Origin of the sequence: Nocardiopsis sp. L17-MgMaSL7 (assembly GCF_003182025.1) — a bacterium.
Classification (GTDB): Bacteria; Actinomycetota; Actinomycetes; order Streptosporangiales; family Streptosporangiaceae; genus Nocardiopsis; species Nocardiopsis prasina.
In genome coordinates this window covers 1-115343 of record NZ_QGTF01000010.1, presented here as the reverse complement: position 1 = coordinate 115343, position 115343 = coordinate 1, and the positions used below count along the sequence as shown (strand labels likewise).

At 71.1% G+C, this 115343-nt stretch carries 90 protein-coding genes, 1 tRNA gene and 1 pseudogene (1 of these 92 running past the window's edge); 45 read left to right on the top strand and 47 right to left on the bottom strand.

Going from position 1 to position 115343, the window contains the following annotated elements; translation table 11 throughout:
• A protein-coding gene (murA, locus tag BDW27_RS18675; protein WP_017544399.1) for a UDP-N-acetylglucosamine 1-carboxyvinyltransferase crosses the window boundary here: on the top strand, positions 1-194 show its end. The gene continues 1102 nt to the left of window position 1, outside the view; 194 of the gene's 1296 nt are visible here — the last part of the coding sequence; its start codon lies off the left edge, out of view; it ends in the stop codon at positions 192-194.
• Between the two features lie 250 nt (positions 195-444).
• Positions 445-1710: a transcriptional regulator gene (locus tag BDW27_RS18670; RefSeq protein WP_110050624.1), complete on the top strand. Its 1266-nt coding sequence runs from the start codon at positions 445-447 to the stop codon at positions 1708-1710.
• Positions 1711-1837: 127 nt separating this feature from the next.
• Here the strand turns inward: BDW27_RS18670 and hisC are convergent, their stop codons facing one another.
• On the bottom strand, positions 1838-2920 hold the full coding sequence (gene hisC / locus BDW27_RS18665) for a histidinol-phosphate transaminase (RefSeq protein WP_110050622.1): 1083 nt from the start codon (positions 2918-2920) through the stop codon (positions 1838-1840).
• 108 nt (positions 2921-3028) lie between these two features.
• Here hisC and BDW27_RS18660 point away from each other — a divergent pair, with 108 nt between their 5' ends.
• The gene (locus BDW27_RS18660; protein WP_233515815.1) at positions 3029-3748 is read left to right on the top strand and encodes a hypothetical protein; all 720 of its coding nucleotides are present in this window, start codon (positions 3029-3031) and stop codon (positions 3746-3748) included.
• Here the strand turns inward: BDW27_RS18660 and BDW27_RS18655 are convergent.
• Together BDW27_RS18655 and BDW27_RS18650 are read right to left on the bottom strand one after the other, a co-directional pair.
• Positions 3723-4712: a MauE/DoxX family redox-associated membrane protein gene (locus tag BDW27_RS18655; protein WP_110050620.1), complete on the bottom strand. Its 990-nt coding sequence runs from the start codon at positions 4710-4712 to the stop codon at positions 3723-3725. The genes BDW27_RS18660 and BDW27_RS18655 overlap by 26 nt on opposite strands.
• A gap of 3 nt (positions 4713-4715) precedes the next feature.
• The gene (locus BDW27_RS18650) at positions 4716-5678 is read right to left on the bottom strand and encodes a hypothetical protein (protein WP_199560707.1); all 963 of its coding nucleotides are present in this window, start codon (positions 5676-5678) and stop codon (positions 4716-4718) included.
• A gap of 458 nt (positions 5679-6136) precedes the next feature.
• Between BDW27_RS18650 and BDW27_RS18645 the strand changes: the two genes are divergently transcribed.
• The 3 genes from BDW27_RS18645 to BDW27_RS18635 all read left to right on the top strand — a co-directional run bounded on the left by BDW27_RS18645 (position 6137) and on the right by BDW27_RS18635 (position 9089).
• Positions 6137-6664 (top strand): SigE family RNA polymerase sigma factor, encoded by a 528-nt coding sequence (locus tag BDW27_RS18645; protein WP_040693639.1) that lies wholly within the window; start codon positions 6137-6139, stop codon positions 6662-6664.
• Between the two features lie 302 nt (positions 6665-6966).
• Positions 6967-8907, top strand: a complete 1941-nt coding sequence (locus tag BDW27_RS18640; RefSeq protein WP_110050616.1) for an ABC transporter ATP-binding protein — start codon at positions 6967-6969, stop codon at positions 8905-8907.
• Positions 8908-9002: 95 nt separating this feature from the next.
• Positions 9003-9089, top strand: a tRNA-Ser gene (locus BDW27_RS18635).
• A gap of 534 nt (positions 9090-9623) precedes the next feature.
• Here BDW27_RS18635 and BDW27_RS18630 read toward each other — a convergent pair.
• Together BDW27_RS18630 and BDW27_RS18625 are read right to left on the bottom strand one after the other, a co-directional pair.
• Entirely contained in the window at positions 9624-10478 is an 855-nt protein-coding gene (locus tag BDW27_RS18630) for an ATP-binding cassette domain-containing protein (protein WP_110050778.1), read from the bottom strand.
• Positions 10479-10543: 65 nt separating this feature from the next.
• Positions 10544-11278, bottom strand: coding sequence for a hypothetical protein (locus BDW27_RS18625; protein ID WP_233515814.1), 735 nt, complete (start codon positions 11276-11278; stop codon positions 10544-10546).
• Positions 11279-11677: 399 nt separating this feature from the next.
• Here BDW27_RS18625 and BDW27_RS18620 point away from each other — a divergent pair, with 399 nt between their 5' ends.
• The 6 genes from BDW27_RS18620 (at position 11678) to BDW27_RS18595 (ending at position 16705) form a co-directional block, all read left to right on the top strand.
• On the top strand, positions 11678-12280 hold the full coding sequence (locus BDW27_RS18620) for an RNA polymerase sigma factor (RefSeq protein WP_233515813.1): 603 nt from the start codon (positions 11678-11680) through the stop codon (positions 12278-12280).
• A gap of 1 nt (position 12281) precedes the next feature.
• A complete protein-coding gene (locus BDW27_RS18615; protein WP_233515812.1) occupies positions 12282-13217 on the top strand; it encodes a hypothetical protein in 936 nt (311 codons plus the stop codon).
• A 33-nt stretch (positions 13218-13250) separates the two neighbouring features.
• Positions 13251-14111 carry an ATP-binding cassette domain-containing protein gene (locus tag BDW27_RS18610; RefSeq protein ID WP_110050613.1) on the top strand — a complete coding sequence of 287 codons (861 nt, stop codon included), beginning with the start codon at positions 13251-13253 and terminating at the stop codon, positions 14109-14111.
• Positions 14112-14279: 168 nt separating this feature from the next.
• Positions 14280-15083: a hypothetical protein gene (locus BDW27_RS18605; protein WP_146223278.1), complete on the top strand. Its 804-nt coding sequence runs from the start codon at positions 14280-14282 to the stop codon at positions 15081-15083.
• A gap of 101 nt (positions 15084-15184) precedes the next feature.
• The gene (locus BDW27_RS18600; RefSeq protein ID WP_110050609.1) at positions 15185-15988 is read left to right on the top strand and encodes a hypothetical protein; all 804 of its coding nucleotides are present in this window, start codon (positions 15185-15187) and stop codon (positions 15986-15988) included.
• Complete coding sequence (locus BDW27_RS18595; protein WP_110050607.1) at positions 15989-16705, top strand: ABC transporter ATP-binding protein; 717 nt, start codon at positions 15989-15991, stop codon at positions 16703-16705.
• A gap of 172 nt (positions 16706-16877) precedes the next feature.
• Here BDW27_RS18595 and BDW27_RS18590 read toward each other — a convergent pair whose 3' ends face one another.
• The 7 genes from BDW27_RS18590 to BDW27_RS18560 form a co-directional block, all read right to left on the bottom strand.
• Positions 16878-18647 (bottom strand): ABC transporter ATP-binding protein, encoded by a 1770-nt coding sequence (locus BDW27_RS18590; protein ID WP_233515811.1) that lies wholly within the window; start codon positions 18645-18647, stop codon positions 16878-16880.
• A complete protein-coding gene (locus BDW27_RS18585; protein ID WP_146223277.1) occupies positions 18644-19150 on the bottom strand; it encodes a hypothetical protein in 507 nt (168 codons plus the stop codon). Before BDW27_RS18585 ends, BDW27_RS18590 begins: the two co-directional genes overlap by 4 nt.
• A complete protein-coding gene (locus BDW27_RS18580; protein ID WP_110050603.1) occupies positions 19138-20097 on the bottom strand; it encodes a DUF6895 family protein in 960 nt (319 codons plus the stop codon). The genes BDW27_RS18585 and BDW27_RS18580 overlap by 13 nt, the downstream gene beginning before the upstream one ends.
• Positions 20094-20675, bottom strand: a complete 582-nt coding sequence (locus BDW27_RS18575; RefSeq protein WP_110050601.1) for a flavoprotein — start codon at positions 20673-20675, stop codon at positions 20094-20096. Before BDW27_RS18575 ends, BDW27_RS18580 begins: the two co-directional genes overlap by 4 nt.
• A 30-nt stretch (positions 20676-20705) precedes the next feature.
• Complete coding sequence (locus BDW27_RS18570) at positions 20706-22115, bottom strand: lanthionine synthetase C family protein (protein WP_110050599.1); 1410 nt, start codon at positions 22113-22115, stop codon at positions 20706-20708.
• Positions 22112-25171 carry a lantibiotic dehydratase gene (locus BDW27_RS18565; RefSeq protein WP_199560706.1) on the bottom strand — a complete coding sequence of 1020 codons (3060 nt, stop codon included), beginning with the start codon at positions 25169-25171 and terminating at the stop codon, positions 22112-22114. The genes BDW27_RS18570 and BDW27_RS18565 overlap by 4 nt, the downstream gene beginning before the upstream one ends.
• 236 nt (positions 25172-25407) lie before the next feature.
• Positions 25408-25566, bottom strand: a complete 159-nt coding sequence (locus tag BDW27_RS18560) for a gallidermin/nisin family lantibiotic (RefSeq protein WP_233515810.1) — start codon at positions 25564-25566, stop codon at positions 25408-25410.
• Between the two features lie 417 nt (positions 25567-25983).
• On the opposite strand from BDW27_RS18560, the pseudogene BDW27_RS27840 reads away from it, so the two are divergent.
• From BDW27_RS27840 to BDW27_RS18525, 7 genes and pseudogenes are all read left to right on the top strand, one after another.
• Positions 25984-26322 (top strand): annotated as a pseudogene (locus BDW27_RS27840) (transposase); the annotation flags it as partial.
• Between the two features lie 273 nt (positions 26323-26595).
• A complete protein-coding gene (locus tag BDW27_RS18550; protein ID WP_110050593.1) occupies positions 26596-28482 on the top strand; it encodes a S9 family peptidase in 1887 nt (628 codons plus the stop codon).
• A 57-nt stretch (positions 28483-28539) separates the two neighbouring features.
• Complete coding sequence (locus tag BDW27_RS18545; protein ID WP_199560704.1) at positions 28540-29244, top strand: GPP34 family phosphoprotein; 705 nt, start codon at positions 28540-28542, stop codon at positions 29242-29244.
• Between the two features lie 138 nt (positions 29245-29382).
• On the top strand, positions 29383-30456 hold the full coding sequence (locus BDW27_RS18540) for an NAD(P)-dependent oxidoreductase (protein WP_110050589.1): 1074 nt from the start codon (positions 29383-29385) through the stop codon (positions 30454-30456).
• A gap of 71 nt (positions 30457-30527) precedes the next feature.
• Positions 30528-31295, top strand: coding sequence for a glycosyltransferase family 2 protein (locus BDW27_RS18535; protein WP_040693630.1), 768 nt, complete (start codon positions 30528-30530; stop codon positions 31293-31295).
• A complete protein-coding gene (locus BDW27_RS18530) occupies positions 31292-31963 on the top strand; it encodes a DUF2064 domain-containing protein (RefSeq protein WP_110050587.1) in 672 nt (223 codons plus the stop codon). The genes BDW27_RS18535 and BDW27_RS18530 overlap by 4 nt, the downstream gene beginning before the upstream one ends.
• Positions 31960-32631 carry a bifunctional 2-polyprenyl-6-hydroxyphenol methylase/3-demethylubiquinol 3-O-methyltransferase UbiG gene (locus BDW27_RS18525; RefSeq protein ID WP_017544383.1) on the top strand — a complete coding sequence of 224 codons (672 nt, stop codon included), beginning with the start codon at positions 31960-31962 and terminating at the stop codon, positions 32629-32631. Before BDW27_RS18530 ends, BDW27_RS18525 begins: the two co-directional genes overlap by 4 nt.
• 51 nt (positions 32632-32682) lie before the next feature.
• Here the strand turns inward: BDW27_RS18525 and BDW27_RS18520 are convergent, their stop codons facing one another.
• Both BDW27_RS18520 and BDW27_RS18515 read right to left on the bottom strand, forming a co-directional pair.
• Entirely contained in the window at positions 32683-33186 is a 504-nt protein-coding gene (locus BDW27_RS18520) for a hypothetical protein (protein ID WP_017544382.1), read from the bottom strand.
• A complete protein-coding gene (locus tag BDW27_RS18515; RefSeq protein WP_199560703.1) occupies positions 33183-34568 on the bottom strand; it encodes a molybdopterin-dependent oxidoreductase in 1386 nt (461 codons plus the stop codon). The genes BDW27_RS18520 and BDW27_RS18515 overlap by 4 nt, the downstream gene beginning before the upstream one ends.
• 189 nt (positions 34569-34757) lie before the next feature.
• On the opposite strand from BDW27_RS18515, the gene BDW27_RS18510 reads away from it, so the two are divergent.
• From BDW27_RS18510 to BDW27_RS18495, 4 genes are all read left to right on the top strand, one after another.
• Positions 34758-36152: a hypothetical protein gene (locus tag BDW27_RS18510; RefSeq protein WP_110050585.1), complete on the top strand. Its 1395-nt coding sequence runs from the start codon at positions 34758-34760 to the stop codon at positions 36150-36152.
• 112 nt (positions 36153-36264) lie between these two features.
• Positions 36265-36654: a DUF2267 domain-containing protein gene (locus tag BDW27_RS18505; RefSeq protein WP_110050583.1), complete on the top strand. Its 390-nt coding sequence runs from the start codon at positions 36265-36267 to the stop codon at positions 36652-36654.
• A gap of 173 nt (positions 36655-36827) precedes the next feature.
• Positions 36828-38210, top strand: a complete 1383-nt coding sequence (locus BDW27_RS18500; RefSeq protein WP_110050581.1) for an NAD-dependent succinate-semialdehyde dehydrogenase — start codon at positions 36828-36830, stop codon at positions 38208-38210.
• Positions 38211-38469: 259 nt separating this feature from the next.
• The gene (locus BDW27_RS18495; protein ID WP_370446533.1) at positions 38470-39528 is read left to right on the top strand and encodes a methyltransferase; all 1059 of its coding nucleotides are present in this window, start codon (positions 38470-38472) and stop codon (positions 39526-39528) included.
• A 33-nt stretch (positions 39529-39561) separates the two neighbouring features.
• Here the strand turns inward: BDW27_RS18495 and BDW27_RS18490 are convergent, their stop codons facing one another.
• The 3 genes from BDW27_RS18490 to BDW27_RS18480 are packed head-to-tail and all read right to left on the bottom strand — an operon-like array spanning position 39562 to position 41129.
• Positions 39562-40290, bottom strand: a complete 729-nt coding sequence (locus BDW27_RS18490; RefSeq protein WP_233515809.1) for a tRNA-dependent cyclodipeptide synthase — start codon at positions 40288-40290, stop codon at positions 39562-39564.
• Positions 40274-40591: a DUF6092 family protein gene (locus tag BDW27_RS18485; protein ID WP_026129216.1), complete on the bottom strand. Its 318-nt coding sequence runs from the start codon at positions 40589-40591 to the stop codon at positions 40274-40276. Before BDW27_RS18485 ends, BDW27_RS18490 begins: the two co-directional genes overlap by 17 nt.
• Complete coding sequence (locus BDW27_RS18480) at positions 40572-41129, bottom strand: nitroreductase family protein (protein ID WP_017544373.1); 558 nt, start codon at positions 41127-41129, stop codon at positions 40572-40574. The genes BDW27_RS18485 and BDW27_RS18480 overlap by 20 nt, the downstream gene beginning before the upstream one ends.
• A gap of 124 nt (positions 41130-41253) precedes the next feature.
• Between BDW27_RS18480 and BDW27_RS18475 the strand changes: the two genes are divergently transcribed.
• Positions 41254-42303 (top strand): acetylserotonin O-methyltransferase, encoded by a 1050-nt coding sequence (locus tag BDW27_RS18475; protein WP_233515808.1) that lies wholly within the window; start codon positions 41254-41256, stop codon positions 42301-42303.
• Positions 42304-42612: 309 nt separating this feature from the next.
• Here the strand turns inward: BDW27_RS18475 and BDW27_RS18470 are convergent, their stop codons facing one another.
• The 11 genes from BDW27_RS18470 to eccD form a co-directional block, all read right to left on the bottom strand.
• Positions 42613-45897, bottom strand: a complete 3285-nt coding sequence (locus tag BDW27_RS18470) for a right-handed parallel beta-helix repeat-containing protein (protein WP_110050579.1) — start codon at positions 45895-45897, stop codon at positions 42613-42615.
• A gap of 92 nt (positions 45898-45989) precedes the next feature.
• Positions 45990-47636: a hypothetical protein gene (locus tag BDW27_RS18465; protein WP_110050577.1), complete on the bottom strand. Its 1647-nt coding sequence runs from the start codon at positions 47634-47636 to the stop codon at positions 45990-45992.
• Positions 47637-47728: 92 nt separating this feature from the next.
• Positions 47729-60103 (bottom strand): hypothetical protein, encoded by a 12375-nt coding sequence (locus BDW27_RS18460; RefSeq protein ID WP_233515807.1) that lies wholly within the window; start codon positions 60101-60103, stop codon positions 47729-47731.
• 6 nt (positions 60104-60109) lie between these two features.
• Entirely contained in the window at positions 60110-60466 is a 357-nt protein-coding gene (locus BDW27_RS18455; protein WP_110050573.1) for a hypothetical protein, read from the bottom strand.
• Positions 60467-60553: 87 nt separating this feature from the next.
• Positions 60554-60859, bottom strand: coding sequence for a YbaB/EbfC family nucleoid-associated protein (locus BDW27_RS18450; RefSeq protein WP_233515828.1), 306 nt, complete (start codon positions 60857-60859; stop codon positions 60554-60556).
• Positions 60780-64223 carry a hypothetical protein gene (locus BDW27_RS27835; RefSeq protein ID WP_233515806.1) on the bottom strand — a complete coding sequence of 1148 codons (3444 nt, stop codon included), beginning with the start codon at positions 64221-64223 and terminating at the stop codon, positions 60780-60782. The genes BDW27_RS18450 and BDW27_RS27835 overlap by 80 nt, the downstream gene beginning before the upstream one ends.
• 85 nt (positions 64224-64308) lie before the next feature.
• On the bottom strand, positions 64309-64755 hold the full coding sequence (locus BDW27_RS18430) for a hypothetical protein (RefSeq protein ID WP_110050569.1): 447 nt from the start codon (positions 64753-64755) through the stop codon (positions 64309-64311).
• A gap of 125 nt (positions 64756-64880) precedes the next feature.
• A complete protein-coding gene (locus BDW27_RS18425) occupies positions 64881-65183 on the bottom strand; it encodes a WXG100 family type VII secretion target (RefSeq protein ID WP_110050567.1) in 303 nt (100 codons plus the stop codon).
• A 68-nt stretch (positions 65184-65251) separates the two neighbouring features.
• Entirely contained in the window at positions 65252-65581 is a 330-nt protein-coding gene (locus BDW27_RS18420) for a WXG100 family type VII secretion target (RefSeq protein ID WP_110050566.1), read from the bottom strand.
• Between the two features lie 25 nt (positions 65582-65606).
• Positions 65607-67058, bottom strand: a complete 1452-nt coding sequence (gene eccB, locus BDW27_RS18415; protein WP_110050564.1) for a type VII secretion protein EccB — start codon at positions 67056-67058, stop codon at positions 65607-65609.
• A 25-nt stretch (positions 67059-67083) separates the two neighbouring features.
• On the bottom strand, positions 67084-68481 hold the full coding sequence (gene eccD / locus BDW27_RS18410) for a type VII secretion integral membrane protein EccD (RefSeq protein ID WP_110050562.1): 1398 nt from the start codon (positions 68479-68481) through the stop codon (positions 67084-67086).
• Positions 68482-68848: 367 nt separating this feature from the next.
• Between eccD and eccCa the strand changes: the two genes are divergently transcribed.
• Both eccCa and BDW27_RS18400 read left to right on the top strand, forming a co-directional pair.
• The gene (eccCa, locus tag BDW27_RS18405; RefSeq protein ID WP_110050560.1) at positions 68849-72799 is read left to right on the top strand and encodes a type VII secretion protein EccCa; all 3951 of its coding nucleotides are present in this window, start codon (positions 68849-68851) and stop codon (positions 72797-72799) included.
• A 73-nt stretch (positions 72800-72872) separates the two neighbouring features.
• The gene (locus BDW27_RS18400; protein WP_110050558.1) at positions 72873-74051 is read left to right on the top strand and encodes a S8 family serine peptidase; all 1179 of its coding nucleotides are present in this window, start codon (positions 72873-72875) and stop codon (positions 74049-74051) included.
• A 210-nt stretch (positions 74052-74261) separates the two neighbouring features.
• Here the strand turns inward: BDW27_RS18400 and BDW27_RS18390 are convergent, their stop codons facing one another.
• Together BDW27_RS18390 and BDW27_RS27280 are read right to left on the bottom strand one after the other, a co-directional pair.
• Complete coding sequence (locus BDW27_RS18390) at positions 74262-75128, bottom strand: NAD(P)H-binding protein (protein ID WP_110050554.1); 867 nt, start codon at positions 75126-75128, stop codon at positions 74262-74264.
• The gene (locus tag BDW27_RS27280) at positions 75125-75271 is read right to left on the bottom strand and encodes a hypothetical protein (RefSeq protein WP_158543593.1); all 147 of its coding nucleotides are present in this window, start codon (positions 75269-75271) and stop codon (positions 75125-75127) included. Before BDW27_RS27280 ends, BDW27_RS18390 begins: the two co-directional genes overlap by 4 nt.
• A gap of 129 nt (positions 75272-75400) precedes the next feature.
• Between BDW27_RS27280 and BDW27_RS18385 the strand changes: the two genes are divergently transcribed.
• Together BDW27_RS18385 and BDW27_RS18380 are read left to right on the top strand one after the other, a co-directional pair.
• Positions 75401-76249 (top strand): helix-turn-helix transcriptional regulator, encoded by an 849-nt coding sequence (locus tag BDW27_RS18385; protein WP_233515805.1) that lies wholly within the window; start codon positions 75401-75403, stop codon positions 76247-76249.
• A gap of 236 nt (positions 76250-76485) precedes the next feature.
• Complete coding sequence (locus BDW27_RS18380) at positions 76486-77634, top strand: glycerol dehydrogenase (protein WP_049578904.1); 1149 nt, start codon at positions 76486-76488, stop codon at positions 77632-77634.
• A gap of 47 nt (positions 77635-77681) precedes the next feature.
• Here the strand turns inward: BDW27_RS18380 and BDW27_RS18375 are convergent, their stop codons facing one another.
• Positions 77682-79652, bottom strand: coding sequence for a M3 family metallopeptidase (locus BDW27_RS18375; RefSeq protein WP_110050550.1), 1971 nt, complete (start codon positions 79650-79652; stop codon positions 77682-77684).
• 222 nt (positions 79653-79874) lie between these two features.
• Between BDW27_RS18375 and BDW27_RS18370 the strand changes: the two genes are divergently transcribed.
• Both BDW27_RS18370 and BDW27_RS18365 read left to right on the top strand, forming a co-directional pair.
• A complete protein-coding gene (locus BDW27_RS18370; protein ID WP_199560702.1) occupies positions 79875-81641 on the top strand; it encodes an ABC transporter ATP-binding protein in 1767 nt (588 codons plus the stop codon).
• Positions 81638-83383, top strand: a complete 1746-nt coding sequence (locus tag BDW27_RS18365; protein WP_110050548.1) for an ABC transporter ATP-binding protein — start codon at positions 81638-81640, stop codon at positions 83381-83383. The genes BDW27_RS18370 and BDW27_RS18365 overlap by 4 nt, the downstream gene beginning before the upstream one ends.
• Before the next feature lie 107 nt (positions 83384-83490).
• Here BDW27_RS18365 and BDW27_RS18360 read toward each other — a convergent pair whose 3' ends face one another.
• Complete coding sequence (locus BDW27_RS18360) at positions 83491-83994, bottom strand: GNAT family N-acetyltransferase (RefSeq protein ID WP_233515827.1); 504 nt, start codon at positions 83992-83994, stop codon at positions 83491-83493.
• A 206-nt stretch (positions 83995-84200) separates the two neighbouring features.
• On the opposite strand from BDW27_RS18360, the gene BDW27_RS18355 reads away from it, so the two are divergent.
• Both BDW27_RS18355 and BDW27_RS18350 read left to right on the top strand, forming a co-directional pair.
• Positions 84201-84767, top strand: coding sequence for a DNA-3-methyladenine glycosylase I (locus BDW27_RS18355; RefSeq protein ID WP_017544352.1), 567 nt, complete (start codon positions 84201-84203; stop codon positions 84765-84767).
• Between the two features lie 44 nt (positions 84768-84811).
• On the top strand, positions 84812-85636 hold the full coding sequence (locus BDW27_RS18350) for an NAD(P)H-binding protein (RefSeq protein WP_110050546.1): 825 nt from the start codon (positions 84812-84814) through the stop codon (positions 85634-85636).
• 369 nt (positions 85637-86005) lie between these two features.
• On the opposite strand, the gene BDW27_RS18345 is transcribed toward BDW27_RS18350, so the two are convergent.
• Entirely contained in the window at positions 86006-86467 is a 462-nt protein-coding gene (locus tag BDW27_RS18345; RefSeq protein ID WP_110050758.1) for a GNAT family N-acetyltransferase, read from the bottom strand.
• A 311-nt stretch (positions 86468-86778) separates the two neighbouring features.
• Between BDW27_RS18345 and BDW27_RS18340 the strand changes: the two genes are divergently transcribed.
• The 3 genes from BDW27_RS18340 to BDW27_RS18330 all read left to right on the top strand — a co-directional run bounded on the left by BDW27_RS18340 (position 86779) and on the right by BDW27_RS18330 (position 89500).
• Positions 86779-87768, top strand: a complete 990-nt coding sequence (locus BDW27_RS18340; RefSeq protein WP_110050544.1) for an ATP-binding cassette domain-containing protein — start codon at positions 86779-86781, stop codon at positions 87766-87768.
• Positions 87765-88622: an ABC transporter permease gene (locus tag BDW27_RS18335; RefSeq protein WP_110050542.1), complete on the top strand. Its 858-nt coding sequence runs from the start codon at positions 87765-87767 to the stop codon at positions 88620-88622. The genes BDW27_RS18340 and BDW27_RS18335 overlap by 4 nt, the downstream gene beginning before the upstream one ends.
• A 101-nt stretch (positions 88623-88723) precedes the next feature.
• Positions 88724-89500, top strand: coding sequence for a TetR/AcrR family transcriptional regulator (locus tag BDW27_RS18330; RefSeq protein ID WP_017544346.1), 777 nt, complete (start codon positions 88724-88726; stop codon positions 89498-89500).
• A gap of 10 nt (positions 89501-89510) precedes the next feature.
• Here the strand turns inward: BDW27_RS18330 and BDW27_RS18325 are convergent, their stop codons facing one another.
• From BDW27_RS18325 to zwf, 3 genes are all read right to left on the bottom strand, one after another.
• The gene (locus BDW27_RS18325; RefSeq protein ID WP_049579412.1) at positions 89511-90149 is read right to left on the bottom strand and encodes a bifunctional 4-hydroxy-2-oxoglutarate aldolase/2-dehydro-3-deoxy-phosphogluconate aldolase; all 639 of its coding nucleotides are present in this window, start codon (positions 90147-90149) and stop codon (positions 89511-89513) included.
• A 65-nt stretch (positions 90150-90214) separates the two neighbouring features.
• Positions 90215-92050 carry a phosphogluconate dehydratase gene (gene edd / locus BDW27_RS18320; protein ID WP_110050540.1) on the bottom strand — a complete coding sequence of 612 codons (1836 nt, stop codon included), beginning with the start codon at positions 92048-92050 and terminating at the stop codon, positions 90215-90217.
• Positions 92047-93522: a glucose-6-phosphate dehydrogenase gene (gene zwf / locus BDW27_RS18315; protein ID WP_110050538.1), complete on the bottom strand. Its 1476-nt coding sequence runs from the start codon at positions 93520-93522 to the stop codon at positions 92047-92049. Before zwf ends, edd begins: the two co-directional genes overlap by 4 nt.
• A gap of 232 nt (positions 93523-93754) precedes the next feature.
• On the opposite strand from zwf, the gene BDW27_RS18310 reads away from it, so the two are divergent.
• The 3 genes from BDW27_RS18310 to BDW27_RS18300 all read left to right on the top strand — a co-directional run bounded on the left by BDW27_RS18310 (position 93755) and on the right by BDW27_RS18300 (position 98352).
• Positions 93755-94942 carry an ROK family transcriptional regulator gene (locus BDW27_RS18310; RefSeq protein WP_110050536.1) on the top strand — a complete coding sequence of 396 codons (1188 nt, stop codon included), beginning with the start codon at positions 93755-93757 and terminating at the stop codon, positions 94940-94942.
• Positions 94943-95300: 358 nt separating this feature from the next.
• On the top strand, positions 95301-96011 hold the full coding sequence (locus BDW27_RS18305; RefSeq protein ID WP_017544340.1) for a hypothetical protein: 711 nt from the start codon (positions 95301-95303) through the stop codon (positions 96009-96011).
• Positions 96012-96513: 502 nt separating this feature from the next.
• The gene (locus BDW27_RS18300) at positions 96514-98352 is read left to right on the top strand and encodes an LCP family protein (RefSeq protein ID WP_110050534.1); all 1839 of its coding nucleotides are present in this window, start codon (positions 96514-96516) and stop codon (positions 98350-98352) included.
• 493 nt (positions 98353-98845) lie between these two features.
• Here BDW27_RS18300 and BDW27_RS18295 read toward each other — a convergent pair whose 3' ends face one another.
• A complete protein-coding gene (locus tag BDW27_RS18295) occupies positions 98846-100000 on the bottom strand; it encodes a hypothetical protein (protein ID WP_110050532.1) in 1155 nt (384 codons plus the stop codon).
• Positions 100001-100375: 375 nt separating this feature from the next.
• Positions 100376-101224 carry a hypothetical protein gene (locus BDW27_RS18290; RefSeq protein ID WP_110050530.1) on the bottom strand — a complete coding sequence of 283 codons (849 nt, stop codon included), beginning with the start codon at positions 101222-101224 and terminating at the stop codon, positions 100376-100378.
• 316 nt (positions 101225-101540) lie between these two features.
• Here BDW27_RS18290 and BDW27_RS18285 point away from each other — a divergent pair, with 316 nt between their 5' ends.
• Positions 101541-103277, top strand: a complete 1737-nt coding sequence (locus BDW27_RS18285) for a GAF domain-containing sensor histidine kinase (protein ID WP_110050528.1) — start codon at positions 101541-101543, stop codon at positions 103275-103277.
• A 333-nt stretch (positions 103278-103610) separates the two neighbouring features.
• Here BDW27_RS18285 and BDW27_RS18280 read toward each other — a convergent pair whose 3' ends face one another.
• The 4 genes from BDW27_RS18280 to BDW27_RS18265 are packed head-to-tail and all read right to left on the bottom strand — an operon-like array spanning position 103611 to position 107264.
• Positions 103611-104843: an ABC transporter permease gene (locus tag BDW27_RS18280; protein ID WP_026129210.1), complete on the bottom strand. Its 1233-nt coding sequence runs from the start codon at positions 104841-104843 to the stop codon at positions 103611-103613.
• Positions 104840-105628 carry an ABC transporter ATP-binding protein gene (locus BDW27_RS18275; RefSeq protein ID WP_110050526.1) on the bottom strand — a complete coding sequence of 263 codons (789 nt, stop codon included), beginning with the start codon at positions 105626-105628 and terminating at the stop codon, positions 104840-104842. The genes BDW27_RS18280 and BDW27_RS18275 overlap by 4 nt, the downstream gene beginning before the upstream one ends.
• Positions 105625-106770 (bottom strand): peptidoglycan-binding protein, encoded by a 1146-nt coding sequence (locus BDW27_RS18270; protein WP_110050524.1) that lies wholly within the window; start codon positions 106768-106770, stop codon positions 105625-105627. The genes BDW27_RS18275 and BDW27_RS18270 overlap by 4 nt, the downstream gene beginning before the upstream one ends.
• Positions 106767-107264 carry a hypothetical protein gene (locus tag BDW27_RS18265; protein ID WP_110050522.1) on the bottom strand — a complete coding sequence of 166 codons (498 nt, stop codon included), beginning with the start codon at positions 107262-107264 and terminating at the stop codon, positions 106767-106769. Before BDW27_RS18265 ends, BDW27_RS18270 begins: the two co-directional genes overlap by 4 nt.
• Positions 107265-107491: 227 nt before the next feature.
• Here BDW27_RS18265 and BDW27_RS18260 point away from each other — a divergent pair, with 227 nt between their 5' ends.
• The gene (locus BDW27_RS18260) at positions 107492-108148 is read left to right on the top strand and encodes a response regulator transcription factor (protein ID WP_049579705.1); all 657 of its coding nucleotides are present in this window, start codon (positions 107492-107494) and stop codon (positions 108146-108148) included.
• A gap of 1 nt (position 108149) precedes the next feature.
• Positions 108150-109385, top strand: coding sequence for a HAMP domain-containing sensor histidine kinase (locus tag BDW27_RS18255; protein WP_233515804.1), 1236 nt, complete (start codon positions 108150-108152; stop codon positions 109383-109385).
• A gap of 466 nt (positions 109386-109851) precedes the next feature.
• On the opposite strand, the gene BDW27_RS18250 is transcribed toward BDW27_RS18255, so the two are convergent.
• The 5 genes from BDW27_RS18250 to BDW27_RS18235 form a co-directional block, all read right to left on the bottom strand.
• Complete coding sequence (locus BDW27_RS18250) at positions 109852-110367, bottom strand: GNAT family N-acetyltransferase (RefSeq protein ID WP_110050520.1); 516 nt, start codon at positions 110365-110367, stop codon at positions 109852-109854.
• 184 nt (positions 110368-110551) lie between these two features.
• Complete coding sequence (locus BDW27_RS27540; RefSeq protein WP_199560701.1) at positions 110552-110710, bottom strand: hypothetical protein; 159 nt, start codon at positions 110708-110710, stop codon at positions 110552-110554.
• A gap of 314 nt (positions 110711-111024) precedes the next feature.
• A complete protein-coding gene (locus BDW27_RS18245; RefSeq protein WP_233515803.1) occupies positions 111025-111282 on the bottom strand; it encodes a hypothetical protein in 258 nt (85 codons plus the stop codon).
• A 266-nt stretch (positions 111283-111548) separates the two neighbouring features.
• Entirely contained in the window at positions 111549-112100 is a 552-nt protein-coding gene (locus BDW27_RS18240) for an ATP-binding protein (protein ID WP_110050516.1), read from the bottom strand.
• Between the two features lie 90 nt (positions 112101-112190).
• Entirely contained in the window at positions 112191-112697 is a 507-nt protein-coding gene (locus BDW27_RS18235; RefSeq protein WP_110050514.1) for a hypothetical protein, read from the bottom strand.
• A 566-nt stretch (positions 112698-113263) separates the two neighbouring features.
• Here BDW27_RS18235 and BDW27_RS18230 point away from each other — a divergent pair.
• The 4 genes from BDW27_RS18230 to BDW27_RS18215 all read left to right on the top strand — a co-directional run bounded on the left by BDW27_RS18230 (position 113264) and on the right by BDW27_RS18215 (position 115182).
• Complete coding sequence (locus BDW27_RS18230; protein WP_110050512.1) at positions 113264-114094, top strand: helix-turn-helix transcriptional regulator; 831 nt, start codon at positions 113264-113266, stop codon at positions 114092-114094.
• An 11-nt stretch (positions 114095-114105) separates the two neighbouring features.
• Entirely contained in the window at positions 114106-114297 is a 192-nt protein-coding gene (locus BDW27_RS18225; RefSeq protein WP_110050510.1) for a DUF397 domain-containing protein, read from the top strand.
• 237 nt (positions 114298-114534) lie between these two features.
• On the top strand, positions 114535-114726 hold the full coding sequence (locus BDW27_RS18220; protein WP_110050508.1) for a DUF397 domain-containing protein: 192 nt from the start codon (positions 114535-114537) through the stop codon (positions 114724-114726).
• A gap of 180 nt (positions 114727-114906) precedes the next feature.
• On the top strand, positions 114907-115182 hold the full coding sequence (locus BDW27_RS18215) for a DUF397 domain-containing protein (RefSeq protein ID WP_370446532.1): 276 nt from the start codon (positions 114907-114909) through the stop codon (positions 115180-115182).
• The last annotated feature ends 161 nt before the right edge of the window (positions 115183-115343 follow it).

Genomic DNA, 115343 nt, shown 5'->3' with positions numbered 1-115343 from the left:
GTTCCACGAACCTGCGCGGCGCCGAGGTGATCGCCCACGATCTGCGCACCGGCGCGGCCCTGGTTCTCGCCGGACTGGTCGCCGAAGGTGAGACAATCGTGGCGCCTGGTTATCTGGTTGACCGCGGTCACGCTCAGTTCGCGACGCGGCTCGCCGCGCTGGGCGGCGACGTGGAGCGCGTCACCGTCTCGTAGGAGCCGTAGGCGCAGTTCAAGCCGGGGTGGGGGGCTTCCTCCCACCCGGGCTTTCGGCGTTGATATGGAAAACGATCTTCTTTGGCCCCGCACAATGGGTACGATCTCGGCAATCATGCCGTGACAGAGATCGGGTCGGGAAACCAGTGGGCGCACATAGTGAAGAGCGTGGAATGGTAGCGGGGAGCAACCCGAGGTGAGTGCGCAGCGTACTGGCGATTTGACGATCGGCGTCATAGGACCTCATGAGGTGGTCGAACGGGTCATGCTCATGGGTCCGGGGTCCACTGGACCCCTGAACGCCAGACTCATCGCCGCCGCCTACCGAGACGAGCAAGAGGCGACGGACAAGGTCGTCAGGCTGGGGTCGGCCATCGACGCCTACCTGTTCGCCAGTCCCGTCCCCTACGAGTTCGCACGGAAGGCGGGCGTGTTGACCATGCCCGCGACGTTCGTGCCGCTCGGCGGGGCGAGCCTGCATGAGGCCCTGCTCCGAGCGACACTGGACGATCGTTACGACCCGACCAGAGCAAGCCTCGACGTGCTCAGCCGCGCCGACGTGGTGGAGGCCTACTCCGAGGTCGACCTGCCCGTGGACGGCATCCACGTGCACGAGGAGCTGACCAACACGGCCCAGCTGACGTCCTTCCACGAGGGGCTGTGGCGGCGCAAGGCCACCAAGATGGCGATCACCTGTGTGCGCGGCGTCGCCGAGCGCCTGGAGGCCATAGGGGTTCCGGTGATCCGGCTGCGGCCCACCAACGCCGGTGTGCGCAGCGCGCTCCAGACCGCAGGTCTGCTGGGCGCGCACCACCGTCTGGAGGAGGCCCAGCTCGGTGTGGTCGTCGTGGACGTGCCCACGCTGCGCGACTCCTCCCGGCGTTCCACCCCGCGCTACTGGCGTGAGGAGCTGCGGCTGTCACTGCACCGGCTGCTGCTCCAGGAGGCCCACCGGATCAGCGCGACGGCGCACCGCCTGGACGACCACTCGTTCATGGTGACCGCCACGCGCGGTTCGCTGGTGACCGCAACCGAGGGGTTCCGGCAGCCCCCGTTCGTGGAGCGCATCAAGGCGGAGCTGGGCATCGCGATCGAGGTGGGCATCGGCATGGGCCGGACCACCCAGGACGCGGAGTCGCACGCCCGCGCGGCCCTCAACCGGGCGCAGGCCTCCCGGCAGAGCTTCGCGGTGGACCGCGAGGGCCGTTCGCTGGTCCCGGCGCAGCGCGCCCCGGCCCGGCAGTCGTCCGAGCCGCTGCGCACCAAGGGCCGCGAGACCCTGGTCCGGCTCTCGGAGAAGATCGCCGAGGAGGACGGGCCGCTGGTGGTGGACGCGGAGAACGCCGGGCGCATGCTCGGGGTCACCTCCCGGACCGCGCGGCGCCTGCTGCGCACCCTGGTGGAGGAGGGCCTGGCCTGGCCCCTGCCGCCCAACCGCACGCTTCAGCCCGGCCGCCCGCGCCAGCTCTACCGCCTCATCGTGGAGAAGCTGGACAAGGACGCGGCGGGCAAGTAGTTCGCACGTACACCCGAACGGGGGCGGCTCCCATGCGTGGGGGCCGCCCCCGTCGGCGTCGGCGGGTTCACACGCCTGTGGCCGTGGCCGCCGGGCGGTGTCGGTGCCGTGTGTCAGCGCCCCTGTGTCAGCGCCGCTTGGCGTAGGCGGTCGCGACGGAGAGGAACACGTCGTTCTCCTCGGGGGTGCCGAGGGTGACCCGGGCCCCCTCTCCGTCGAACGGACGCACGGAGACGCCCGCCTCCGCGCAGGCGGCGGCGAAGTCGAGGGTGTCCTCAGCCAGCCGCAGCCACACGAAGTTGGCCTCGGTGGGGGGCACGGTCCACCCCGAGGCCACGAGGGCGTCACGGACGCGCTCACGCTCCTTCACGGTGGTCTCCACGCGCTCGAGGAGCTCGGCCTCGGCGTCCAGTGAGGCGATCCCGGCCGCTTGGGCGAGGTGGTTGACCGCGAACGGGACGAGGGTCTTGCGCACGGCGTCGGTCACCGGGGGGTGGCCGACGAGGAACCCGAGGCGGACGGCGGCCAGGCCGTAGGCCTTCGAGAAGGTGCGCAGGACCGCGACGTTGGGGCGGTCCCGGTACAGGGTCACGCCGTCGGGGACCTCGGGGTCGCGCACGTACTCGCGGTAGGCCTCGTCGAGGACGACCAGCACGTGGTCGGGGACGCGGTCGAGGAAGTCGACCAGTTCCCGCTCCCGGACGGCGGTGCCGGTCGGGTTGTTGGGGTTGCACACCAGCACCATGCGGGTGTCGTCGGTGATCGCGGCGAGGAGCGCCTCGAGGTCGTGGATCTCGTCCCTGAGGGGCACCCGGACCGAGGTGACGCCGGACAGCTCGGCCAGCAGGGGGTAGGCCTCGAAGGAGCGCCAGGCGTAAACGACCTCGGCGCCCGGTTCCCCGACCGCCTCCAGGAGCTGCTGGAGCATGCCGACGGAGCCGGCGCCGAGCGCGACGTGCTCCTCCGGGACGTCCAGGTGCCCGGCGAGCCTGGTGACGAGCTCGGCGGCGCCCGGGTCCGGGTAGCGGTTGAGGTCGGCGGAGGCCCTGGCGATGGCCTCACGCACGGACGGGAGCGGCCCGAGGGGGCTCTCGTTGGACGACAGCTTGATGGAGCGCCCGTCCGGCCCGACGACCTTGCGGCCGGGCTTGTAGGCGGGGATGGACTCCAGTACCGCCCGCAGATATGGCGATTTCGACTCCGACACCATTGTCCTTCCTCAATACTTTGTGCTAACCCCGCGACACTCTCAGCAATGAGAGGTCCGGGTCGGTCACCGCTCCAAGCGGAAATATCGCACAAACGAGGAGATACCACCATGCGTTTGCGTCATCGTTCTGCCCGTTCCGCAGCGGGCGCGTCCCTGCCCGCCGCAGTCGCGCTGACCTCGGTGATCGTCCTGAGCGCGTGCGCAGGAACGGACGAGGGGCAGAGCGAGGACCCCAACGCCGAGGCCGCCGCCCAGCTGCACGACGCCCAGCCGATCAACGTCGGGGACGTCACCCTGCTACCCGAGAGCAGCGAGGCCGGAACCTACTCCGAGCTTGTCACAGTGCAGTACTCGGAGGAGGTCCGGGCCTCCACCGAACTGGACAAGCCCGAGTGCATGGACGCCGCCAACCGGTGGGGCGACCTGGAGGCCGTGCGCGACGCCCCCACCTCGGTGGCCGCCTACGAGTGGGACAAGGGCAACGTCTCGCACATCCTCGTCCGGCTCGACGAGGGCTCGGCCGCCGAGGCGCTGGCCGTCAAACCCCCGGAGACCTGCGCCGAGTACACCGCCACCTACGAGGACGGCAGCAGCTCCGAGTACGGGGTCACCGACCTCGACGTCCCCCCGGTGGGCGACGAGTCGCGGTCCTTCGCCATCCAGGTCAACGACGACGGGGGCGAGAACCACATGTACACCGTCATGTACCGCAACGGTGACCTGCTGGGCACGACCTCCGTGATGGGCCCCGGTGAGGCCGAGGACTACGAGCAGCTGCTCCTGGACTTCACCGAGGCCGCCATCACACGACAGGGCCAGATGCTCTGACCTCGTCGGGGAGACCGCGCCCGGACTCGCCCGGGAACTCCTTGGCGAGGGTCCCGGGCCTGGCTCCGCCCCGGCCCTGGGCCTCGTCGCGCCTGGCCGCCTCACGCGGCCGGGGCAGCCTGCGCGGCGGCCCCTGGAGGTCGAGCGTGGTCACCGCGCCGAAGGAGGCGATCACGGTGCCGCTCTCCCGGTCCACCAGGACCGCGCGCACGCCGGTCCGGCGCGGGCCGTCGATCCGCACCCCGTACACCACGTCCACGCGGCGTCCGTGGCGCAGGCCGTCGTAGCGCAGGAACCGCCAGCAGCCGTGCCGCCAGGTCTCCTCGGGGTCGTTCTTGAGCATCACCTTGACGTTGGTCCGCCAGACCTCGCTGCCCCGCAGGCGGCGCAGGACGCGGCGCTCGGAGACCTCGCGCACCGCGCAGGGCTCACGAGTGGTGAACCGGTCCGCGGCCTCGCGCAGCTCGGGGCTGAGCAGGGCCAGCACGAGCAGCTGTACGCCGAGGACCACGCCGTGGGTCGCGGTGGGGGCCGAGGCCACCCCCCAGCCGGTGGGCGCCAGCCCGATGGCGGCGGCCGCGCCCACCGCCAGCAGGCCCGCTCGGGTGAGCGTGCGCCAGCCGATCGGCGTCCGGCTCAGGCCGCCGAAGCAGCCGCATCCGGCCTCGGGGTCGCGGCGGCGGGCCACCAGCAGCAGGACCACGGACGCCGCGAACATCAGGGCGGTGAGCACCCGGGCCGCCTCGCCGAGGAGGCCGGTCGCGGTCAGCAGCGCCACCGCCAGGGCCGCCTCCAGCAGGCAGGTGGCGAGCGTGACGGGGCGGCGCAGGCGTTCGGGCAGCAGGACGGACACGCCCGTCCCCGCCGCGCGCGGGCTGGCCTTGGCCGCCGCGCCGAGCAGGAGCAGGGCCGCGAGGAGCGGTAGCTGGACCTCGCGGACCGCTTCGAGAACCTCCGGGAACATCGGTCAGCCCTCCAGGTTGGCGACGGTCATGGTCGCGTTGAAGCAGCCCGCCTCCAGCCGCCCGCCGAGGGCGACGAAGGAGGTCATGGTGAGGGAGGCGAGGCGGCCCGCGCTCTGGCTCCCGCACGCGGGGCAGAGGTCGCACAGCCAGCTGTCGGCGGCGGCGCAGTCCACGACGGGGACGACGGCGGCGTCCTGTGTGCAGTCGTTGCGCAGGTGGAGCGTGGCCCCGGTGGACAGCAGCGGAAGCGGCACGCAGGAAGTGCGACGGTCGCAGGAACCGTCGTGGCCGACCGGGTCGAGCGCCGGGTAGGCGGCCCCCGCGGCCACAGCCCTCGGGTCCAGGTGGCTGGCGCGCCCCCAGGCGGGGTCGTACCAGGTGGCGATCCCGGTGAGGGTCGCGGAGTGCTCCCGTGTGGGAGGACGGCGCGGGGTGGAGTTCAGCGGATAGGGCGGCTGGGTGGTGACCGGCCGCGTCGCCTCGATCTCCGCACCCCGCCAGACGCCGACGGCGTCGAACAGGTGGCCCGTCTCCAGCCTCGGGTGGCGCACCCCGATGCGCCCGGAGGAGCGGTAGGGAAGGATCACGGTCAGACGGGGACGGCCGTGACCGGGGTCGATCCGCAGGGTGTCGCCCTCGCGGTCGGTGATGACCCCGGTGGCCCGGGCGGTACGCGCCCAGACGCGTTCGGCGACCAGGCGGCCGTCATGCGAGCACAGCACCACGACGTCGTCGCCGGGGCGCAGTTCGGTGGGCAGTACCTCGCCGCCGCGCCAGAAGGAGGTGACGCGTTCGTAGAGGAACCGCTCCTCCCCCTCGGGTGTGGCGACGCAGAGCATGTACGACGTGGCGTCGACGACCACGCCGCGCACGACGCGGCGGTGGACCGGTGTGGGCTCGGGTACGGCCTCGGCACCGAGCACGGCGGCGGTGAACCGCCGTCGGTCCCGGCCACTGTCCGTCATCACTGACATGTCCTTCGCGCCCCCTTGTAGACCGACTCGTCCGTCTGTGCCCATTGTCTCCCCCACCTCCCGGAACGGCCGCTCACACGCCGACACGTGTCGGTTCGTGTCGGTGGGGGCGACGCGCCCGGGAGGAGGTGACCGCTTCGCCTGCAGGCAAGGGAGAACTCCCCTCCGCCCACTCACGATTCTCCGTCACTGCACGCAAGCATTTGTACACACTTTGTGTCCGCCAGGCGTTCGGCACGCCCTTGGCAGGCCCTCACTCCGACACGCCCGGCCCCGGAAAGCGCCTCGCCCTCGCCCCTAGCGCACGGGGGTTTGTTCGCTGATCGTGCGATTTGTCGCCACATGGTGTCCAGGTTCCTGGGGATTTGCGTTCGCTGTGTGAGAGTGAGAGTCCAGAGCGGCCCGCGACAGCGGTGCGCACGCTGGCGGCACGCGACGGGGTCGAGGCGGTGACGGACGTGAACGGGACGACACGGACACCCAGGTCCGAGGAGTTCAGCGAATACGTGTCCGAGCGCGGAACGGCGCTGCTCCGCATGGCGCGCTCCCTCACCAACAGCCACGCGGACGCTGAGGACCTGCTCCAAGCGGCGCTGGTCAAGACCTTCCTCGCCTGGGGACGCATCGCCAACCCCCGGGCCCGGGACGGCTACGTGCGCCGGGCCATGGTCAACACCCAGATTTCCGAGTGGCGCCGCAAGCGCCTCGACGTGTACCCCACCGACGAGATCCCCGAGCAGCGGCTGGACGACCCCACCTGGCGCAGCGACCTGGCCGACGTCGTGGGCCGCGCCATCGATCGCCTGCCCGCCCGACAGCGCACCACGGTGGTGCTGCGCTACTACGAGGACCTCACCGAGGCCCAGATCGCCGAGCGCATGGGCGTGACCATCGGCACCGTGAAGAGCACCCTGTCCCGGGCCGTGGAGAAACTGCGCGGCGACGCCGACCTCGTCATCGAGCGCACCACCTCCTGACCTGGCCGCCAGGTTCCGCCGCACCCTCGTGGCGCGCCTCCTTTTGCGGACACCGGTCCGCCAGTCACCGGCGCCCTCCCCCGGGGCTTTGGGCGCGGCCGATTCGTACAGGTATTCGGATCGCGACTTTCCCCCGGAATCCTCCTCGCGGTCCCGCGCCCTCTCTCCCGCTCCGCCGAACGCCCCCTCCCACCGCCTCACGATCCGGTCCGACCGCAACCGCCGGGGCCTCCCCTGGACGTCGTGGTCCCGGGCGATGATCGGCACCGCCCGAACCGCCCCGACCCCCAGGAGGAACCGCCGTGCGCACCACCCACTCCCCTGAGAACCCCGAACCCGAGGGTCTTGACCTGCCAGAACTCTCCCCGCCCCGGTGGCTCAGCCACCACGGCGAGATCGCTGGCGCCTCCTGGTTCCGGATCGCCCGCCGCGTGCCCCTGCTGGTCGGCCAGGCCGCCGCCCTGGCCTGGCGCAGCGGCCCGCGCGACCTCCTCGCCACCGTCCTGTTCACCCTCGGCAGCGGGGCCACCACCGCGTGGGCGCTGGTCGCCACCACCTCCGTGCTCACGGAACTCTTCGCGGAGGTGCCCACCCCGGCGCGTGTGGCCGCCGCGCTCCCCTCCCTGGCCCTGCTCGCCGCGGCGCTGGTCGCCCGGGGCGGCTGCGGGGCCCTGGCCGGTCGTGCCCGGGCCCGGCTCGCCCCCAAGGTGGTCCTGGCCGCCGAACGGAGCCTGCTGCTGGACGCCACCTCCGTGGAGCTGCGGGCCTTCGACGACAGCGACTTCCACGACCACCTGTTCCGGTCCCGCACCCGGGGCTGCGAGGAGGCGGGCCAGCTGGTCCGCCAGACCACGGACCTGCTCACCGGCCTGGCGGGGATCGTCGCCGCCGCCGGGGTTCTGGCCGTCCTGCACCCGGTGCTGGTCCCGCTCCTTCTCCTCGCGATGGTCCCCCAGTGGTGGGGCGCGGCCGCGTCCGCGCGCATGCGGTACCGGATGGTCCTCGCCTTCACCGAGGGGCGGCGCCGCAAGTCCATGCTGGAGCAGCTCATGACGGCGCGGGAGAGCGCCGCCGAGGTGCGTTCGTTCACCATGGAGCGCCGTCTCCTCGACGGTTTCGACCGCGTCGCCCACCGGGAGCTGGACATCCACCTGAGGCTGGCCACCCGCCAGTCCGTGGTCCGGCTCGCCGGGGACACCGCCAGCGGTCTCGTGACGGCGGGGGTGTTCGCGGTGCTCGCGGTGCTGCTGGTCCAGGGAGCGGTGCCGATCGCTGTCGCCGGAGCCGCCGTGGTCGCGGTCCGCGTGGCCCAGGGCGCGCTGAGCAACGCCCTGTACGCGGTGACCGGTGTGTACGAGTCGGGGCTGTACTTCTCCGACTACACGGCCTTCCAGCGCGAGGCCCGCGCCCGGCTCCCGCGTGCCGGACTGGCGCCCGCCCCGGCGGGGTTCGAGCGCATCGAACTGCGGGACCTGACCTTCGGGTACCCCTCCGGAGAGGGCCCGGCGCTGGAGGACGTGAACCTCACCCTCCACCGGGGGCGGACCGTGGCGCTGGTCGGGGAGAACGGTTCGGGCAAGAGCACGCTGGCCAAGCTGCTCTCGGGGCTGTACACGCCCCAACGGGGCAGCGTGTGCTGGGACGGCACCGACCTGTCCGCGGTGGACGGGGTGAGCCTGCGCGAGCGGATCGCGGTGATCGCCCAGGACCACACGCACTGGCCGCTGACCGCGCGCGGCAACACCGTCATGAGCAGCTCCTGGTGTGCCGAGCGCTTCGACAGGGCCACGGCGGCCTCCCGGGCCGACAGCGTCGTCGCGGACTTCCGGAACGGCTGGGACACCCTGCTGGACAAGCGCTTCGCCCACGGGGTGGAGCCCTCCGGCGGTCAGTGGCAGCGCCTCGCCGCCGCACGTTCCTTCTACCGAGGGGACGACGGCAACAACGTGCCCCTGCTCATCGCCGACGAGCCCACCGCCGCCATGGACGCCCGCGCCGAACACGGCTTCTTCGAATCGGTGCACGCCCACGCCCGCCGCACCGGCGCCGCGGTGGTCCTCATCACGCACCGGCTGGCCTCGGTGCGGATGGCCGACCAGATCGTGGTGCTCGAACGCGGCCGTGTGATCGCCCAGGGCACACACGCCCAACTGATGGCCCAGGGCGGACTGTACCGAGAGCTGTGGGAACTCCAGGCCAGCGCCTACGGCACCCCGCCCGTACCGAGGCCCCGCACCCCCTGACCTGAGGCGGGAGGGCCCCGCAGCCCCGGGGCCCTCCCGCGCGGGAGGACTCGTTTTGCGCAGGACCCCCGCGCTCTGTAGGCTGGTCGCAGCCAGGAGGATTCGCCTAGAGGCCTAGGGCGCCGCACTGCTAATGCGGTTGGGGGGCAACCCCCTCATGGGTTCAAATCCCATATCCTCCGCCGGTCAGAAGGGGTCTCACGTCGCGACGTGAGACCCCTTCTTCATGTTCGGGGGTCAGCAGGCACAGGATTCGTGTCAGAGCGGCAAGAAGCCGGCCAAGGTCATGGTGTGGACCACAGAGCTGTGCGTGACCTTCCTGCACCCCTGCTCCAGCCCCGTGAACGCTACTTCGCGCTCTACCAACCAGGCGAAGACCCGCGGCCCCCGATGCGGTGAACTGCTGCCGCTGCGGTGGCCCGGCATCGACCTCAACGCACCGGGTCCCTCACCATCCGCGGCACGAAGACACCGCGCAGCCACCGCACCATCCACCTGGGCCAGGCCGACAACGTGGCCTCGCACCATTGGCGTCATGCCCAACGACGCGAGCGGGCCAAGAGCGCTCTGCCGTGGATGCACAGCGGCCTGGTCTCCACCGATCCGTGGGGCAAACGACTCAGCCGCCACGCCCTGAGGGAGCGCTTCATCCACCTGACAGATGAGGCCGGTCGGCGCAGGGAAGCAGGAGGTGGGGCCCGTGTGGGCCGCTGTACTCACTCGGCGCCCGAGCGCATCAGCGCGATGTAACCGTCCTCCAGGGTCGGAGTGACGGGCCTTCCTCGCGGAGGAGATTCCAGGGCGACGACTCGGTACCCCACGGGCGACGTACTCACCACCGTGGCCTGTGCTCCCAAGGGCGCGTCCGCAGGCATCTCGTAGGTACGGTTGCGCGCCAACGCGGTCAGATCGTGAACCGCACCGTGGAAGACTAGGCGACCATTGGCCAGGACTGCCGCACTCGGGCAGCTCTGCGCTACGTCGTCCAGGATGTGGGTGCTCAGAATAACGGTGCGCTCTTGACCAAGGTCGGCCAGCAGCGACCGGAAGCGCATCCGTTCCTCCGGGTCCAACCCGGCAGTGGGCTCGTCGACGACAAGCAGTCGGGGTGCGCCCAGCAGGCTCTGGGCAATGCCGATACGCCGCCGCATCCCCCCTGAGTACTCGGCTATCCGGCGCCCTCCGTCCGTCGTCAGCCCGACACGGGCCAGCAGGTCCTCGGTTTGGGAACCACGGTCCCGACGGTCTCCGATCCCCTTGAGTGACGCCATATAGTCCAGGAACTCTCGCCCGGTCAGGTCGGGGTAGGGGGTGAGTTTCTGGGGCAGGTAGCCGATGGCGCGCTGGGCCGCGCGACGACCCCCGGTGGTGGCGAGGTCATGGCCACCGACGACGATCCGTCCCGTGGTTGGGCGCAGCGCGCCAGTGAGGATGCGCATGAGGGTGGTCTTTCCGGCCGCGTTGGCGCCGAGCAGACCGACCATTCCGCCGTGGACCGTCAGGTCGACACTGTCCAAGGCTCGCACGCCACCCCTGAAAACCTTGGTCAGTCCCCTCAGCTCGATATCCATGCGCTCCACATCCGTCCGGTCGTCGCTCGGAGCGTCGCCGTTGGCAGTACTCCGCCTGCATGCGGTCACCTGCGCCTTGCCGCGACCAGTCCCGCCAGAATAAGGAACACAACGGTGAACGCCGCCAGGACTGCCAGGTTCGCCAGTGCTGTGCCCGTCCCCGCAGCCGGGCTGAGGAGGCCCGTCAGCTCCCTGTTCGCCCACACCGTCCGCTCGCCGAACCAGGCCGCCGCCGGATATCCCCCGACAGGGGACAACAGCGTTCCGGTCGGCGTAGCCAGCGGCAGGAGCTGAGGGGAGGTGATGGTGGACCACAGCCAGATCCCGGCGGTGGCGATCCGCGCCAGGGACATGGGAAGCACCAGTCCAAGCAGGTAGGCCAGTGCGGTCAGCACGGTCGCGCCCGGCACCAACATGGTGGCGAAGGCCGCCAGGGCGACGGCCAGCGGGCGCACTCCGCCATCGGCAACCGCCGCCGGAACCGCGCATGCCATCACCACAAGGAACGGTGGGAGCAGGGCCACCCCCAAGGACGCGACCAGCATCGCGGGCAGTCGGGTCCAAACGGTGCAGGGAGTGGCGGCGATGAGGTCGCCCATACCGGGGCTCAGCCCTCGCGCCACCCGGTCGGCCAGCGCCACACCGATGCCCAGTGTGCACAGGAGGCCCGTGATCAGGGTGGCCTCGCCGACGTGGCGCACGCCGTCAGCGATCTCGGAAGGGAGGCGCCAGGCAGCCACCAGTGCCAACAGCGACAACGGCACCACCGCGTACCAGAGGGCGCGTTGACGCATCGCCATGCGCGCTTCATAGCGCAAGGTGCCGCAGAAGGCCGGGAGGAAGGAGGAGACCGTCATTTTCGCCGTTTCTCCTTCTTCATGAGTTACTCGACACGGCCTGGCCGCCGCGCCGGACGTTCGCCGTGGGCACTTCGAGGGCGGCGTGCAGGAGGGTGGCAGAGCCCTGGAGCTTGTCCAGTTTCCTTATATGCGTAGTCTGCACGTGCCCGTAGTCTGCACGGTCAGACGTAGTTCGCCCGAAGGTGAGAACAGGCACGGGGACCGCGATCTGAAGGGCCTGCTACCTGGCACCTGATGACGCGCTCCTTACCGACACCCCGTCACGGGTGACAGGAGGAACGGCCCTACCGGGGCTGAAGGCCGGGCGTTCCTTACGGAACCGCTAAGGAAGGCTCTGGGGTGAACCCCTCGGCGTGCGAGCGCTACGTACCCGGAGTGGAGACCGACACCAACGTGGACACCGATCGTGCTTTGCTCGCCGCCGTAGCAGTCGGAGACGAGCCCGCCTTACGTGTCCTCTACTATCGGCACTCTCCGGTGATGCTGCGCCTGCTGCGCCGTCTGACCTCCGATGCCGGTATCGCGGAGGAGCTGTTGCAGGAGAGTTGGCTCGCGGTCTGGCGCTCGGCCGCGACCTTTCGCGGAGACTCGTCGGTACGCGGGTGGCTGCTCGGGGTCGTGCGCCGCCAAGCGCACAACCGACTGAGGCGGATCGAGCCGGCACGGATCGCCTTGGACGCCGAGGAGATGCTCGAACCGGCCGACCCCGGAGTGGACGTAGAGGCCGATGTGCTCGCCTCCGCCGGGCAACAGCAGATCCTGGCGGCGATCAAAGCCCTGCCCCGACGCCACCGGGAAGTAGCGGTCCTGGCGCTGGTGGAAGAACTGCCCTACACCGACATCGCCGAAGCCCTCGGCATCCCCGTGGGCACGGTCAAGAGCCGTATGGCCAACGCGCGGGCGCGGCTATGTGCCACGCTCGCCGAAGGACAGGTGAGCTGACATGCCCCATCTGACCGAGGAAGAGATCCTGCGGACCTCGCGTGTGGGCCAAGGCCCGGAAGCACACGCGGATGGCCTGACGGAGTACCAGCGCTCCCATCTGGACACATGCGCCTCATGCTCCGCCCGCGTTTCGGGAATGAGAAACGTCGCCTCTGCATTGAGGGCTGCCGAGCCGGATGTGCAGCCGCCCTCCTTCGAGGATCTCATCGCTCCTGCCCTCGCCGCGGAGCGTGCAGCGCCCGTCGCGGAAACCGCGCCGCATACACCGCCCCTCACCGCCGTGGGCGCGGCCCGTCTGGTCGCGTCCCTGGTGATGCGCCAGGCGCGGCTCGTTCCGGTCTCGCTGTGGCCGCTGACCGCCGCAGGGCTCGCCGTACTGTTCGTGTTCGTTGGGCAGGCCCCCAATCCGTCCGTCGGCGCGGTCTTCTTCGGTCCCGGGGCAACGCTGCTGACCACAGGGGCTGCCCTCGCCGTGTGCTCACCCAAGCGGGACCCGCGTTCCGAAATGCTGTACGCCATGCGCGTTTCCCCGGCAGCGGTGTGGCTGGCGCGGCTCACGTTGGTGATGGGCGCAGTGTTGGCGGCATCGGCGGCGGTGTCGGCGGCCTCTGCCGCTGTCCTCGGCGCCCCGCAGGCCACCGCGGCGCTGATCGCCTCCTGGTTGGGGCCCGCTGTGCTGGGAGTGGGGGTGACCGTGTTCGGTACTGTGTGGCGCTCCCCTTCGGTGGGTGCCGCCCTCGGGGCCGGGTCGTGGCTTATGAGCGTGGTCGGTTCTCGCGACGCCGCGTTGTTGGGCTCCCTGCCGTCCAGAGTGCGCGATACGATCGGCGCCCTGTGGACGACCACTCCGCTGAGCCTGTTGGTCGCGGCGATGTTGCTGGCCGCGGCGGCCTGGCTGGTCTCGCGTCCGGACCGGTACCTGGGCGAGGGTTAACGGTCGGATGACTCCCCGGGGAGGAACCACAGCATGCGCGTAGTGATCGCAGGACTGTTCCATGCCTATAAGCGCCAGCGGGTCCTGGATGGTGTCGACCTCGAGTTCGGCTCCGGCGTCCTGGGGCTACTGGGGCCCAACGGTGCGGGGAAGACGACGCTGCTCCGGCTGTTGGCGGGCGTCCTTCGGCCACGCACGGGGCTGATCGAAGCGGGAGGCCACAACCTGCGCACAGGGGAGGGCCGCCGGGACCTCCGGCACGAACTCGGTTACCTTCCTCAGGATGCGGCGCTCCCGCCGGACATGTCCCCGCGCGACTTCCTGGACTATGTCGGGCTACTGAAAGGCATGGCTGAGCCGCGCGAGCGCCGACACCAAGCTGACGAACTGATCCAACGCTTGGGTCTGGCTTTGGAGGCCGACCGCCGACTGGGGTCGCTCTCCACGGGTACCCAGCGCCGCGTGGGAGTCGCCCAAGCCCTCATGGGTCAGCCGAGGCTGATATTGCTCGACGAGCCCACGGCAGGCCTCGACCTTGAAGAACGCATCCGCCTGCGCGCGGTGCTCGGCACACTCGGCGAGGGACGCACCGTGGTCGTGTGCACGCACCTCTTGGAGGACGTGCAAGCGGTCTGTCCAGAGGTAGCCGTCCTACACATGGGCAGGGTCACCTTCTCCGGCCCGGCCGCCGACCTCACCGAGATCGCCGCCGACCGCGCCTTCGAGCTGATGCAGGCACCTGTCAGTGGAGACTCCGGCTCCTCGTCCTCTCCTCTTCGTAAACGCGTGCTCGCCGACGTCCCTCCTCCCGGCGCCCGCCCCGTTCTCCCCACCATGGAAGAGGGCTACGCCGCCCTGATACGTGACCTGCGCAGAGAGTCGACGGCGGAGTAGTCCGCAGAGACGGGCCGCGCACTCCGCCCCTCTTGTCCTGCGATCAGCCGCCGGGCATCCGGGAGGGCAGGACCGTCACCTTCGTCGAGGACGCGACCACAAGTGAACCTCCGTGTCTGTGTGCGCTACGTACTTCTGTGCCACCGAAACACGGAAAGTGAGATGGCGATGTCCACGTCAGAGCCCGCCGGGCAGCCCACCGCGTCCGCGCGGGACGATCCGTCCCTCACCCTCCTGACCTCCCTGGCCCTGGTCCGGCTCCGCAACGGCCTCCCCCTGTGGATGAGTCTGGCTCCGCCCCTGGTGATAGCGGCACTACTCGTGATCGCGGTGTTCGTCGGTGCGGAGCACGACCAAGAGGCAGTGTGGGACCGCTGGTTCGGCCTCACCCTGTACCTCTGGGCCATCCTGGCACCCATGCTCGCCGGGCTCTACGCGGTCGGCTCCCACCAGGCCGACGAGGGTGTCAAACGCGTCATGTACTCCTACGCCTTTCCTCGTCGTCGGCTCCTGTTCGCCGACATCTTGGCGCTCACAGCCCTGTGGGTGAGTTCGGCACTGCTGCTCGCGGCCCTCGTCGCCCTGGCCGCCCTTGCCAACGGCACCCCCACCGACGCAGGACCGGCTGTCGCTGGTGCTCTCCTGCCAGTCCTCGCCGCCCTGCCCACTCTGGTGCTGTGTGTGATCGCCGCCGAGGCCTGGGGGCTCGCGGGCGCGACGTGTGTCGGCGTGGCCGGGATGCTCTTCGGAGCGCTCACCGGCGACAAGCCCTACTGGTGGGTCTTCCCTCCGGCGTGGCCGACACGTGCGGTCATTCCCATCGCCGAAACCGGGGGCCTCACCGGCTATTACGCCGACGGCGACCCGATGCTCTCGCTCTCCGTATTGCCCGTGATCGCGATCGCCGCCCTCACGCTCAGCGGCGTGCTGCTGGCCGCGGGTGCCTGGTACGTCGACCGGCAGGAGGTCTGAGCGATGGCGGAGCCCGGGTACCGACCTCAGCTGCCAGGGACGGCGCCGCCCGTATTCCCGGCTAAGACTCCCCGGACCCTACGACGAAACGAGGAAGACTGATGACCACCACCGGATCCGACCGCACCTCGCCCCCAGCGATCCGGGACGACCCCTCGATCGCCACCGTCGTCGCGGTGGAGCTGGACAAACTCCGGCGGGGCTTCTGCTTCTGGTTGTCCCTGGTACTGCCGTTCGTGCTGGTCCTGCCCCTCGGAGTGGTCGCCACCCTTTCTCCCGAGGGGCGTAGCGGCGATGTGTGGGGGATCTGGTTCAGCGTCACCCTGCTGTTCTGGGGGATGTTCCTCCCGATGGCCGCGGCGTTGTACTCGGCCATGTCGGTGCGCGCCGACCTGGCGTCCCGCCGGGTGGTATACGCCTACGCATTTCCCCGCCACCGAGTGCTGTTGGGTAGGTTCCTGGCGCTGCTGCTGCTGTGGCTGGGCAGCGCGCTGCTGCTGGCCTTGTTGCTGACGGTGGTCGGCGCCGTGCTCGTCGGTCCACAGGCGGCCTTGCCGGTCCCGATGGGGGTGTTGGTGCCCTGGGTCGGCGCTGCCGCGACGCTGGCCCTGTGCCTGGTAGTGGCCGAGCGCTGGGGCACAGGGCTCACCGCGGTGATCGGCGTGCTCGGAATGCTGCTGAGCGGGGTCATCGCAGATACCTCCGCGTGGTGGTTCGTCCCCATGGTCTGGCCCCTGCGCGCCGTGGTTCCGCTCGCCGGAATCGAGGCCAGCGGGGTGCCGCTGGAGCCCGGAGACCCACTGTTCTCGCTGGCGCTCCTGCCCGTCATCGCTGCCCTGTCCTTGGCACTGTCCATCGTCCTGCTCGCAGCAGGGGCCCGTCACGTCAACCGCAAGGAGCTTTGAATGCCGTCCGCACTGCGCATCAGCGCGCTCACCAAACACTTCGGCTCCAACGCTGCGCTTCAGGGGGTGAACCTCGACGTCGCTGATGGCGAGGTCTACGGGTTGCTGGGACCCAACGGGGCGGGCAAGACCACTGTGATGAAGGCGGTGGCTGGCCTGCTGCGCCCTGACTCGGGGACGGTGGAGGTGGCGGGCCGTCCCTTCACCCGCGACTCCCTGCGCGGCATCGGCGCGCTCATCGACGGCCCGGGGCTGTGGTCGCGGATGAACGCGCGCCAGCATGTGCGGGCGCACGCCAAGCTGCGTGGGGTCGATCCCGACGACGCCACATCGCGGCTGCTGCCGCTGGTGGGCATGGACCAGGTCGCCGACCGTCGTGTGTCGGCCTATTCGCTGGGCATGCGCTGGCGGCTCGGCATCGCCATCGCCATGATCGGCACACCCCGCCTGTTGGTGCTCGACGAGCCGACGAACGGCCTGGACCCTATTGGCATGCGCGAGATGCGCACTCTGCTGCGCCGGATCGCCGAGTCAGGGGCGACCGTGTTCGTCTCCAGCCATCAACTCGACCAGATCGCCCGCACCTGCGACCGAGTGGGCGTCATCGTGCACGGCCGCACATGCTATGAGGGTTCCCTGTCCGGACTGGCGCCCGACGGCGACTTGGAGGCGGGCTTCTTCTCTTTGGTGGAGCGGACCTCCAGCGGCATCCGCTGAGCAGGATCACCGGGCGACGAAGCGGCCTTCGCCGCGGTTCGCTGCTTCACGGTCGAAGCAACGAACCACGGCGAAGGCCGCGCCCACGCGTGTGTTGGATGGGGCGCCGGGCACCGCGCCACGAGGTGGGCAGAACCATCGAACGCACAGGTTGATGAACGAGCCCAGGGGCTCAGCGCGGGGACAACAGCTGCGTCACTGCCAGGTCCCGGTACAACGAGTCGCCCGCGACCAACTCCTCGTGGGTTCCCACCGCACGCACCCGCCCGGCGTCCATCACCACGATCCGATCCGCGCTGGTCACCGTGGAGAGCCGGTGAGCGACCACGATGACTCCGGTTTCCCGCGCCGCGTCCTGCACGGTCTCCTTCAGCGCGGCCTCATTCGCCGCGTCCAGTTGGGAAGTGGCCTCGTCCAGCAGCAATAGCCGCGGCTTGCGCAGCAGTGCCCGGGCGATGGCGATCCGTTGCTGTTCGCCGCCGGAGAGCGTGGTACCGCGGTAGCCTATCCGGCTGTCCAACCCTTCTGGCATCCGCGCGAGCAGTTCAGTCAGTCTGGCCCGCGACACCACCTCCATCAGTTCGGCCTCGGAGGCCTTCGGCGCCCCCAGCCGCAGATTCTCCCGCAGCGTCCCGGCTAGTACAGGCGAGTCTTGCTCGACGTAGCCGATAACGGCCCGGAGTTCTCGTAGCGGCCAGTCGGCGACGTCGGTCCCCTCGAATCGCACCGTTCCACGGTCGGCCGCGTAGAAACGCTCGATCAGCGAGAACACCGTGGTCTTCCCTGCGCCGGAGGGGCCCACCAAGGCGGTCAGCCCGGCTCCCGGAGTGGCGAAGTCAACCCCCCGGTGCACCGCTGGCAGATGGTCGGCGTAACCGAACTCCACTCCTTCAAACTCCACGCTGCCGCTGCCGTCACCGGGGGAGGGCCTGGCATCGGTGTTCTCTTCCTTGTCGAGTCGCTCGGCCTCCTCCAGCCGGTAGACGGCAGCCAGGCCAGCCTGCATCGAGGTGACCGCATCCACGATCTGGTTGATGGGGCCGGAAAGGTAGAACATCAAGAGAAGAAGAGCAATCAAGGTGGACACTTCGAGCTCTCCGGCCGCTACCCGCATACCGCCGACCCCCAGCAGTACAAGGAAGCACACCTGGACGGCGGTACCGGACGCGGTCATCGATGCAGCCATCCAGCCAGCCACATCCACGCCCTTGCGCCAAGCCGCGACCGCCGAGGAGTCCAACTCCGCGCGCTCGGTCTCCTCGGCTCCGTTGGCCTTGATGGTGCGGAAGGCCCCGAAGACCCGTTCCAGGCGGGCCCCCATGTCGCCCACCGATTCCTGAGCAACGATGGTGGCTCGACTGATTCGCGGGAGCAGCACAACCATCACCGCCACAAGGAGTAGCAGCGACCCCATGGTGACCACGACCATGAACACGTCCATCCACAGCATCACCACCAGCGCCCCGGTGACCAGCAGGATCCCTGTTGCGGCTTGGGAGAAGCTGCTGGTGGCTACCGAGCGCAACAGGGTGGTGTCGGCGGTGGCTCTGGCAACGAGGTCGCCCGGCCTGAGCCGGTCGACTTCGCCCACTTGCAGCCGCAGCATGCCTCCGAACAGGCGACGCCGCGCACCGAGCACGACGTGTTGGGCGGTGCGCTCAAGCAGGTACACCCCAACCGCCTGGATCAGCGCGCCCGCGATCACGAGCGTGCCCAGTAACGCCAGTGGGCCGGCCAGCGGCGCCGATTCAGCGACCCGGTCAATGACCTCTCTGGCCACCAGTGGCTGGGCCAGCCCTGCTATCCCGCCCACCAGAGACAGCAGGCCTCCCGCCAGAAGCATGTTGCGGTGCTGTAGCGCGTACTGCCACAGCACCCGCAGCGGCGCTTTCGGGCCTCCCTGCCGGGCTACCTCTTTTGGGGACGGTATCTCGCTGCTCATGTGCGCTCCACCTCTCCCTGTGCCGAAGTGCCCCGACATTCCAAGATCGTCCGCAACGTTCGAGCGCACGCGGCCGCAGTGGATTCGTTGACCGTCTCACAGCCGCCTTCCGGCTCCAGGCGGAGGAACCCGCCCTCTGCCGTGCGGCGGGAAACGATGAACGCCGCAGCGCTGTCGGCGGCCTTGGACCCGGCGGGTCCTAGCAGCGCCGCGGCACGGCCCAACGCTGCGGCCATATCCAGGTCCCTGGCCCGGGTCGCAACCGCGACGGCCGACTCCAGGGTCAGCGCCCACAGGTCCACATCACCGGATGCGCCTGCGCTGCGGGCAGTCAGGGCTGTTACGGCCGTTCGAGCGTGTCCCCTCTCAGGAGCGATGACGTCGAAAGGGTGCGGCTCCCCTACCCTCTCTGGGAGGTCCTGCACCTCATCGTCGCTCGGGTCCTGACACGGGCCCACTGCTCGCAGCGTCGCCTCTATCTCGACCGAGGTCACTCTCGACATGTAGTTCCTTCTCTCGCTGCCATCGCCGCCATCGCCGCGGTGATGGTCGGGTGGTAGCAGGTGCCGAAGGCATAGGCACGTCCCGGCTCCCCGGTCGCGCGTTCTGCAACGCGTGCGTTGTACAGCAGGCTGGCCACTGAGCCGTCGGGACGCTGTGCGGCTGACAGACGGGCGTGCCCGTGGAGGGCCAGAGGGTGATTCCCGGCGCCTAGGTAATCCGCGCACGCAAGCAGTTCGGCGGTGAGGTCGTTGTCGGACCGGGCCAGACAGGAGCCGAGCAGCCGCAGCACAGTGCGGGTGCGGTCCGGACCGCCCGCGGGCCTTGCACCGAAATCGGTGGCGTAGAACATGATGTGGGTGACGCCGTAGATGTCACCGTCGCTCATATGGCAGTGGTCAGCATCCAGGTGGGGCTCGCAGGCGGCGAGCAGTGAGGGGATTGAGGGCTGGTCCGCGTCCATCCCTGCGAGCTCCAGGACGTATCCCAATTCCAGGGCGCTCGCCGGGGGCCGGTAGCGTCCATTCACGTTCCCGGCACCGGTGGCGATCGCCAGCTCCGCAGCAAAGCGAGCGGACGGCACGAGGCCACGGGCACTGTCCAGCTCCTCGATCAAGGCCACCAGCCACAGGACGTGGGGGAAGAGCGCGCCGCCGCCGCGCAGCTCTTCCAACCACCGCGGCCGATCGGTGATCGACCGCCCTATCTCCAGCGCAGGACCCGCCAAGCGATCAGCGTCGCCCCCACGGTTCCCTCTTCTGAGCACACGCAGCAGCACGAGCAACTCCAGCACGGGAGTCCCCGGAAAGGTCCGCCGGGGCAGGTGGCGCTCCCAGCGTTCCGGTTCGAACCACGCCATGTTGGCCTCAAGCCAGGCCAGTGCGGCATCGACGTCCAGACGCGGCGCCTCGACCGAACGAGCCGACCGGGTATCAGCGATCGCACTCACTCCGTCCCCCTCCCGTCCACAGCCGACGCCAGGTGTCGGAGCAGTTCCTCGGGCGGCGGCGGTGCCAGGCTCGGAACCAACGCTTTGGAGGCGACCTCATAAGCGGTGCAGGGTCGCGGTTCGACGACCTCATTCCCGTCCTCACGAAGACGGGCGACGTTGCGCTGCACGGCCGACTTGCCCCACATCACCGGGTTCATGGCGGGAACGTACGTCACGGGTCTCTCAGCCGCCAGAAGTACTGAGGTGAGCAGGCTCGGAGCGAGTCCTTGAGCGGCGCAGCCGAGTACATGCGCGGTGCAGGGCAGCACCACCACTTGGTCCGCCCATCGCCCCAGAGCGACGTGTCCGCGCCCGTGGTCCGCCTCGGTGTAGACCCCGTCGCATACGGCGCGCATACTTTGCTCAGACACCAGCCCCTCCGCGGTGCGAGTCAGGACCGCGGCGATCCGCTCGACCCCCACCGCGCGAAAGGCGTACAGGTAGGCGGGCAACGTAAGCGCCGCGATCGAGCCGCTCACGCCGACCAGGAGTCGGAGCGGGAGCGTATCCGTCTCGGCTTGGGTTCCGCTCGTCATGTGTTCTGCCTTTCTCGTCGCGGATCGGACTCAGCTCAGCGCCAGGCAACGGTCCCAAACAGGGTCTCCATCGCCACCCAGGGCGCCAGCGGCTGGAAGCAGCGAGCACGCCACCCCGGCAGCCCCTTCCAACACCCCAGCGATGTCCAGGCGGCGGTGTGCGGGTGCGGACTCCCGCCAGCCCCGAGCCGAGTCGGGAACCAGGTGCGCGAACAGGAAGGGGTTCTGCTCATCCGCGTGCTCCAGTACTCGTCCAACCAGAGAGTCGGCGCCCCTTTGGAGCTCGTTGTCTCCCGACTCCCTTCCGATCCTCCACAGCACCTGACCAAACCCGGCCAGGCCATGGCAGATGGTGGGCCCATCCAGCCTCCACTGCGAGGGGTCCCGTCGCAGCGCCACGCGCAGGGACTCCACCGCCTCGTGACGCCAGGAAGCGACCCCGAAGGCCCGGCCAGCTGCATACAGGGCACTCGCAATCCCGGGAGCCCCGTAGCACCAGGCGGTCCGGGTCATGCCTGCATGAGTCCGCTCACCGGACACCTCTTCCTTCAAGGGAACCCTGCAGGGCCAGTAGACTCCGCTGTCGTCATGGAGCCGCCAGGAGAGCAGCCAGTCAACAATGCGATGCACCGCTTCGCGTTGTCCGCTGACTCGGTGGCCACGCTCCTCAGCCGCGGCGAACAGCGCAAGCGGCCCAGCGATGCCATGGGCCAGGCCGAGGTTGAAATCGCCGTCGGGGTAGGCACGACGGTCCTGCTCAACTGCTTGGAGCTCGTTCGGTACCCACCATCCGGGCAGTTCTCGGTCGACGCTGCGGATTGGCCGGGTGAGCGCCACGAGGTGCCGCAGGGTAGCCTCCACTGCCTTGGCGGCGTCCGGTTCGCGCTCGTCGGGGGCCTCAGCCGAGTCCAGGAGGATGCGGCCGGTCCCTGAGAGTCCCTTGATCACGTCGTACGCTTCCGCGGCCACGCCGGGCTCCCCCGCATCCCGACGCGCGGTGGCCTGTTGAACGCGGGTCTGCTGGTGGTCGCAAAGCCACGCCACGAGCTTGCGGCGCAGCGTTCGGTAGCGGCCGGGCGCGCGTTGGGTGCACGCTTGGACAGCCGCCAGCACCGAGGCCGGTCCTCCGAACAGTCCCGAGCTCGGTGAGGACGGCAGCAGCTCGGTGGCTGCGCGCACATGCTCATGCGCCGCCCGGGCCCACCGCTCGTCGTGTACCGAGAGCTCGGCGTACAGCAGAGCCACACCCGGGTGACCATGGGAAAGGGTGGCCGGTGCCCACACTGACGCGCCGAAAAGCGGTTCTCGGTTGTCCTCGCGTCCGGCGATCCGTGCCGTGCGCTCAGGATCGGCCAAGCGCTCAGCCACCTGCTCGATGGCGCGCACCGCGCGCTCTCCGGTGCGCGCACGCTGGTCCTCGACAGCGCCATAAGCGTTCATGATGTGTGTCTCCTACGATTCCGGTGATCGTTAACCGCGGCGCGGACAATGCCCAGGAGATCGCGCTCGCGCTCGGAGCCGCCTCCGAACAGCCGGTTGCAGGCCATGTGCATCACACTTCCGACCACCCTCGGGACGGGGGTCACTGGGGTCGCCTGGTCGCGCAGTAGCGCGCCGTACGAGGCCACGGCGCTGTCCCTGTCGGCGAAGGCACCTAGAAGTGCCTCGCCCCCGGGCAGAGCGCGCAGCTCTCTCCAACCGCCAGCCGGGTCAATCAGCCGACGCCACCGCTCCCGCTCGGAGCGGTATCGCCCCGGGACCTCCCGGTGCGTTCCGGTGACCGAGAGCCAGGCCGCTGCGGGGTCGTCGGCCAGCCCCGAGACCCGATCCCACCCGGGTCCCGGTCTAGGCGGCCCGGGCGGCCCAAAGGCCTGGGCCAGGCACGCGAGGGAGACGGCGGCGACTTCCTCTGCGTCCAGCGAGAAACCCTTTCTGGCGCCTTGGAGCAGCCGGAGCACACGCAGCACAGCCACACTGTCTTCCTGGAAGACGCGCTCTGCGGCCTCCTGGGTGTCTAGGCCGCCATACCGCTCGAACTCCGGATCGTACTGACCGATCTGGTGTTCCCCGGCCAAGCCGAGGGTCTGCCACTCACTGACCAGGCGCCCCACCTCCGGCGCGGTCTCGGCCCAGATGCGCTCGGGAGACCCGTGGAAACGGACGCGCAGCAGATGGCGGCCATCCTCGGTATAACGCATGAAGAACCACCGGTCAGCGCCGGTCCGCTGGGCGACGTCCGCAAGCGCGGGCATGTGGTCGCGAAGCAACTCGTCCTGGGTGCGCCGAGCGACCCGCAGCCGCAGGAAGAGCCAGGGACCACCCAGACCGTGGCGTGTACGTCCCGGCACCAGGCGCCCCTGGAACTGAGGACGCGAGGGCGGCTGCCGACGCACCATGGGGACCACAAGCTCCATGAACGGGCTGCCGGTTCCCATGCCTGCGCCCTCGTCGGCATCGCCGGGGACTTCCCGGACGAGGGTCTCAGGGTTGCGACGGAGTTCGTCGCGAAGCAGGTTCCGGTCCCACGGGTCGTCGAGATCGAGCAAGAGCCGCTGGTCGGCGGCGACTGCCAGGACGCGCTGGGGCACCCGCCAGTCCTCCCGCCAAGTGGCGACCGCGCGATCCCACTCGGAATTGGTCGCACTGGTGGCGCCGACCAAGGGATCGAGCCGCCACGTCGGTGGGATCAGCTGGACACGGCCGTAGCGGACGCCAGGGAGGAAGGGTGCTCCGGCCATCGGCCCCCAGTCCCAAGGCTCCCACAGGCGCATGCCCTCGCACCCGACCTCGTGGAGGAACCGCATCACGTTGGGCGCCTGAGCCTGTGGGCTGACCATACTGGGCAGCACGGGGACCACCTCGCGCCCAGACGGCAGGTGCACCAGACACAGCCGCTCCAACGTCGCCCCGACTGCGATGTCGGCCAGGCGCACCTCTTCGACTCCCTTTCCGGCCGGGAGGCCGGACGAGATTCGCCGTCCGGTGCGAGGCACGACGTGCACGACGTTGGCGGCCCTCCCCGAACGCGGCACGAAGGCCAGGTCGGCAGCGAAGGCCCCGCGCACTTGGACCGGCACCTGTTGGCCGAGCGCGTCGATCTCGGCCTCATTGTCGCCAATCAGGTCCGCGAAGCGAGCCAACGTGGCGCCCGCCTGATGAGAACCGGGGATGCCGGCGGGAGCGACGCGGAACTCGCCCCGCTGCATGGCGTCCACTGAACGTGAGGTAACGTGCACGAAGAGTTCGCACGAGTTGGGCAGATCGGCCTCTTCGGCCCGGTCATAGACCAGCCGCTCGAAGGTCGCTTCGTCCAGCTCGACCTCACGCACGCCCGAGCGCAGCGCCTCGGCCACCAAGCGAGCCAACACCCGGTTGCGCTCGGCGGAGGACGCCTCCTCCACAGGTGCCTCGGGTGCCTCGGCAGCGGGCCAGTCGTAGCCGGGAGGCGCCCCGAGACCGCGGTTCTCGTCGAGTAACTCCAACACCGGCACTAGTCGATCCACACCGTAGTGCTCAGTGAACCGCCGGTGATAATCGCGCAGCGCGCGCATGCCCAGGCGCGGCGTCGACAGCCGCCAAAGCAGTTCTGCCATGCGCTCGACCTCGCTCCGGACCTGCTCGGGCAGCCGAATCGTCGCGTCCAGCCGGGTATCGACATGCACCGGTGTACGCACCGATTGGATGGCCTCAACCCGGGAATTCAGCGCGCGCAGCGCATCGAGCCCCTTCCCGATGGGCAGAGCGTCGTATTCGTGCCTGGAGCGGTCGATCGCGACCAGCTCATCGCGGATGTGCGCACTCTCGGCGCGAATGCCAGTCCGGGGCAGTTCCGACAACACGTGGTTTAAGGGATCGGTCCCGTCCAACGGCGGTCGCAGCGAGGTGATCAGGAACTCCTGCGCCACCAGGGCTTTGAGCATGCGCTCACCCTTCTCTGGGGCGACTTGGAACTCCTCGGCCAGCGAAGCCGAGACGGTGGCGAAGGAAGCGGGATCAGCCACGGATTTGAGCACGCTTCGGATCGGAACCGTGGCCTGAATCGACGCCTCGGCGAATGCGCTTGCGCCGTTTAGCAATCCCTTCGACGAGGGCGCCGACAGGACGATTCGCTCGCCGCGTTCCAAGAGCGCTTGGTGTGCCTGGATGTGCAGCCCGCGCAGGACGCCCGGATCGCTCTCCAGGCGGCGCACAATCTCCTGCAACCATTCCATGTCGGGACGAGTCCGGGTTCGGTGCGCGTCACCGAAGGCGAACTTGGCCGCAGAATCAAACCGGCCCGCGCAAACCCCCGCGAAAAGACCGAAGGGAGTAGAGCGAGTGCGCATTCGAACGTCATAGCGCTGCACTGAGACCACGGCCTTGCGCAGCCTCTTGTCGCTCAGTTCCCCTTCCCGCTCTTGGGCCACCAGATCCAGGACAAAAGCGAGGCTGGGTGAGGCCAAGGTGACCGCTTCGACCAGGTGCGGGTCGCGTACGGCGGCGCGCAGCAGGTCCAAGCCGGCCCTGCGACTGCGCGGGTCCCCACCCACTGACCGACTTATGGGTGCGGATCGGGCGGCCAGCGGCGCCCGAACGAGGAATAGGTCCCAGCCTTTGAACAGTGGCTCCGGCATGTGCTCCGTCTCGTCGCTCGTGACCGCATTCGGTCCTGGTGTCCTTGGGTGAACGAGGGGCCCAGGCGCATGGGGGCCTGAGCCACCGGCGATGGCTCAGACCCCCTTCAGGCCCTAGGTCAGCAGCAGAAGCTGTTGAAGGTGCCGTTCTCACAGCCCGGTGTGCAGACGCTGACACTGGTCACCGCAGGGCTCACACTCGTGGCCTCGACGCTGACCTCAAGGTCGAGGTCGAACATGTCGACGTTGTACTTCTCACTCATCAAATCGGCGTTCATATTCACCGTTTCCTTTCGTGTATCTAAAGGGCATGGCGTCAATCGACCCTTCGGAAGATTTCCCGCCGTGGCCATTCAAAGGCCTATCCCCCAGGAAGCACAACCCCGCAGGCACAGATGTGATTGTCCACATCCGGTCAGCCAGTCCGATCACAACCTTGACCAAGGGAAATTGGAACCGTTCTCGCAGGTAAGCGTCATGGCGTCGATATAAGCGGCCGAGCCGGCCGTCCGATCGGCCTGAAATCCTGGGGCCACATCTGGCCACGTTGGACACTGATATTCCTACTCAAAAGACCAGAGGCCCAATATCGAATAGAAAGCAACCATCATCCTCTACCGTGGCGCTGCTTGATCTGTTAGTGCGGGAGCAGACAAAGGGGCCACTCAGCACCACCGTCGACTCCCAGTCGATCCGCATCAAGAGAGGGGGAGAGCACCGGCCCAAACCCCACCGGTGGGGGCAAAGTCGGCTCCAAGCTCCACCTGCTGTGCGACAACCAGGGCCTCCCGTTGGTCCGCGCGATCTCCGCGGCCAACGTCAACGACGGCGACGCGATCAAGCCCCTGGTTCGGGGTATCCCTGCGGTGTGAACGCGGCGAGGTCCCCGGCGGCGGCGTCCGGCCAGGCTCCACGGTGACCGTCCCGGCATCGAGTCCTCCCAACGCCTGGCCCGACACCGGTACAAGGTCGAGTGCTCGATCGCCTGGTTGAGCTCCTGCCACAGGCTGAACGTGCGCTGGGAGCGCGAGGCCTCCCCACCTGGCCAAGCACGCTGAGAGCTTTTGAGATGAGCTCTTGGGCGCGGTCGCACGCGGACGCATGGCGTCTCACCCTGTCCACCTGGGGCGGAGTGCCCGGGGGTGACACCACGTCATGCCCTCGCGCACACGGATGTCATGCGCGGGTGTTGACGCGGCGCCACTGTCCGGCGAGGGCTCCGGCGGCTTGGATCGAAGAGCAGGACGGACGACGACCGCTTCTCGCGGCGCCGCCCAGACCGCCTTCCAGACCAGGACGGGAACGACATGGCACTGCCGGACCTCCACACGATCGACGACCTGTACGGCTCACCACAGCGCACCGGCGCGAGGATCTCACCCGACGGCACACGGATCGCCTTCCTCGCGCCGTGGCGGAACCGGCTCAACGTCTGGGTCCAGGACCTCGAACCCGGCTCCGAGCCCCGCCCCGTGACCGCCGACGAGACCCGCAGCGTGCTGAGCTACGAGTGGGCCGAGGTCCCGGGCCTGCTCCTCTACCTCCAGGACGACGACGGGGACGAGAACTGGCACCTGTACCGGGTCGACCTGGACTCCCCCGGGTCCGCCGCGGTCGACCTCACCCCCTTCCCCGGCGCCAGAGTCGTGGGCTTCGAACCCTCCATCGCGCGACCGGGCCGGATGACGCTGCTGCTCAACGCCCGGTCCCTCGCGGAGTTCGACACCTACGAACTCGACGTCGCCTCCGGTGAGCTCACGATGGTGGTCGAGAGCCCCGGACCGGGCAAAGCGATGTTCCAGACCGGTGACGGCGGTTGGTACTCCACCGAACTCACCGCCGAGGGCGACCTGGCCCTCGCCCGCCTGGACGAGTCCGGCGAGGAACGGCCGTTGATGGTCATGGACGGCGCCGACTACCCGTTGGGTCCCTTCCCGCTCCAGACGACACCGGAGGGGAAGGGCCTGTGGGTCGGGTCCAACCGGGGCACCGACCGCACCCGTCTGGTCCACGTCGACCTGGTCACCGGCGAGGAGACCGAGGTCGACAGCCACCCGACCCTCGACCTCGACACCCGCGCGCTGGTCAACCCCGGTTTTCCGGAGCCGCTCATCCGTGACCGCCGGGGCGCCCTGCTCGGGGTGCGCTACCTCGGTGAACGCCAGGTCGTCCACGCAGTGGACCCGCACTTCGCGGAGGTCCTGACGGCTCTGGAGAAGCTGTCCGACGGGGACCTCGCGCACGTGTCACCCGACTCGAGCGGTCAGCGGTGGGTCGTCTCCTTCACCCACGACCGCGACCCCGGGGCGACCTGGTTCCACGACCACGCCACCGGTGAGTCCCGGCTCCTCTTCCGGCCCTTCCCGCACCTGGACCCGGACGCGCTGGCCCCGATGCGGCCCGTCACGATCACCGCGCGCGACGGGCTGGAACTGCCCTCCTACCTGACCCTTCCCGTCGGTGTGGAGCCGACCGCCCTGCCGATGGTGCTGATGGTCCACGGCGGCCCCTGGATGCGGGACGCCTGGGGGTTCAACCCCACCGTCCAACTGTTCGCCAACCGGGGATACGCGGTACTCCAGGTCAACTTCCGCGGGTCGACCGGCTACGGCAAGGCGCACACCCAGGCCGCGATCGGTGAGTTCGCGGGCAAGATGCACGACGACCTGATCGACGGCGTGGACTGGGCTGTGGAGCGGGGCTACGCCGATCCGGACCGGGTGGCCGTCCTCGGGGGTTCCTACGGCGGCTACGCGGCCCTGGTGGGGGCGGCCTTCACCCCGGACCGGTTCGCGGCGGCCGTCGACATCGTCGGCATCTCGGACCTGGCGAACTTCCTGCGGACCCAGCCCTTGTTCGTCCGTCCCGGGCTGGTGAACAACTTCCACCGGTACGTCGGCGATCCGGAGGTCCCCGAGCAGGAGGCCGACATGCTCGCCCGCTCGCCGATCAGCCGGATCGACGACATCCGTGCCCCGCTGTTCGTGGCCCATGGCGCCAACGACCCCCGCGTCGTCCGGGCCGAGTCGGACAACCTCGTCGAGTCGCTGCGCGCCCGTGGTGTCGAGGTCGAGTACCTCGTCTTCGACGACGAGGGGCACGGGGTGGTGAACCCGGAGAACCAGACCGCCCTGTTCGGCGCCGTCGACCGCTTCCTCGCCCAGCATCTGGGAGGACGCGCCGAGCACGCCTGACCGCGAGCGCACACGCGGCGGGGGACGATGGACACCACGACCAGAGAGGCACGGACCGTGTCGGAGACTCCCGGAGTACACAGCACCGGCGACCAGGGAACGCGTTCGCTGGCGGAGGACGTCCTGCTCATGCTCTTCCAGCCCGCTTCGGGGACGATCGCGGGCGAGAACGTCCTGTTCCACGTGCTGGGTGGCGCGGTCCTCACCGACCTCGCCCTGCGCGGCCACGTCGAGGTGCGCGAGGAGCGCCTGCGCGGGCCCGTGGTCCACGCGGGGTCCGTGGCGCCGACGGACGACGTGCTCAGGTCCGCGTGGGACTACGTCGAGCAGAAGCCGCGCAACGCGCACACCGTGCTCGCCGCGATCGGCCCGGGGCTGCGGGCTCCGCTGCTGGACCGGCTCGTGCGGTACGGGGACATCGAACGCGAGGACCGGAAGATGCTGGGGTTCCTTCCCCGGAGCGTCCTCAGGCTCGGTGGCACCGGTCGGCACGAGGAGCTCTTCGAACAGGTGCGCTCGGTACTCGTCGACCGAACCGAGCCGACGGCGCGCATCGCCGCGGTGACCGCCCTGGTGGCGGCGAGTGGGACGCTCCCCCACCTCGACAGCAGGATCCCCTGGAGCTCCGCCGTGATCAGGCGGACCAGGGAGTTGGAGGAGGGCGACTGGGGTGCGGGCGCGGCCGGGGCCGCGGTGCTCCGGACGAACGCGGCCGTCGTCATCAACACCCTGGTCACCTCCACCGTGCTCGCGGCGAGGTGAGGACATCGACGGACAGGTGGTGTTCGCCGACGGCGGGCTGACCTGGGGCGGGGCCGCGCGCTCCGGGCCGACCGGCGGCGGCACGACTCACCGGAACACATTCGGTCGCGGCGCGCGCACGCGGCGTAGGTTGACCCCATGCGCGTACTAGTCACGGGTGGTGCCGGGTTCATCGGGTCGCGGGTGGCGGAGGAACTCCGCCTGGCCGGGCACGAGGCGGTGACCCTCGATGCCTACCTGCCCCTGGCACACGGAGGGCGCGGCCCCGACGGGACCGTCGAGGTCGTGGCCGACGTCCGGGACGGCGAGGCCGTCGAACGGGCCCTGCGGGGGGTGGACGCGGTCTGCCACCAGGCGGCGATGGTCGGGCTGGGCTCGGCGGACTTCCTGGACGCGCCCGACTACGTGGACTGCAACGACCTGGGCACCGCGGTCCTGTTGGCGGCCATGGCCCGCACCGGCGTCCGCCGCGTGGTGATGGCCGGTTCCATGGTCGTCTACGGGGAGGGCCGGTACACGTGCCCCGAGCACGGCGACGTCCGCCCCGGCCCGAGGGCGGAGTCCGACCTCCGGGCCGGACTGTTCGACCCGCCGTGCCCGCGCTGCGGTACGGCGCTCGTTCCCGGTCTGGTGCGGGAGGACGCGCCGAGCGACCCCCGCAACGTGTACGCCACCACGAAGCTGGCGCAGGAGCACCTGTGCGCCTCGTGGGCGCGCGCGGTGGGCGGGCGCGCGCTGTCCCTGCGCTACCACAACGTGTACGGCCCGGGGATGCCGCGCGACACTCCCTACGCGGGCGTGGCGTCCTTCTTCCGGTCGGCGCTGGCCCGGGGCGAGGCGCCCCGGGTGTTCGAGGACGGACGCCAACGACGCGACTTCGTGCACGTGCGGGACGTGGCCCGCGCCAACGTGGCGGCCCTGGAGGCACTGCCGGACCGGGCCCCGGGCGTGCTGTCCGCCTTCAACACCGGCAGCGGAACGCCCCACACCATCGGGGAGATGGCCGAGGCGCTGGCGGACGCGCACGGTGGCCCCGCACCCGTGGTCACCGGCGAGTACCGGCTCGGGGACGTCCGGCACATCACGGCCTCCTCGGACCGGCTGATGAAGGAGCTGTCCTGGCGCCCCCGGGTGGGTTTCGCCGAGGGCATGGCCGAGTTCGCCCGTTCCGAGCTGCGCGGGTCGGTCGGCACCGGCGTTCCGGCGGGCTGACCGTCCGACACGCCAGCGTGTCGCGGGGCCATTCACTGACTGTGCCTTTATGACTTCGTAACGTGATCAGGGTGATCAACGAACCGCACGGTAACGACCGGAACGAGCAGGCGCGGGCACACCCGGACTCGACGGGTGCCGGACCACCGCCGGTCGACCTGGTGCTCCCCTGTCTGAACGAGGCCTCCGCTCTCCCCTGGGTCATGGAGCGCGTCCCAGCGGGTTGGCGGGCGATCGTCGTGGACAACGGTTCGACCGACGGGTCGGCCGCCATCGCCGAGAAGCTCGGAGCCGTCGTCGTCCCGGAGTCGCGGAGGGGGTTCGGCGCGGCGTGCCACGCGGGCCTGTCGGCCGCCACCGCCGAGTACGTCTGCTTCTGTGACTGCGACGCCTCCCTGGACCCGAGCCTGCTCCCGGGGCTGGTGGACCGGATCCGGCGGGGCGACGCGGACCTCGTCATGGGCAGGCGGCGCCCCACACGGAGGGGTGCCTGGCCTCCCCACGCGCGGATCGGCAACGCCGCCGTCGCCCGGATGCTGCGCTCCCGGACCGGCGTCCGGGTCCGCGACATCGGTCCGATGCGGGCCGCCCGGAGGTCGGGCCTGCTGGGGCTGGGCATGACCGACCGGCGCTCGGGCTACCCGTTGGAGACGGTCGTGCGCGCCGCGGACGCGGGCTGGCGCATCACCGAGGTGGACGTCCCCTACCTGCCCCGGTCCGGGGCGTCGAAGGTGACCGGAACGTGGCGCGGGACCTGGACCGCCGTGCGCGACATGACCTCGGTGCTGCGCGAGCCGCCGACCGGGGAACGCACACGCGCGGAGGAAGGAAGACGATGAGTCGGCCCGGTCGGGCGGACCGGCGCGCCGGTATCACGACACTGCTGGTGATCGCCAAGGAACCCGTCCCCGGCCTGGTCAAGACGAGACTGACCCCGGAGTACTCTCCCGAGGAGGCGGCCGCCGTCGCCGAGGCGGCCCTGGCGGACACCTTGGAGACGGTGCTGCGTCTTCCGGCGCACCGGCGGCTGCTGGTGCTGGAGGGGCGGCCGGGACCCTGGCTGCCCGAATCGGGCTTCGAGGTGGTGCCGCAAGCGGGCGGCGGGCTGGACGAGCGGCTCGCGGCCGCGTTCGCCGCGTGTTCGGGTCCCTCACTCCTGATCGGTATGGACACGCCCCAGCTCACCGAACGCCACCTGGCGCCCGCCCTGTCCCCGGGTGCCTGGGAACGCGCCGACGCGTGGTTCGGCCCGAGCGAGGACGGTGGCTTCTGGGCGCTCGGGATGGCAGCGCCCGACCCCGACCTGGTGCGCGGCGTACCGATGTCGACCCCCCACACCGGACGGCTCCAGCGGGCGCGGCTCGTGGACGCGGGTCTGCGCGTGGGCGACCTGGAGCCGCTCAGGGACGTGGACACCCCGCGGGACGCCGCCGCCGTGGCCGCGCTCGTGCCCGACAGCCGGTTCGGCGAGGCGGTCGGGGACTGTAGGACGGGGGCCCGGCGATGAGCGCGCCGGAGATGGGGGTCGACACCCGCGCGGCCCCGTGGCTGTGCGACCCGTACTCCCGGGCGCTCGTCAACGGCCACGGCCCCCTGTACCTGCGTCGGTCAGACGGCTGGATACTGCCCCTGGACGTGGAGCGCTGGTGCGGAGCCACCGACAGCGCCGACGAGAGCGTCCTGGACCGTTCGGAGGGTGACACCCTCGACGCGGGCTGCGGCCCCGGCCGCATGGTCCTCACACTCACCGCCCGGGGGCACCGGGCGCTGGGCGTGGACATGAACCCGGTGGCGGTGGCCCGGGTGGTCGAGGCCGGTGGGCAGGCGGTGCGCGCGTCGGTGTTCGACCCCCTGCCGGAGGAGGGCCGCTGGAACACCGCACTGCTGGTCGACGGGAACATCGGCATCGGCGGGACCCCGGATCGGCTGCTCGCGCGGATGCGGGAGCTGGTGCTGCCCCAGGGTCTGCTCATCGTCGAGGCCGCCGACCGGGACGTCGACGAGTGCGTGACGGTGCAGGTCACGGACGGTTGGGGGAAGCCGGGCGCCCCCTTCGCGTGGGCACGGCTCGGGCTCCCCGCCCTACGGGCCTACGCGGAGGCCACGGGGTGGAGGTGGTCGGACTCCTGGCAGGTGCGGGGGCGCTGGTTCGCGGCGCTGCGTGCGCCCCTCTGACCGGCTCGGCTCCGGTGGAGCATCCGGGGAGGGTCCTGGAAGGCGCGGTGATCAGGTCGTGCGGGCCCGGCGAGCCACCCGCCCGGCCCGGACGGCCCCCACCAGCGCGGAGACCGCGAACAGGGCCGCGCTCACCAGGAGCCAGCGGACGGCGAACGGTTCCCCGGTCAGGCCGGTCTTGGTGACGTAGGTGTCGGAGGGGCCGAGGATCAGCGGGAGGTAGACCAGCAGCAGGAGCGCGGAGGCGATCGCGGGGACGCGCACGTGGTCGAGGAGGACCGCGCGCACCCGGCCGGGTGCGGGACGGGCGCCTCCCGCACGCCCGCGACGGCCTTTTCCGACGACGGCCCGCAGGGCGCGGCCCACCAGCGTGTAGGCGGGCACGAGAACGAGGTCGTGCAGCAGGGCCGCGCCCACGAACCAGAGCGCGATGCCCCACGGATCGCCGCCGTGGAGCAGGCGCACGCCCGCGTAGGCGATGACCGCCAGCGTCACGGCCATCAGGACCAGGTGCCACGGTGAGGCGCCGTACCAGCGGCGCGGGGAGGCCCTCACACCGCACCGAAGCTCAGCCGGGTGACCCACTTGGTGTTGTGCACGCCCGGGCTGGCGGGCACGATCACCCTGGCCGGGTAGCCGTGGTCGGGTGTCAGGTCCGCGCCGTTCACCCGCAGGGCCAGGAGTGATCGGGGGTCGGCGACCTGGTTGTCGCGGAGCGCGGCGCTGGCGAAGGACCCGGACTCCTGCGCGGACTCCACGAATACTCCGGGCGGCCCCTGCGCCCCGACCAGACCGGCGAGGTCGGCCAGGCGCACACCCTCCCAGTCGAGATCGCGGGTGGACCACCCCTCCACGCAGGCGATGGGCAGCGCGGACCGGTGCTGGGGCAGGGCGAGCAGGTCCTGCCTGGTGAGGACGGCCTCGCCGCCCGCCCCGCGTACGGTCAGCCTCCAGTCGGGTCCCGTGTGGGCCTCGGTGACTCCCGCGTAGGCGGCGGTCGTGTTCACCGGGAAGGCGTCGGCCCCCTCCCCCGGCAGCCGTCCGTGCGGTGCCAGGAGCGCGGTCGGCCGAAGCGCGCCGCCGAGGCTCTGCCCGATCGTGGTCAGCAGGAGCGCGAGCGAGCCCAGGCCCACCGCGCCCACCACGGTGCGGCGCGACGCCGCCCCGGGGTCGGGGTCCGGTGCGACCAGTTCGCCCTGCTCCGGGTTCCGGCCCCTCCCCCGGTCACGGGGGGCGCTCAGCGCCTCGCGGAGTCCGCGTGCGCGCAGTTCCCTCACCATGGTCGGCAGCTTCAGGACGACATGGGAGAACAGGGCCGCGACGAACACCCAGGCGCCGTAGAAGTGCAGGGGGTAGAAGGAGCCGGGGAAGACGTACTCCAGCTGCATGTTGAGGATGCCGGTCGCGAAGACGAACAGCGCGCCGCCCACCAGGAACAGGACCGTCAGGCGTTCCAGGGCCTGGGCCGGGGAGACCGCCGGAGGCCAGCGGAAGAGGAGCGGAACGACCGACCAGAGCTTGGCCAGGAGGACGGGGACCAGCGTGACGCCCAGCGTGACGTGCACGCCCTGGGTGAGGCGGTAGAGCCACGGTGGGTCCGTGGGCCAGGGGAACAGGTAGAAACCGAGCAGACCCTTGTCGGGGGTCTTGTCGTTGGACACCAGGTCGGGGTTGTAGGCCGCGTAGGAGAGCAGGCCGGTGACGAACAGGATCGGGACCCCGACCAGCAGGACCGACCCCAGCAGCGACGTCAGCCACGGACCGCGCGCGGGGCCGCGCCAGAAGCCCGGCCGGGTGGGTCCGAAGGGAGGGCCGTCCCGCAGCGCGTCCGGCAGCCGCCCTCGTCGTGTGCGAGGCGTCGGATCGTCGGCCCCTCCGCCCCCGGTGTCGCCCGGCGCCTCCGAAGGCGTCTTCCCGCCCTGGTCGTCCTCGTTCACGCGATCGGTCGCCTCCCGGTCCGACGGGCCAACTCGCGGTCATGCTAGGCCGCGCCCGACCTGCCGGCGCGGACCGCCGACCCCCCGGTGTGTCCGCTCGGAGCCGCTCCGAACAGGGGTTTCCTCCGGCCTCGGCGACACGCCCCGGAGCAACCGGTTCAGGAAGCAGGCCTGACCTACGGTGACGACGTGACGCAGCCCGAACTCCACAGGAAGGTCCGGGACGGGGTCGACGCGCGCCGTTCCGAGTTCCGCGCCGACGCGCTGGTGGCCGCCCTGGCCGTGCTCCTCTTCGCGACCGCCTCGGTGGTCGGCACCTGGATCGAGAGCGCCCACGGCGTCCTGTACGTGGCCTGGCCACCGCTGTACGCGACGTGGCTCCCCCATGTGGGGCCCGGCACGGTGCCCGCCCTGGCCCTGGCCCTCGTGGTGGTCCTCCACGGCCCCTCGGTGGCGCGTGCCCTGCCCTGGCGGCCCCTGGTGTGGTCGGTCTGGGGCGTGTCCGTGCTGTGGACCACGGCTCTGGCGCTCGTCGACGGCTGGCGGCGCGGCATAGCCGACCGTCTCCTGTCGCCGTACGAGTACCTGGCGTCGGTGGACCGCTTCCACGACGTGGGAGCCGCTCTGAGCACGTTCACCCAGCACATCCTGGTGGGGCAGCCGGACAACTGGCCCACGCACGTGGCGGGGCACCCGCCGGGCGCGGTCCTGACGTTCGTCGCGCTGGACCGGATCGGTCTGGGCGGCGGGGCGTGGGCGGGGATCTGGTGCGTCGTGGTCGGCGCCTCCGCCGGGGCGGCGGTCCTGGTGGCCATGCGCGCGCTCGGAGCCGAGGCGGCGGCCCGCCGGGCGGCTCCGTTCCTGGTTCTGGTGCCCGCCGCCGTCTGGGTGGGGGTCTCCGCCGACGGCTACTTCGCGGCGGTCACCGCGTGGGGGCTCGCCCTCCTCGCTGTGGCGTCCTCGCCTCGGGCCCGCGCGCCGCGCTCCACCGCGCTGGTGTCGGGCGTGCTCCTGGGGTGGTCGGTGTACCTGTCGTACGGGCTCGTGCTCATCGGCGTCCTCGCGGTGACCGTGCTCCTGTGCGCACGGACCGCGCGCCCCCTCCCCTACGCGCTGGCGGGCGCCCTGGCGGTGGCCGCCGCCTTCACGGCGTCGGGTTTCTGGTGGTGGGAGGGGTACCAGCTGCTCGTGGAGCGCTACTACCAGGGGGTGGCTGCGGTCCGGCCCTACGGCTACTGGGTCTGGGCGAACCTGGCCACCGTGTGCCTGACGGCCGGGCTGGCTGCCGTGGTGGGGGCGCGCCGTGCCCTGGCGCGGGTGCCGGACGCGGTGCGTGGACTGCGCCGGGCGCCCTCGAGGGAGGACGCGGTGACGGCCCTGCTGGTGACCGCCGCTCTCTGCGCGGTGGCTGCCGCCACCCTGTCGGGGATGAGCAAGGGCGAGACCGAGCGCATCTGGCTGCCGTTCGTGTTGTGGCTCGTTCCCGCCACCGCCCTCCTTCCGGTGAGCCACCACAGGGCCTGGCTCGCCGTCCAGGCGGGCACGGCGCTGTCGGTCAACCACCTGCTCCTCACCGGCTGGTGAACACGGGCTCGGACCTCCATCGGTTCGTGTCTCCCGGCGTTCGTGATTGGCGCGGGCACACTCGGGCAGGCTCCTCCCCAAGGCACCCGACGTCGTTCGACGAGGAGGAAGGATGCGCTACGACGAGTTCCTGGCGGAGGTCCGTGACGCGGGAGAGTACGAGGACCAGCGCGAGGCCGAGCAGGTGACGCGCGCGGTGTTCTCGGTCCTGGCGCAGCGGTTGCCCGGGACCAGCCTGGACCACCTGGCCGCGCAGATCCCGGAACCGCTGGACGAGGCCCTCCGGCCCGAGGACCAGCTGGAGGCGGAGCCGTTCGGTGTCGAGGAGTTCCACAGCCGCGTGGCCGAGGAGACCGGGGCCCGGCCCCTGACCGCCCAGCAGGACTCCGGCGCGGTGCTCAGCACCGTGGCCAAGGCGGTGTCGGGCGGCGAACTCAACCAGTTGCTGAGCCACCTGCCCGCCGGGTACGCCGTCATGTTCGGCAAACCCGAGCTGGCCTGAGCTCGGCTTTCGACGGCGAGCCGAACCGCAAAACCACCACAAAGCCACAAAAGGCATGTTTCGGACTCCCCTTCGAACGAGCAGGGTCCCTACGAGACCGAACCCGTGCGGAGCGCGGCGCGCTCCTCGAAGGCCCGGCCCCCGCTGGCCGGGGCCCGGACGGAGGGAACACCATGGCCTACGCGACCACGAACCCCTACACGAACGAGACCCTGGCGACCTTCGCCGAGATCGGGGACGAGGAGCTGGACCGTGCCATCGGCACCGCCCAGGCCACCTTCGAGTCGTGGCGCACGAGGTCCTTCGACGAGCGCGCGCAGGTGGTGAAGCGCGCCGCCCAGATCCTTCGTGATCGACCCGACGACTTCGCCCGGCTCCTCACTCTGGAGATGGGAAAGCTCTTCGGGGAGAGCCGCGGCGAGGTCGACCTCGCCGCCTCGATCCTGGACTACTACGCCGACAACGCGGAGGAGTTCCTCGCCCCCGAGAGGGTGGCGACCGAGGACCCGCAGGCGGGGGAGGCCGTGGTCGTCAGCGACCCGATCGGGGTGCTGTTCGGTGTGCAGCCCTGGAACTTCCCCTACTACCAGCTGGCGCGGTTCGCCGCTCCCAACCTCATGGCCGGGAACGTCGTGATGGTCAAGCACGCCTCGATCGTCCCGCAGTCGGCGGCGGCCTTCGAGTCGCTGTTCAGGGAGGCCGGAGCGCCCGAGGGCGCCTACACCAACGTCTACGCCAACAAGGACCAGGTCACCCGGGCGATCCGGGACCCGCGCGTGCGCGGCGTCGCCCTCACCGGCAGCGAGGGGGCGGGCGCCAGCGTCGCGGCCCAGGCGGGCGAGGAGCTGAAGAAGAGCACCCTGGAGCTCGGGGGGAGCGACGCCCTCATCGTGCTGGGCGACGCCGACCTCGACGTCAGCGTCGAGCGCGCGCTCTGGGGTCGGCTCAACAACGCCGGGCAGAGCTGTGTCGCCGCGAAGCGGATCATCGTCGTCGAGGAGGTGGCGGACGAGTTCCTGCGTCGGTTCTCCGAGGGTTTCGCGCGGTTGAGGGCGGGCGACCCGTTCGACTCCGCGACGACCCTGCCACCGCTCTCGTCGCAGAGCGCCGCGGACGACCTCCAGGAACTCGTGGACGAGGCCGAGGAGCACGGCGCGACGGTGGTCACCCCGGGCGATCCCGTGCCCGAGGAGGGCGCGTTCGCGCAGCCGAGGATCATCACCGGCCTCACCAGGGACAACCCGGTCTACGACAAGGAGTTCTTCGGCCCCGTCGCCCTCTTCTTCCGAGCGGAGGACGAGGAGGACGCGGTACGGATCGCCAACGACTCCACGTTCGGACTGGGCGGATCGGTGTTCACCGAGGACATCGCCCGCGGGGCGGAGATCGCCCGGCGCATCGACACCGGCATGGTCTTCGTGAACCACCCGACCTGGACCCGGCCGTCCCTGCCCTTCGGCGGCACCAAGAGGTCCGGCTACGGGGAGGAGCTCTCCGCCGCGGGCATCCAGGAGTTCGTCAACAAGAAGCTCATCAACGTGATGCCGACCGGCTAGGCGGTCGGGCCCACGGGGCCGTACCGGTCGGGGCGGGGTGACCCGGCCCCGACCCGGTGAGTTCCCGCCTGGCCAGCGCGAGCACGTCGATCCGCTCGGGGGTCGTGGAGATCCGTGACGGCGACCCGGACGCCACGGGCGGCGAACGGAGGCAGAGGGGTGCGGCCCGGCGCCGCTCCCCGAAAACCCCACGGGACACCCCCGCCACCTGGCATCGTCACTTCCTGTGACTGACATTCGGACGAGGGGCGGGGCCGCGGTGCGCGAGGGAGACGGTGTGCTGGTCGACGTGGGGCGAGTGGACGGGGCCGCCATCCCGCCGGAGAGGACGGAGGCGCCCCTGTCGGGGCTCGTGTCCTCGGCCATGCTGATCCACGCGGTCTCGGCGGTGGTCGAACTGGGCGTCGTGGAGGCGCTGGCGGACGGGCCCCGCCCGGTCGCCGACCTGGCACGGGAGGTCGGTGTACCCGAGGAGCGCCTGCTCGTCGTCCTGCGGGCGGTGACGGCGACGGAACTCCTGGCACAGACCGCGCCCGGGGTGTTCGCGCTCAGCCCCGCCGGGAACCACCTGCGCGCCGACGACCCCCTGGGCCTGCGCGACCTCTTCCGCATGTGCACCTACGGGGACCTCTTCCAGGCGTGGACGAGGCTGGGCGATTCGGTGGGCTCGGGCCGCACGGCGTTCGAGATCCACACCGGCAGCCACCTCTTCGACTACCTGGGTGAGAACCGGGACGCGGCGGAGGTGTTCAACCGGGCGATGAACGCCTCCACACCCGCCGGGACCCTGCTGGACGCGGCCGACCTCGCCGGTGCCGGGACCGTGGTGGACCTCGGCGGCGGGGAGGGCGCCACGCTCGCCGCCGTCCTGCGGGCCCGTCCCGAGGCGACGGGGGTCCTCTTCGACCTCCCGGAGGTGGTGGCCGGCGCCCCCCGGCTGCTGCGTGAGGAGGGGGTCGCCGACCGGTGTTCGGTGGTGGGCGGCAGCTTCTTCGAGGGGGTTCCCGAGGGGGCGGACGTCTACGTCATGGCCCGGGTGATGCAGAACTGGTCCGATCGGGACGCGGTCCGCATCCTGGCCAACGTCCGCGCGGCGATGACGGCGGAGTCGCGGCTGCTGATCGTGGGTCACCTCCCCGAGCGAGACCGCCCTGGGGCGTTCGTCGAGGCCATCGGCCTGAGCATGTTCGTGCTCTATGGGGCGGCGCCGCGTTCGTCGGAGGAGTACGAGGAGCTCTTCGCGGAGGTCGGACTGGCCCTGCACTCGGTGCACCGGGTGCCGGACGGGGAGTCGGTGATGGACGTGCGCCCCGCCTGACCCGTGGGGCGGGGTCTCCCCCGCCCCGTTGGTCTACCTCGGCCTCAGGACGAGGTGCCCCTGGCCGGGTTGGAGGCAGGACGTGTCCCCCTCCAGCTCGACCAGGAGCGGCAGCAGTTCGTGGTAGCAGCACACCGACGAGGGCACTCCCAGTACCTCGGGGGTGCTGAGCAGGTAGGGCAGTTCGGCGCGCAGGTAGGACAACCCCGCCGCGAAGCGGGCCTCCGGCGCCCCGGGCCCACCGCCGACGATCTGCCGGACGTGCTCCTCGCACGCTCGCCGCATCCTCGGGTTCTCGGCGAGCTCCCGGTCGATCCGGTCCAGGGCCGACCGGTACCCCGGCAGGTCGACCGTCTCCGACAGGGCCAGGGCCCGGACCCTCGCGGGTACGCGGGGGGCCGCCTCCATCGCGCGCCGCACACGGCGCCGCACGTCCCGCAGCGCGCGGGTGGTCCGCCTCGCGGCCTGCGCCTCGTCGTCTCCCGACGCCAGATACATGGTGTCGAGGTGCAGGTCCGTGTAGAGCAGGTCCACTGCGGCGAACCGCCAGCCCGTCCAGGTCAGGAGCTGGGTGAGCCGCTGCTGGCTGAAGTAGCTGTTCCCGGCGCTGACCCCGATGAGCGCGTGGTCGCCGCGCTCCAACAGGCGTTGGCAGGCCGGGGTGAAGCAGCTCGCGTCGAACACCTCCCCCGCCGGCGGCCGGACCTCCCGGCCCGGGCCGGGCTCCTCGACGGGCAGCGTTGTCTCAGGCTGAAACGGCACCGGGCTCCTCCAGGGCTGCGGCGAGCCGGTCACACAGGTCGTCGAGCAGGACGTCCAGCTCCCGGTCGGCCATCGCCCCGCACATGACGTCGTCCATGCGCGCACGCAGGTCGGTGAGTTCCGGGCTGTCGGGAACCCCGATCCGGGACCGCAGGGAGAGGACGCGGCGGGCGGCGTCCAGGCAGCGGAGGGGCCCGTACGCGGCTGGTTCCTCCAGCAGCCCCCTCCCGCTGCTGAGCAGGTAGGCCGCGAGCAGGACCAGTTCCTCACCGACGCGGTCGTCATTCACCCCAGCACTCATGGCTGATCACCTCGTTCCGGCCGCGCCTCGGCGCGGCCTCGGGGGTTCGGTCCGGGTGCCCGATCGACACCAGGAGCAATGGCAGGAGATGGTCCGGAAGCCCGAGGAACCTGCTCACCGGGCCCTTGCGGAAACTGGCGGAGGGGCAGGCCCCGAGCCCGAGGGCGTGCGCCGCGAGCAGCAGGTTCTGCACGGCCATCGCCACGCAGAGCATGCCCTCGTCCCAGGCGCCGCCGCCCACCGCGCGGGAGCGGTCGAAGCAGGCCGCCACGACCAAGGGAGGGCGCTCGATGATGCCGGGCGAGAAGGCGTGGACCAGCTTCAGGGTGCGCGGGCGGCGAACGGTGACGAAGGCCCACGCCTGCTTGTTCGAGGCGGAGGGGGCCGCGAGCATGGCGTCCAGGAGGGGGGTCAGGAGGTCGTCCTCCACGGGTCTGTCACTGAAGGAGCGGACGACCGTCCTCGTGTTCAGGACGTGGAGCGCCTGTGAGGCCCGGCTCTCGGCGGAGGACCCCGGTTCTTCGGCCGCCACAGCCATACCCACTCTCTGTATTGGTTAAAATCCAGGGAGTAATATAGCGTGTCGACTGGCCTTTTGGAGGCCGTTGCGCCCCCCGGCCGACCACAGGTCGAGGGCAGTCGTCGAAAGGTCCCAGACACCTGTGTCCACTCCTCCCCTCTCCCTGGCGCACGGCGGTCCGACGCCGCTCAGCGGTCCAGCCGTGCACCTCTTCGAGCTGATCACGTCCAGCTGGGTGGCGGCCGCCGTCAGCGCCGCCGCCGAACTGGGTGTCGCCGACGTGATGTCCGGGGACCCGACACCCGTCGACGAGATCGCGAAGCTGGTCGAAGCCGACGCCGACGCCCTCCACCGGTTGCTGCGCGCCTGCGCCGACCTGGGCGTCGTCGAGGAACTGCCGGGGCGCAACTACGCGCTCACCGAACTCGGCCGCGCCCTGCGCTCGGACGCGCCCGACTCCATGCGGGGGTTCGCCCGTTGGCTGGGCAGCCCGGCGGAGCGCTCCACCATGGCCCACCTCGCCGACGCGGTGCGCGTGGGCGGTCCGGTGTTCGAGGCCGTCCACGGCGTCCCCGTCTGGGACTACATGCGCGCCAACCCCCGGTCCGCCTCGGTGTTCGACCAGGGCATGACCGACATCTCCTCGCAGCTCACCCGTTCCCTGGTGGACGAGTACGACTTCGGCGACAGCGAGTGCCTGATCGACGTCGGGGGCGGCCGGGGGCGGCTCCTGTCCCTGATCCTGGCGGCCAACCCGCATCTTCGGGGGGTGCTCTACGACCGGCCCGAAGTGGTCTCCCAGCTCGAACCCGCGCTGGGACGCGAGGGGGTGGCCGAGCGCTGCCGTGTCGCGTCCGGGAGCTTCCTCGATTCCGTGCCCGCCGGAGGCGACACCTACCTGCTCGCCAGCGTCATCCACAACTGGAACGACGCCGACACCGTCCGAATCCTCACCCACTGCCGCACGGCCATGACCGCCGAGGGCCGGGTCCTGCTCGCGGAGGTGCTGGTCCCTGAGCGGCCCGGACCCGCGCGGACGGCGAAGTTCATGGACCTCAGCATGCTGGTCCACTGCGACGGCAAGCAGCGGACCCGGTCCGAGTTCGCCGAGGTGGCCGAGCGCTCCGGTCTGCGGCTGAACCGCGTCGTCCCGGGCCTCGGGGTCAGCGTCGTGGAGCTGGTGCGCGCCTAGGGCGTGGCTTCTGGATGCTCTCGCCGGGCGGCGGAGCCGTCATCGATGCGAGCGGCCGCCCGGCGATCGCTCGCGGGCCGTGGAGCGAGACTGCCCCTCCCGCGCGCCGCCACGCGGGCACGGTGTCGCACAGCGGGGCCCCGCCCCGGCGTTGGCTGTCCGAGCCTCATCGGTGCGGAGAGAGGCAGCCGGGCGGTCACGCGGGGACACCGTGCCGCAGGCGTCCGTTGAGGGCGGTGGCGGACCACCGGAGGACGGTGGTGCCCACCCGGGCCGGTCGTGCACCGGCCGGATGGGCACCACCTCGCGTCACGGCACGTCGGCCGGGGTGAGCAGGGTCAGGTCGTCGCGGGTGGGGTCGGCCAGGGCGATGGTGCGTCCCGCCTGGCGGGTGATCATGCGCTCCAGGACCTGCCGCGCGTAGCGGGCGTTGCCGAAGGACTCCGTGCGCGGCACCCCGGAGAAGTGCTGACCGAGCGCGGCCACGGTCTCCTCCGGGACGGTGAACCCGCTGTCGGCGGCCATACGCCCCACGATGGTGACCAGTTCCTCGTCGGAGTAGTCCTCGAACCGCACGTTGTGGGAGAAACGCGAGGCCAGACCCGGGTTGGAGTCGAGGAAGCGCTGCATCTCCGCGTTGTACCCGGCGACGATCACGACCACCTCGTCCCGGTGGTCCTCCATGAGCTTGACCAGGGTGTCCACGGCCTCCTGACCGAAGTCGCCGTTGGCGGCCCCGGACGGGGTGAGGGTGTAGGCCTCGTCGATGAACAGCACGCCGCCGCGCGCCTTCTCGAAGGTCTCCAGGGTGAGCTGCGCGGTGTGACCGATGTAGCGCCCGACCAGGTCCGCGCGGGCCGCCTCCACCGTGTGGCCGGTGGGGAGCACGCCCAGGGCGCGCAGCAGCTGGCCGTAGAGCCGGGCCACGGTCGTCTTACCGGTACCGGGCGGGCCCGCGAAGACCAGGTGGTGGCTGAGGCTGGGCGCCGGCATGCCGATCGCCCGCCGCCGCTCGGCGGCGACCAGCACGTTGACGAGGTCGTTGACGGTGGACTTGACCTCGGACAGACCGGTCAGCGCGTCGAGCTGGGCGCGCAGGCCCGCGACGTCGTCCCCGCCGGGCCCGCCCGACTGCGCGGCGACGGCGCCGAGGTCGTCGGAGTTGAGCACGGTGAGTTCGGCGGGGTCTGCGGGCGGGTCCTCGCCCAGTCTGTGCGCCTGGCGGTCCACCATCTCCTCGAAGACCTTGCGGGCCTCGCGGCCGTTGCCGAACGCGGGCCCCTTGGGCAGTGCCTCGAAGTGCTGGAGCAGCAGCGGGCGCAGGTCCGGCGAGAGCGTGTACTGGTGGACGGCGCCGAGGCGCTCGACGATGCTCACCAGCTCCTCGGCCTGGTAGTTGGGGAACGTGACGGTTCGAGCGAAACGCGAGGCCAGACCGGGGTTCGAGGACAGGAAGCCGTCCATCTCGGCCGCGTATCCGGCGACGATGACGACCACCTCGTCGCGGTGGTCCTCCATCAGCTTGACCAGGGTGTCGATGGCCTCCTGGCCGAAACCGCCGTTGTCCTCGGAGGAGAGCGTGTACGCCTCGTCGACGAACAGCACCCCGCCCCGGGCCTTCTCAAACACCTCGGTGGTCTTGATGGCGGTGGCGCCGACGTACTGGCCGACCAGGTCCGCGCGGGCGGCCTCGACGACGTGCCCGTAGCGCAGCACGTCGAGGTCGGCCAGGACCCTTCCGTAGAGCCGGGCCACGGTCGTCTTACCGGTTCCGGGAGGACCGGCGAAGACCAGGTGCCGGGCGACGGGTGGAGAGGGCAGGCCCATCTCGGCCCGGTGCCGGGCCATCTTGTTGCGGTTGATGAGGGTCGTGACCTCGTCCTTGACGCTCTCCAGGCCGATGAGGGCCTGGAGTTCGGCCAGCGGGCCGCGCTCCTCGTCGTCGTCCTCCTCGTCCTCGGAGGACGTTCCCGGCGTGGTCTCGGCGACGGCGTCGGGCCCGTACAGGTCCTCCGCGTTGTTGCCCTCGCTGACCAGCGAGTTGGCCTGGACGTTTCCTCCGGCGACGGTCTGGCGCAGTCCGGCCCGGGCGTTCGCGCGCACGGTGCAGCCCTCGAGGACGACGTCCTCGCTGCTGCCGACGAGGACCCCGTCGCCGCCGTTGCCGACCAGTTCGCAGGAGCGCAGCACGGCGCGGGCGCCCGCCGCCACCAGGACGCCGTTGCGGGTGTTCTCGTGCGAGCGCACGCGCAGCGCGGTGATCTCCCCCTCGGAGTGCGCGGCAACGCCGTCGCCGCCGCACTCGGAGGCCTCGCTGTCGCGCAGGTCGAGCACGGCGCCGCCGGTGGCGGCGAGCCCGTTCTCGCGGGCGCCGATGACCCGCACCCCGCTCAGGGAGGCGCGCGCTCCGGCCGCCGCGTACACGCCGGTCCGGCGCGAGCGGGTGACCTCGAAGTCCTCCACGCGTCCGCCGCCGCCCTCCCAGCGCACGCCGTGGCTCCGGGATCCGGTGACGGTGCCGTTGCGGAGGAAGGGCGCCGCCCCGGAGAGGATCTCGACACCGGGCCCCGCCGTGCGTCCCACGTTGACGCGGTCGAACTCGGCGGTGGAGTCCTCGGTGACGTGGATTCCGGCGGCCTCCGTGCCGTGCACGGTCAGACCGCTGAAGGTGGTGGAGGAACGGCCGGTGACGCTGACACCCTCCGCGCCCGCGTCCCGGACCTCGCAGTCCCGGAGGTGTCCTCTTGCTTTGTCCTCGGCCAGGATGCCCACGCCGCCGCTGCCGGTGACGCGGACCCGCTCCACGCGGGGGTCGGTCCCGGCGCGCAGGACCAGGCCGCGGCCCGCCGCCTTCTCGACGACGAGGTCGCTGACCGTCACGGGGGACCGGGTCGAGATCACGACGCCGTCGTCGGCGACCCCGCTCACGCGCAGGTCGCTCAGGCCCGTGGCCGCGTGCTCGTCGACCACCACGGCGGCCTTGGCCGTTCCCGATACCGTGCAGTCGCTGATGTGCCCGGCGCCGCTGCCCGCCGCGTAGACGCCGTTGGCGCCCGCGTCGCGGATGGTGCACCGGCGTACCTCGGGGGCACCCTTGTCGTTGATGACGACACCGCTGGTGCCGACGTCCTCGATGACGCAGTCCTCGATGACGCTGGTCTGGGGGGAGGTGACGACGATGCCCGCCCCCGCGCTGCACCGCACGGTGCAGCCCCGGAGCGCCAGGGCTCCCTCGCCCCGGGCGAGGACGGCCGCCCAGGCGGCCCCCTCCACCTCGCAGTCGGCGAGTTCGACCTGACCGGCGGCGGCGTCCACGACCGGGGCTTCCGAGTCGCGGCCGCGCAGGACGAGGCCGGTGAGTTTGACCGCCTCGGCCACCGAGGTGACGGCGGTGCCCGAGGAGCAGAGGATCTCGACGGTTCCGGGGCCCTCGGCCGCCATCAGCGTCACCACGCGTGAGAGCACGAGTTGTTCGTCGTAGCGTCCGGGGGCCAGTGACAGTACGGCGCCGTCACTGGCGCCGGCGAGGGCTTCGCCGATGGTGCGGAACTCGGCTCCGCCGGTGGGGTCGACCGCGCGCACGTGACGGTTCATCGCCTGTCGTCTTCCTTTCTGTGCCCGCGGGCCGGTGAGGCCCGCGGGCTTGTCCAACTGCCGGTACGGGGTTACCGGCGGCTACTCTCCCGTCAGCGGCACTCGGCCTCGACCACCGACAGCGGGAGCTGCGGGGCCTCGCCGCCTTCGGGGATGGGGCCCCTGTTGCGTGCGCGCAGCGTGAACGAGTCCCCGACGTCCTGGAGCTCGGTCAGGGCCCAGTAACGGCCGTCGTCGGGCTGGGTGACCTCGAAACCGCCGCGGAAGGAACCGCCGGCGTTCTCGCCGTCGAACAGCTCGTAGTGGGTGGGGACGCCGTTCGCCCACAGCGGGTCGGGGCCGTTCTGCACGAGGATCTTGACCGTGCAGGTCGAACCGGCGCCGCCGGGCCAGAACGTCCACTCCGCGGAGGTGTTGCCACCGTCGGGGTCGCCGCTCACGGCCATGACATCGTAGCCGTCGTCACATCCGGCCCCGTCGTAGCCCGCGGGCCCCGAGCGCCAGACGCCGTCACCGTGGATCTGGTAGCGGGTCCCCTCGGAGTCGCAGCCGGGACCGGCGACCGCGCGGAACGGCTCGGGTTCGGGTTCGGGCTCCGGCTCGGGCTCGGGTTCCGGCTCGGGTTCCGGCTCGGGAGCCGACTGGGGCTCCACTTCCTCGGCGGACCGGGGCTCGGGAGCGGACGTGGAACGCTGCTCCTCCGCCTCGACACCCTCGCTGAGCGGCTCCAGGCTCTGCCCGGTCTGGGCGCTGAGCGGCTCGGACCCCGCACCATCGGACGCGTCGCCCTCGGTGTCGTCGCCCTCGGTGTCGGCCTTGGAGCCGTCGCCCTTGGAGTCGTCCTCAGTGTCCTCTTCGGACCCCTTGCCCTTGCCGGACTCGGGCTCCTCGGACTTCTCCGTGTCCTCCTCGCCCTTGCTGTTGCGCTCGGTGAGCAGGGTCTCCAGCAGCGAGCCCTTCTCGACGGTCACGCCCTGGGGTTCGCCGACGCCGTCGCCGCCCCCGCCGGTGCCGTCGCCGCCGCGCTCGCCGCCGTCCTCGTCGTCATCCTCGGTCACTCCCGCGACCGGGGCGCCCGCAGGACCACCGGACGAGGGGTCCACGGGGCGTTCGGGCAGGCCTCCGCCGCCCGATCCCCCGGGGGCGCCCGCACCGGCCGAGGCCGGGTCCGGGACGGCACCGGGGTCCGCCCCGGTGTCCGCACCGGGGAGGACGGGGGCGTTCGGCTGCACCTCGGGCACGTATCCCTGGACGCCCGTCCCCGAGGCGGAGGCGGACGCGGAGGCACTGGACGGGTCCGCGAAGCTGCCGGAGGCGAGGTCGGTCTGGAGCGGCGCACCGGCCTGGTGTTCCTTGGCCGCGGAGAGGCCGAACGGGGCGGCGACGAGCATCAGACCGGCGATGGCCGCGACCGCGAGGGTCGGACGACCCGGGCGGTAGCGCTCTTCGGCCTTCTCAGTGCCCTCGGCGTTCCGGGCGGCGCCGCCGCGCAGCGCCAGCGCCGCGAGCAGTGCGTTGCGGCCGCGTTCGGTGTCGGCCTTGGCCTCGACCGCTTCGGAGGTGGCCGCGGCCGGTACGGGGGCGGGGGTTGGAGCGGGGTGCGGCGCGGTCTGGCCTGGGCCGCGCTCGGACGGGGCCCCGATGGCGTCCCGGGCCGTGGCCTGGGGCACCTCCCCCGTCGAGCTCAGCACGGGCCCCGTGCGGTGGGGACCGCGCGGTGCCTCGGTGTTGTCGGTCATTCTTCGTTCTTCCTTTCGGAAACCGGAAGGTCCTCCGGCGTATCGGGGGCGGCCGCGAAAAGCGGCACTGGTGGGGATGGTCTGTGGGCCCGTCAGGTCGGGTTGAGGGCGGTCATGAAGTTCGCCTGCATCACCGGGTTGACGCCCGTGGTGTTGGGCGCTGGTGGCGGCGGGGGTGGCGGAGCGGGCGGCCGGAAGGCGTCCCGCAGGGCCTCGAAGAAGGAGTCCAGGGAGGTCCGATGTGCGTGCAGGGCTTCGTGGAGCGCGTGGCGGCGCTCGACCAGCTCGCGCAGGGCCACCACCATCTCCTCTGACAGGTCCCGGGGAGTCCCGGCGTCGTCCCGGAGCGAGTCCAGTCCGTCCAGGGCGGCGCGGTGCTGCGCCGCGGTCACGTCAGCCGGACGGTTCCATCCGTGGTCGTCGGCTCCCGAGCCGAGGTACTCACGGATCGCCTGGACGCCGTCCACGGTCTGCTCCGACCATGACCTCGGGTTCATCTCCGGTCCGAGTGCGAGCAGGTCGGTGGCTTCCCGGGCGTGCGCACGGGAGTCGTCCGACCGGTCCAGCCCCAGCTCGTTGTCGAGCGCCGTGCCGAGCGCCTTCTCGGTGTCGGCGGCGGCGGTCTGATGCTCCGCGACAGTGTCCCACGCGGCGATGGATTCGGCACTCACGCCGGTGGCGATCTGACGGACCTGGTCCAGGCTCAGCCAGACGTCGACCGTTGAGGTGGTGCTCTCCGCCTTCGGTGGGGCACCCGACTTGGTGTCCTGCGCGACGACCAGTACATCGATGGGGAAGCGCACCAGGTACCCGGGCCCCTTCTCGGGGGCTTCGGCGTGGGTGTGCACGGTGGACGCCGACTGCTTGTTGCCGCCCCCCGCGGAGCTCTTCGCTCCGGCAGTGTTGGCGCCGCCGCCGAGGAGTGCCAGGTTCTCGTCGAAGCCGGAGGCGGGCTGGTCCACGCCCTTCATACCCGAGAGGTCCAGCCCGGTGTTGAGCGCGGTGGATCCGGCGTGGGCGACGGAGTCCTCGTCGCGGTGCGTGTCCTGGCTCTCCGTGCCGGTCCCCAGGTCCCCGACCGCCCCGACGATACGGGCGCCGTCGGGATCGACCTGGGTGAACAACTTCGTCTCCAGGCCGGGCACGGCGAAGGGCCCCTGCTTGTCCAGGCCCACCAGGGTCGCGCCGTCGCCCGTTGACGAGGAGTCGAACAACGTGGTCAGCACCTGCTGGTCGATGGCGGCGCCGAGCATGGGCGCGCGCGATCCGGGACGCCCCTGGTGCAGGTGGTCGACGGCGTTGGAGACGTTCCGTCCGTTGGCGTCGGGCTGCCAGCCCAGGGCCCGTGCCTGGGCGATCACCGCGGCGTCCGCGATCGGGCCGCGTCCGACCGCCTCGACCGGAGGCAGGTTGGTCTGCGGGCGCCCGAGGCCGCCGAACCAGTCGTTGGAGATGGCCTGGACGTTGTTCGGCCCGGTGGCGGGCGGTGCGAACGGCTGGGAGGTGACGGGTGTCGGGGCGGGGGGCGTGGGCTGGAAGGTCCCCGCCTGGTACACCTCGGTTCGGGTCCCCACGTCGGCGTGCGAGGAGAAGACTCTGCCGTCGTCCACCGACAGGGTGAAGTCGAGCCTTGTCGGCGTGGCACCGGTGACTCCGGGGGCCTTGACCGTTCGGGTCTCCGACTCCGTGGTGGTGTCCGAGGTCAGGTGTGCCTTGGTGGTCCCGCTCTCCGCACCGGTGCCCGTGGACGGGACGAAGGACTGGTACCGGTCATTCGGGAAGGTGGCGGCCCCGCTGCTGTCGATTCCGCTGGGTGGGACCGGGTTGACCAAGCCGTCCAGGCCGGCGGTCACACCGTGCTTCTTCTGCTCGCCCTCGGAGGCGTTGTGTTCGGTGGACTGCGAGACGGAACGCTCCGAGGACATCCCCGACTCGACCGGACCGAAGACGGGTGCGCCGTTGGGCCCCAGCTTGAGCAGCAGCCACCCTCCCTCGCTGAAACGCTGTTCACCCATGAAATCGTGGCGGAACTTGACACCCAGGACCAGGCCTCCGGTCTGGTACCTGAGGTTGAGGCCCCTGGTGTTGGTCGGGGACAGGGCGGCCCTGATGTCGCGCTGGCTCTGGTCGGTCAACTCGAAACCGTTCGCGCGCACCTCCCGGTTGATGCTGTCCAGGGCAGCGCGGGAGTCGATGTTGTTGAGGGCGTACCCGGAACCCTCCCGTCCGGGGATGACCCCGATGTCGTTGGGCACCGAGCGGGCGTTCGTCAATGCGGTGTCGAGACCGGCGGTGCCCGGCAGGGCCGCATTCTGGGCGAGGTCGAGGACGCGGTAACGCGAGTCGGTGTGACCGTTCGCGTCGTGGTGCGTGGGCGTGACCTGCTCCTGGACCTGCTCGCCCTGTGGGCGGTCGCGGTCGTTCCCGTCCTGGTTCTGTTCGTCCCCCGGACGGTTCTGGGTGTTCGGGGTGCGGTTGTCGTCGCCCTGCGTCCGGCCGTCCTGGGTCCGGGTATCCGGGGTGCGGTCGTCGTCGCCCTGCGTCCGGCCGTCCTGGGTCCGGGTATCCGGGGTGCGGTCGTCGTCGCCCTGCGTCCGATTGTCAGCGGGGCGGTTGCGGTCACCGGTGTCGTCACCTCCGGCGGGCCTCGTCACGACGTTGCCGTGCCCATCGGTGGTGGTACTGAACGGCAGCGTGGCAACGGTTGCCCAGCGGGTGCGAATCGTTGTGTCCACGCTGTACCGGTCGACGGTCCTCACGTTCACGGTGCTGCCGGGCAGGGAGATCTTGTTCTCCTCGCCGAACGAGGTGGAGTCGCCCTGCGTCTGCGTCTGCTTCGTGGCGAAGGGGATGAAACCCAGGGTGCCACGCACGCGGTTGTACCTGGGGTCGCCCTGGTTGGGGGACGCTTCTCCCTTGAGGCCGATCGTCACATTGTGCGAGGAGCTCTCGCTCGTGCCCACGACCCTGTCTGAGTCGGCCTTGAAGGTGAGGCCGACTTCGCTGTCGAGCAGCACTCCCGACGTGTGCACCGACACACGCTCGGCGTTGATGTTGAGCGAGAGATCGGCGCGTTTGGTCCAGGAGTCCTCGAACTGGCCCTGGAGCTGGAGGCCACCGTCATGCACGTCCATCGAGTGGGCGGCCAGGGCCTGGGGCGAGCTGAGGACGCGCCAGGTGCCCATGACGGCCTCGCCCGAGCGGGAGGCGGCTGTGAAGCCGGGAGCGGACCTCACGGAGTCCACGAGGTTGTCCCACAGGCCGGGAGACTCGGAGTGCTTGGGCGCATGCGGCAAGCTGTCGAGATCGAGGTCCGGCCGAGGACGTGGCGTTCCGTGCCGGTTGTCGGCAGCCCGACCATCCTGGTTCTGCTGGTTGCCTTGGGCCTGGTTGTCACCCTGGGTCTGATTGTTGCCTTGAGTCTGGTTGTCACCCTGGGCCTGGTTGTTCCCCTGGGCCTGCTGATTGCCCTGGTCCCCCTGAACCGGTGCCGCGGGGGGGTTGTTCGTCGGGTTCGGTGGGCGCAGACGCGCGTCACGCTCCACGGCGAACCGGTGGTCCTCCCCCAGCCCGCGTGCCGTGGCGGCGTCGCCGTGCGTGCGCCGCTCAGTATTGCGCGCCTCGGTGAGCTCGCGCTCGCTGGCGGGAAGAGCGTCTCGGGCGTTCGTCGATGCGTCCCGGGCCTCCGTGGCGGTTTGCACGGCCTCCTGAGCCTCGTTCACCAGGGTCTGGGAATTGTCCACCTGTGTCTCTGCCCGGGTGACTTCCGCACTCAGCTCGGAGGGGGTCTGCTTGGTCAAGCGGGCCACGTTCTTCGGGTCCCTGGCAGACTCGACGGGCTTCGTGCCGCTCTCCCCCGCGGACTCGATGGGCTTCTTGCCGATCTCCCCCTCGGACTTGTCGGCCTTCTTGTCCAGCTGATCGGCGCTGGTGTCGAGGTCACCCGCCTCCCGGACGGCTCTCAGGGCCCCTTCACGCTTCTCGCTGATGGCCTGGGGCGTCTCCGGCCGCGGCGGGGTACGAGCCGGATCGCTGGCGTCCGAGGGAGTCGGTTGTGTGGCCTTGTTGTAAGCCGCCTCAGCGTCCTCCAGCGCCCCGCGGGCGTCCTCTCTGGTCTCGACAGTGCTGTCCCAGTTGGCGACAGCCGCTTCCCAGAGGCGGTTGGCGGTGGACAGATTCGTCGTCTCGGGCGTGGGCGTACCCAACGGCGTGATGAGGTCGGATGCTGCAGGCACCGTTGGTGTCTCGGCGCCGGTCGCCTCTTGGAGCGCCTTGACGTAGTCCCACATCCGCTGGACGGCGTTCGCGTTGCGATCAGCCGCCGCCTGCTGGGCGTGAGCAGCATCCAAGCGGTCCTGAACCGCCTGCTGTACCTGGGACAGCTCAAGATTCTTCTGCGTGAGGACCTCCTGGTCCTGAGCGAGTGTCTCGTTCCTGGTCTTCAGCGTCTTCTCGGCGGCGTCCAGCGTGTTCTGGTTGTTCGTGAGGGCGTCGGCGAGAGCTTTCAGACCGTCTCGCGCGGTCTCGGCAGCGGTAGCCGCCTCATGGTGCCGTCGGGCCTGATCGAGCGCCCGTTGGGCGGCGTCGCGGGCTGCTCTCTGGTCAGCCGAGCGGTCGGTGTTCGGGCCGGGACTGTCGAGTTCGCCCGGCACCGGTGTCGTCCTGGGGCCCTCCACCACGACACGGGGGCGCTGGGCGTCGGGGCCCGAGCCCTGCGGGGTGACGGAGATGGGCGCGTGGCTCCCGATCGAGGCCCGAAGGTCGAGCGCGTAGGACCAGGTCTCCAGGTCACCCTTGGCGCTGGAGGAGGCTTCGACCCCGCCCTTGCGGGTGCCGGAGAACGGCTTCGCGTTCTCGTGCTCGTAGGTGTATCCGGCACCCACTTCGAGGACGCCCTTGGGCAGACCGCCGGCCGTCGCCCCGAACCGGGCCTGGATCATGGCCGTGGCCTCCGCGCCGTAGGCGATCGAGTTCTGTTCGCCGGACCCCTGGGCGGTCGAGGCGCTGAGCGCTGAACTCAGGGAGCCGCCGCCTCGCGTGCCCTCGAACCGGGCATCGCCGAATTGCCCGTCCAGCCGAACGGTGAGGAAGTCGGCGCCGTCCCGGTCGTCGGTGCGTACCGACGGCAGGAAGACACTGAGCACGTCGCGGAGCTTCCCAGGGGCGGGCGTCAGCGCGTTGCCCAGACCGCCGGTACGCAGGATGATGTCGATGCCCCCGGTTGTCAGGCCATCGGACTCGGCGATCGCCCTCCCGGCCTTCTCGTAGATCTCCAAGGTGTTCTGTGCGCGAAGGTCCGGCCCCTGCCACACACTCCCCAAGAATCCTCGACGGTCTCCGGGGGCCCCGGAGGGGTCGTTGACCAGTTCGGGGTGAAGGTTGAAGACCTGCTGGTGGATGAGCTTGGCCGCGACGGTCATGGGCGAGTCGCCGTTGCCGTCCCTCAGACGCCCGTCGCCCCACTCGGCCCGCACCGGAGCCGCCTCACCCAGGTGCTGCACGCGGTCGTTCTGGAGACCGGGGGTGGTGGGCGCGGCCGGGGGAGTCTGTGTGCCGCGGTTGTTGCCACCCGCAGCCAGGGAGACGGCGTCGGATGTCGAGACCTGGTCGAGGGTGACCAGGTCCAGGATTCCCTCCAGCACTCGTGGCTGGGGCTGGGGCTTGGACGAGCGACCACCGCGCTCCTGGTTGTTGTTACCGGTGTTGCCCGTGTCGTTGTTACCGGTGTTGTTCTCCCCGGTACTACCCGTGTTTCCGGTGTTCCCCGTATCCCTGGGCGGGGTGGGCTGCTGCTCGGTGGTCGTGACCCGGTAGATGCGTTCCACCTCGTAGATGGCGGAGTCACCCTTGGTGCCGGGCCCGAACACGCGCTCGCTGCCGTATTCGATGCTGCGCGTGTGCTTCTGTGCGCCCTTGACTCCACCACCCACCTCGGTACCGGCCCGAAGCGCCGCCCCCACAGCGGGGATGATGGTGCCGATGAATCCGATGCCTGCTCGGATCTCCTGCTTGTTGGTGCGCCCCGCACTGAACTGCGCGTTGCCGGACGACTTGTTGGTGTCGGAGAAGGACGAGTCCTTCAGCTCCGGCCCGATCCTCGTGTAGTTGACGGGGCCGCCGCTGATCTCGACGAACTGCGCGTTCCCGGCGTCGTCCTGGTAGGGGAACCGCAGTACCTCCCCGTCGTCCGCGCGTCCCAGGTGGTCACGCAGCGTCCGCATGTCGACCGGGAACCTGTCGGGCAGTGTGCTGTCGACGACGGCCAGTGTGTGTGAGAACCGCGGGGCGCGGATCGGGATCCCGTCCCCGTCACCGTCGCGTGAAGCCGGATCGTCGGTGCGGAACTGTTGGGGCGCACGGTCGGTGGTGGTGCCCCCGTCACCGTTGTTGTCACTCAGATGACCCGCCAGGACCAAGTCGAACGCGTCGTTCAAGCGGTCGGAGAAGCTGGCCCGGACCGGCAGCCCGGCGGGCTGCTGCACGCCGGTGCCCTGCTGTCCGGCGGGCTGCTGCACGCCAGTGCCCTGCTGTCCGGCGGGCTGCTGCACGCCAGTGCCCTGCTGTCCGGCGGGCCGCTGCTGTTGTCCGCCCGGTTGCCGCTGCCCACCCGTGTGCTGCTGCCCGCCCGTATCCTGTTGCCCCCCGGCCGGTCTGGGCGGCTGCGGCAACGGCGTGACGTCCAGGGTCGCGTTCACGACGAGATCGCCGGCGAAGTGCGCGGGGCCGTCCCCGTCCACGTCGACCTTGCTCTTGTGTCGGCGTTCCGAGCTGGTCTGGTACTCGGTGCCGCGCTGTCGGACCGCGAACGACCCCTTCAAACGGGTGGTGATCAACGCCGGCTTGGCGAGGGCCTTGCCGATGATGGTTACGGGAGCCGCCACGTTGACGCTCTTGCGGCTCTGCTGGGATCCGCTGCCCACCGTCTTGGCACGGTTCTCGGTCGCGTCCCCGGCGTTGACGCGGTGGTCGGGGGAGTCCGTGATGTCGCGCCACGTGCGGTCCACCGTCAACCGCACGTTCCCTCGCGGGGGCGGAGGATTTTGGCCGTTACCGTCGCCGTCCCGGTTGGGGTTGGGAACGTGCACGGGGACGTCGATCGCCTCACCAGGAACAGTGCGGCCTCCGCTGATGCGCTCGATGGCCTCCGCGAAGGCCCGGCCGTGCGGCTCCACGCCGTGCTGCGTGATCTGGCCGAGCAGACGCTGCTCCAACCCGTCCACGTCGGCGTCGGGGTTCATCCGCATGCCGGGGTATCCGCCGTAGTCCACGTTGGGACCGACGTCGGCGAGAGCGTCGAGCACCGCCGTCGTCTCCTGCGTGACCGGCCTGGTCACGGGCGGCGGGTCCGGCGGCGTCAGGTCGGTCTGCGTGACCACGATCTGCGGCGGGTCCTGGCGCGTGTCGTCGCCGTCGACCTGTTGCTGGGTGTCGGTGGGCGCCACTGTCCCGTCCTGGACCCGTGGCGGTGGCGGGGGCGTCTCGCCCGTGGTGGTCGGGTTGTTCCCGCGCGGTGCACGGGAGGATCCCTCGCCCCCGTCGTCGGTGACCCTGGGCCGACGAGGCCGACGACGGTCCCCACGGTCACCTTCGTTGTCCCGCTGGTTGGTGAGGTCCTGCATCCGGTGGCTCTCGGGCCTTCGGCGGTTCCGTCCGCTGCCTCCGCCGTCGCGGCTGCTGCCTCCGCCGTCTCGGCTGCTGCCTCCGTTGTTCCGACTGCTCCCCCCGTTGCTGCGGCCACTGCCTCCGCTGTTGCCGTCTTTGTTCCCGCTCTTGGACTTGAACGGGTTGTAGAAGGGTGACGCGGCCCGGTGGTCTCCGCCGCCTTGCGTGGTCACCGGCGTGGGTCCGCTCGGCATCTGCGACAACGGCGCGTCCATGCCCGCGTCGCGTGCGGTGTCGAGGGCCTGGTCCCAACGCCCGTCAGTGGTCCACTCCTGGACCGTACGGTCGAAATCCTCCCGCAGCCGGGGCGGGAGATCGGCGCGGACCTGGTCGTCGTCGCGACCGCGTACACGGTTGTCGTACGCGGCACCGAACAGGGCCACGTTGTCGGAGTGGTCGCGGTTCCCGTCGGGGTCGAGCACCTGGGACAGGTCCCGGTGCACGGAGTCGGGAAGGTCTCCCACGCGGGTGGGCGGGTCGTAGCGCGACGCCCCGTTCGCCTGGGTCTCGATCTGCTCCAGGTAGTGGTTGAGGATCTGCGGGGGCCGGTTGTCGCGCCCGCCGGGAGAGTCCATGTAGCCGCCTGCCTCGTGGACGGCGGTGGAGTCCGGTGAGTCACGGAGCACGGCACGGGGACGGCCGGACCCGTCCTGGGAACGGTCCTGGGACTCGTCGTTGAGGCCGATCTGGTGCAGGATCTCGTGCAGCCAGACGTCGGGGCCGTCATCCATGCGCCAGTTGGCGGTGTCGCTGCGCCCGGGCAGGTCCGGGTTGTCGCGGACCCAGGACACGTTGGAGTGCGGTCGACCGTCGGGACCGACCGACTCCACACGGACATGGAGCTGGTCCCCGCTGTCCGGCAGACGGTAGCGCTCGTTCACGACGTCGTTCAGCCGGTCCAGGAAGATCCGCTGGGCCGTGTTCGCGTCTCCGCGGCTGACACCGGGACCGGTGTCGAAGTTGATCCGGACCGTGAGTTCGGTGACGTGCGTCGGCCCGTCGGGTCCGGGATCCGGCAGGGGCACGCGACGGATGTCGAAGCCGCGTTCCGCGACCGAGGTGATCGGGTTGTCCTTGGTGGACCCGTGCAGGATCTCGACACCGTCGGTGTCGACACCTGAGCGGTCGCGGTTGCCGCCCACCCGCGTGGGTTCGACGCTGTCGCGCGTGTCCTGCCAGTCCGTGGGCGGACGCGTCCGGTCGGAGACGGGGGCCGGGTCGTCGGGATTCGGGCGCGGGCGGGACACCGGTGGGGTGTTGGTCTGGTTGCGGCGCCCGTCCCCCGTGGACTCCTGGCCACCCTGCGCGGCGGGGTTGAGCGGCGGGGCCATCACGACGGGCACGGGGGTGCCGTCGGGTCGCGCGGTCGCCTCGTTCGATCCGTCGTCCTGGCGGACGGGCGAGCCGGAACCGTCCTCGTCGCGCGTGGAGCCCTGGGAGCCGTCCTCGTTCAGCGGGCCCTGCTGCTCGCCGTTCTGGTGCACGGTCGCACCGGGGTCCTGCTCACCGGAGCGCTCGTCTCCGGGAGACCGGACGTCGGAGCCGGTGTCGTCCTGGGTGGTGCGGGTGTCGTTGGGTCCGGACTCGTTGTCCGGGGCGGTCTCGGAGTCGCCCTCGCGTCCGTTCGGGCGGTGGGTGTTCGTGTTGCCGTCGCTCGAACCCTGCCCGGTCGCGTTCGGGGTCGACCCGGGCGAGGGCTGCCCGTTGGTGCTGGTGTCGTCCGCAGTCCCCTGAGCCGGGGGGCTCTGGTCGGAGGACTGGTCCTGGTTGTCGATCGGTCGGACCGATCCGTCGGTGCCCGACTCCTCGTTCGGGGTCTCCCGAACCGGAGGGCTCTGGTCCGACTCCCCCGGGTTCGGGGTCTCCCGGACAGGGGTGTCCTCAGGCCCGTTCTCGCGTTCAGGACCACCGGTCTCCCGCACCACACCGTCACCAGAGGACTCACCCTGCACCGGGGAGTTCTGATTCGGGGTCTCCTGAACCTGCTCACCCTGGTTCGGAGCGTCCTGGACCGGCTGATTCTGAGCCGGGGGCTCCTGGGTCGGCTGGTCCCGGACGGGGGTGTCCTCAACGGTGTTCTCACGCACGGGGCCATCCCCGTCACGCACCACACCGTCACCGGAGGAATCGCCCTGCACAGGCGGGTTCCGCACCGGCGAGCTCTGGTCAGCGCTCCCCTGGACAGGAGAGTTCGGGTTCGGGGACCCCTGGGACGGGGCCTCCTGGACAGGCGGGTTCTGGTCGGGACTCTCCTGAACGGGCTGCTCCTGGTTCGGCTGATCCCGAACCGGGGAGTTCCCACCGCTCTCCTGCACGGGACCACCCCCGTCCCGCACCACACCATCGCCAGAGGACTCATCCCGCACAGGAGACTCCTGGACAGGGGAATTCGGGTCCGGACCCGCCTGAACGGGCGGCTGCTCCCCGACCGGCGTCTCCCGAACCGGGGAGTTCCCACCGCTCTCCTGCACGGAACCACCCCCGTCCCGCACGACACCGTCACCGGAGGGCTCACCCTGCACCGGAGACTCCCGAACCGGCGAGCTCTGGTCAGCGCTCCCCTGGACGGGAGGGTTCGGGTTCGGGGACCCCTGGGGCGGGGCCTCCTGCACGGGCGGGTTCTGGTCAGGGCTCGCCTGCACGGGCGGGTTCTGGTCAGGGTTCCCCTGGACAGGCTGGTTCTGGTCAGGGTTCCCCTGGACAGGCTGGTTCTGGTCAGGGTTCCCCTGGACAGGCTGGTTCTGGTCAGGGTTCCCCTGGACCGGCGGCCGCTCCTGGTGCGGCGTCTCCAGGGCAGGCTGGTTCTCGGCCCCGTCCTGGTTCCCGGGCGTCGTCTCGGGCCCGTCCACCACCGCCGGGCCCTGGCCGTCACCGGTCTCCTCGGGGGAGCGGTCCTGGCCCCCGGTGTTCTGGTCCTGACCACCGGGGACGGGCCCGTCCCCGGCCCCGTCGTCCTCCACGGACGTGTTCTCCGGTCCACCCCGGTTCAGGTGGTCGGAGTCGTTGCCGCTCCCGTTCTCGTTCGAGGGATTGACGGGCCGTTCGGAACCCTGCCCGAAGGAGTCCTGCGTCGTGGGCGTCCCGTTCGAGGCGTCATTCTCGTTGGTCGGTGTCTCGGGCAGGGAGGAACCGCTCTCGGACCGACCGTTCGTGTCGGAGGACTCGGTGGTGACCTGCTGGGGTGGTGGGGGAGGCGGTGGGTTCGAGCCCCGTGTGGGCTCGTTGGTCGAGTCGTTGCCCTGTCCGCGCGAGCGATCGCCCTCCCCTGACGAGGAGGAGCCGTTCGAGGAGGACGTGTCCGACGCGGAGTCGCCCGAAGAGGATCCGGAATCCGACGTGCTGACGTTCCCGTTCCCGTCCGGGGAACCGCCGACATCACCACCGACGCTGCGGTTGTCGTTGACACCGTCGTCGGAAGGGCCGGGCTGTGGGGTGGGCGGAGGGACGCCCGGGGGCAGACCGGCGTTCTTGAGGTGGTCGAGCAGCAGCAGTCCGCCCGTCGTGAGACTCTGCTGAACCATACCGGAGACGAGTCCGGAGACCCCGGACAGCCAGGTGACGGTGAAGGTCTTCTGGTCGCTGAAGAGCAAGTTGAAGAAACCCTCGCTGAGAGTGCCCTGGGCGGCGTTGGCGATGCCCTGGCCGCCGAGCTGCGACAGGAAGTTCTTCCAGTGGGAGCCGACGTCGGAGAGCCCGTCGCGCACCCCGGTGGGTACCCCCGTGGTCAGGAAGTCGCGCATGTTGGGGTCCAGGCCCCGCCCGTACTTGCTCACGACGTCGTTCAGGGCGTCGTTGAGTCCGTCCCTGCCCCAGTTCCGGGTGAAGGCGTCGGCGTAGCGCTCACCGAAGTCGCGTGCCTGGTCCTTGCCCATCGAGCCGCCCAGGGAGTTGGCGAACTGGTCTCCCATGTCAGTGCGGAAGCGTTCGCCGTCGATCGGGCGGTTCCACCCGGGCCGGTTGTCCATGCCGTACGGCCGCAACAGCTCTTCGCTGTTACGGCCCATCACGCCGCCGATGCCATCGGGCAGTCCGCCGGGGCCGCCGCCGACGCTGCCCGTGGGGAAGTTGTCGTCGAGCTGTTTGGTGATGGACGGCCCGGTGGTGTTGCCGAGCAGCTTGTTGAACTGATTGGACAGCGCGCTGCCGCCGAAGACGGCGGCGGTGCCGAACAGGCCGTCCAGCATGGCGCCCTTTGCCGCGTCCTCGGTGAGCTTGTGGTCCCACCCGTCGCGGTTGCCCTGGTCGATCTGGATGCGCTGGATCAGCGCGTCCAGCGTGAGGGCGAAGAACTGGCTGATGGCCATCTGCTGGAGCAGCGTGGAGAGCAGCCGGAACATGACCCGCCCGATGACGGTGCGGGCGATCGCCTGGAAGATCGGGATCTTGGCCAGGGAGGCGCCGAAGGTGTAGGGCGCCATGGCGATCGCCCAGGCGATCTCCACTGCCAGCTGGACGAGCTGACCGATGATCATCCACTTCGCGTACTGCACCTGTGTGCCCGCGTTGTGGACGTACTCCTGGAGACCCCGGGCGACCTTCGTCCCCTCACCGAGGTAGTTGTTCTGCCCCGCCGTGAACTCGTCCACCGACTGGTCGAAGAAGTCCGCCGCCGTGGCGTCGAAGTTCTCCCGCACCTTGTTCTTGATCCGGATGACGAGCTGGGGGAGCTCGACCTCCAAATGGTCAGCGGTGGTGCCGTAGACCTGGGCGAGCTCCCACAGCCGCGTCTCGTCGGCGGTGGGCCACTCCGAACCCGTCAGGACCGAGAACAGGTTGCGGAGTTCGGCGGGCAGTTCCATTCCCATGGGGGATCAGTGCCTCCCGCTGGTACCACCGGTACCGCCCTGGATCCCGCCCAGGCGCGCCGCGGTGTCGATGCCGTACTGCTCGGAGCGGCCGAACTGCTTGGCCGTGTCGATAGTGGCCTCGGCGGTGTCCTCGAACGCCGTACGGAGTGTCTTCAGGAAGACCGCGAACTCGTCACGCGCCGGGAGGTAGTTCGCCTCGAACGACTTGGCGACGGCGTCGCCCTCACCCCAGCACTCGCCCAGGGCGTCGGCGGAGGTGGTGTAAGACTGGTCGATCGCCCCCACCATGGCGGCGAGCTGGTGGATCTCGGCCCCGTCCCTGGCTACCGCCTCAGGGTCGATCGAGATGCGTTCCGACATGTTCCCCTCCTTGCTCGTCCTGTCCCGTCTCCGTCGTCATGGCCCGGAGCGGGGGAGGCACGTTCCTCCCCCGCTCCCGGCCGACCGTCACTTGGGCGACCGCACGTTGCCCAGACCCAGTTCCTCCAGCAGAGCGGTCGGGTCGCCCGCCACCGCCTGCTCCCGTGCCGCCGAGTCGCCCGGCACCAGTGTGCCCATGGCCGTGGAGACCTGCTGGGCCACGTCGCGCCGGGCTCGTTCGACGACCTCGATGATCGCGGCGGCGAGTTCGGCGGGTGCCATCATCCGGTACTTCTCGGTGTGGAACCGCATCTCAGCGATCTCGCCTCTCGCGTTCACCGTCACGCTGAGCATCCGGTCCTTGGACGCCGCTTCGGCGGTAACCGACTCCAGGTTTGCGCTTGCCTCCGCCAGCCGCTCCTGGCTCTGGCGAAGTTGTTCGAGTGACCTCTCCATCTGACCCTGCAGGGACATGTCCAACGCTGCTCACTCCCTTGTCTTTTCGTGTTCCGGGGCGTCCGAGTGAGGCGGGGCCGCCCCGTGCGGTGGTGCCCCACACCTTCTCGTCCTCCGAGAGCCACGTGGTGCGGCTGCGTTCCTGGCCGCCGCCACCGCCGCCGCCACCGCCACCGCCCATACCGCCTGGAGGCATCATGGGCATGCCGGGGGTGCCCGGGGTGCCGGGCGTTCCGGGGGTGCCAGGGCCTCCGCCCGTGGCGGATCCGTCCGTTCCCTGGCCCCCGCCGTAGCCGCCGAACGGGCTGGTCCCGCCCGGACCGTTGCCCCGGCCGCCTCCGCCGCCGTCACCGTTGCCGCCCACGGAGCCGGAGTCCGAGCGGGGGGTCATGCCGCCGCCCGAGCTGCCCGGACCGGAGCCGGACGAGGAGTTCACGTCGCCGGGCCCACCGATGCCGCCGATACCGCCGGGGCTGGGGAATCCGCTGCCGCTCCCCGAGCCGGAGCCCGAACCGGGGCCGGACGAAGAACTCAGGTCACCGGGCCCACCGATGCCACCGGGCGACGGGTAGCCGCTGCCTCCGCCGCCTCCGGAACCGCCGAGGACGGGGGGACCGGGGATCTCGGGGCGGTTCGAGCCGCCGCCGATCTCGCCGGAACCACCCGGGATGGGCGAGCCGGACCCGTTGCCACTGCCACCGGAACCGCCCATGATCGGCGCGTCCGGCAACCCGGGCCGATCCGCGCTACCCGGACCACCCAGATCACCCACACCACCCGGAATGGGGGAACCCGATCCGTCGCCGCTACCGCCGGAACCGCCCATGATCGGGGCGTCCGGCAACCCGGGCCGATCCGCGTTGCCCGGACCACCCAGATCACCCACACCACCCGGGATGGGGGAACCCGATCCGTCGCCGCTACCGCCGGAACCGCCCATGATCGGGGCGTCCGGCAACCCGGGCCGATCCGCGTTGCCCGGACCACCCAGATCACCCACACCACCCGGGATGGGGGAACCCGATCCGTCGCCGCTACCACCGGAACCACCCATGATCGGGGCGTCCGGCAACCCGGGCCGATCCGCGTTACCCGGACCACCCAGATCACCCACACCACCCGGAATCGGCGAACCGGAGCCACCGGTGCCAGAACCGCCCGAAGACAGGTCCAGGTCGCCCTCGGTGGATACGCGACCCGGGGGCGGCGGCACGCTGCCGCCCCCCGCGCCACCTGTGGAGGAGGAGAGGTCGAGGTCCCCGAAGCCGCCGTTTGGCGGTCCCCCGATCGAGGATGACGGGTCACCGCTGCCACCACCATCGGAACGCGAGCCGTCGGGGTTCAGGATGCTCCCGTCGGGAAGCCGAATGCTGCCGTCGGAGAGCCGGGCGCTCCCCTCCGGGAGCGGCGTACTCCCCTCCGGGATCTGCCCGCTGCCGTCCGAAGGGCGCGTGCTGCCGTCGGGGTTCACGACGGTGCCGTCCGGAAGACGTGTACTCCCGTCGGGAAGCAGCGTGCTGCCGTCGGGGAGCGGGGTCCCCTGCTCCCGACGACCCGTGTTGTTCGGGCCGCCGCCGGTACCGCCGCCGCCCATACCCCCCATGCCCGGCGCCACTGGCGGCGGGAAGAACCCGCCCGGGCCTCCGCCGGACGAGGAGGGGTCGCCTCCGATCCCGTCGAACGACCCTCCGGCCCCGGGACCACCCAAGCCCTGCCCTGGACCGTCGAGGCCCCCCGAACCGGAGGAGATCGGCGGACCGCTGGGGCCGTTCGAACCCGGGGCGTCCGGGGGACCGCCGAACTCACCCGAGCCACCTGGCACGGGTCCTCCACCGCCCTCGGGCACGGGTCCACCCCCGCCCTCGGGCACGGGTCCCCCGCCGTCGGGGATGTCCGATCCGCCGCTGTTGGGGCCCTGGCCGTTCAGGTAGTCGTTGACGATCTCGTCGACGGTGCGGCCGTCGCCCAGTGGCCCGTTTCCACCACCACCGCCGCCACCGGTTCCGTCCCCGCCGCCACCCCCACCGTTGCCGTCGCCGTCGCCGAGGCCGCCGAGAATGTTATCGCGGGTGAGGACGCCGCTACCCACGCCATCGCCGCCGCCGTTACCTCCGCCCTCACCGCTGCCGCCGTTGAGGTACTCGTCGATGATGTCCTGAATGGAGCGGCCGTCACCGTCACCACCGCCACCATCGCCGTCACCGCCGCCACCATCGCCGCTGCCGCCGTTGAGGTACTCGTCGATGATGTCCTCAATGGAGCGGCCGTCACCGTCACCGCCGCCGTCACCGCCGCCGTTACCGCCACCGCCACCCCCTCCGCCGCCGGGCGGGGTGACCGCGACGGGGACGAAGGGCAGGATCTCCGCGGAGGAGGTGCTGTAAGTCGAGGAGACCGTGGAAATACCCTCCGTGGCCGCCTTGCGCAGGTCGGCCAGGTTGTCCCACCAGCGTTCCTTGATCTCCTTCTCAAAGTCCTCCCAGGTGGACTTCTCATCAGTCCGCCTGCCGCGGATCTTGATGACGCTGTCCTCCCAGGTGACCGTGCCCCGCTGCTCCTCCCACCAGTTGCGGATGGTTCTGCGGGGACTGCGGTCGGCGCTGTCCTGCCAGGTGTTGAACGCGCGGATCACCGATTGGAGGTAGGTGTTGTGGGCGGCGTGGCGCGCCGAGGTCACGGCTCCGATGGCCGGTTCGACGTAGTTGGCGATGTGCTGGAACTCGTCGGCCAGTTTCCTGAGATACCCCCACAGGGCCTCGGCTCCGGCGCCCTCGAACTTCTCGTTGCCCGGCTTCATGGCATCGGACAGGTCCGACAGCTCTTTGTAGCGATCGGTGGCGAACTTCTGGAAGTCGCCGAGGTCGGTCTCGATCCGGCTGAGGACACCGTTGTCGAAGGTTCCCGTCCCGGGACCGGAGGCGGCATTCAGGATGTCGCGCATCCGGTCGATGAAGTTGCCCCACACCGTGCCGTCGGTTTCCTTGATGGCCTCGTTGAGGTGGATGCCCGAGTAGACCGCACCCCACTCGTACCCGCCGAGCCGCTCCGCGTCGGAGGCCCGGCTTTCGAAACCGAACCACTCGTCCGCGTCCTTCGGGTTGTTGACGTTCCAGAAGAACTCCTTGATCCAACTGGTGTCATGCACCGCCTGGGCGGAGCCCATGGGAGGGGCCGATCCCTTGTCGTCTTTGTCAGCGAAGGCGTTGATGGCGTGTGCCATCTCCTCGCTCCCGACGGCGCCACTGGACTCGGGGACCGCGGGATCGGTCCCCTCCTTCTCGGGAAGGTCCTCGTCAGCCATGCAAGTTCCTCAGGGCGGGTTCGTGGGGCGGAGGGGTGGTGGCCCGGGCGGCCGGTGCGCTCACCCGGACGGCGTCAGTCGGAGGTCAGGACGACTCGGGGGTCCCGTTGGGCGTGTCGGTGGGGCCGTTGCCACCACCGCCACCGCCACCGCCGCCCGTGGGCGCACCGTTGGTGATGATCTGGCCGACCTGGGTGGCGTCCAGCTCCGCGTCGGACTCCAGCTCCTCGTAGGTGTTCGCGCTGTTGCGAATCCCTGCCGACATCCCGACCAGGCGGATCTCCAGGTCGGTGATCAGGGTGGTGAACTGCGTCAGCACGGCGCCGACCTCCTTGGAGAGCTCGCCGGCGATGGGGAGGTGGTTGTCGGGGTTACCGAAGGGCACGTTGGGTGCGGTTGCGTTCTCACCGCTCGGGTAGTGCGTGGACGCCCGGGTCTTCATCTTCGAGACCTTCTCCCGAAGCGGATCGACATGCGCTGTCTGCAACGTCTTGAGGTAGTCCAGCGTGACCTTGGTCTTCTCCTCTGACACGTCCTGCCCCTTCCTCTCCTGTCCAGCTCTTCGTCAAGTCGCGGTGCGGCGTCATCCGGCGTGGTGCGGTGTTCCCTCGGCCGCGGCGTGGGCCGACCGGGCCGTGGCCGCGGCCGAGGGGGTGTTCAGCGGCGTGCGTTCCAGTTCCCGGCTTCCTGGAGGTCGCCGCGACGGTAGCGCTCGGTGATGTCGCCCAGGGAGACCTGGGCGTGGCCCAGCAGCGCGCGCATGTCGGCGACGTTGCGCCGCCACGAGAGGAGCCGCTGGTCGTACTGCTCGGAGGCCTCACCGATCCAGTCGGACTTGACGGCCTGGACCTTGGCGTCCAGCTCGTTGATGGCCTGCTCGATGATGTCGGTCTGCCTACGCAGGTCGATGCCCGCGTCGTCAGCACCGCTGTACTTGATCTCGAATCCGTCCATGGACATGGCTCCGGTTTCTCTCGGTGGTGCGCCCCCGGTCGCGGAGGCGTACGGATCAGGTCGGTCAGGTCAGGTCAGCGAGCGACGTCGCCCTGGTTCGGGTTGAGCTGGGTGATCCAGTTGGCGGACAGCATGTTCTCGTCCTCCATCGCATGGAAGTTGCGCTCGGTGCCGCCGAGGATGCCGATCATGTCGTTCATGTCGTTGGTGATCAGGCGCAGCTCTTCGAGCCACTTGACCAGCGCGGTGTCGTACTGGGTGGCCGCGCCGCCCTGCCAGTTGCCGCCGAGCAGGTCCCGCACGCCGTCCACGCTGGTGTAGACGCCGTTGCACGTGGTGTGGGCCGTCTCCATGGCGTCGCGGCCGGTCCGCATGGCCTGGTCGGTACTGCGCATCATCGACATGGGAGTCTCCTGGTTCTGTTGGGCGTCAGTCGGAAAGGCACCGGGGTTCTCCCGGTTCCGCGAGAGCGCCGACGGGTTCCGCGGCGGCCTGCGGGGTCAGGTCGGGCCCGGTGGGCAGCAGGTCCAACAGGGCGGTGGACACGGCGGAGGCCCCGCCGGGCGCGTATCCCAGCGTGTCGGCGTCCTGGGCTTCGGGCACCGGGTACTTGGCCCCGGTGTCGGTGACCAGGAAGTACGAGCCGCGCAGCGCCGCCCCTCCCGCAGGGGCCGCCCTGACCAGTCCGCCCTCCCCCGACGGGATGTCGATGAGGTCGGGGGCCGTGCAGGCGGCGGTGCTGCCAGCCGGGGGCCGCGCGGCCCGCCCGCCGATGTCCGCCGGGGAGGTGAGCGCGAGCGCCAGCGCGCCGTCCCCCTGGTCGATGACGCACAGCGCCGCACCCTGGGGGTCGGTCAGCTGCGGCGGGACGGCGGGCAGGCCGTCTCCGGTTACCGGATCCTCGCCCGACAGGTGCGCGCGCAGCTCGTTGACGGTGAGTTCGACCGGTGCGGGGTCGCCGCCCCCGTAGGCCTCCTCCGCTGTGAGCGGATGCCCCAGGAGCAGGCGGGCGTGGGTGGCGTCGGTGGGGGTCAGGCCGTCCTGGGTGAGCACGTAGAACTGCTCGGGGCCGCCCTCCGTGGCCGGGACCGTGAAGACCTGCCCCACACGGGTGTCCGCGCCGCTGAGACGCGGCCCCTCCTCGCCGCGGCCGTCGATGTCGAGTGCGGCGAGCTCGGGGCCGGCGGGCACACCGTCCAGGACGGCCGCCGCGACGGGGTGGGGCACCGCGGTGCCGTACCCGAGGGACTCCAGAGCGCCGTTCTCCTCGTCGATGGCCAGGCGGTTGCCCTTCCACAGCAGGTGGATCTCACCGCCGGGGCCCCGGACCAGGACACCCTCGTCCTCTGCGACCGGTGAGCCGAACGGGGACCGGCCCAGGGTGAGCGAGGTCAGGGTCTCGACGCCGTCGCCGGTGTTGACGGTGGTGGCGCACACCTGCCAGACCATGGAGCCCTCGGCTTCCGTGGGGGGAAGCCCGTCGGGGGCGCCCGCGATGCCGATGGAGGCTCCGACGGGGGTGCCCTCCAGCGAGTCCGCGGCGACCTGGACCGGTTTGGAGTTCGCGGTCAGCAGCACGGCCGACGCCTGGTTGGACACCGGCCACAGGACGCCGTCGGAGTAGACGTAGCGGCCCGCGCCGCCCTTGACGGCGACGAGCGTTCCCTCGTGGCGCCAGGAGGTGGCGCCGCCGGGGAAGATCAGACCGAAGATGAGGAAGCCCACGCACAGCAGCGCCGCGAGGATCAGCCCGATGAAGGTGCCGTTGCGGGTGCGCCGCAGGGGTGCCTCGACGGCGTCCGGGTCGGCGGCGGCCATGGCCGTGGAGAGTCGGCGCACCATGAACGAGTGCGCCTGTACCTGGTCGCGACGGGTCTGCATCAGACCACCCGCCTTCCGCTACGCGTCATCCGCCGATCCCCCTCAGCAGCGCCAGCAGCCCCAGGTTTCCGGGAATCAGGCACACCAGGACGATCGCGGCGAGGCTCTGGATGAGTTCCCCCGCGCGCCCCCAGTGCGGGATGGGACGGTTGCCCGGCACGGACCAGGCGGCGAGGAGCAGACCGAGCGCCGCGACCAGCAGCAGCCCGAACAGGACCATGCGGGCGGTGTCCCCGCCCAGGAGTCCGCCGCCGACCGCCAGGGCCACCAGACCGTACACACCGGCGCCCAGCAGGCACACCCGGTGCCACACGCCGTTGAGCCCGCGCGACTGGAGCAGCAGGATCAGCGCGACGCAGACGCCCGCTGTGGAGGCCAGGCCGCCCGGGTGGGCGGCCAGCACGGTCATCGAGGCCGCACAGACCGCGGCGACGACGGCCAGCAGGCCGCCGAGGTAGTGGTCCGCTCGCTGGCTGCGGGTGCGGACGTCGCGGGCCGGGTGGGGGTCGATGTACTCGCCGAGCTGGCTGACCCCGTCGGGCAGGGGAGGCAGGCGCATCCCCGCCAGACGGAAGGCCAGGGCAGGTGCGAACGAACAGAACAGCAGCACCAGGGCGGCGGCCGAGACGGCCACCCCGGGCGGCGGGGCGTTGTCCCAGAACATGAGCAGGGCACCGGCGGCGGCGGTGAACAGGGCCGTGCCGATGATGGCCGTGAAGAACGGCAGGCAGGCGGCGACGGCGGCGATTGCCAGGACGGCGGCGCCGGTCGCCGTGGACGCGCCCGAGAGCATCCGCGCGCCGGTGAGGGCGTTGCTGGGGTCGCCGCCCGGGAGCGTGGCCCCGGCGAACGCCATGAACAGCACGGCGGCGCCGCCCGTGACGGCGGCCGCGATGGGCGCGTCGAAGGCGCGGGCGGCCGCCCCGGCGGCGAGCAGCAGGAGCAGCCCCGTCGCGGCGGCGGTGGCGCCCGCGATCCAGGTGGGGCCGAGCAGCGTCAGTAGGCCGAGGGCACCGGCGAAGCCCACGGCGGCGGTGCCGGTCAGAGCCCGCCTGGAGACCCGTGGCCCCCACCCGTCGGAGCGCTCCGACAGGGTGTCGGCCAGTCCGTCGACGAGGTCGTCGAAGTGGATCTCCGGCATCTGGTCGGCGCGTTCGCGCAGGTACAGGGTCTCGCCGTCGGTGAGGCCGAGCGTCTCGACGGTCTCGGACTCGTCGAGCGGGGGTGAGCCCAGACGTTGGAGCACCCACCCTCCGTGCTCGAGGCCGCTCTCGTCGAGGTCCTCGTGCTCGTTCTCGGCGTAGAGCAGGAACGTGGGCAGCAGCTCGGCCAGCGGCAGGTCGCACGGAACGGCGATCTCGAAGGAGGCGTTGGGCGCGCGCACGACCAGGCGGCAGAGATCGGCGGAGACGACGTCCGACATCGGTCCTCCTCGCTGGACGACAGTGGCTGGGTCGGTTTACGGGTGTGGGATAAAGACACCCGTGGAGGGGGAGAAGACCGGGCTACGCCATTCCTCGGCGGAACACCCGGGGGCAGGGGTACGGCGCACCCGAACTGGAAATGCTGAGCTAGACTAGCATCACTTCCGGAATTCCGGTCATGACGTTTCGGAAAACTCTGCCCCGGGGATACCGTTGCTCATTTGAGCGCCCCAGCCCCCTCCCCCGGAGACCGAATCCGGCTCTAGGGTTCTCCCATTCGAACCCGTCGGAATTGCCCCCGGTCGGTCCGCCCGCCGCCCCTGTCACGAATAGCGCCTGACCAGGGGAAAGAGAAGGGACACGCTGATCAGCACCATCCTCGTCCGCAGGCCGGCGCGTCGACCCGGCCCCGAGCCGCCCGACGGCGAGCTCTCCCTCCAGGAACCCCCGGTCCTCCCTGAGCAGGAGAACAGCATCTCGGGGGTCTTCATGTACCTCCCGATGGCGCTGAGCTCGCTCGCGATGGTGATGATGTTCATCCGCCCCGGCGGGGGCGGTGCCCTGGGCACGGCCATGCCCTTCATCGCGGGCGGCATGATGCTCGTCGGCGCAGTGGCGATGGTGGGCGGCCAGATCCTGCGCGTACGGATCGAACGCAGCCGACGACTCTCCGGTGACCGTCGCGACTACCTGCGCTATCTCGGCCAGATGCGCGGCCGAGTGCGGGACGTCGTGGTGGCCCAGCGCGAGGCGCGGGCGTGGAACGGCCCCGACCCGGAGGCACTGTGGTCGCTGGTGCGCACGAGCAGGCTCTGGGAGCGCCGCGGGGCGCACGACGACTTCGCCGAGATCCGCATCGCCGTGGGCGAGCAGCCGCTCCAGACGCGCATCGCCCCGTTGTCGACCAAGCCGGTGGAGGACCTGGAGCCGCTCAGCGCGCACGCGCTGCGCCGTTTCATCAACGCCTACGCCACCGTCGCGGACTTGCCGGTCTCGCTTTATCTACGGGGATTCGCGCATCTGGGTCTTCGCGGCGACGCGGAATCCAGCCGTGCAATGGTGCGCGCACTCGTGGGTCAGGTCACAGTTTTTCACGCGCCAGATGAATTGCGTGTTGTCGGCTGTGTGAACGATGAGCGAATGGCCGACTGGGAATGGATGAAATGGCTTCCGCATTGCATGCACCCGACGGAGCGCGACGGCGCGGGCCCGGTCCGGCTGATCGCCTCCGACGCCATTGAGCTGGAAAGACTCGTCGGTCCCGTGCTGGCGGACCGGCCGCCCTTCGACCCTCAGGCGGCGCCCGGTCGTGACGAGCCGTTCACGGTCATCATCGTCGACGGCGGAACCGTGCCGCAAGGGTCGAGATTGCTCAGCGGAGGCTTTCGCAACGCGATCGTGATCGAAGTGGGCACCGAGCGCATGTGGGACGGAGCGCCTCACACACTCTCACTACGGGTCGAAAAGGATTCCGTGGAGATGAGTGAGCTGGACCGTACCGGACGCGAGTCCTTCTCCCACCTCGGACGACCCGACTCCCTGGACCTGCACCGGGCCCGTTCGCTGGCCCGCATGATGGCCCCCTACCGGGTGAGCGTCGCCGCCGACGTCGTGGAGCCGCTCACGACCGACTTCGACCTCACCACTCTGCTGGGCATCCCGAACCTGCACACCTGGGACGCCGCCCGCGAGTGGGAGCGGGAGCGCCCGGAGAGCCGACTGCGGGTGCCCATCGGCATCGCGGCCTCGGGTGCGCCCCTGGAGCTGGACCTCAAGGAGTCGGCGCTCGGCGGGATGGGCCCGCACGGGATGCTGATCGGCGCCACCGGTTCCGGCAAGAGCGAGCTGCTGCGCACGCTCGTGCTGTCGCTCGCGCTGACCCACTCCTCCGAGAAGCTCAACTTCGTCCTGGTGGACTTCAAGGGCGGCGCCACCTTCATCGGCCTGGACAAGCTGACCCACACCTCGGCGCTGATCACCAACCTGGCCGACGAGACCTCCCTCGTGGAGCGCATGCAGGACGCCCTGCACGGCGAGCTGATCCGCCGCCAGGAGCTCCTGCGCTCGGCGGGCAACTTCAGCTCGGTGCACGAGTACGAGAAGGGCCGCCGGAGCGACCCGACCATGGAGCCCATGCCCACGCTCTTCGTGATCGTGGACGAGTTCAGCGAGCTGCTCGCCGCGCACCGGGACTTCATGGAGCTGTTCGTGATGATCGGGCGCCTGGGCCGAAGCCTGGGCGTGCACCTGCTGCTGGCCTCCCAGCGGCTGGACGAGGGCCGCATGCACCAGTTGGAGAGCCACCTCTCCTACCGGATCGCACTGCGCACGTTCTCGGCCATGGAGAGCCGGGGCGTGCTCGGTGTGGCCGACGCCCACCAGCTCCCTCCCGCACCGGGTTCGGGTTACCTCAAGTCCGACACCGAGGAGCTCACCCGGTTCAAGGCCGCCTACGTGTCCGGGCCCTACCGCGCCAAGCGGCGTGCGGCGCGGGCGTCGACCGCCGCTCGTGAGATCACCCCCTTCCTGCCCGGGTACGTGGCCGGTCCCCCCGTCTCCGCCGTGGAACCCGAGCCGGAACCGGTGCAGGAGTCGGACACCAGCCTGCTGGAGACGGCCCTGGAGGCGGTGCGGGACGTCGGTCCGCCCGCGCGCCAGGTGTGGCTGCCGCCCCTGGACCAGGCCCCCACCGTGGCGGAGATGCTGCGGTCGGAGGGCGCGACCTCGCTGCCCGCATGGGGAACCGACCCGGTGCTCACCGTGCCGGTGGGTCTGGTGGACCGCCCCTTCGAGCAGCTGCGCACCCCGCTCACCGCCGACCTGCGCGGCGCGGGCGGGCACACGGCCGTCATCGGTGGTCCGCAGAGCGGCAAGAGCACCCTCCTGGTCTCGCTGATCAGCGCGCTGGCGCTGACCAACACCCCGGAGCAGGTGCAGTTCTACATCCTGGACTTCGGTGGCGGCACACTGCGCGGTGTGGCGGACCTGCCGCACGTGGGCGGTATCTGCGGGCGCATGGACCTGGAGCGGGTCACGCGCACCGTCGCGGAGATGACGGCGCTGCTGGGGCGCCGTGAGCAGTTCTTCGCCGAACACGGCATCGACTCGATCGGCGCCTACCGTCGCCGGCGTGCGGCCGGGGAGTTCGCCGACCAGCCCTACGGGGACGTGTTCCTGGTCATCGACGGCTGGGCGACGGTCCGCGCGGACATGATCGACATGATCGCCGAGATCACCCAGATCGCCCAGCGCGGCCTCAACTACGGCATCCACCTGATCGTGGCCTCCCCGCGCTGGGCCGACGTGCAGTCCAGCCTGCGCGACCTGCTGGTCACCCGGTTCGAGCTCCGGCTCGGTGACGCGGTGGACTCGGCGATCAACATGCGCCAGGCCGAGAAGGTCCCCCGGATTCCCGGGCGGGGTCTGACCGCCGAGTACAAGCACTTCCTGTCGGCACTGCCGCATCTGGAGGAGGGACCCGAGGCGTCGGTGGCCGACGTGGTGGCCGCCGTCAAGCAGCGGTGGGACGGCCCGTCCGCTCCGCAGGTACGCCTGCTGCCCCTCTCGCTTCCGGCGTCGGACCTGCCTCCCCCCGAGGACGGCCCGAAGATCGCGCTGGGTCTGGAGGAGCGTCGCCTGGAGCCGCTGTGGCACGACTTCTCGGTGCTGCCGCACATGCTGGTGGTCGGGGACAACGAGAGCGGCAAGACCAACCTGCTGCGTCTGGTCACCCGCACCATCCGGGAGCGGTACAGCTCCACGGAGGCGCGCGTGGTCGTGGTGGACCCCCGACGCGGCCTGTTCAACGCGATCCCCGAGGAGCAGCGTCTCGGCTACGCGGTGACCGGCGAGAGCGCACGCGAGATGATGATGGCGGCGGCGCAGGCGCTCAAGCCCCGGTTGCCCGGCCCGGAGGTCACTCCGGAGCAGCTGCGCGAGCGCTCGTGGTGGACCGGCCCCGAGCTGTTCGTGGTCATTGACGACTACGACCTGCTGAGTTCCGCGGGCGGCGGCGGGCCGCTGTCCCCGCTCATGGAGATGCTGCCGCACGGCGCCGACATCGGGTTCCACCTGATCCTGGCGCGCGGTGCCGGTGGTTTCAGCCGTGCCATGGGCGAACCGGCGCTGCGGATGCTCATCGACGCCAACACGCCCAGCATGGTGCTCTCCTGCCCGCCCTCCGAGGGTGTGCTGTTCGGATCGCTGCGACCGCAGCGCCTGCCTCCGGGCCGTGCCCTGCGCTTCGACCGCCGCGACCCGGTCAAGGTGCAGCTGGCGCTGGACCCGGAGACGGAGGAGGCGGCCGCCCGCGACTGACGGGTGTCCGGCAACGAGGAAGCGGCCGCCCCGCTGGGCGGGGCGGCCGGAGGTGAGAGGAACGGGAGGCCCCGTGTCGAACGGAGCGGAACGGAAGCGGCTTCGGTTCGGGGCCGGGGTGTGCCTGACGGGCGCGCTGTTCCTGGTGACGGTCGCGCCCGCGGCGGCGGACGAGGTCCCGCCCGCGCTGCCGCAGGTGGCGTCCGAACTGGACGGGGACGCGTGTGCGCCCTCCTCCGAGGAGACGGTGAGCCAGGAGCTCTGGACCGAGAACGCCCTGGGGCTCCCCCGTGCCCGGTCCACCTCCTCGGGGGCCGGGATCACCGTGGCCGTCGTGGGCAGCGGGGTCGACGACTCGTCGGCCGCCCTCGAGGGAGCGGTGGACGGGGCCGGTGAGGACTGCACCGGGTTCGGGACGTTCCTGGCCGGGGTGGTCGCGGCGCGACCCCAGCAGGGCAGCGGGCTCATCGGGGTGGCGCCCGAGGCCGGCGTGCTGGCGGTCCCGGTCACCGACGACTGGGGCGGCGCGAACGCGGACGCGCTCGCCGAGGGCATCACCGACGCCGTCTCAGAGGGAGCGGACGTCGTCCTGGTGGGCGTGGCCATCCCCTTGGGCAGCTCCGCGCTCGAAGCGGCGGTGGACACCGCCGTCGAGGAGGACGTCCTGGTGGTGGCGCCGTCGACGGCCATGGTCGGGCGGGACGCCTACGCGGCCGTTCCGGCGACCCGCGGTGAGGTGTTGGGGGTGACGGCGACCGGCACGGAGGGCGCTCCGCTGATGCCGCCGCCCGCCACGGCGGACGGCCGGATCTCGACACCCGACCTCAGCGCGCCCGGCCAGTCCGTGCTGAGCCTGGCCCCCGGCGGTGACGGGCACGCCGTCGCCGAGGGGGACGCGGTCGCGGCGGCGTTCGTGGCCGGGGTGGCCGCGCTGGTGCGCGCGCAGCACCCGGAGCTGAGCGCCGCGCAGACCTCCGAGCGCCTGGTGATGTCGGCCTACCCGGACGCCGGTGCCGCGTTCGGCACGGGGTTCCTCGACCCGGTGGGCGCCCTGACCAGGTCCATGGGCCCGCGTTCGGGTGACGGGGCCGAGGCCGAGGAGTTCGCGCTGAACCTGCCCGCCGAACCGCAGCGCGGCCTCGTCATGGCCGTGGTCGGCGCGACCGCGCTGCTGGTGTTGATCTGTTCGGTCGGAGCCGCCGCCGTCCGTCGCCGCAAGGCCAAGGCCGAGGCGGCCGCAGCCACCGCCTGAGCCCCTCAGCGCGCTCGTGCGACGGGCCCCACCGGAAGTCCCGGTTGGGGCCCTTCGCGTTCAGGGGGTCGGAGGAGCCGAGACTCCCCCTTCAGCGCGTCGGGGAATTCGCCCGTGCCCACGCGCCGAAAGCGCGCGGCCCGTTCCCTGTTCAGCTTCTTGCAGTCCGCCCTGAAGCGGGGGGTAGCGCCTCCCCTGCCGGTCCGCCCTTCAGTGCTCAAACCCTCCGTTCCCACCCAGCCCGATCCGGTGCTCCCGGACGAAGGCGTCGAAGCTGCGGGGCGGGCGCCCGGTCAGATCCAACACCGCTGTGCTGACCTGGTCGTGCAGGCCGCGTCTGATGCCGTCCTCGACAGCGGCGACGGCGGCGGCGAACTCGGAGGGCATGCCCGCGGCCCGGTAGGCGAAGGCCTGCTCCTCGGTCCCGACCGTCACCACCCGGACCTTCCGACCGGTGCGGGCGGTGATGATCGCCGCCGCGTCCCGGTAGCTCAGGGCCTTCGGCCCGGTGAGCAGGTAGTCACGCTGGCTGTCGGGCTCGACGCCGGGATCGGCCAGCAGGGCGGAGGCGGCGGCCGCGACGTCCCTCGCGTCGATCCACCCCACCGCGCCCTCACCGGCGGCAGTGTGCACCTCACCGTGCCGCAGGATCCGCTCGCCCACCGGATGGGGGCTCAGGAAGTTCTGCATGAACCCGGACGCCCGCAGCACGACCCCGCCCGGCCGGGCTCGTACCCGCGCGGCCATCTCCACAGCACTGGGAGCGTTCGGCAGCACGATGGCGGAGCCAAGGAGCACGACCCGGCGCACACCGAGGCGTCGCGCCTCGGCCAGGAACGGACCGACAGACAGAATCGGATCCACGGAGTTCACCGGAGGGACGAGGAAGATCCGGTCCATCCCGCGCAGGGCGGCAGGGTGGGTGGTCGGGTCCTCCCAGTCGAACCGGACCGCGTCGGGGTCGTCGGCGGACGGGTGGCGGCTGGCCACTCGGAGCGGTACGCCGTTGCCGCGCAGTAGTCTCACCAGCGCGCCACCCGTCTTCCCAGTGCCGCCCGTCACCAGGACGCCGGTCATCGGACAGCTCCCCAGCGCAGCGAGGCCCCGGAGGCGGGCAGGGGCACGGCGGTGCCGTCTTTCTCCAGGTCAGCGACGTTCGTGTCCTTGACCAGCATCAGGTTCAGCGGTCGGCGCATCGTTTCCTCGGGAATTCGAGGCATGGTGTTCTCCCGTGTTCAACGGACTGTGCAGACCACACTGGACGCGGACCAGCGGTCGGGGAACGGACGGCTGATCCCCGGACCGCCAGTCCGTGGCTGGACCGACCGCCCCGTGCCACCATGACCCGGGTGAGCAAAGATGACCTGGGCGACTTCCTGCGCCGTCGACGGGACTCGCTGCGCCCGGACCAAGTGTCGGCGGCCCACCCGCCAGGACGACGCGCCCGGCGCGCTCCGGGGCTGCGCCGCGAGGAGGTCGCCGAAGCGGCCGGCGTGTCGGTCAACTACTACGAACGCCTGGAGCAGGCCCGCGCCTCGCGCCCCTCCCCGGAGGTGCTGACGGCGCTGAGTCGGGCACTGCGGCTCACCGTCGCGGAGCGTGAACACCTGGCGCGGCTGGCCGGCCAGATCCCCCTCAGCACGAACACTGATCGGGAGCCGGTGCCCGACGACGCCCGACGGCTGTTGGAGCGGCTCGGGCCGATCCCCGCCTACCTGGTCGACCAGCGTCAGGACATCGTGGCCTGGAACGGCACGGCGGCCGTGTTGATCACCGACTTCGGGCTGCTGCCCACCGAGGAACGCAACGTCGTCAGGCTGGCCCTTCGTCTGCGGGACACCCTGTGCTCGGCACCAGAGAGCACGGAAGGCGAGTTCGTCCGGCGGTCTGCGGCCCAACTGCGTGCGGCCAGCGCCCGTCACCCCGCCGACCGTGCCCTCAGTGAGCGGGTCAACGAGTTCGCCGCGCTCAGCGCGGACTTCGCCGCCAGCTGGCGCGACCACGACGTACGCCCGCTGTCCACGCTGCGCAAGCGCCTGCACCACCCCTGGGCGGGCGAGGTGGAGCTGGAGCGCCAGATCCTGCTGTTGCCCGGCACCGAACTGCAACTGGTGATGTACACCCCGGACCCCGGCAGCCCGAGCGCCGCCGCGATCGCCCGACTCGCTGCCCGGGGCGAGGGAGTCCAGCACGTGTGACTCGACGTCGCCGTGGGCGGCCCCGCTCGTTTGCGTGGGACCCGGACCCGCGCTTTCAGCGGGGAAGGGGCTCAGCGTCCGGGGGCCTCATGGGCGCGGCACTCGGGCCGGGTCCCCGGAACCCGGCCGGACGGGGTGAGGCAAAGAACAGGGCAACCTGCGGTGCGTGACGTTTGGGGCCCCCGTCCACCGGCCAGGCCGGGGGGAGGAACCACCAACCACAGGGGGGAACTTCCATGGCCCAGAACACACCGTCCCTGCGTGTCTTCGCCTCGCCCGGTCGTTACGTCCAGGGCCGTGGCGCGATGGAGCAGCTCGGCACACTGGTCGGAAGGGTGGGAAGCAGGCCGCTGGTCCTCGCCGACGACGTCGTACGGAACCTGGTCGGCGCGACCCTGGAACGCTCCTTCGCGGAGGCCGGGATCCCGCTCACGTTCGAACGCTTCGGGGGCGTGCCCACCAGGACCGAGTCCGAGCGGGTCGGCGAGGTCATCGAATCGCAGGACCACGACGTGATCGTGGGACTGGGCGGCGGCGCCGCGATCGACGCCGCGAAGGCAGCGGGCGCCAACGTCGGGGTCCCCTGGGTGAGCGCCGCCACGGTGGCCTCCACCGACGCGCCCACCTCCGCCCTCTCCGTGGTCTACACCGAGAAGGGCGCCTTCGAGTCCTACCGCTTCTACGACCGCAACCCGGCTCTGGTGGTGGTCGACACCCAGCTGGTGGCCCAGGCTCCCACGAGGTTCCTCGCCGCGGGCGTGGGCGACGCCCTGGCCACGTGGATCGAGGCCCGCGCCCTGCGCGGCACCGACTCCACGAACATGGTGGAGGGGCTCCCCACCCGCGCCGGGACCGCCCTCGCCCAGCTGTCGTGGGACATCCTGTGGGAGTCCGCGCTCCCCGCGCTCGACGCCGTGGACCGCGACCTGGTCACCCCCGACGTGGAGGCCGTCGTGGAGGCCACCACGCTGCTCTCCGGCCTCGGCTTCGAGTCCGGCGGCCTCGCCGCCGCGCACGCGGTGCACGACGGCCTCACGGCGGTGGACGAGACCCACCACCTCGCCCACGGCGAGAAGGTCAACATCGGCTCCCTCACCCAGCTGTTGCTGGAGGGCGCCGCCACCGCCGAGGTGGAGGAGTTCGCCGAGTTCACGGCCAGGGCCGGACTGCCCACCACGCTCACCGAGGCCGGGTTGGGCAACGCCGACGACGCGCTGCTGGACCGGGTGGTCGAGGCCGCGACGGCCCCGGAGGAGACCATCCACAACCTGCCGTTCACCCCCTCCCACCGGGACGTGCGGGACGCCCTGCGCGCGGTGGAGGGGGTCGGCCGCCGGGTACGCGAGCGCGCCGGGCTGGGCGAGCCCCGCGCACCCAAGCAGTGAGGCCGTCCCCCGCGGTCCGCCGCTGAGCGGGCCGCGGGGGACGCTCCCTAGTTCAGGCCCTTGCGGGTGAGGAGCGGGCCCATGCCGGGCTCGCGGCCGAGGAAGTCGGTGACCGCCTCCATCGGGTCGACGCTCCCGCCCCGGGAGAGCACCTTCTCCCGGAAGCTGTCGCCGCCCGCACGGGTGAGCCCGCCGTGCTCCTTGAACCAGTCGACGCTCTCCGCGTCCAGCACCTCGCTCCACACGTAGGAGTAGTAGCCCGCGCTGTAGCCGTCGTCGGAGAAGATGTGCTGGAAGTACGTGCTCCGGTACCGGGGACGCACCAGCGGGTGCAGCACACCGGCCGCTTCCAGGGCGCGCGCCTCGAAGGCGGCGGGGTCCTCGACGGTCTCGCCGGGCGCCAGACGGTGCCAGGCCCAGTCGAGCAGCGCCGCTCCCAGGTACTCGAAGGTGCCGAACCCCTGGTTGAACTGGCTGGCGGCGGTCAGCCGCTCCACGAGCTCGGCGGGCACCGGCTCACCGGTCTCGTGGTGCCGGGCGTAGTGGGACAGCACCTCCGGCCACAGCGCCCACATCTCGTTGACCTGGGACGGGAACTCCACGAAGTCACGCGGCACGCTGGTGCCCTCGACCCGGGGGAACCGGACCGCCGACAGCAGCCCGTGCAGGGCGTGGCCGAACTCGTGGAAGGCCGTCTCCACCTCGTCGAACGTGAGCAGGGTGGGCCCGGAGACGGGCTTGGCGACGTTGAGGTTGTTGACCACCACCGGCCGCTCGTCGAGCAGGAACGACTGGTCGACCAGGTTGTGCATCCACGCGCCGCCGCGCTTGGTCGGGCGGGCGTAGGGGTCCAGCAGGAACAGGCCCAGCGCGGTGCCGTCGCCGTCGAAGACCTCCCACACGCGCATGTCGGGGTGGTAGCCCTTCAGGTCCGGACGCTCGGTGAACGTGACCCCGTAGAGCAGGGTCGCCGCGTGGAGGACGCCGTCCTCGATCACCCGGCCGAGCTCGAAGTAGGGCCGCAGCACGCTCTCGTCGAAGTCGTACCGGGCCTTGCGCACCTGCTCCGTGTAGTACGGCCAGTCCCACGGCTCGATGTCGTGACCGGCGTACTCGGCGAGCGCCTCGGCCTCCTTCTCGACGTTGCGCCGGGCCGGACCGACCAGCTGGCCGAGCCGTTCCTCGACAGCCTCCACGGTCTTCGCGGTCTGGTCCGCGACCTTGTAGGCGGCGTGGTCGGAGTAGCCCAGCAGCCGGGCGCGCTCGGCGCGCAGCTCGGCCATGCGGGCGCCGATCTCCAGGTTCTCCGGGGCCCGTTCGGCGCTCAGCGTGTACAGGCGCTCGCGGGTGGCGCGGTTGGTGAGCTGGGCCAGGGCGGGCTGCACGGTGGTGTTCAGCAGCGGCAGGACGTACTCGTCGCCCTGCTTGATCGCGCCCAGGCGCGCCTCGTCCAGTCCGTCGAGGTCGGAGACGTCCGTGGTGACCAGGGCGGACTCCCCGGTGGCCCGGACGACGTTGCGGGAGAACTCGGTTCCGAGTTCGGCGAGGCGCGCGTTGAGCTCGCGCAGCCGCTCCTGGTCGTCCTCACCGAGGTCGGCCCCGGCCTTGACGAAGTCGAGGCGGTAGCGCTCCAGCAGCCAGGCCTCCTGCGGGTCGTCCGTGCTGACCTGCTGGATGCGTGCCCACAGGTCACGGTTGAGGGAGATCGCGTCCCGGTGCCGGGTGGAGCGGGGCGCGATCTCCTTCTCGATCTCGCGGATGCCGTCGCTGGCGTCGGAGCCGGTCAGTGTGTGGAGCACGACCTCGACTCGTCTGAGGGTCGCGCCGGAGCGCTCCAGCGCGGCGATGGTGTTGCCGAAGGTCGCGGGCTCCGGGTCGCGGGCGATCGCGTCCACTTCGGCGAGGTGTTCGGCCACGCCCTGTTCGAAGGCGGGCAGGAAGTGCTCCTCGCGGACCGCCGCGAAGTCGGGAAGACGGTAGGGCAGTTCGCTGGGTGACAGGAACGGGTTGGCGGTCAAGGGGTGGTGCTCCTCGGTTCTTTGAGGGTGGGACGCTCGTGCCGTTCTACCGTGCCGCCGACCACCTGTCACCCCCTTACCCAGGGGGGACGCCCGGTCACCGTTTTCGGCGAGGTTCCCGGGCGGTCCGACCTGGAACACGCTCCTCTGTCGGGGGTCCGCCCCGGGCGCGGTCGGAGTCCTGGTTACATGGGCGTGATCCAGTGCACACGGAGGTGCCAGTTGCCCGAGACCACGGGTGTTCCCGGCCCCTGGGGGACCCGCCCGCTCCCCCGCTCGGCCCTTCCCCCCACCGGGACACCCGACCTGCGCGGCCCCCTGCGCTATGTGTGGTGGCTGATCACCTCCCAGCCGTGGCGGGTGCTGCGCGGCTCCTTCTACGGCACCCTGTGGATGGTCGGGCTGGTGTTCCCGCCCTACCTGCTCGCCCGCGCCATCGACGACGGTCTGCGTGCCGAGGATCCACGCGCCCTGGTCCAGTGGGCTGGGATCACCGCCGTGGTGGCGGTGGCCACCGCGACCGTGTCGATCCTGCGGCACCGGACCATGTCCCTGGTCCGGGCGGACGCCGCGCACCGGACCATGCGCGTGATCACCCGGCACTCCACGGTGCTGGGCGCGTCCCTGTCCCGCCGCGTCTCCTCGGGAGAGCTGTCCACGGTGCAGGCCTCGGACGTCCTGCGCATCGCCCAGATCCTCACCCTGACCGGCCCCGGGGTGGGCGCGGTCGTCGCCTACGCGGGCGTCTCCGTCCTGCTGTTCACCATCTCGCCGCCCCTCGCCGCGATCGTCGTGCTCGGCGTCCCGGTGCTGGCCGCCGTCATCGGCCCGCTGATGGGGCGGCTGCACGGCCACCAGAGCGTCTACCGCGAACACCAGGGGCGCACCACCGCGCTCGCCGCCGACATCGTCTCCGGCCTGCGGGTCCTGTGCGGTGTCGGCGGCAGGGCGCACTTCGCCCGCCGCTACGAGGACCGGTCCAGGGACCTGCTCCACCAGGGCTACCGGGTCAGCGAGACCACCAGCTGGTTCCACGCGGTGAGCGCCTGCCTGCCCCTGGTCTTCCTCGGGGCGGTCACCTGGGTGGCCGCGCGCCTGGCGGTGAACGGGCAGATCACCGTGGGTGAGACCGTCGCCGTCTACGCCTACGTCGCGATCCTCATCCTGCCGGTGTTCTTCATCATCGAAGGGGCCAGCGCCGTGATCGAGGGCCTCGTCTCCGTGCGCCGGACGCTCGACCTGCTCACCCTCGACCCCCCGCCCACCGGCAGCGGCCGGGACCTCCCCGGCCCGGAGGAGGGATCGGAACTGGTCGAACCCGAATCCGGGGTGCGTGTCCCCTCGGGCCTGACCACCGCGCTCGTCTCCGCCGGCTCCGGGGCCGCCGCCGTGGTGGACCGGCTCGGCCGCTACACGGCCTCCGAAGCCCTGTGGGGCGGGGTGCCGCTGCGCGACGTGGAGATCGGGGAGGTGCGCCGACGCGTGCTGGTCTCCGATAACGAGTCGTACCTGTTCGCCGGGTCGCTGCGTGAGGTCCTGGACCCGCACGGCGGCCACCCCGACGCCGGGATCAGGACCGCCCTGCACGTGGCGGGCGCCGACGACGTGGTCACCTCGATGCCGGACGGGCTGGACTCCGCCGTCGAACCGCAGGGCCGCAACCTCTCCGGCGGTCAGCGCCAGCGGGTCCGGCTGGCCCGGGCGCTGCTGGCCGACCCCGAGGTGCTGGTGCTGGTGGAGCCCACCTCGGCCGTGGACGCGCACACCGAGTCCACCATCGCCGAGCGGCTGCACGAGGCCCGCACCGGGCGCACCACCGTGGTCGCCGGCACCACGCCCCTCCTGCTGGACCGGGCCGACCGGGTGGTGCTGCTCGTGGACGGGCGGGTCGCCGCGGTCGGCACCCACGGCGAGCTGCTCGCTGACCGACCCGACTACCGGGCGCTGGTGTTCCGTGGCGCCTCCGAGAACGAAGGGGACCCGGAATGAGCCTGCCCGTCGCCGACCGCGCGGAGGTCCGCCGCGACACCGTCCGGCTGCTGCGCGCCGAACGCGGACGGGTGGCCGGGGTGGTCCTGCTGACCTGCCTGGCCACCGGCGCCGGGCTGGTCGGCCCCTACCTCCTGGGCCGGATCGTCAACCTGGTGGAGGCGGGCACGGCCACCCTGGGCACGGTGGACCGGCTGGCCGCCGGTGTGCTCGCGGCCGCCTTCGTGCAGCTCCTGCTCACCCGGTACGCGCGCCGCGCGGTCTACCGGTTCGGGGAGCACGTCCTGCGGCGGCTGCGGGAGGACTTCGTGGGCCGGGTGCTGTCCCTGCCGACCCGGGTGGTGGAGCGTTCGGGCACCGGCGACCTCACCACCCGCGTCTCCGCCGACGTGGGGAACGTGGGCAACGGCCTGCGCGGGGCGCTGCCGGAGATCAGCATGGGCGTGCTCCAGATCCTGGTCCTGGTGGTCGCGGTCACCTGGCTGCACCCGCTGCTGGGCCTGTGCGCGCTGCTGGGCCTCCCGCTGGTGTGGCCCGCCGCGCGCTGGTACCTCAGGCGCTCGCGCGAGACCTACCTGGCGGAGGGCGCGGCCCTGTCCGCCGCGTTGGAGGGCGCCACCGCCACCGCCGAGGGCGGCCGCACCGTGGAGGCCCTGGGCGTCCAGGAGGACCGTCGAGGGGTGACCGACCGGGACGTCGGTGTGCTGTACCGGGCCCGCCGGGGCAGCCTGCGGCTGCGGTCGGTGCTGTTCCCCGTCGCCGAGGCGGTCTTCGTGCTGCCCGTCTCCGTCACGCTGCTGGTCGGCGGGGCGATGTACCTGAACGGCGGGATGAGCCTCGGCGTCCTGGTGACCTGCCTGCTGTACGTGCAGCAGATGGTGGACCCGATGATCGGCGTCACCCAGAGGATGGAGGAGCTCCAGCGCGCCGGGGCGTCGTTCGCGCGCCTTCGGGGTGTGCAGCGGCTGCCGGAGGAGTCCGCCGACCCCGGCCGGGTACCGGCGGACGACCGGATCGAGCTGTCCGGGGTCCGCTACTCCTACGTGCCCGGCCACGACGTGCTGCGCGGGATCGACCTCAGTGTGCGCCCCGGGGAGCGGCTCGCCGTGGTGGGCCCCTCCGGCGCGGGCAAGACCACGATCGGCCGTCTGCTGTCCGGGGCGGACGCGCCCGGAGCGGGGCACGTGCTGCTGGGCGGGGTCCCCGTCGCCGAGCTGGCCCCCGAGGTCCTGCGCGAGCGGATCGTCCTGGTCAACCAGGAGCACCACGTGTTCACCGGCACCCTGCGGGAGAACCTGGCCATCGCGGCTCCCGAGGGCGTCGAAGCCGACGACACGACTCTGCTGCGCGCGCTGGACGCGGTGGACGCCGACTGGGCGCGAGGACTCGCGGACGGCCTGGACACCCGGGTGGGTTCGGGCGGCGAGGCCCTGTCCCCGGCTCGGGCGCAGCAGGTGGCGCTGGCCCGCGTGGTGCTGCTCGACCCGCACACGGTGGTGCTGGACGAGGCGACCTCGTTGCTGGACCCGAGGACGGCGCGGCACACGGAGCGGTCCCTGGCGGCGGTGCTGGAGGGCCGGACGGTGATCGCGATCGCGCACCGCCTACACACCGCGCACGACGCCGACCGGGTGGCCGTGGTCGCGGACGGGCGCATCACCGAGCTGGGCGCGCACGACGAACTCATCGCGGCGGGCGGGGCGTACGCGGCACTGTGGAGTTCCTGGCACGGCACCGACTGAACCAGGGCCGTGCCAGACCGGACGAGGTCGGCGGGGCCGGGGGTGCTCCCGATCCGTGTCCCTCGGGCGGCTGCGGGGTTTCGGGACGGGCGACGGGGAGCCGACCCTCAGGGCCCCGTCTCCGGGCGTGGCGACGGGCGCTCGTGGATGAACTCCAGACCGTCGATATCGTCCCACTGCTCGCCCACGTGCTCGAAGCCGAACCCCGCGATGGTCGCCAGCGAGGCGGAGTTGTCCGGCCGGATCGAGGCCCGCACCACGGCGACCTCCGGCTCCGCGTCGGCCCTGCGGAGCAGCTCGACCACACAGGCCCGCGCGTAGCCCCGGCGCCGCATCTCCGGCACCACGGAGTACCCGATCTCCACCATCCGGCGTTCGTCCGGCGGCCCGTGGAAACCGGCGTGCCCCACCGCCCAGCCGTGGTCGGCGTCCACGACCACGCTGGTCAGCCAGCCAGCCCGGTCGGGGACCGCCTGGATCTGCCCCAGGCGGTAACGGCACAGCCAGCGCATCTCCTCGGTGGCGAAGTGCTCACCGAGCTCGACGCCCATGAGGGCGCTGGCTGTCTCCGTGTCCCCCTCCGCCAGGGCGGCGAGCACGGGTTCGGACATCGCCACCAGCCGCACCCTGGGTGCGCTGGGACGGGCTCGTGGTGCGCTCGGCGTGTCCCGAGGCGAGTCTGTGCCTGTCACCCTCCCATCCTTTCCCGACCGATCCACTCGATCAACGTGTTTCCCACCCGTCACCCGTCTCCCACCAACCGTCAGCGGTCTCCGGGACGATGGAGGCCACCCGACCACCGCACCGAGGAGCACCCGTGACCGACACCCACCGCTGCGCCTGGGCCCGGAACGCCTCCGAGCTCATGACCGAGTACCACGACGACGAGTGGGGGCGCCCCTCGCACGCCGACGGGTACCTGTTCGAGATGCTCGTCCTGGAGGGCGCCCAGGCCGGTCTCTCCTGGTCGACGGTGCTGAACAAACGGGAGAACTACCGGCGCGCCATGGACGGCTTCGACTTCGAGCGGATCGCCGCCTACGGAGAGGCCGAAACGGATCGGCTCCTCTCCGACCCGGGCATCGTCCGCAACCGCCTCAAGGTCGGCTCCGCGGTGCGCAACGCCCAGGCCTTCCAGCGGGTGCGCGGGGAGTTCGGCTCCTTCGACGCCTACTTGTGGGGGTGGGTCGAGGGCGAACCGGTGGTCAACCACTGGACCGCCCCCGAGGAGGTGCCGGTGACCACCGAACTGTCCGACCGGCTCAGCCGGGACCTGAAGAAGCGCGGCTTCAACTTCGTGGGCAGCACCATCGTGTACTCCTACCTCCAGGCCACCGGCGTGGTGGACGACCACCTTGAGGGCTGCCCGGCCAAGCCCGACTGATCCTTACCGTACGATGTACTGTACGCACTACGGAAGGATGCGTCTTGACCTTTCTCATCGCCGGGGCCACCGGTACCGTCGGCCGCGAGATCGTCCGGCAACTCATCGCCGCCGGGCACCCGGTGCGAGCACTCACCCGCGACCCCGAACGCGCCCGAGGAGCGCTGCCCCAGGGAGCCGAGGCGGTCCGGGGCGACCTCACCGACCCCGAATCCCTCGTGCCGCACCTCAGTGGCGTCGAGGGCCTGCACCTCATCACCTTCGGCGGGGACGACTACGCGCCGCTGGAGACCGGACCGCGACTGGTCGAACTGGCCGAGGCCGCGGGCGTGCGCCGGGTGACGGTGCTGTCCGACTTCTACGAGGGCGGCGTCCAGGAGGCCCTGCGCGCGAGCGCGCTCGCCTGGACCTTCCTCAACCCGGTCGAGTTCATGGCCAACCTCCTCGCGCACGCCGAGGAGATCCGCACCGAGGGCCTGATGCGGGTGTCCCGCGACCAGCCGAGCGCCATGGTGCACGAGGCCGACATCGCCTCGGTGGCGGTCAGCGCGCTCACCGAGGACGGCCACGGCGGGCGGGCGTACCTGGTCAGCGGCCCGGAGTCGCTGACCCCGGCCGAGCAGGCCACGCGGCTGTCCACGGCGATCGGCCGGGAGGTCACCGTTGCCCTGCTCTCCCTGGAGGAGACCGCCCAGCGCCTGCGCGCCGAGGGGCACGACGAGGAGTACGTGGCCTTCGCGCTGGACCTGGCCAGCAACCCCCCGGAGATCGGCGGGCAGGTCCAGGACACCGTCCAGCGCGTCACCGGCCGCCCGGGGCGCACCCTGACCCAGTGGGCCGCCGAGCACGCCGCGGAGTTCACCGGGTAGCGCCCGGGCCACCCGACCGGGCCTGATGCCCGCCCCCACTGCGGCGGACACCTCCTTCCCCGGCCCGTCGGGCCGCCCCCGCGACCCCACGAACACCCGCCACCCGAACCCCGGGCAACGGCACGCCGACCGCCACCCAAGAGCCTCACGGCCCCCGTTCCACGGACGGTCCCCCGCGCCACACCATGAACACCCGCCACCCGACCAGCCGAACGCCGAGCGAAACGTCCGGCGCTTCGACCTCCGGCCCGAAGGGCGCCGAGCCCCCGTGCCGCGAGCGGTCCCGTCGAGACGGCCCCGTGTACCGCTCACGGCTGGCGCGATGGTTCCGAGACCGGGAAACGCCCCCTTCGTGCGGGTCCCGAGGACCTACAACGGTCGGGACCAGGCGACCTCGTGATCCAGCTGTCCGGTCTCCTGGAAGAGGCGCACCTGGTGCGTGTCATGGAGAACGCTCGCGAGTTCACGACGGTCTGCGGGCGCGAACCCCAGTCCGCGCCAGAAGGGGCCGGAGCGACGGCTGAACAGCCAGGCCGTGGCGGCGCCCTCCTCCGCAGCACGCGCGAACGCGAAGCGGGCGAGACCGCCGCCTCTGCCGGTTGAGCGTCGTGACGGGTCGACCGCCACGCTCCTGATGAGGGCGTGCCTGCTGTCGGCGCTGATCTCGTAACCCGTGCTGCCGATGATCTCGCCGTCGCCGTCTCGCTCGACCCACAGGCGGACCGACGGCGAGTCGAGTCCGCTGACGGTGAGATCGACGACCCGCAGGAAGGCGGTCAACTCCGGAACGTCGCTCCCGCACACCTGGCCCAGGGCAGCACTCGCGCTCATCGTCCAAGTGAACCAGAGCGCGGTGTCGGAGCCGGGTGGAGGGCGGCTGAACACGGGCGGTCGGAACACGGGGCTCGACCACACCTGCCGGGCGTGACGGGGCCCGGTGGGGCGGGAGCGACGTCCCCCGGCCCGGCGGACCGCACCGCGTTCGCCCCGATGCCGAGTGACCCTCATCGGCGGTGAGCCCTTTTCACCTGCGAAGGCGGAGCTTTGCAGAAAACTTTAGGCCATAAGGAATCAACCGGCCCCGGGTGCGCGTTCTCTCTTCCGTACACCGTACTGTACGAGGTACGAAGAGAAGGGGAACCATGGCTTCCACAGCACATCCCGCATCCGCCACCGCCGTCAGCGCGCGCGGGATCGGCCGCAGGTTCAGGACCGCGTGGGCCCTGCGCGGGTTCGACCTCCAGGTCGAGCGGGGCAGCGTCCATGGACTGCTCGGGCCCAACGGAGCCGGGAAGTCGACGGCCGTCCGCGTGCTCACCACCCTGATCCGCGCGCACGAGGGCACCGCCGAGGTCGCCGGACACGACGTGGCCACCCAAGGCGCCCAGGTCCGGCGAAGCATCGGCCTGGTCGGCCAGAACGCCGCCGTCGACGAGATCCTCAGCGGCCGCCAGAACCTGGAGCTCTTCGGCCGCCTCCACCACCTGGGCGCACGCGCCGCCGCCCGTCGGGCCGACGAACTCCTGGAGCGCTTCGGCCTGTCCGACACCGGAGGGCGACCGGTCAGCACCTACTCGGGCGGCATGCGACGCAGGCTGGACCTGGCCGCCGGGATGGTCCTCAGCCCGCCGGTGATGTTCCTCGACGAACCCACGGTCGGCCTCGATCCGCGCGGCCGCGACGAGGTCTGGTCCGCCGTGCGCGACCTCGTCGGCACCGGGACCACCGTCCTGCTCACCACCCAGTACCTGGAGGAGGCCGACCAGCTCACCGACCGGATCTCGGTGATCGACACCGGCCGTGTGATCGCCGAGGGCACGCCCGCCGAGCTGAAATCGAGGATCGGCGGTGACCGGATCGACGTGGTCCTGCGCGACGAACTCGCCCTGGCCGAGGCGGCCGCCCTGGTGGAGCGGGCCATCGGCCACACAGTGACCACCGCTCCGGAGGAGCGGCGGCTCAGCACCGAGGTGGACGACCGCGCGGCCTCCCTCACCAGGGCCGTGCGCGCCCTGGACGAGGGCGGTGTGGCCGTGGCCGACGTGGTCCTGCGGGCCCCGAGCCTCGACGAGGTCTTCCTGCACCTGACCGGCCCCGAACTCCGGGGCACCCCCGCGGAGGTCCAGCGATGAACGACACCGTACGCACCCTCACCCCGCCCGACGTCGGGGCCCTGTCACCGCGGTCCGGCCCCCTGTCCCGCCTGGGCTGGGCGGCCGCCGACGGATGGACCGTGGCCCGCCGCGACGTCCTCCACTGGCGGCGCCAGCCGTGGGAGCTGCTCTTCGGGCTGCTCTTCCCCGTCCTCATGGTGCTGATGTTCGTGTACCTGCTCGGCGGCGCCATGTCCGTGCCCGGCGGCGGCGACCACACCGAGCACCTCATGCCCGGCATGTTCGCGATGGTCATGGTCTTCGGTCTCGGGGAGACCGTCACGGCCGTGACCACCGACGCCACCCGGGGGATCACCGACCGGTTCCGGTCGATGCCCATGGCCGCCTCCGCCGTGGTGGTCGGCCGGTGCCTCGCGGACATGCTCCGGTCCACGATCACGCTGGCCGTGCTGGTCGGGTTCGGGGCGCTCGTGGGCTGGCAGTGGCACGGCGGCCCGGGCGCGGCGCTGGCCGGGTTCGGGCTGCTGCTCCTGCTGCGGTTCGCCCTGGTGTGGGTCGGCATCTACGTGGGGCTGGTCATGCGGGGGCAGGGCGGGATCGCCGTCATCCAGACCCTGGAGTTCCCGATCGGCTTCCTGTCCAACGCGTTCGTGGCCACCGCGACCATGCCCGTGTGGCTGGGAGTGGTCGCGGACTGGAACCCGATGTCGTCCACGGTGGCCGCCGCACGCGCACTGTTCGGCAACCCGACCGTGGCCGGGGACACCTGGGTCGCGCAGCACCCGCTGCTGATGGCGGTGGTCTGGCCGCTGCTGCTGGTCGCGGTGTTCGCTCCGCTGTCCGTGCACCGGTACCGCTCCCTGGGCGGCTGACGGCTCACCCCGCTCCCCCGCTCCCCGTCGCCGTGGGGGCGGGGGCCTCGCGGACGTACACTGGCCCGTACGCCCTACGGACCCAGTACCAGGACGGACCGATGTCCCCGCAGAACAGCAAGAGTGGCGATCCCGCGCGCAGCCTGGCCCTGTTGTGGCGCACACAGGAACCCGCGAGCCGACGCAGGGGCAAACCGGGGCTGAGCATCGACCGGATCGTGGTCGCGGCCACCGAGCTGGCCGACGCGGAGGGGATCACCGCGCTGTCCATGCGCCGGGTCGCCGAGACCCTGGACGTCGGCACGATGTCCCTGTACACCTACGTGCCCGGCAAGGGCGAGCTCATCGACCTCATGGTGGACGCCGCCTACGCCGATCTGGACACCACCGAGCGGTCCGGCACCTGGCGGGAGCGCCTGCACCGGATCGCGCACGCCAACCGCGACCTCTACATCCGCCACCCGTGGATGCTCCAGACCGTCACCACGCGCCTTCTCGGCCCCAACCTCATCGCCAAGTACGACCACGAGCTCGCCGCCGTGGACGGGCTCGGGTTGAGCGAGGTCGAGATGGACTCCACCGTCAGCCTGGTCAACGGCTACGTGGAGAGCACCGCCCGGCAGACCGTCAACTCCGAGTGGATCGCCCGCGACTCGGGGATGGACGACCAGCAGTGGTGGCGGACCGCCGACCCCCTGCTGTCCGCGCTGATCGACGACTCCAGGTACCCGACGGCCGCGCGCGTGGGCGTGGCGGTCGGTACCGCCCACCAGGCGCTCTACGAACCGGACCACGAGTTCGCCTTCGGCCTGGAGCGGGTCCTGGACGGGGTGCAGGTGCTGGTCGACGCCCGCTCCTCCGGCGCCGACCAGCCCTGACCCGCCCGGCTCAGCGCTCCAGCGCGGCGGCCTCGCGCGCGAGCTCGGTGACCTCGTCCCAGCGGCCCTCGCCGACCAGCGCGGCGGGGGTGAGCCAGCTGCCTCCCACACAGCCCACGTTGGGCAGCGCGAGGTAGCTCTGGGCGCTGCGCGCGGTGATTCCGCCGGTGGGGCAGAACCGGACCTGCGGCAGCGGGCCGGTGAGCGACTTCAGGAACGCCGCCCCGCCCGAGGCCTCGGCCGGGAAGAACTTGAGCTCGGTCAGGCCGAGCTCCAGCAGCGCCATCGCCTCCGACACCGTCGCCACCCCCGGCAGGGCGGGCAGCCCGGTGTCGGCCATCGCCCGGGCCAGCGACGGAGTGCACCCCGGGCTGACGAGGAAACGCGCCCCCGCCTTGGCGGCGGAGCGGGCCTGCTCGCCGTTGACGATGGTCCCGGCGCCCACCACGGCCTCCGGCACCTCCTGGGCGATCCGCTCGATGGCGTCCAGGGCCGCCGGGGTCCGCAGGGTCACCTCGATGCCGGGCAGACCGCCCGCCACCAGGGCTCGTGCCAGCGGGACGGCGTGTTCGGCGTCCTCGACCACCACCACGGGCATCACCGGTGCGAGGTCGAGCACGTCCGCACCTGAGCGGGGGATCGTCGTCATGGCTGTCTCCAAGTGGTCAGTGGGTACGTGCGTCGCGGAAGGCGGGCCGGGCGGGCCGCCCGCGCTCAGTGGCCGAAGACCCCAGCACCGGTCTCGGCCGGGCCGACCGCCCCGCGCAGGGCGGCGAAGAGTTCGCGTCCGGTCCCGGCGGAGGAGTCCACCGTGGGCCGGGCGTCCTCGCGCCCGTCGAGGTCGGCCAGGACCTCCAGTGTGCCCCGGACCGCGTCCAGCCGGATGAGGTCGCCGTCCCGGACCCTGGCCAGCGGGCCGCCCGCCTCCGCCTCGGGTGAGACGTGGATGGCGGCGGGCACCTTGCCGGACGCGCCGGACATGCGCCCGTCGGTGACCAGAGCGACCTTCTGGCCCCGGTCCTGGAGCACGGCCAGCGGCGGGGTGAGCTTGTGCAGCTCCGGCATGCCGTTGGCGCGCGGGCCCTGGAACCGGACCACGGCGACGAAGTCCCCGGTCAGCTCACCGGCGGCGAAGGCCGTCTGGAGTTCGGCCTGGTCCCCGAAGACCCGGGCGGGGGCCTCCACGACGTGCCGTTCGGGCGCCACGGCGGACACCTTGATCACGGCGCGGCCGAGGTTGCCCTCCAGCATGCGCAGTCCGCCGTCGGGGGCGAAGGGGTCGGTGGCCGGGCGCAGCACCGTCGTGTCCGCGCTCTCCGTGGGGCCGTCCACCCAGGTCAGCTCGCCGCCCTCGGTCAGCTCGGGCACCTGGCGGTAGCGGTTCAGGCCCGGACCGGCGACGGTGTGGACGTCCTCGTGCAGGAGCCCGGCGTCCAGCAGGGTGCCGATGAGGAAGGCCATGCCACCCACCTCGTGGAAGCGGTTCACGTCGGCGGCGCCGTTGGGGTACATGCGGGTGAGCAGCGGCACGGCCTCGGACAGGTCGGCGAAGTCGTCCCAGGTGAGCTGGATTCCGGCGGCGCGGGCGATGGCGACCAGATGCAGCGTGTGGTTGCTGGAGCCGCCGGTGGCCAGCAGCGCGACCACGGCGTTCACGACGGCCTTCTCGTCGATCTGCTCGCCGACCGGGGTGTGGTGTTCGGTGAGGGCGGTCAGCCCGAGCACGCGGCGGCCCGCCTCGGCGGTCAGGGCCTCGCGCAGCGGGGTGCCGGGCTGCTCGAAGCTGGCCCCGGGCAGGTGCAGGCCCATGACCTCCATGAGCATCTGGTTGGAGTTGGCGGTGCCGTAGAAGGTGCAGGTGCCGGGCGAGTGGTAGGCGGCGGACTCGGCCTGGAGCAGCTCCGTGCGGCCGACCCTGCCCTCGGCGAACTTCTGGCGGACCCGCGCCTTCTCCTTGTTGGGCAGGCCGGAGTGCATGGGACCGGCGGGCACGAACGCCACCGGCAGGTGACCGAAGGACAGGGCGCCGATGAGCAGGCCGGGCACGATCTTGTCGCACACGCCGAGCATCAGGGCGCCGTCGAACATGTCGTGGGACAGCGCCACGGCCGCCGACATCGCGATCACGTCGCGGCTGAACAGGGACAGCTCCATCCCCGCCCGGCCCTGGGTGATGCCGTCGCACATGGCGGGCACCCCGCCCGCGAACTGGGCGACGCCGCCCGCCTCCGCGACCGCCTTCTTGATGACGGCGGGGTAGGTCTCCAGGGGCTGGTGGGCGGAGAGCATGTCGTTGTACGCGGAGACGATCGCCAGGTTGGGGGTGACGTCCCCGGCCAGCGAGAGCTTGTCGCCGACCCCGCACGCCGCGAATCCGTGCGCGAGGTTGGCGCAGCCCAGGGAGGTGCGGGACGGGCCCTGGCCGACCGCTTCACGGACACGGGTCAGGTAGGCGGAGCGGGTCGCGTCGCTGCGCTCGGTCAGGCGCCGGGTGACCTCCGCGATCACCTGGTGGACGACGGGGGTGGTGCCGGGGGTGTGCGCGGTCATGCCTGCTCCTCTTCGTGCCACGTGCTGCCGGAACGGCCGATGAGCCGCTGCGCTCCTGCGGGGCCGGAGCTTCCGGCGGGGTAGGTCTCGGGTGGGGTGTCGAGGTCCTGCCAGGCCTCGATGACGGGGTCCACCCACCGCCACGCGGCCTCGACCTCGTCGCGGCGCATGAAGAGGGTGGAGTCCCCGGCCAACACGTCCATCAGCAGCCGCTCGTAGGCCTCGGGAGAGCGGGTGGCGAAGGTGTCGGCGAAGCTGAGCTCCAGCGGAACCGGCCGCAGACGCAGCGCACCGGCGCCGGGCGTCTTGGCCAGCATGGTCAGGTGTATGCCCTCGTCGGGCTGGAGGCGGATGACGAGGCTGCCAGCTCCGGAGGCCGCGGCCCCGGGGAAGATGGTGTGCGGGACGTCGCGGAAGCGGATGACGATCTCGGAGCGGGCGTGCCCCAGGCGCTTGCCGGTGCGCAGGTAGAAGGGGACTCCCGCCCACCGCCAGTTGGCGACCTCCGCGCGTAGGGCCACGAAGGTCTCGGTGTCGCTGGTCGCCGGTCCGCCCGCCTCGTCCAGGTAGCCGAGGACCTCCTCGCCCTGGACCGTCCCCCTCGTGTACTGGCCGCGCACGGTGTGTTCGGCGACCCGGTTCCCGGAGAGGGGTCTCAGGGACTGGAGGACCTTGAGCTTCTCGTCCCGGACGGCGTCGCGGTCGTAGCTGGCCGGGGGCTCCATGGCGGTGAGGCAGAGCAGCTGGAGCAGGTGGTTCTGCACCATGTCGCGCATGGCGCCGGAGGAGTCGTAGTAGCCGCGCCGTCCGCCCACGCCCACGGTCTCGGTGGCGGTGATCTGCACGTGGTCGATCCACCGGGAGTTCCACAGGGGTTCGAGGAAGACGTTGGCGAACCGCAGCACGAGCAGGTTCTGCACGGTCTCCTTCCCCAGATAGTGGTCGATCCGGTAGGTGCGGGACTCCTCGAAGACCGCTCCCACGGCGTCGTTGACGGCCCTGGCGGAGTCGAGGTCGCGGCCGAGCGGCTTCTCCATGACGACGCGGGACTCGGGGGTGACCAGGCCCGCGTCCTGGAGCCCCTGGCAGATGGCCCCGGAGATCATCGGCGGCACGGCGAGGTAGAAGACGCGGTCGCGGCCGGGGGTGAGGGCGGCGGCGAGGTCGGCCCATCCGGAGGGGTCGCCGCCGACGTCGACGGTCACGTGGGAGAGGCGGCCGAGGAAACGACGCAGGACCTCGGGTTCGACCACCTGGACGGCGCTGTGGCCCCGGACGGCGGAGGAGGCCTTGTCGCGCAGGTCGGCGTCGGTGAGGCCGTCCTGGGAGACCGCCACGACCCGGGTGTCCCCGCCGAGGTGGCCGTCGCGGTCCAGGAGGTAGAGGGAGGGGAGCAGTTTACGCATGGACAGGTCACCGGTTCCGCCGAAGACCACCAGGTCGGTGGGGCGGGGCACGGGCTGCTGCGGCATTCGGTTGGCTCCTGCGAGAGGGGGAGGACGTGCGAGGGGTGGGACGGGGGCGCGGAGGTGGTGGCGGGGGGCTACCGCCGCACTGGGGGCGAGTGGCCGTGGATCGGGGGCCCATGGTCCGGTTTCGACCCTAATCGCACTATGGTAAAAAACCAAGCACACTTCATAACATTAGTTTACATAAGTGCACGAACTTCGAGCCACACCGCCAAGCGAATGGTTGAATGAGGGCATGGCCAGAACCCCGGGACGCCTGTCCTCCACCGCCACCAGCGGACACATCCTGGAGATGATCCGCACCGGCAGCGCCACCAGCCGCTCCGAGATCGCCCGCGCCACGGGGCTCTCCCGTCCGTCCGTGGCCCTGCGGGTCACCGAGCTGATGGACGGCGGTCTGGTGACCGAGGGGACCCGCGCCGCCTCCAGCGGGGGCCGACCGCCCACACTGCTGGAGTTCAACGCCTCCAACGGGCTGATCCTCACCGCGGCCCTCGGCATGGCCCGCAGCCAGGCGGCCGTGTGCGATCTCGACGGGCGGGTGCTGCTGCGCACCCCCGGAACCCCCCGCATGGAGCAGGGCCCTGACGCCACCGTGCCCTGGCTGTTGGACACGTGGTCGGAGCAGATCTCCGAGCTGGGCCGCTCCCCCGACGAGGTGCGCGGGGTGGGCATCGGACTGCCCGGCACCGTGGAGTTCCACGCCGGACGCGCCGAGGACCGCCCGGTCCTGGGCAAGTGGGCGGGCGTGGCCCTGGGCCCGATGGTCGCGGAGCGCTTCCCCGTCCCGGTGATGGTGGACAACGACGTGAACGTGATGGCGCTCGGGGAGCACATCGCGGGCGGTCACGGCCACACCGACGACATGGTGTTCGTGAAGGTCTCCACGGGGATCGGCGCCGGTCTGGTCTCCGGCGGTCGCCTCCTGCGCGGCGCCCTGGGCGCCGCCGGGGAGATCGGCCACGTCCCCGTACGGGACGGCGGCGGCCTGCCGTGCCGCTGCGGCAACACCGACTGCCTGGAGTCGGTGGCGGGCGGGCGCAGGCTCCTGGACCAGGCCGCAGAGCAGGGCCGCGAGGTGGCTGGCCTCAAGGAGCTGGTGGCGCTGGCGTCGGAGGGCGACCCGGTGGCGGTCACCCTGGTGCGCGAGGCCGGGCGGCGGCTGGGCGAGACCCTGGCGGGCGCGGTCAACCTGCTCAACCCGGAGCTGATCGTGCTCGGCGGCGACCTCTCGGAGGCCTACGACCACCTGGTGGCGGGCGTGCGCGAAGTGGTGTTCCAGCAGTGCACGGCCCTGGCCACGCGCCAGCTGAGGATCGTGGCGAGCACGCTGTGGGACGACGCCGGCGTGCGCGGCTGTGCGGCGATGGTCAGTGAGGAGATCCTCTCACCGGAGGCCGTGAACGCCCTCTTGGCCGGTTAGGTCCACCGGGACCACCGGATGCGGCGGTGCGGCCGCGGCTGCCCGGATCACCCGGAGAGAGCCGGGCGACTGTCCACAGGCTGTGGACAGCGAGGTTTACCCGAATCGGGGCCGGGCAAGCGGTAGTGAGGACGAACTGTCGATCCTGCCCCCGTCTGTCCTGAACTGGGAAGGCGCCGCGTCCGCGGGCGCCCGCTCCGTCGTGACACTTGACAACGAGCACCGAACTGCCGAATAGTCACGCACCCGAGTACCAGCTGGCACTCGGACACCCTCCGTCACCCCCGCACCCGCCGCCCCCGTCAACACCGTGGCCATGTCCCGTGCGGACCACCGCCCGGAAAGGTCTCCCGTACACATGCTGCTCGAAAACCCCGCCGTGCTCGTCGTGATCGGCGCCGGGATCAGCCTCGTCACCAGCGTGGTCGTGACCGCGCTGCACTCCCGGCAGATCCGCCGCGCCGAACTGCGCACCGGCACCCGCACCTCCGCCCGCAACCTCACCAGCGCCTTCATCGCGGAGCGGGACGGCACCGGCGATGGCACCGACTTCCTGCGCGAGGCGGAGCTCACGGTCATGTCGATGACCGACCGCAAGGCCCGGGAGCGACTCGGCGAGGTCGTCCGTCTGCTGCGCGAACACGACCTGCCCGAGGTCGAGCAGCTGAGCGGGGTCAGCGCGGCCACCGCCAAGCGCGTCCTGTGCGACCACGCCCTGGAGGTCCTCGGCGCGCACCTGCGCGCGGACCGTCTGCCCGAGGTGCCCGCCCTGATGCGCAAGATGCTCAGTGTGGAGGAGGAGGCCCTGAGCATCCACTCCGGCGAGGCCCCCAGACCCAGCGCGCCCATCGAGAAGAGCTCGGTCACCCCGCGTCCGCGCCACACCGGCACCGCCAAGGCCGCCAGCGGCTCCGGAAGCACCGGAGGCAGCGGCGGAACCGCGCGCAAGACCACCAAGGGCACGAGGACCGGTGCCAAGCCGAGCGGCAAGGGCGGTGGCCGTGCTGCGACCGCCACCGCGGAGGAGCCCGAGAAGAAGGAGAAGGAGAGCGGCTTCTGGGACGACTGATCCCGATCGGGCCGCGAGCGATCCGCGGAATCCGGAGGCTCCCAGACTCGGGCAGAACGTGACCATCAGCCCGTATGCCCCCTCCTCACCACCAATAACCCGCGTCGCACCGGCGCGTCGGAAGTGGTTCCCAAGGGAACAGATGAGACAGTCGGACAGAAAACTCGCAGACGACTGCCACCCGGCGAAGGAATTGTACGGCGCAATTGTGGTCAGGAACCGCGCGCATGGACAACCCGAGCACGCACTCGACGAGAACTTCACCTAGGATCACTGCCACGCGCAGGTTCCGGTGTACTTGGCGAACCCAGTCCGTTGGTGTCCCGGCTTTTCACCATGCCTCGGCACTCCCCCTCGGCGATTTTTCGGTCAGGATTCCGGTCTGCCCGCGTGTTTCCCCCGCGCGACCCCCGCCCTCCCCCGGACTCGGACGCGTGACCCTCCAGGGTCGGTGTCCGGCCGTTGGCACGCCCAGCCGTCCGAACTCACCGAGATTGTCACGATGCCCGCTGACGAGAACTCCGCCGATTCCGGCGCGGACCAGACACCAGACGAGAACTCCGAGCCCTCCGCGCAGGCCGAGGGCGCCGAGGAGCAGGACGTGAGGCGGGAAGGGCCGGACGAGACCGGCCCCGACTCCTCCGGTCCCGCCGACTCCGACGCGCCCGGCGAGGCCACCGAGCCAACCGAGCCCGAAACTCCCACCGAGGAGGCTTCGGCCGAAGGCGAGCCCGCGACCAGCGGGGAGGACGCTCCGGAGACCGTCGTCATAGACGTCGACGCGCCGGTCACGACCACGGGGGCCGGTTCGGGGGACACCGAAGCCGAACCCGGGGAGTCCTCGGAGCAGAGCCCGGGTGAGGGCCCGGACAGGGCCGCGGACGAGGGCCCGGACAGGGCCGCGGACGAGGGCCCGGACGAGGCCGCGCGGAAGGACGGGGAGAAGGACTCGGAGGAGGACGGCGACGAGACCGTCACCGCCGCCGCCTCGGTGCCGGACACCGACGGCCCGGACACCCCGGAGCCGGGCGCCGAGGCCGCACCGGACGGCGACGCCGAGGGGGCCGGGGCCGGGGACGACCCGGAACCGGACGCCTCACCCGCGGTCGCCGCGGCCGCGTCCACGTCCGCGTCGGGCAAGAGGAACAAGCGCAAGCGCAGCCGCCTGCGCAGGGTGGTCATGTGGACCTCCGCGTCCCTGGCGCTGATCCTGCTGGTCGGGGTGGGCACCGCCTACGCCTACTACTACTCGCTGCGCTCCGACATGGTGCAGCACGACATCGAGGCACTGCTCGGCGACGAGGAGCGGCCGGACAAGATCAGCGACGCCGTCAACATCCTCTTCATCGGATCGGACGGCTATGAGGAGGACAGCCCCGCCTACTCGACCGAGTTCGAGGGCGAGCGCTCCGACTCCCTGATGCTCGCGCACATCTCGCCCGACAAGCGCGTCTCGGTGGTCAGCTTCCCGCGCGACTCACTGGTGCAGCTGCCCGAGTGCGACTCCTACGGCAAGACCGAGGGCACCTACGGCTACTTCGGCATGATCAACGCCGCGATGTACCACGGCGGACCGCCCTGCGTGGTGCGGACCATCGAGACCCTCACCGACATCCGGGTCGACCACTTCGTGCACCTGAGCTTCGCGAGCTTCCGCGACGTCGTGAACGCCATGGGCGGGGTGGACATGTGCATCCCGGAGCCCATGCAGGACCGCCGCGCCAAGCTCGACCTCGACGCCGGCGACCAGACGCTCGACGGTGAGCAGGCGCTGTCCTTCGTCCGCGCCCGCTACGACATCGGCGACGGCGGGGACATGGGCCGCATCGACCGGCAGCAGATGTTCCTGGCCGCCCTGGCGGACCAGGTGACCAGCAGCGACGTGCTCAGCAGCCCGAGCAAGCTCAACGGCATCCTCCAGGCGGTGGCCCAGCACAGCGCCACCGACCGCGAGCTGTCGCTGGACCGGATGCTGTCCATCGCGGTCACCATGGCTGACGTGGACCTGTCCGACATCGAGTTCCACACGGTCCCCTGGTACCAGGCGCCCTACGACCCGAACCGGGTCATGTGGCACGAGGAGGAGGCCGCCGAGCTGTTCTCCGCCGTGCGCGAGGACCGCCCGCTGCCCGCACTGCTCGCCGACGACTCTCCCGTGCCGGAGGAGCAGCCCGGGGACGAGCCCACTCCGGTCGACACCGGCTCCGAGGGCGCGGATGAGGAGGCCGAGTCCGGCGCCGCCTCCCCTGAGCCGTCCGCGCGTCCGGGCGAGGGACGCGACGCCACGTCCAACCCGTGCCAGGACGGCCTCGGCTTCGGTACCGGCGAGGAAGGCTGGTAGCCACGAGCGGCCGAACCGTTCACGCAGAGGGCCTCCACCGCGGACAGCGGCGGAGGCCCTCTCGTCTCCGGTGACGGGGCGGGCCACCGACGGAGGCCCCGCACACGCCGAGGGTCGTCCACCACCCCGTCGCGGGGGTCGTGTCCCGCCCCCTCAAGGGTCGTATCCGCCGTCCCGTGACGGCCGATGGCCAAGGCCCACACACGCGCAGGGACATGTCCCGCCCCCCGCAAGGGTCGTATCCGCCGTCCCGCGTGACGGCCGGTGGCCGAGGCCCACACACGCGGAGGGCCCCCGTCGCGATCCGCGACGGGGGCCCCTTCATGCCCCTGGCAGGGCAGGTGCCCCGGGCGGCGGGAACTCTGGCTCTCCGCTGGTACGTGCCGGGAAACCCCCACAGTCCCCACTGGCACCACGGTCAACGGAGATGGTCCCGCTCACCGCCCGAGGCGTGGTGCGCCCGCCACGACCGACGGGCGCACGTTCGTGGTCCCTACAGTCCGAGCGGCAGTTCGAGGGGCAGGTCGCCGCCGGTCAGCTCCTCGGTGGGCAGCTCGGAGGCGAGGGGCAGCGGGGCGACCTCGGGCTGCCCCAGCTCGGGCAGGCCCTGGACGTCGACCAGGTCGCCGCCGGGGGTCTTCGGCAGCAGGTCGCCGACCAGGTCCGTTCCGGCGCCGGACATCGACAGGGTGTCCTCGACCCCCAGGCCGCTGACAGCGCCACGGACGTCACCCACGGTGTCGGTGACGGCGTCCTCGGCCGCACCCACCGTCTGGAGCTCCGAGGGGCCGGACATCGACAGGGTGTCCTCGACCCCCAGGCCGCTGACAGCGCCGCGGACCTCACCCACGGTGTCGGTGACGGCGTCCTCGGCCGCACCCACCGTCTGGGACTCCGAGGGCCCGGACATGTGCAGCGTGTCCTTGACGTCCTTGGGCAGCAGGGTGGTCAGGCCACCGGTGAGGTCGGCGTTCTCGCCCGCGTCCAGACCGACCGGACCGCTCATCGGGACGGTCTCGCCCAGCTGCTTGACGCCGAGGTCGTCCAGGCCGACCACGTCGAGGCCGGGCTGGTGCAGACCGCTCTGGGCGCGGGTGCCCAGCTCGGTGACGGTGTCGTCGACGACGGAGGCACCCTCGGCCAGGTTGAGGGGGGAGCTGGCGGCACTCAGCGGCAGGGTCTGGCCGCCGTCCAAGGAGAGGCCGTCGAGCAGGCCGGTGCCGCCGAGCAGCATGGAGACCGGGTCCACCGCGCCGCCGGCCTCGCTGAGCGGCAGGGTCTCCGTGGCCTTGCCGAGGTCCAGCGGGCCGACGTTCCCGGCATTGTCCTTGCCGGTCGTGACCGGGGTGTCGGCGGAGACGGTGTCACCGACGACCGTCCCGACGGGGGCGCTCTGGCCGGACTGGTGCTGGATGTCGGGCTGGGCGGAGATCTCGCCGGGCTGGACCTTGACCAGGTCGCCGAGCGGCGTGGAGACGCCCTCGGTCAGGACGGCGGGCACCCGGTTGCCCAGATCGCCCAGGGGGAGGCCGTCCGTGACACCGCCGAGTGTGTCGGCCCCGGCGACGCCGGCGCCAAGGGCGACGAATCCAGCGGTCCCGGCGGCCACGAGCAGGGTCCGAGCAGAGGTACGGGCGGTGTGGAACATGAGTTTCCTTCCGGAGTGAGCGTGTGTTCTGTTCGAGGGACGCGACGGAGCGGGTGTCGTGCCCCGTCGCGTCGGACCGTCTCCCTGGCCAGGGGTTCCGGTCCTGAGGGTGGTACGGGCGAGCTCTCCGGTCGGTGAACCCCCGCGTCCCTGGTGGGGGCGAGCGGGATCGATCCGGATCCAGTCGGTCGGTCTGGCGGACCACCGGCTGACGTGAACCTCGCGTTCGAGGTGCGGGGTTCACGTCAACCCCCAGAAGGTCACCGCGTGGCTGGTGCCGCTGGGAAGGGTGTGGCTTGAATAGCCGTGCCGGGCTGATCGCGTGCGGCGCGGGACGCTCGGGGCGTGCGGCGCGGGACGCGGTCCGGTGGTCCGCTAGTCCGGAGAGAAGGTCGGCTCGTCCGCGGAGTCGGCGGGAGCCGAGCGCAGGACGTGCCGGGCGGCCTCGAACAGGCCGGGGGCGGGCGCCGGGGCGCCGGTGACGGGCAGGAACCCGGCGACGGCGGGCGCGGAGGCGGTGCCACCGGACGCGGGGGCGCTGCCGCCCGCGATGGTGGTGAGCGCCTCGGTGGAGCGGGGGGCGGTCTCGGTGGCCCGGTCGCGCTCGGTGACGCCCTTGGCCCGGTGCTCGACGGAACCGCGCTCCTGGGCCGCGACCAGGACTTCGGCGGCGGGCCGTTCGGCCACCGCACGGTGCTCCTCCGGGGCCTGGGCCTCGGTCTCGCGGTCCTGACGGTCGTCGGCGGAGGGGGCGTCGCCCTCGGACCCCGGCGCGGGTTCGGTGACCTGCGCGGGGTCGGTGGCGACCAGTTCGGACAGGTGGTCGGGGCGCGGAAGGGAGGTCTCCCGGACCACGTCCCGCACCTGCTGGACGGGTGCGGAGGCCTCGGTCTCGACCGCACGCGCGGCCTCCGAGGCACCGTCCACCGCCTCCGTGGCGTGCTGGGTGGCGCGATCACTCACGGTGGTGACCGCGCCGCTGAGGGAACCGCCGAGCGTCTCGGTGCCCGCCACCAGGCCGGAGGAACTCCCCACCACACCGGCGGTGAGGGGGTTGTCGGCGCCGGGCAGCTCCGAGGAGTGCGCCGGGGCGGCGGAGACGAGCCACACGGTGAACAGGACCCCGGTGAGCAGACCGGCGAGCGTCAGCGCTCGTCGGAGCGGTTCCGGACACACGGTGGGACGGACGCCGATGGCGCCGACCGTACCGTGGTATCCAGACACCGGGGCTTCCTTCCGCCGTGTGAGCCGGTCCGTTCCGGTGAGGTACCGGGGGACGACGGGCTCGAGGGATTCGTGTGAGTGGCACCCCGGAACCTGGGGGTGCGGGGGCGGGGCGCGAGGTCACAGAGTGCCTTCCTGCGCCGACTGACGGTGACGTTAGCATGAATTGCCGGGCCCCTGTCCTCGATTCCCAAGGAATTCCCAGCACCTCGAACAAGCTTCCTAGCAGGAAGATGTGGCAAACCGGGAAAAAACCAACGACAATTCGAGTATTAGCCCTCAACCCCTCAACGGCTCTGCGGAGGTTGAACCACACATGACCAAGATCCCCCAGAGCCACCGGTGGTCCCCGAAGTCCCTGGACGAGCTCCTCGCGGATGTGCACTCCCAGATGAACCCGGGGCTCTCCGCTCAGGGGAGGATGCACTCTCTGCTCCAGGCCGTCCTGGACATCGGTGGCGATCTGGACCTGGCGACCGTACTGCGAAGGCTCACCGAGGCCGCCGCCCACCTGGCCGAGGCCAGGTTCGCCGGGCTGGGCGTGATCGGTGAGGACGGCGGTTTCACCGAGTTCATCCCGGTCGGGTTCACCCAGGCGCAGGCCGAGCGGATCGGCCGGTTCCCGCACGGCAAGGGCGTGCTCGGCACCCCCTCGTTCGAGCAGACCACGCTCCGCCTCTCCGACCTGCGCGACCACCCGGACTTCGGCGGGTTCCCGGAGGGCCACCCGAGGATGACCAGCTTCCTCGGGGTGCCGATCCAGGTACGCGGCGAGGTGTTCGGCAACCTCTACCTGACGGAGAAGGAGAACGGCGGGGAGTTCGACGAGGAGGACGAGACCATCGTGACCGCGCTGGCGACCGCCGCCGGTGTGGCCATCGAGAACGCCCGTCTGTACGAGGAGACCCGGCTGCGCGAGCGGTGGCTGGCCGCCTCCACGGAGATCACCACCCGGCTGCTGTCGGGCGCGGACACCGACGAGGTGCTGGCCTACCTCGCCGCGCAGGCCAGGGAGATTGCTGGTGCGGACACCGCCGTGGTGATGCTGCCGGACCCGCACGCGCGGGGGCACCTGTTCGCGGAGTTCGCGGACGGCCCGATCGCCCAGGAGATCCTGGGGACGCCCGTGGAGATCCAGGACTCCGCCTGCGGCTCGGTGTACGAGTCGGGTGAGGCCGCGGCCGTCCCCGACCTGCGCCAGGCCAACTGCCCCATGCTCACCCACCGCGGCTACGGCCCCGGGTTGCTGGTGCCGTTGGGCACCCCCGGCAACACCCGCGGGGTGCTGCTGCTCGGCAAGCTCTCCGAGCGGGCGCCGTTCGACTCCAACATAAGGCGCATGCTGAACTCCTTCTCCGTGCAGGCGGGGGTGGCGCTGGAGTTGGCCGAGGCCCGGCGGGACAGCGAGCGGATCGTGGTCCTGGAGGAGCGCGACCGGATCGCCAAGGACCTGCACGACGTGGTGATCCAGCGGCTGTTCGCGTCCGCGATGACCCTCATGAGCACGGTCCGGCTCATCGGCTCCACGGAGGCGGAGGAACGGGTCCAGCGCACCATCGACGAGCTGGACAGCACGATCCGGGAGATCAGGTCGACCATCTTCGACCTCCAGCACCCGCCGAGCCGACGGGACACGTCGCTGCGGGGGCAGATCCTTCGGCTGGCGGAGAACACCGCGCACAGTCTGGGCTGCCACCCGGGTGTGAGCCTGGACGGCCCGATCGACGCGTCCGTGCCCGACGAGGTGGGCGAACAGCTGCTGGCTGTCCTGGGTGAGGGGTTGACCAACGTCGCCCGGCACGCGCGCGCCACGGAGGTGCACGTCTCGGTGACGGTGGAGGAGCAGTCGACCACCGGCCGGCCCACCACCCTGGTTTTGACCATCACCGACAACGGGGTGGGGCTGCCCGAGGAGGGTCGCCGCAGCGGCCTGCGCAACCTGGACCAGCGGGCCCAGGCGCTGGGCGGCGGGTTCAGCGCGGGCAGGGGCGAGGAGGGTGGCACCGTGCTGGTGTGGAGGGTCCCGGTCCCGGGCTCGAACGCGCAGCCGTGAGGCGCGACCCCGGCAGCACCCTGCCGGTGTGCAGGATCCCGGTCCCCCAGGCTCCGACGGCACACAGGTGTGGGGCAGAAGCCCGGCAACACCATGCCGGTGTGAAAGGTACCCGTCCCGGGCTCCAGCGCACAGCCGTGAGACACAACCCCGGCAGCACCCTGCCGGGGTGGAAGGTACCGGTGCCGGGCTCCGACGGCACGCAGGTGTGAGGCACGATCGGCTGCATCGAACCCGATCGGCGGCCCGGACCCGGGAAGTACCGGGTCCGGGCCGCCGTGGTTCACGGACCCGGGGCTCAGACGGAGCCGGGAGCTCAAGCAGTGCCGGGGCTCAGGCGGTGCCGAGCGCTTCGGTGGGGTGCTGTGCGGCGGCCCGCAGTGCGGGCACGATCCCGGCCACCGCGCCGATGACCACCGTCGCGGCCACCGCGCCCGCCCCCGCCCACCAGGGCAGGGAGACCGGCCAGCCGCGCAGCAGCGCGTACCCCGCTGTGGCCAGGGAACCCAGGAGCACCCCGAACACCCCGCCCAGCGCGGACAGGGCCATCGCCTCCACCAGGAACTGGCCCCGGATGTCGCGTCGGGTGGCGCCCAGGGCGCGCCGCAGGCCGATCTCACCCCGGCGCTCCAGCACGGAGATGACCATCGTGTTGGCCACCCCCACGCCGCCCACGAGCAGGGCGACCCCGCCCAGCCCGAGCAGCAGGCCCTGGAAGGTCTGGTCAGCGGCCTGCTGGGCCTCCAGCGCGTCCGACGGGCGGGAGACCTTGGCCTCGTTCGGCTTCTCCGGGTTGGCGTTGCGGCCCACCTCGTCCCGGACCCGCTCCACCTGGTCGGGATCGACCCGCACGTACACCGTGGAGGCCTCGCCCTTGGCACCCAGCACGTCCTCGGCGACCCGCTGGCCGACCAGCGCGGCGTTGTCCAGCTCCGGCGCCAGCTCCACCCGTTCCAGCACACCGACCACGGAGAAGTAGGTGTCCCCGATCAGCACCAGCGTGTCCGGGGTGATCCGGTCCACGCCGAGGCGCCCGGCCGCCGACGCGCCGAGCACGACGGCGGGGTGGTCGGAGGTGGCCCCGTTCAGCCACGTGCCCTCGTCCACCTCAGCGCGGACGGCCTCCAACAGGTCGAGGTCCACCCCGTAGGCGGTGATACCGCCGGACTCCGCGCTCGGCACGAGGTCGCTCCGGTAGACGTGGGTCCCGCTCACCTGCTCCACCTGCGAGGTGTGCTCGACCTCCGGCATGCGGTCGATCCGCCCCCGCGCCTCCTCGGGAAGCTTGGCGGCGTCGCCGAACAGGTCCTCGCCCGGACTCACGGTGACCAGGTTGGTGCCGAGCCGTGCGATCCGCTGTTCGAGTTCGGCCTGGCCGGAGGAGGAGACCCCCACCACCGCGACCATCGCGGCGATCCCGATGGCGATGCCCAGGGCGGAGAGCACCACGCGCGTGGGCCGGGCGCGCAGCCCGCTCGATCCGGTGCGCAACCGGTCGACCAGGGAGAGTCGGGCGGGGCGGAGCGGTGATCGGCGGTCGCGCCACCGCCGCAGGAGCCCCCTCACCGGCCCGCCTCCGCCCGGCTCCACGTACTCTCCGGGCCCGGAGCGACGCCCGGAGCCAGGGGGTTCTCCGAGGCCGGTGGGACGCCAAGGGCTCCTGGGTCGCCCGCTCCCCGTGAGGTACCCGAGTCCTCGACGACACGGCCGTCGCGCACCTCCACGCGGCGCGGCAGGGAGGCGGCCAGTTCACGGTCGTGGGTGATCACCACAACCGTGACTCCGTCCCCGTTCAGCTCCCGGAGCACCCGCATCACGGCGTCGCCGGAGGCGGTGTCCAGCGCCCCGGTGGGCTCGTCGGCCAGGAGCAGCGGCGGCGAACCCACCACGGCCCGGGCGATCGCGACCCTCTGCTTCTGCCCTCCGGAGAGCTCGTGCGGCCGGTGGTGGGCCCGGTCCGCCAACCCCACGCGCTCCAGTGCCCGCCGGGCCCGCCGCACGCGGGTGCGGGCCGGGACGCCGGAGTACAGCAGACCGTCGGCCACGTTGTCCACCGCGTACACGTTGGGTGCCAGGTGGAACTGCTGGAAGACGAACCCGATCGTCCGCGCCCGCAGCGCGGAGAGCTGGTCGTCGGTGAGCTCGCCGACGTCGTGGCCGAACACGCGCACGTGGCCGGAGGTCGGGGCGTCCAGGGTGCCGAGCAGGTTGAGCAGCGTGGACTTCCCCGACCCCGAGGGGCCCACGATCGCGAGCATCTCCCCCCGCTCGACGTTCAGGTCCACGCCGTCCAGCGCCCGAACCCCGCCCGGATAGTGGCGGCTCACCCCGGTGAACTCCACGGCGGTCATTCGGGAACCACCACCTCGGTGCCCGCGTCGACGCCGTCGCCGGTCACCTCCACGAGCCCGTCGGAGAACCAGCCGGTCTCCACCGGAACGTCCCTCACCGCTCCGTCGCCGCCCACCACGGACAGCCCGTAGCCTCCTCCGGAGAGGGCGATCAGGGCACCGACCGGGGCGGCGAGCACGTCCTCGCGCGACTCCCCCTTGGCCCGGACCTTGACCGGCGCCTGGTCCAGGAAGCCCTCGGCGCCGTCGCCCTCCGCGTCGAGGGAGACCAGTACCTCCACGGTGGCCGAGCCACTCCCGCCCATACCGGACTCGTCCTCCTCCACCTGTGCCACGTCCCCCACGGACTCCACTTCGCCGTCGACCGTCTGGCCGTCCGGCATCTCCACGGTGACCTCGTCGCCCTCGTCGACGAGGTCGCGGTCGCCCACCTTGAGGTCGATCCGGACGACTCGGTGGGTGGACGCGGTGGTGAGCAGGGGGGTCGCCGGTCCCACGCTCTCGCCGACCGCCGCCTCGTGGCCGGTCACCCGGACCGGTCCGGAGACGTACCAGATCTGATCGGGCTCGACCGTGCCGGTGACCTCCATTCCCTCGGTGTCCCTCTGCCAGCGCCTGACCGCCTCGGCGGTCAGCCACGTGTACTCGTCGTCCACGGTGAAGCCGCCGTACCCGAGTTCGGCGAGCGCCTGCTCGAACTGGCGCACGTCCGGCCCCTTGGATCCGGGCTCCAGGGTCCGGTAGGCGGGCTTGTCCCCGCGCAGCAGGATGACGGGACGGCCGTCGATCTCCCAGGCCCGCTGCCCGGCGGAGCGCTCGGCGCCCACCTCGGGCAGCCAGGTGAGCACCCCGTCGGACCTGGCGAAGAACGACCCCGCTCCCGCGTAGCCGAGGGTGCCGTCCAGGCGCTCCTCGCGCAGCAGGGTGGTGCGCTCGACCGAGGCGGTGGCGCCGGGGGCGGTGGTCTCCTCCTCCTTGGCGCCCTGGGGCCAGCCCCAGGCCGTCACCGCCGCTCCGGCGCACAGGACCACCAGGCTCAGCAGCGCCGCCGCCAGCCACAGGAATCCCCGGTTCCGCCGGGGCCGACGCCGTTCGGTGTCGTCGGCCCCGTCCTCGGGAAGGAGTTCGGTGTCCGCGCTCACGAGTCGTCCTCGGGTCCGGCCTCGAGCTCCAGGCTCCGCCCGCCCTCCTCGGTGCAGGAGCTGACGGCGGCCATGTGCTCGTCGTCCTCGGGGTCGACCGGGATGGCGAGGCCCATGCCGCGCTCGGGGTCCTCGACGTCGATGCCGTTCTCCCGCAGGCACTCGGCCACCATGAGGTCGGACTCGAACTGTTCCTCCTCGGAGGGCGCGTTCTCGTCCACCGGGAGGAGCGCGTCGCACTCCTCCATGGCCGCGAGCATCTCCTCGTCCGGTTCCTCCATGGCGGGGAGGGCGACCATGCCGCCGTCCGAGTCGGGGTCGGGCATGTCGAAACCGGCGTCGCGCATGCAGGCGGCGTAGTCCAGCATCGCCTCCTCCATGGTCTTCTCCTCGGTGGACTCCGAGTCCGCCGCGTCGTCGCCGAGGGCCCCGCAGCCGGTGAGCAGGAGCCCGGCCGCCGCCGTGGCCACGGCCGTGAGGGTCAGTGAACGCATGTGGTCCTCCAGGTTCGGGCGCCGTTTTTCCGCCGACGCCGCTTGTGGGTGCACGCCACATGTCAGCGGGACCACGGTTAGCCGGTGGTTAGGGTCCGCAGGTTTCGCGAGCCTCCGGTTCCCCGGCCAGGCGGGGGCTCGGCGGGGTTAACCTCGGCCTAACCGGGCGGCGGATAGTGCTGGTCAGTCGGGAAAGCGACGGCTGGAGACTGGGGCGAGGGGGAAGCGTGCGCATTCTGGTGGTGGAGGACGAGCCCGACCTGGCGGAGACGGTCGCCGAGGGGCTGCGTGGTGAGGGCATGGCGGTGGACGTGTGCCACGACGGCGACACCGGGCTGGAGATGGCCACCGTGCACGACTACGACGTGGTCGTCCTGGACCGCGACCTGCCGGTGCTGCACGGGGATCAGGTGTGCCTGCGGATCGCGGAGGACCCCGGGGTGCAGGCGCGGGTGCTGATGCTCACCGCCGCAGGCGGGCTGGAGGACCGGGTGGACGGGCTCGACCTGGGCGCCGACGACTACCTGGCCAAACCCTTCGCGTACCTGGAGCTGGTGGCGCGGGTGCGTGCGCTGGGCCGCCGGGCGCGTCCGGCCGCCCCTCCCACGCTCAGCCGGGCGGGTCTGGTGGTGGACACCACCCGCCGGACCGCCTCCCGGGACGGGCGGGCGCTCGCGCTCTCCCCCAAGGAGCTGGGCGTGCTGGAGGAGCTGCTGCGCGCGGACGGGGCGCCGGTGACCGCGACCCACCTGATCGAGAAGGTGTGGGACGCCCACCTGGACCCGTTCAGCGGGGTGCTGAAGGTGGTGGTGCACGGGTTGCGCCGCAAGCTCGGTGCGCCCGCGGTGATCGAGACCGTCCCCGGCCACGGATACCGGATCTGACATGGCTGCCGCTCCCATGGCCGTGCCACGACGCTGGCTGGACCGGTTCACCAGCCTGACCCTGCGCACGAAGCTCGCCCTCGTCTACACGGGGGTCTTCGCCCTCGGCGGGGCGCTGCTCCTCGCCGCCAACTACGCGATGGTCTCCGCGAGCCTGGAGATGCGTGGGGTGGAGCTGGCCACGACGGCGGTGATTCCCAATGGCGACCCGGCCGAGACCCTCGTCGCCCCGGCTCCGACCGTTCCCGCGCCGACCGGCGAGGCGGCACCGGTCACCGGGTGGGAGGAGACCGAGCCCCTGGCCGTCCTGGTCGACGACTACCAGGTGGGGGTGCTGTCGGACCTGCTCCTGAACTCGGTGCTGATTCTGCTGGGCGTCACCCTGTTGGCCGCGCTGGCCGGGTGGGTGATCGCGGGCGGGCCGCTCCGGCGCCTGCACCGGGTGACCGACGCCGCGCGCACCCTGTCCGAGCACGACCTGCACAGCAGGCTGGACCTGCACGGGCCGGACGACGAGTTCCGGGAACTGGGCGACACCTTCGACGGGATGCTGTCCCGGCTGGAACGGGCCTTCGACTCCCAGCGCCGATTCGTCTCCAACGCCTCGCACGAGCTGCGCACGCCGTTGTCAGTGCAGCGTGCGGCGCTGGAGGTGCCCCTGGCCCAGGACCGGGTGCCCGACGACCTGCGGCCCGCCTTCCGCAGGGCGCTGGACTCGGTGGCGCGCAGTGAGGCGCTGATCAGCGGGTTGCTGTTGCTGGCCCGCTCCGATCGGGGGCTGGCGCGGACCGAGGAGGTGGACCTGGCGGAGGTGGTCCAGGGCGCGGTCGCCCAGCAGGCGGGCGCGGCCGAGGAGGAGGGGGTGGACCTGCGGTTGGACGTGGAACCCGCTCCGGTGGACGGCGATCCGGTTCTGTTGGAGCACCTGGTGCGCAACCTGGTGGAGAACGCGGTGCGCTACAACACCGCCGACGGGTGGGTGGAGGTGCGGGTGCGCACGGCGGCGGGACGCACGGTGCTCAGGGTGACCAACTCCGGGACGGAGGTGCGTGACGCGGAGGAGCTGTTCGAGCCCTTCCACCGTGGAGACGCGGCCCGGCTGCACCGGGACCGCCCCGGGAGCGGGCTCGGGCTGTCCATCGTCCGTTCGATCTCCACAGCGCACGGTGCCAAGGCCACCGCGAGGGCACGTCCGGAGGGGGGACTGGTGGTCACGGTGGGTTTCCCGGAGCTCTGAGTCGGGGGCGGTGCGTGTCCCCCGGTGAGGGGTTCGCGGCGCCGGGTCCCCTGGTTCCGAGGCGTGGGGGGTGGAGTGGTGACCTGCGGCGGGGTGGTCGCGGGGACGCAACTCGGCCGTGACGAAAATACGCAACGAAAGCCGACCCCTGCCGCTGGGGCGGTCCCGGCGGCGGTCGTCGTAACGTTTCTCGACCGGTTATCCACAGGCTGGGGACGGAACCATGCCCCAGCCACCCGCGCCCCTCCTCCAGGAACACCTCAGCCGCTTGTACTGCCCGAGCACCTGACTCCGCTCCCGGCACGCCGGGGATGGTCCCAGACGGCCGGGGTGCGTTGGTGACGCATGGACGGCGTCCACCCCGAAGCGCGCCGCACAGCCGTCTGTGGCGACTTGTACGTCGTCGCCATGTGAAGCACCCCAGGCCGCCGTGGCGGTCTGGGGGCGCTCTTCGTCGTTGGTGGGGTCAGACCGTCATCAGCCCGAGGGCGTCGAGGTCCAGGCGTTCAGCGCGACGCGCGAGTAGGTACAGGTGTCCGGCGCTGCGGTCCTGCTCCTTGATCAGGTCGTACCCCTGGGTCTCGTAGTACTTGACCAACTCGGGGAAGTAACAGCCACGTCGTACCCACTGGCGTCCCTGCCGAGCGGCCTGGTCGACCGCCCACAACGCGATCAAGGTCCCCGGCTTGTGCTCTCGGTAGGCCGGGTCAGTTACGGTCGTGAACAGGTAGAGGGCAGGGTCAGCCGCTTCCTCTGGGGTCCAGTCCTTCGGCGGTGAGTGCGTGGTCACCGTGGTGCATCCGACGACCCGGCCGCCATCTTCGAGAAGCCACATGAACCCGGAACCGGCCTGCCCGGCGAGATCGTCGACTTCCTCGCGCCAGGACTCCAGACCGCGCTGTTCCTGCCACCCGCAGCGGGCACGGATCATCTCGGCCACACCCGTGACGTCATCCTCGGTGGCCGGTCGCATGGTGAACACGCTTCGTCCTCTCAACCAAGGAACGCCGAAGCGCTCATGTGCAGACTCAGAACCTCTAGAAGCTTCGCGTCTCGCTCCTCGACGTAGCTGTCGGCGGTCAGCCTCTCGACCGCGACCCTCAGCCCGTCCGGGTCGACCAGACCATCCGCTCCGGGGCCGTGCGTTGATTCAGCGGGTCAGATGGTTAGCGCTTGGTGGTGTCGTAGGTGTGCGCCGCGTCGGAGGAGCCGGAACTTTTCTTGTACTCGTGGCTCTGCTCGGGGCTCTGCACGACGTCCCGGGGCGGGGACGTGAACAGGCCGGACGGAACGTTCACTGTGGGTGGGGGCATGAAGTCGGACAACGTAGGTCTCCTTCCGTGAAACGGGGGTTCCTGCCCGAAGGGATCTACCCGCTGGACAGGGGTTCGCCGCCGAGCGGGGCGACGTTCGGACCCGCTCGCCCGAGACGGGTCTCCGGGCCCACGGGGTTCGGGGGCGAAACGGGGCTCTACGTGTAGTCACCGCACGGCTTGCCTTGGCACGGCTCACCGCACTTTTCGCAGGCGGTCCATGTCGTCCACGGCGTCTCGCTTCCTCTCTCCAGGCAGTGGTCGCCTGCTTCCCGCGTTTGCGGGGGTGGTCGGGGCCCGGCGAGTGCCGGGCCCCGGTGTTGTGGTCAGGTCGGGATGCCGATCTCGTGGGAGAGGGTTCGGCCGAGGGTGTTCAGGGTGGTCAGGCCCAGGAGGAGGGTGGAGCTGATGGCGGTGGCGGGCCATCCCCACCACCGGCGGGGTGCCCGGTGGCGGCCCCGAGGGAGGGCCGGTTCCGGCTCTGCCCGCGCGGCGGCGGCCGCCCTTTGGGCCTCTTGGGCCTTCTGTTCGCGTTGTTGGCGGGCCACTTTGACCCAGTGCGGGAGGGGTCCGTGTTGAAGCATGTACGCCACCCGGGGGTTGCCGCTCATCTGGCGCAGCAGGCGTTCCTGGCGAGCCTGGTAGGTCTCGTCCCAAGGAGACTCCGACGCCGGAGGCGGGACAGCCCGGGCCCGGGGCGACTCTGATGCCGGAGGCGGGACAGCCCGGGGAGGGGTGGCCCGAGGTGGGGTGGGCCTGGGCTGGTGGGTGCTGGTGGTTGGGCGGTGGAAGCGGTGGCCTCGGGGTGAGGTCAGCACTGACCGCACCTGTGCGCTGAGCTGGTGGCCGGTCATCGGGCACCTCCACCGCAGGAGTCGCCAGCGCAGGTCAGTGCGGGGTGGGTGAACTCGGCCCAGATGACGGTGCCCAACCCTGCGCAGAAGGGGAAGTCCAGCACCGGGCGGGTTCCCCATCGGGTGGCGAGGTGGTCGAGCAGCAGCAGCCCCCGGCCGCGTTCAGCCCGATCCCACTCTTGCCTGGTGCGCCTGCGCGGAACCTTCGGGGAAGAGTCGGTGGTGTCGGTGCGGGTGCCGTCGTCGATGATCGAGATCCGGACCGTTCCCGGGCGGGGCGTGTCCAGGGTGCGGACCACACACCCTTCGGGGTCCTGCCCGGAACGGGAGTGGTCGCAGGCGTTGGCGAACATCTCGCTCAGACACAGCACCATGTCCTGACGGGCCTCGGCCCCGATACCGGTCAGCCCGTTGAGGTCTGCGGCCAGGTCGGTGCGGACTTGGCGGGTGTGGGACAGCTGTCCGGGGTAGAGGCGGCATTCCCACCGGGGCCCGGCGGGTGGGTGGTTCGTGTGGTTGAGGGCAGGGGTGTGCGGCACAATAGCCATGTCGGCAATTCGCTTTCTCTTAGACAGGGGTGGTTGTCGGCCTGCTCTGGGGGTGTTGCTGCACCCGCCAGAGCTTTTTCATGGGCTTCTTCAGGCGGCGGTCGGGGGTTCGGGGCCACGTCGGTGGACGCCGAGGTGGCGGTGCGCGAGCAACCGCAGCAGTTCAGTGCGGTCGGGCGCGGTGATCCTTTCGTAGGGGTCTCCGTCACCGGTCCAGCCCAGAGGGCGGCGGGCCACGTAGACCTCGTGTGGGGGTGCGCCTTCCACGGTCATAGCCCAGTGCTTGTAGAGCAGGGCACAGAGCACGTGCTCCGGTATAGGGAGTCCCTGATCGGCGGTGCTCAGATGCAACACCGACCCAGCCACGGCGGTGACGGTGGTGGTGGGATGGTCGTGGATGGCCTGGTCGATGAGCTGCATCGCCACCTCCGCGTCACCCTCTTCCCGAGCGATCCGCAAGCCTTCCTGGATCAGCGGGAGGCGGTGGCGCAGGGTGTGGGCGTGCCACTCCGCGAGCTGCGCGGAGGTCAGGTGAGCCGGGGCGGTTAGGGCGTTCTCGGCTACGGCCAGCAGGTCCTGGGTGTCAACGTCCAACATCACTGCTCTCCCTCGTTCCGGGTCCACGGGTTGTTGGTCAGGTCGTAGGGCAGGAGGAGTCGCTCCTGTTGGTGGGCCTGTGCGGGGGCGAGCGCGTTCACGGGGTCACCGCCAATCGCCGCAGCCCGGCCAGGACAGCCCCCAGAACCTCCATGGGAATGGTGTCGATCGGCCTCCGGGGTGAGGGGATCAACGGGCCTCGCGGGCGAGAAGTGGTGCGGCGGGGGTTGGCGGCGAAGGCACGCACCCGCGCGGCCTGCCTGGGACGACGGCGACGGAACGCCTCGGACGCGAGATAGCACATGCATGCCAGCGCAGAGAGATTCAGGGATCGGGGCGCCATAGGCGCGCACCTCCGGTATGGGTGCCGGATGAGAGATCCGGCGATGCATTGGGTGTAGCCATCATCACCACTGGCGGCCGAATTTGCAATGCCAATGAACAAATCAAGCGCAGGGGATACGCTTCCACATCCAACTGAGAGATTGGCGGACGGCATTATGTCCCGTAGTGCGAAGATCGACGTAGGATCGGCACAGAGAAGTCGAACCCGAAGGAGCTCCGACGTGTCCGGATCCCCGACCGTGCGCCGACGGCGCCTGTCGTACGTGCTACGAGAGATGCGCGAAGCAAAGGGCTACACCGCCCAGCACGTGACCGACACGCTCGGATGGTCGCGTGGCAAGCTCACCCACATCGAACAGAACCAGTGGAAGAGGCCGAACCGCCGCGACATCGAGGACCTCCTCAACATCTACGAGATCACCGATGCTGAGCGTCGAGAGGCGACACTGTCCCTCGTCAAGCAGTCCCGGCAGCAAGGCTGGTGGGTCAGCTACAGCGATGTGTGGGGATCGGGAACGTTCGTCGGTCTGGAGGCTGAGGCCCGATCGGTCCGAACGTTCGAGGCACTCGCGATTCCCGGTCTACTCCAGACAGAGGAATACGCCCGTGCGGTGATCAAAGCGGGAGGGTTCACCGACGAGGACGAGGTCGATCGCCGAGTCCAGGCCCGCATGATCCGAAAGCAAGTACTCTCCGGTCCCGACGCGCCCCTGTACTGGGCTGTGGTGGACGAAGCTGCCCTTCGCAAGAGCCCTCGCGGACAACTGGAACACCTCTTGGAGGTTCAAGGTCCCCGTCTAGGTGTCCAGGTCCTTCCTGACGCGGCCGGTCCACACGCGGCGCTCACAGCACCGTTCGTAATCCTCGATTTCCCTGATCCGGACCCGGGCACGGTCTATGTCTCCACGTGGTCTGATGAGCTGTTCTTGGAGAAGCCGTCACACTTGGAGCAGTACGAGAGCCTGTGGCGGCACATCACCGCGTTCGCCCTGTCGGTCGAGGACTCCCGGGCCCTGATCCGGACCCTGATCACCGAGAAGCAGAAAGCGTAGAGAACAATCCCATGAGCGTTTCCCGAACCCTCCCCACCAGCTGGCGCAAGAGCAGCTACAGCGGTGCCCGTGACCAGAACTGCGTTGAGGTCGCAGACCTCCCGTCTGCGGCTGCCGTCCGCGACACCCAGCACCGCGATCACGGTCACCTCGTGTTCGAGGCCACTGAGTGGTCAGCACTACTCGGAACCGTCCGTAGGTAGATCTGGAGAGCAGAAGGCCCTGACCGTCTCGGCGAATTCTCGCGGTCGGGGCCTTCTACATGCATTACCCAATGCATTTCCCGCGAGGACCGTACCCCTCTGGCTGCGGGCGGGGACCAGACGCAACTGTCCGCAGCAGGACAGGGGTAGGGACGTTTTCTCCGCACACAGGGTGTAGAAGCGGGCAGGGCTGTGTATGAGTGAGTCACTGCCCCACCCCCAGCGGAGGACCCCAGGATGCACCTTCACATCGACGAACTCACGTTCCGCAAGTCGAGCTACAGCACCCCGCAGAACTGCGTGGAGGTCGCCGACCTTCCCGGTGAGCACCTGGTCCGCGACACCCAGAACAGGCATGCCGGATACCTGGGGTTCGCAGGCACGGAGTGGGCCGCCGCCCTCGGGGTCATCCGCACCGACCAGGTGTAACCCCTGGCACGCAAACTGGCCCTGGCTGTACTCAGCCGGGGCCTGTGCGTTCTACTAGCTGACGCAACTGGGCCGCGTTACCTTGTTGCCCCATGGACAGTGGGTGCCCATGTTTACAACTGGACAGAGCTCGGGACTTTCTCCTCTGAACACGTGGTGTAGAAGCGGGCAGGACCGTTCATGAGCCAGTCAGTACCCCCACCCCCGGCGGAGGCCCCAGAGATGCACTCCCACATCAACGGACTCACCTTCCACAAATCCAGCTACAGCAATCAGTCGCAGAACTGCGTGGAAGTCGCCCGGTACCGCGAATCCTCACACAGTGCGAACGCTAGCGATTGCATGGAGGTCGCTGGCCTGCGGCCCGGTGTCGCGGTCCGGGACTCCAAGTTCCCCGGCCACGGACACCTCCTCTTTCCCGGCCCTGAATGGGTCGCCCTCCTGCATACGAAATAGGGCGTGGTTGCCGGGGCTCGGAAGGGGCGTCACGAACCGCTGACTAGTGGCTCTTCAGAACACGCCCTAGATCGTTGATGGGAAATCTCTGAACCAGCTGCGGGCATGACGAAGGGCGTCGAGGATCAGTGTGTGACGACCGACCTTGACGCCCTTCTGAC

What these genes read in the sequence shown, in the direction of transcription:
- BDW27_RS27835 (WP_233515806.1), bottom strand. Translation starts at nt 64,223, where the DNA reads ATGGCTGACGAGGACCTTCCCGAGAAGGAGGGGACCGATCCCGCGGTC.
- BDW27_RS18305 (WP_017544340.1), top strand. Translation starts at nt 95,301, where the DNA reads ATGCTGCTCGAAAACCCCGCCGTGCTCGTCGTGATCGGCGCCGGGATC.
- BDW27_RS18460 (WP_233515807.1), bottom strand. Translation starts at nt 60,103, where the DNA reads ATGGGAATGGAACTGCCCGCCGAACTCCGCAACCTGTTCTCGGTCCTG.
- hisC (WP_110050622.1), bottom strand. Translation starts at nt 2,920, where the DNA reads ATGGTGTCGGAGTCGAAATCGCCATATCTGCGGGCGGTACTGGAGTCC.
- BDW27_RS18275 (WP_110050526.1), bottom strand. Translation starts at nt 105,628, where the DNA reads ATGACCGCCGTGGAGTTCACCGGGGTGAGCCGCCACTATCCGGGCGGG.
- BDW27_RS18500 (WP_110050581.1), top strand. Translation starts at nt 36,828, where the DNA reads ATGGCCTACGCGACCACGAACCCCTACACGAACGAGACCCTGGCGACC.
- BDW27_RS18625 (WP_233515814.1), bottom strand. Translation starts at nt 11,278, where the DNA reads ATGGCGATGCGTCAACGCGCCCTCTGGTACGCGGTGGTGCCGTTGTCG.
- BDW27_RS18595 (WP_110050607.1), top strand. Translation starts at nt 15,989, where the DNA reads ATGCCGTCCGCACTGCGCATCAGCGCGCTCACCAAACACTTCGGCTCC.
- BDW27_RS18300 (WP_110050534.1), top strand. Translation starts at nt 96,514, where the DNA reads ATGCCCGCTGACGAGAACTCCGCCGATTCCGGCGCGGACCAGACACCA.
- BDW27_RS18330 (WP_017544346.1), top strand. Translation starts at nt 88,724, where the DNA reads ATGTCCCCGCAGAACAGCAAGAGTGGCGATCCCGCGCGCAGCCTGGCC.
- BDW27_RS18225 (WP_110050510.1), top strand. Translation starts at nt 114,106, where the DNA reads ATGAGCGTTTCCCGAACCCTCCCCACCAGCTGGCGCAAGAGCAGCTAC.
- BDW27_RS18425 (WP_110050567.1), bottom strand. Translation starts at nt 65,183, where the DNA reads ATGTCCATGGACGGATTCGAGATCAAGTACAGCGGTGCTGACGACGCG.
- eccB (WP_110050564.1), bottom strand. Translation starts at nt 67,058, where the DNA reads ATGCAGACCCGTCGCGACCAGGTACAGGCGCACTCGTTCATGGTGCGC.
- BDW27_RS18605 (WP_146223278.1), top strand. Translation starts at nt 14,280, where the DNA reads ATGTCCACGTCAGAGCCCGCCGGGCAGCCCACCGCGTCCGCGCGGGAC.
- BDW27_RS18345 (WP_110050758.1), bottom strand. Translation starts at nt 86,467, where the DNA reads ATGAGCGCGAGTGCTGCCCTGGGCCAGGTGTGCGGGAGCGACGTTCCG.
- eccD (WP_110050562.1), bottom strand. Translation starts at nt 68,481, where the DNA reads ATGTCGGACGTCGTCTCCGCCGATCTCTGCCGCCTGGTCGTGCGCGCG.
- BDW27_RS27280 (WP_158543593.1), bottom strand. Translation starts at nt 75,271, where the DNA reads ATGCCTCGAATTCCCGAGGAAACGATGCGCCGACCGCTGAACCTGATG.
- BDW27_RS18465 (WP_110050577.1), bottom strand. Translation starts at nt 47,636, where the DNA reads ATGACCGACAACACCGAGGCACCGCGCGGTCCCCACCGCACGGGGCCC.
- BDW27_RS18235 (WP_110050514.1), bottom strand. Translation starts at nt 112,697, where the DNA reads ATGTTGGACGTTGACACCCAGGACCTGCTGGCCGTAGCCGAGAACGCC.
- BDW27_RS18590 (WP_233515811.1), bottom strand. Translation starts at nt 18,647, where the DNA reads ATGAGCAGCGAGATACCGTCCCCAAAAGAGGTAGCCCGGCAGGGAGGC.
- BDW27_RS18585 (WP_146223277.1), bottom strand. Translation starts at nt 19,150, where the DNA reads ATGTCGAGAGTGACCTCGGTCGAGATAGAGGCGACGCTGCGAGCAGTG.
- BDW27_RS18650 (WP_199560707.1), bottom strand. Translation starts at nt 5,678, where the DNA reads ATGACGGACAGTGGCCGGGACCGACGGCGGTTCACCGCCGCCGTGCTC.
- BDW27_RS18240 (WP_110050516.1), bottom strand. Translation starts at nt 112,100, where the DNA reads ATGGCTATTGTGCCGCACACCCCTGCCCTCAACCACACGAACCACCCA.
- BDW27_RS18245 (WP_233515803.1), bottom strand. Translation starts at nt 111,282, where the DNA reads ATGCTTCAACACGGACCCCTCCCGCACTGGGTCAAAGTGGCCCGCCAA.
- BDW27_RS18365 (WP_110050548.1), top strand. Translation starts at nt 81,638, where the DNA reads ATGAGCCTGCCCGTCGCCGACCGCGCGGAGGTCCGCCGCGACACCGTC.
- BDW27_RS18600 (WP_110050609.1), top strand. Translation starts at nt 15,185, where the DNA reads ATGACCACCACCGGATCCGACCGCACCTCGCCCCCAGCGATCCGGGAC.
- BDW27_RS18505 (WP_110050583.1), top strand. Translation starts at nt 36,265, where the DNA reads ATGCGCTACGACGAGTTCCTGGCGGAGGTCCGTGACGCGGGAGAGTAC.
- BDW27_RS18610 (WP_110050613.1), top strand. Translation starts at nt 13,251, where the DNA reads ATGCGCGTAGTGATCGCAGGACTGTTCCATGCCTATAAGCGCCAGCGG.
- BDW27_RS18285 (WP_110050528.1), top strand. Translation starts at nt 101,541, where the DNA reads ATGACCAAGATCCCCCAGAGCCACCGGTGGTCCCCGAAGTCCCTGGAC.
- BDW27_RS18335 (WP_110050542.1), top strand. Translation starts at nt 87,765, where the DNA reads ATGAACGACACCGTACGCACCCTCACCCCGCCCGACGTCGGGGCCCTG.
- BDW27_RS18570 (WP_110050599.1), bottom strand. Translation starts at nt 22,115, where the DNA reads ATGAACGCTTATGGCGCTGTCGAGGACCAGCGTGCGCGCACCGGAGAG.
- BDW27_RS18480 (WP_017544373.1), bottom strand. Translation starts at nt 41,129, where the DNA reads ATGGCTGTGGCGGCCGAAGAACCGGGGTCCTCCGCCGAGAGCCGGGCC.
- BDW27_RS18470 (WP_110050579.1), bottom strand. Translation starts at nt 45,897, where the DNA reads ATGAACCGTCACGTGCGCGCGGTCGACCCCACCGGCGGAGCCGAGTTC.
- BDW27_RS18215 (WP_370446532.1), top strand. Translation starts at nt 114,907, where the DNA reads ATGAGCCAGTCAGTACCCCCACCCCCGGCGGAGGCCCCAGAGATGCAC.
- BDW27_RS18325 (WP_049579412.1), bottom strand. Translation starts at nt 90,149, where the DNA reads ATGACGACGATCCCCCGCTCAGGTGCGGACGTGCTCGACCTCGCACCG.
- BDW27_RS18390 (WP_110050554.1), bottom strand. Translation starts at nt 75,128, where the DNA reads ATGACCGGCGTCCTGGTGACGGGCGGCACTGGGAAGACGGGTGGCGCG.
- BDW27_RS18550 (WP_110050593.1), top strand. Translation starts at nt 26,596, where the DNA reads ATGGCACTGCCGGACCTCCACACGATCGACGACCTGTACGGCTCACCA.
- BDW27_RS18560 (WP_233515810.1), bottom strand. Translation starts at nt 25,566, where the DNA reads ATGAACGCCGATTTGATGAGTGAGAAGTACAACGTCGACATGTTCGAC.
- BDW27_RS18655 (WP_110050620.1), bottom strand. Translation starts at nt 4,712, where the DNA reads ATGTTCCCGGAGGTTCTCGAAGCGGTCCGCGAGGTCCAGCTACCGCTC.
- BDW27_RS18525 (WP_017544383.1), top strand. Translation starts at nt 31,960, where the DNA reads ATGAGCGCGCCGGAGATGGGGGTCGACACCCGCGCGGCCCCGTGGCTG.
- BDW27_RS18360 (WP_233515827.1), bottom strand. Translation starts at nt 83,994, where the DNA reads ATGTCCGAACCCGTGCTCGCCGCCCTGGCGGAGGGGGACACGGAGACA.
- edd (WP_110050540.1), bottom strand. Translation starts at nt 92,050, where the DNA reads ATGACCGCGCACACCCCCGGCACCACCCCCGTCGTCCACCAGGTGATC.
- BDW27_RS18310 (WP_110050536.1), top strand. Translation starts at nt 93,755, where the DNA reads ATGGCCAGAACCCCGGGACGCCTGTCCTCCACCGCCACCAGCGGACAC.
- BDW27_RS18265 (WP_110050522.1), bottom strand. Translation starts at nt 107,264, where the DNA reads ATGCGTTCACTGACCCTCACGGCCGTGGCCACGGCGGCGGCCGGGCTC.
- BDW27_RS18220 (WP_110050508.1), top strand. Translation starts at nt 114,535, where the DNA reads ATGCACCTTCACATCGACGAACTCACGTTCCGCAAGTCGAGCTACAGC.
- BDW27_RS18295 (WP_110050532.1), bottom strand. Translation starts at nt 100,000, where the DNA reads ATGTTCCACACCGCCCGTACCTCTGCTCGGACCCTGCTCGTGGCCGCC.
- BDW27_RS18630 (WP_110050778.1), bottom strand. Translation starts at nt 10,478, where the DNA reads ATGGATATCGAGCTGAGGGGACTGACCAAGGTTTTCAGGGGTGGCGTG.
- BDW27_RS18660 (WP_233515815.1), top strand. Translation starts at nt 3,029, where the DNA reads ATGCGTTTGCGTCATCGTTCTGCCCGTTCCGCAGCGGGCGCGTCCCTG.
- BDW27_RS18380 (WP_049578904.1), top strand. Translation starts at nt 76,486, where the DNA reads ATGGCCCAGAACACACCGTCCCTGCGTGTCTTCGCCTCGCCCGGTCGT.
- BDW27_RS18255 (WP_233515804.1), top strand. Translation starts at nt 108,150, where the DNA reads ATGGCTGCCGCTCCCATGGCCGTGCCACGACGCTGGCTGGACCGGTTC.
- BDW27_RS18530 (WP_110050587.1), top strand. Translation starts at nt 31,292, where the DNA reads ATGAGTCGGCCCGGTCGGGCGGACCGGCGCGCCGGTATCACGACACTG.
- BDW27_RS18575 (WP_110050601.1), bottom strand. Translation starts at nt 20,675, where the DNA reads ATGACGAGCGGAACCCAAGCCGAGACGGATACGCTCCCGCTCCGACTC.
- BDW27_RS18615 (WP_233515812.1), top strand. Translation starts at nt 12,282, where the DNA reads ATGCCCCATCTGACCGAGGAAGAGATCCTGCGGACCTCGCGTGTGGGC.
- BDW27_RS18455 (WP_110050573.1), bottom strand. Translation starts at nt 60,466, where the DNA reads ATGTCGGAACGCATCTCGATCGACCCTGAGGCGGTAGCCAGGGACGGG.
- BDW27_RS18420 (WP_110050566.1), bottom strand. Translation starts at nt 65,581, where the DNA reads ATGTCGATGATGCGCAGTACCGACCAGGCCATGCGGACCGGCCGCGAC.
- BDW27_RS18485 (WP_026129216.1), bottom strand. Translation starts at nt 40,591, where the DNA reads ATGAGTGCTGGGGTGAATGACGACCGCGTCGGTGAGGAACTGGTCCTG.
- zwf (WP_110050538.1), bottom strand. Translation starts at nt 93,522, where the DNA reads ATGCCGCAGCAGCCCGTGCCCCGCCCCACCGACCTGGTGGTCTTCGGC.
- BDW27_RS18340 (WP_110050544.1), top strand. Translation starts at nt 86,779, where the DNA reads ATGGCTTCCACAGCACATCCCGCATCCGCCACCGCCGTCAGCGCGCGC.
- BDW27_RS18540 (WP_110050589.1), top strand. Translation starts at nt 29,383, where the DNA reads ATGCGCGTACTAGTCACGGGTGGTGCCGGGTTCATCGGGTCGCGGGTG.